The sequence below is a fragment of the Cytobacillus sp. FSL M8-0252 genome (assembly GCF_038007345.1).
Lineage (GTDB): Bacteria > Bacillota > Bacilli > Bacillales > Cytobacillaceae > Cytobacillus > Cytobacillus kochii.
Window position 1 is genome coordinate 1093928 of record NZ_JBBOWZ010000001.1, and the last position, 115343, is coordinate 1209270.

The 115343-nt window shown below is 35.6% G+C and carries 125 protein-coding genes, 2 pseudogenes and 4 riboswitches (1 of these 131 cut by a window edge); of the genes and pseudogenes, 87 read left to right on the plus strand and 40 right to left on the minus strand.

Annotated elements, in window-relative coordinates; all coding sequences use genetic code 11:
• The first annotated feature begins 34 nt into the window (after nucleotides 1–34).
• Nucleotides 35–298 carry a ferredoxin gene (locus tag MKX83_RS05715; RefSeq protein ID WP_341054551.1) on the plus strand — a complete coding sequence of 88 codons (264 nt, stop codon included), beginning with the start codon at nucleotides 35–37 and terminating at the stop codon, nucleotides 296–298.
• A gap of 786 nt (nucleotides 299–1084) precedes the next feature.
• Here the strand turns inward: MKX83_RS05715 and MKX83_RS05720 are convergent.
• Nucleotides 1085–2743 (minus strand): glutamine--tRNA ligase/YqeY domain fusion protein, encoded by a 1659-nt coding sequence (locus MKX83_RS05720; protein WP_307317141.1) that lies wholly within the window; start codon nucleotides 2741–2743, stop codon nucleotides 1085–1087.
• Between the two features lie 194 nt (nucleotides 2744–2937).
• Here MKX83_RS05720 and MKX83_RS05725 point away from each other — a divergent pair, with 194 nt between their 5' ends.
• The 3 genes from MKX83_RS05725 (at nucleotide 2938) to MKX83_RS05735 (ending at nucleotide 4766) form a co-directional block, all read left to right on the plus strand.
• Nucleotides 2938–3405 (plus strand): GNAT family N-acetyltransferase, encoded by a 468-nt coding sequence (locus MKX83_RS05725; protein ID WP_341054554.1) that lies wholly within the window; start codon nucleotides 2938–2940, stop codon nucleotides 3403–3405.
• Between the two features lies 1 nt (nucleotide 3406).
• Complete coding sequence (locus MKX83_RS05730) at nucleotides 3407–3760, plus strand: hypothetical protein (RefSeq protein ID WP_307317135.1); 354 nt, start codon at nucleotides 3407–3409, stop codon at nucleotides 3758–3760.
• Nucleotides 3761–3872: 112 nt separating this feature from the next.
• On the plus strand, nucleotides 3873–4766 hold the full coding sequence (locus tag MKX83_RS05735) for a peptidoglycan DD-metalloendopeptidase family protein (RefSeq protein WP_341054558.1): 894 nt from the start codon (nucleotides 3873–3875) through the stop codon (nucleotides 4764–4766).
• Nucleotides 4767–5217: 451 nt separating this feature from the next.
• On the opposite strand, the gene MKX83_RS05740 is transcribed toward MKX83_RS05735, so the two are convergent.
• A complete protein-coding gene (locus MKX83_RS05740; protein ID WP_307317131.1) occupies nucleotides 5218–6135 on the minus strand; it encodes a DUF1002 domain-containing protein in 918 nt (305 codons plus the stop codon).
• A gap of 330 nt (nucleotides 6136–6465) precedes the next feature.
• Here MKX83_RS05740 and MKX83_RS05745 point away from each other — a divergent pair, with 330 nt between their 5' ends.
• From MKX83_RS05745 to MKX83_RS05760, 4 genes are all read left to right on the plus strand, one after another.
• Nucleotides 6466–9213, plus strand: coding sequence for a GTP-binding protein (locus MKX83_RS05745; protein ID WP_341054562.1), 2748 nt, complete (start codon nucleotides 6466–6468; stop codon nucleotides 9211–9213).
• 431 nt (nucleotides 9214–9644) lie between these two features.
• Nucleotides 9645–11015, plus strand: a complete 1371-nt coding sequence (locus MKX83_RS05750; protein ID WP_095370313.1) for an aspartate kinase — start codon at nucleotides 9645–9647, stop codon at nucleotides 11013–11015.
• Between the two features lie 313 nt (nucleotides 11016–11328).
• Nucleotides 11329–12954: a M20/M25/M40 family metallo-hydrolase gene (locus MKX83_RS05755; protein ID WP_341054564.1), complete on the plus strand. Its 1626-nt coding sequence runs from the start codon at nucleotides 11329–11331 to the stop codon at nucleotides 12952–12954.
• 316 nt (nucleotides 12955–13270) lie between these two features.
• Nucleotides 13271–14092, plus strand: coding sequence for a TerC family protein (locus MKX83_RS05760; RefSeq protein WP_341054566.1), 822 nt, complete (start codon nucleotides 13271–13273; stop codon nucleotides 14090–14092).
• A 37-nt stretch (nucleotides 14093–14129) separates the two neighbouring features.
• Here the strand turns inward: MKX83_RS05760 and MKX83_RS05765 are convergent, their stop codons facing one another.
• Nucleotides 14130–14648 (minus strand): QueT transporter family protein, encoded by a 519-nt coding sequence (locus tag MKX83_RS05765; RefSeq protein WP_307317121.1) that lies wholly within the window; start codon nucleotides 14646–14648, stop codon nucleotides 14130–14132.
• Between the two features lie 6 nt (nucleotides 14649–14654).
• Nucleotides 14655–14699: riboswitch (PreQ1 riboswitch) on the minus strand.
• A gap of 645 nt (nucleotides 14700–15344) precedes the next feature.
• Between MKX83_RS05765 and MKX83_RS05770 the strand changes: the two genes are divergently transcribed.
• The gene (locus MKX83_RS05770; protein ID WP_095370310.1) at nucleotides 15345–15611 is read left to right on the plus strand and encodes a hypothetical protein; all 267 of its coding nucleotides are present in this window, start codon (nucleotides 15345–15347) and stop codon (nucleotides 15609–15611) included.
• A gap of 154 nt (nucleotides 15612–15765) precedes the next feature.
• Here the strand turns inward: MKX83_RS05770 and MKX83_RS05775 are convergent, their stop codons facing one another.
• Nucleotides 15766–16209 (minus strand): GNAT family N-acetyltransferase, encoded by a 444-nt coding sequence (locus MKX83_RS05775; RefSeq protein WP_341054569.1) that lies wholly within the window; start codon nucleotides 16207–16209, stop codon nucleotides 15766–15768.
• A gap of 530 nt (nucleotides 16210–16739) precedes the next feature.
• Between MKX83_RS05775 and MKX83_RS05780 the strand changes: the two genes are divergently transcribed.
• Nucleotides 16740–16865 (plus strand): FbpB family small basic protein, encoded by a 126-nt coding sequence (locus MKX83_RS05780; RefSeq protein ID WP_095370308.1) that lies wholly within the window; start codon nucleotides 16740–16742, stop codon nucleotides 16863–16865.
• Between the two features lie 469 nt (nucleotides 16866–17334).
• Here the strand turns inward: MKX83_RS05780 and MKX83_RS05785 are convergent, their stop codons facing one another.
• Complete coding sequence (locus MKX83_RS05785) at nucleotides 17335–17643, minus strand: hypothetical protein (RefSeq protein ID WP_095370307.1); 309 nt, start codon at nucleotides 17641–17643, stop codon at nucleotides 17335–17337.
• A 322-nt stretch (nucleotides 17644–17965) separates the two neighbouring features.
• Here MKX83_RS05785 and MKX83_RS05790 point away from each other — a divergent pair, with 322 nt between their 5' ends.
• From MKX83_RS05790 to MKX83_RS05815, 6 genes are all read left to right on the plus strand, one after another.
• Nucleotides 17966–18811, plus strand: a complete 846-nt coding sequence (locus MKX83_RS05790) for an alpha/beta fold hydrolase (RefSeq protein ID WP_095370306.1) — start codon at nucleotides 17966–17968, stop codon at nucleotides 18809–18811.
• A gap of 202 nt (nucleotides 18812–19013) precedes the next feature.
• Nucleotides 19014–19733 (plus strand): carboxymuconolactone decarboxylase family protein, encoded by a 720-nt coding sequence (locus tag MKX83_RS05795; RefSeq protein ID WP_307317118.1) that lies wholly within the window; start codon nucleotides 19014–19016, stop codon nucleotides 19731–19733.
• Entirely contained in the window at nucleotides 19730–20416 is a 687-nt protein-coding gene (locus MKX83_RS05800; RefSeq protein WP_307317116.1) for a CoA transferase subunit A, read from the plus strand. Before MKX83_RS05795 ends, MKX83_RS05800 begins: the two co-directional genes overlap by 4 nt.
• Before the next feature lie 7 nt (nucleotides 20417–20423).
• Nucleotides 20424–21068, plus strand: a complete 645-nt coding sequence (locus MKX83_RS05805) for a 3-oxoacid CoA-transferase subunit B (protein ID WP_095373519.1) — start codon at nucleotides 20424–20426, stop codon at nucleotides 21066–21068.
• Nucleotides 21065–22258: a thiolase family protein gene (locus MKX83_RS05810; RefSeq protein ID WP_095370303.1), complete on the plus strand. Its 1194-nt coding sequence runs from the start codon at nucleotides 21065–21067 to the stop codon at nucleotides 22256–22258. Before MKX83_RS05805 ends, MKX83_RS05810 begins: the two co-directional genes overlap by 4 nt.
• A gap of 263 nt (nucleotides 22259–22521) precedes the next feature.
• The gene (locus MKX83_RS05815) at nucleotides 22522–22740 is read left to right on the plus strand and encodes a hypothetical protein (RefSeq protein ID WP_095370302.1); all 219 of its coding nucleotides are present in this window, start codon (nucleotides 22522–22524) and stop codon (nucleotides 22738–22740) included.
• A gap of 21 nt (nucleotides 22741–22761) precedes the next feature.
• Here the strand turns inward: MKX83_RS05815 and MKX83_RS05820 are convergent, their stop codons facing one another.
• The 3 genes and pseudogenes from MKX83_RS05820 to MKX83_RS05830 form a co-directional block, all read right to left on the minus strand.
• A complete protein-coding gene (locus MKX83_RS05820) occupies nucleotides 22762–24096 on the minus strand; it encodes a hemolysin family protein (RefSeq protein WP_445293154.1) in 1335 nt (444 codons plus the stop codon).
• A gap of 139 nt (nucleotides 24097–24235) precedes the next feature.
• Nucleotides 24236–24463: a hypothetical protein gene (locus tag MKX83_RS05825; protein WP_341054572.1), complete on the minus strand. Its 228-nt coding sequence runs from the start codon at nucleotides 24461–24463 to the stop codon at nucleotides 24236–24238.
• A gap of 24 nt (nucleotides 24464–24487) precedes the next feature.
• Nucleotides 24488–24664, minus strand: a pseudogene (locus MKX83_RS05830) (MerR family DNA-binding transcriptional regulator); the annotation flags it as partial.
• Nucleotides 24665–25032: 368 nt separating this feature from the next.
• Here MKX83_RS05830 and MKX83_RS05835 point away from each other — a divergent pair.
• From MKX83_RS05835 to MKX83_RS05865, 7 genes are all read left to right on the plus strand, one after another.
• Nucleotides 25033–25467 carry a DUF5392 family protein gene (locus MKX83_RS05835; protein WP_095370299.1) on the plus strand — a complete coding sequence of 145 codons (435 nt, stop codon included), beginning with the start codon at nucleotides 25033–25035 and terminating at the stop codon, nucleotides 25465–25467.
• A 27-nt stretch (nucleotides 25468–25494) separates the two neighbouring features.
• Nucleotides 25495–26100 (plus strand): TetR/AcrR family transcriptional regulator, encoded by a 606-nt coding sequence (locus MKX83_RS05840; RefSeq protein ID WP_095370298.1) that lies wholly within the window; start codon nucleotides 25495–25497, stop codon nucleotides 26098–26100.
• A gap of 564 nt (nucleotides 26101–26664) precedes the next feature.
• On the plus strand, nucleotides 26665–27162 hold the full coding sequence (locus MKX83_RS05845; RefSeq protein WP_341054574.1) for a GNAT family N-acetyltransferase: 498 nt from the start codon (nucleotides 26665–26667) through the stop codon (nucleotides 27160–27162).
• A 9-nt stretch (nucleotides 27163–27171) separates the two neighbouring features.
• The gene (locus MKX83_RS05850; protein ID WP_095370296.1) at nucleotides 27172–27477 is read left to right on the plus strand and encodes an antibiotic biosynthesis monooxygenase family protein; all 306 of its coding nucleotides are present in this window, start codon (nucleotides 27172–27174) and stop codon (nucleotides 27475–27477) included.
• On the plus strand, nucleotides 27474–27845 hold the full coding sequence (locus tag MKX83_RS05855; RefSeq protein WP_095370295.1) for a hypothetical protein: 372 nt from the start codon (nucleotides 27474–27476) through the stop codon (nucleotides 27843–27845). The genes MKX83_RS05850 and MKX83_RS05855 overlap by 4 nt, the downstream gene beginning before the upstream one ends.
• Entirely contained in the window at nucleotides 27842–28492 is a 651-nt protein-coding gene (locus MKX83_RS05860) for a cobalamin B12-binding domain-containing protein (protein ID WP_095370294.1), read from the plus strand. Before MKX83_RS05855 ends, MKX83_RS05860 begins: the two co-directional genes overlap by 4 nt.
• The gene (locus tag MKX83_RS05865) at nucleotides 28479–29252 is read left to right on the plus strand and encodes an STAS domain-containing protein (protein ID WP_095370293.1); all 774 of its coding nucleotides are present in this window, start codon (nucleotides 28479–28481) and stop codon (nucleotides 29250–29252) included. Before MKX83_RS05860 ends, MKX83_RS05865 begins: the two co-directional genes overlap by 14 nt.
• Before the next feature lie 293 nt (nucleotides 29253–29545).
• Here the strand turns inward: MKX83_RS05865 and MKX83_RS05870 are convergent, their stop codons facing one another.
• Entirely contained in the window at nucleotides 29546–30709 is a 1164-nt protein-coding gene (locus MKX83_RS05870) for a pyridoxal phosphate-dependent aminotransferase (RefSeq protein ID WP_095370292.1), read from the minus strand.
• 240 nt (nucleotides 30710–30949) lie between these two features.
• Nucleotides 30950–31060, plus strand: a riboswitch (SAM riboswitch).
• An 88-nt stretch (nucleotides 31061–31148) separates the two neighbouring features.
• On the opposite strand from MKX83_RS05870, the gene MKX83_RS05875 reads away from it, so the two are divergent.
• Nucleotides 31149–31973, plus strand: coding sequence for a MetQ/NlpA family ABC transporter substrate-binding protein (locus MKX83_RS05875; protein WP_095370291.1), 825 nt, complete (start codon nucleotides 31149–31151; stop codon nucleotides 31971–31973).
• Nucleotides 31974–32055: 82 nt separating this feature from the next.
• Here MKX83_RS05875 and MKX83_RS05880 read toward each other — a convergent pair whose 3' ends face one another.
• Complete coding sequence (locus MKX83_RS05880; protein WP_095370290.1) at nucleotides 32056–32919, minus strand: aminoglycoside phosphotransferase family protein; 864 nt, start codon at nucleotides 32917–32919, stop codon at nucleotides 32056–32058.
• A gap of 88 nt (nucleotides 32920–33007) precedes the next feature.
• Between MKX83_RS05880 and MKX83_RS05885 the strand changes: the two genes are divergently transcribed.
• Complete coding sequence (locus tag MKX83_RS05885) at nucleotides 33008–33193, plus strand: hypothetical protein (RefSeq protein WP_095370289.1); 186 nt, start codon at nucleotides 33008–33010, stop codon at nucleotides 33191–33193.
• Between the two features lie 59 nt (nucleotides 33194–33252).
• Here the strand turns inward: MKX83_RS05885 and MKX83_RS05890 are convergent, their stop codons facing one another.
• Nucleotides 33253–34464 carry an MFS transporter gene (locus MKX83_RS05890; RefSeq protein ID WP_095370288.1) on the minus strand — a complete coding sequence of 404 codons (1212 nt, stop codon included), beginning with the start codon at nucleotides 34462–34464 and terminating at the stop codon, nucleotides 33253–33255.
• Nucleotides 34465–34480: 16 nt separating this feature from the next.
• Nucleotides 34481–34924, minus strand: coding sequence for a MarR family winged helix-turn-helix transcriptional regulator (locus MKX83_RS05895; protein ID WP_224934930.1), 444 nt, complete (start codon nucleotides 34922–34924; stop codon nucleotides 34481–34483).
• Between the two features lie 227 nt (nucleotides 34925–35151).
• A riboswitch (cobalamin riboswitch) is annotated at nucleotides 35152–35354 on the plus strand.
• A 163-nt stretch (nucleotides 35355–35517) separates the two neighbouring features.
• On the opposite strand from MKX83_RS05895, the gene MKX83_RS05900 reads away from it, so the two are divergent.
• The 5 genes from MKX83_RS05900 to MKX83_RS05920 all read left to right on the plus strand — a co-directional run bounded on the left by MKX83_RS05900 (nucleotide 35518) and on the right by MKX83_RS05920 (nucleotide 39727).
• The gene (locus MKX83_RS05900; protein WP_095370286.1) at nucleotides 35518–35793 is read left to right on the plus strand and encodes a hypothetical protein; all 276 of its coding nucleotides are present in this window, start codon (nucleotides 35518–35520) and stop codon (nucleotides 35791–35793) included.
• Nucleotides 35738–36859: a citrate synthase gene (mmgD, locus tag MKX83_RS05905; RefSeq protein ID WP_157734003.1), complete on the plus strand. Its 1122-nt coding sequence runs from the start codon at nucleotides 35738–35740 to the stop codon at nucleotides 36857–36859. Before MKX83_RS05900 ends, mmgD begins: the two co-directional genes overlap by 56 nt.
• Nucleotides 36860–36875: 16 nt before the next feature.
• Entirely contained in the window at nucleotides 36876–38315 is a 1440-nt protein-coding gene (locus tag MKX83_RS05910) for a bifunctional 2-methylcitrate dehydratase/aconitate hydratase (protein ID WP_095370284.1), read from the plus strand.
• Between the two features lie 13 nt (nucleotides 38316–38328).
• Entirely contained in the window at nucleotides 38329–39234 is a 906-nt protein-coding gene (prpB, locus tag MKX83_RS05915; protein WP_341054578.1) for a methylisocitrate lyase, read from the plus strand.
• A gap of 82 nt (nucleotides 39235–39316) precedes the next feature.
• A complete protein-coding gene (locus MKX83_RS05920) occupies nucleotides 39317–39727 on the plus strand; it encodes a MarR family transcriptional regulator (protein WP_095370282.1) in 411 nt (136 codons plus the stop codon).
• A gap of 31 nt (nucleotides 39728–39758) precedes the next feature.
• Here the strand turns inward: MKX83_RS05920 and MKX83_RS05925 are convergent, their stop codons facing one another.
• Nucleotides 39759–40262 carry a hypothetical protein gene (locus MKX83_RS05925; protein WP_233435300.1) on the minus strand — a complete coding sequence of 168 codons (504 nt, stop codon included), beginning with the start codon at nucleotides 40260–40262 and terminating at the stop codon, nucleotides 39759–39761.
• Between the two features lie 139 nt (nucleotides 40263–40401).
• Here MKX83_RS05925 and MKX83_RS05930 point away from each other — a divergent pair, with 139 nt between their 5' ends.
• The 3 genes from MKX83_RS05930 (at nucleotide 40402) to MKX83_RS05940 (ending at nucleotide 44017) form a co-directional block, all read left to right on the plus strand.
• A complete protein-coding gene (locus MKX83_RS05930) occupies nucleotides 40402–41316 on the plus strand; it encodes an NADP-dependent oxidoreductase (RefSeq protein ID WP_341050158.1) in 915 nt (304 codons plus the stop codon).
• 132 nt (nucleotides 41317–41448) lie between these two features.
• A complete protein-coding gene (locus MKX83_RS05935) occupies nucleotides 41449–42519 on the plus strand; it encodes a threonine aldolase family protein (RefSeq protein WP_340978132.1) in 1071 nt (356 codons plus the stop codon).
• Between the two features lie 397 nt (nucleotides 42520–42916).
• The gene (locus MKX83_RS05940) at nucleotides 42917–44017 is read left to right on the plus strand and encodes an NAD(P)/FAD-dependent oxidoreductase (RefSeq protein ID WP_341054580.1); all 1101 of its coding nucleotides are present in this window, start codon (nucleotides 42917–42919) and stop codon (nucleotides 44015–44017) included.
• A gap of 370 nt (nucleotides 44018–44387) precedes the next feature.
• On the opposite strand, the gene MKX83_RS05945 is transcribed toward MKX83_RS05940, so the two are convergent.
• A complete protein-coding gene (locus tag MKX83_RS05945; protein WP_341054582.1) occupies nucleotides 44388–45575 on the minus strand; it encodes a hypothetical protein in 1188 nt (395 codons plus the stop codon).
• Between the two features lie 23 nt (nucleotides 45576–45598).
• Nucleotides 45599–45790: a hypothetical protein gene (locus tag MKX83_RS05950; RefSeq protein ID WP_095370279.1), complete on the minus strand. Its 192-nt coding sequence runs from the start codon at nucleotides 45788–45790 to the stop codon at nucleotides 45599–45601.
• Nucleotides 45791–46023: 233 nt separating this feature from the next.
• Between MKX83_RS05950 and cyoE the strand changes: the two genes are divergently transcribed.
• Nucleotides 46024–46944: a heme o synthase gene (cyoE, locus tag MKX83_RS05955; protein WP_307317071.1), complete on the plus strand. Its 921-nt coding sequence runs from the start codon at nucleotides 46024–46026 to the stop codon at nucleotides 46942–46944.
• Nucleotides 46945–47709: 765 nt separating this feature from the next.
• On the opposite strand, the gene MKX83_RS05960 is transcribed toward cyoE, so the two are convergent.
• Nucleotides 47710–48315 carry a TetR/AcrR family transcriptional regulator gene (locus MKX83_RS05960; protein ID WP_233435297.1) on the minus strand — a complete coding sequence of 202 codons (606 nt, stop codon included), beginning with the start codon at nucleotides 48313–48315 and terminating at the stop codon, nucleotides 47710–47712.
• Between the two features lie 189 nt (nucleotides 48316–48504).
• On the opposite strand from MKX83_RS05960, the gene MKX83_RS05965 reads away from it, so the two are divergent.
• Nucleotides 48505–49266 carry an SDR family oxidoreductase gene (locus MKX83_RS05965; protein ID WP_095370277.1) on the plus strand — a complete coding sequence of 254 codons (762 nt, stop codon included), beginning with the start codon at nucleotides 48505–48507 and terminating at the stop codon, nucleotides 49264–49266.
• A 179-nt stretch (nucleotides 49267–49445) separates the two neighbouring features.
• On the opposite strand, the gene MKX83_RS05970 is transcribed toward MKX83_RS05965, so the two are convergent.
• Nucleotides 49446–50225 carry a PhzF family phenazine biosynthesis protein gene (locus MKX83_RS05970; protein WP_095370276.1) on the minus strand — a complete coding sequence of 260 codons (780 nt, stop codon included), beginning with the start codon at nucleotides 50223–50225 and terminating at the stop codon, nucleotides 49446–49448.
• A 350-nt stretch (nucleotides 50226–50575) separates the two neighbouring features.
• Here MKX83_RS05970 and MKX83_RS05975 point away from each other — a divergent pair, with 350 nt between their 5' ends.
• The 4 genes from MKX83_RS05975 to MKX83_RS05990 all read left to right on the plus strand — a co-directional run bounded on the left by MKX83_RS05975 (nucleotide 50576) and on the right by MKX83_RS05990 (nucleotide 52979).
• Nucleotides 50576–51208 carry a class I SAM-dependent methyltransferase gene (locus MKX83_RS05975; RefSeq protein WP_341054586.1) on the plus strand — a complete coding sequence of 211 codons (633 nt, stop codon included), beginning with the start codon at nucleotides 50576–50578 and terminating at the stop codon, nucleotides 51206–51208.
• A gap of 35 nt (nucleotides 51209–51243) precedes the next feature.
• Nucleotides 51244–52101: a putative RNA methyltransferase gene (locus tag MKX83_RS05980; protein WP_095370274.1), complete on the plus strand. Its 858-nt coding sequence runs from the start codon at nucleotides 51244–51246 to the stop codon at nucleotides 52099–52101.
• An 87-nt stretch (nucleotides 52102–52188) separates the two neighbouring features.
• Nucleotides 52189–52671 (plus strand): tetratricopeptide repeat protein, encoded by a 483-nt coding sequence (locus tag MKX83_RS05985; RefSeq protein ID WP_095370273.1) that lies wholly within the window; start codon nucleotides 52189–52191, stop codon nucleotides 52669–52671.
• A 14-nt stretch (nucleotides 52672–52685) separates the two neighbouring features.
• The gene (locus MKX83_RS05990; RefSeq protein WP_095373515.1) at nucleotides 52686–52979 is read left to right on the plus strand and encodes a MazG-like family protein; all 294 of its coding nucleotides are present in this window, start codon (nucleotides 52686–52688) and stop codon (nucleotides 52977–52979) included.
• A 37-nt stretch (nucleotides 52980–53016) separates the two neighbouring features.
• Here the strand turns inward: MKX83_RS05990 and MKX83_RS05995 are convergent, their stop codons facing one another.
• A complete protein-coding gene (locus MKX83_RS05995) occupies nucleotides 53017–54069 on the minus strand; it encodes an ATP-binding protein (protein ID WP_095370272.1) in 1053 nt (350 codons plus the stop codon).
• A 90-nt stretch (nucleotides 54070–54159) separates the two neighbouring features.
• The gene (locus MKX83_RS06000; RefSeq protein ID WP_322909975.1) at nucleotides 54160–56124 is read right to left on the minus strand and encodes a bifunctional 2',3'-cyclic-nucleotide 2'-phosphodiesterase/3'-nucleotidase; all 1965 of its coding nucleotides are present in this window, start codon (nucleotides 56122–56124) and stop codon (nucleotides 54160–54162) included.
• Nucleotides 56125–56541: 417 nt separating this feature from the next.
• Here MKX83_RS06000 and MKX83_RS06005 point away from each other — a divergent pair, with 417 nt between their 5' ends.
• The 4 genes from MKX83_RS06005 (at nucleotide 56542) to MKX83_RS06020 (ending at nucleotide 60268) form a co-directional block, all read left to right on the plus strand.
• Nucleotides 56542–57441, plus strand: a complete 900-nt coding sequence (locus MKX83_RS06005; protein ID WP_341054591.1) for an NAD(P)/FAD-dependent oxidoreductase — start codon at nucleotides 56542–56544, stop codon at nucleotides 57439–57441.
• A 208-nt stretch (nucleotides 57442–57649) separates the two neighbouring features.
• Complete coding sequence (locus tag MKX83_RS06010) at nucleotides 57650–58336, plus strand: Crp/Fnr family transcriptional regulator (RefSeq protein ID WP_095373514.1); 687 nt, start codon at nucleotides 57650–57652, stop codon at nucleotides 58334–58336.
• A 20-nt stretch (nucleotides 58337–58356) separates the two neighbouring features.
• Nucleotides 58357–59064, plus strand: coding sequence for a YjjG family noncanonical pyrimidine nucleotidase (locus MKX83_RS06015; protein WP_322909977.1), 708 nt, complete (start codon nucleotides 58357–58359; stop codon nucleotides 59062–59064).
• A complete protein-coding gene (locus tag MKX83_RS06020; protein ID WP_095370268.1) occupies nucleotides 59054–60268 on the plus strand; it encodes a Bcr/CflA family efflux MFS transporter in 1215 nt (404 codons plus the stop codon). Before MKX83_RS06015 ends, MKX83_RS06020 begins: the two co-directional genes overlap by 11 nt.
• Nucleotides 60269–60656: 388 nt before the next feature.
• Here MKX83_RS06020 and MKX83_RS06025 read toward each other — a convergent pair whose 3' ends face one another.
• Nucleotides 60657–60818, minus strand: a complete 162-nt coding sequence (locus MKX83_RS06025) for a hypothetical protein (RefSeq protein WP_157733771.1) — start codon at nucleotides 60816–60818, stop codon at nucleotides 60657–60659.
• A 268-nt stretch (nucleotides 60819–61086) separates the two neighbouring features.
• Between MKX83_RS06025 and MKX83_RS06030 the strand changes: the two genes are divergently transcribed.
• Nucleotides 61087–61683 (plus strand): isochorismatase family protein, encoded by a 597-nt coding sequence (locus tag MKX83_RS06030; RefSeq protein ID WP_095370267.1) that lies wholly within the window; start codon nucleotides 61087–61089, stop codon nucleotides 61681–61683.
• Nucleotides 61684–61752: 69 nt separating this feature from the next.
• On the opposite strand, the gene MKX83_RS06035 is transcribed toward MKX83_RS06030, so the two are convergent.
• On the minus strand, nucleotides 61753–62640 hold the full coding sequence (locus tag MKX83_RS06035) for a diacylglycerol/lipid kinase family protein (RefSeq protein WP_307318637.1): 888 nt from the start codon (nucleotides 62638–62640) through the stop codon (nucleotides 61753–61755).
• Between the two features lie 153 nt (nucleotides 62641–62793).
• Here MKX83_RS06035 and MKX83_RS06040 point away from each other — a divergent pair, with 153 nt between their 5' ends.
• Genes MKX83_RS06040 through MKX83_RS06050 form a run of 3 tightly spaced genes read left to right on the plus strand, consistent with a single transcriptional unit; the run spans nucleotide 62794 to nucleotide 65269 of the window.
• Complete coding sequence (locus MKX83_RS06040; protein ID WP_095370265.1) at nucleotides 62794–63237, plus strand: MarR family winged helix-turn-helix transcriptional regulator; 444 nt, start codon at nucleotides 62794–62796, stop codon at nucleotides 63235–63237.
• Between the two features lie 11 nt (nucleotides 63238–63248).
• On the plus strand, nucleotides 63249–64193 hold the full coding sequence (locus MKX83_RS06045; RefSeq protein ID WP_095370264.1) for a ring-cleaving dioxygenase: 945 nt from the start codon (nucleotides 63249–63251) through the stop codon (nucleotides 64191–64193).
• The gene (locus tag MKX83_RS06050) at nucleotides 64193–65269 is read left to right on the plus strand and encodes an LLM class flavin-dependent oxidoreductase (protein ID WP_341054594.1); all 1077 of its coding nucleotides are present in this window, start codon (nucleotides 64193–64195) and stop codon (nucleotides 65267–65269) included. Before MKX83_RS06045 ends, MKX83_RS06050 begins: the two co-directional genes overlap by 1 nt.
• A gap of 39 nt (nucleotides 65270–65308) precedes the next feature.
• Here MKX83_RS06050 and MKX83_RS06055 read toward each other — a convergent pair whose 3' ends face one another.
• Both MKX83_RS06055 and MKX83_RS06060 read right to left on the minus strand, forming a co-directional pair.
• Nucleotides 65309–65635, minus strand: a complete 327-nt coding sequence (locus tag MKX83_RS06055; protein WP_095370262.1) for a hydrolase — start codon at nucleotides 65633–65635, stop codon at nucleotides 65309–65311.
• Nucleotides 65636–65743: 108 nt separating this feature from the next.
• On the minus strand, nucleotides 65744–66352 hold the full coding sequence (locus tag MKX83_RS06060) for a recombinase family protein (protein ID WP_341054596.1): 609 nt from the start codon (nucleotides 66350–66352) through the stop codon (nucleotides 65744–65746).
• A gap of 106 nt (nucleotides 66353–66458) precedes the next feature.
• On the opposite strand from MKX83_RS06060, the pseudogene MKX83_RS06065 reads away from it, so the two are divergent.
• The 3 genes and pseudogenes from MKX83_RS06065 (at nucleotide 66459) to MKX83_RS06075 (ending at nucleotide 70832) form a co-directional block, all read left to right on the plus strand.
• Nucleotides 66459–67930: pseudogene (locus MKX83_RS06065) on the plus strand (SulP family inorganic anion transporter).
• A gap of 249 nt (nucleotides 67931–68179) precedes the next feature.
• Entirely contained in the window at nucleotides 68180–69019 is an 840-nt protein-coding gene (locus MKX83_RS06070; RefSeq protein WP_251162892.1) for a YitT family protein, read from the plus strand.
• A gap of 367 nt (nucleotides 69020–69386) precedes the next feature.
• Complete coding sequence (locus tag MKX83_RS06075) at nucleotides 69387–70832, plus strand: MDR family MFS transporter (protein WP_095370259.1); 1446 nt, start codon at nucleotides 69387–69389, stop codon at nucleotides 70830–70832.
• A 37-nt stretch (nucleotides 70833–70869) separates the two neighbouring features.
• Here the strand turns inward: MKX83_RS06075 and MKX83_RS06080 are convergent, their stop codons facing one another.
• Both MKX83_RS06080 and MKX83_RS06085 read right to left on the minus strand, forming a co-directional pair.
• Entirely contained in the window at nucleotides 70870–71304 is a 435-nt protein-coding gene (locus MKX83_RS06080) for an organic hydroperoxide resistance protein (RefSeq protein WP_095370258.1), read from the minus strand.
• A gap of 98 nt (nucleotides 71305–71402) precedes the next feature.
• Nucleotides 71403–71984 (minus strand): LOG family protein, encoded by a 582-nt coding sequence (locus MKX83_RS06085; protein ID WP_322909981.1) that lies wholly within the window; start codon nucleotides 71982–71984, stop codon nucleotides 71403–71405.
• A gap of 88 nt (nucleotides 71985–72072) precedes the next feature.
• Between MKX83_RS06085 and MKX83_RS06090 the strand changes: the two genes are divergently transcribed.
• From MKX83_RS06090 to coaA, 6 genes are all read left to right on the plus strand, one after another.
• On the plus strand, nucleotides 72073–72903 hold the full coding sequence (locus MKX83_RS06090; protein ID WP_341054598.1) for a class I SAM-dependent methyltransferase: 831 nt from the start codon (nucleotides 72073–72075) through the stop codon (nucleotides 72901–72903).
• Nucleotides 72904–73011: 108 nt separating this feature from the next.
• The gene (locus MKX83_RS06095; protein WP_233435294.1) at nucleotides 73012–73434 is read left to right on the plus strand and encodes a CotD family spore coat protein; all 423 of its coding nucleotides are present in this window, start codon (nucleotides 73012–73014) and stop codon (nucleotides 73432–73434) included.
• A gap of 176 nt (nucleotides 73435–73610) precedes the next feature.
• Nucleotides 73611–73979 carry a GntR family transcriptional regulator gene (locus MKX83_RS06100; RefSeq protein WP_095370255.1) on the plus strand — a complete coding sequence of 123 codons (369 nt, stop codon included), beginning with the start codon at nucleotides 73611–73613 and terminating at the stop codon, nucleotides 73977–73979.
• The gene (locus tag MKX83_RS06105; RefSeq protein ID WP_095370254.1) at nucleotides 73972–74847 is read left to right on the plus strand and encodes an ATP-binding cassette domain-containing protein; all 876 of its coding nucleotides are present in this window, start codon (nucleotides 73972–73974) and stop codon (nucleotides 74845–74847) included. Before MKX83_RS06100 ends, MKX83_RS06105 begins: the two co-directional genes overlap by 8 nt.
• A gap of 1 nt (nucleotide 74848) precedes the next feature.
• Entirely contained in the window at nucleotides 74849–75565 is a 717-nt protein-coding gene (locus MKX83_RS06110) for a hypothetical protein (RefSeq protein WP_095370253.1), read from the plus strand.
• 350 nt (nucleotides 75566–75915) lie between these two features.
• Nucleotides 75916–76866, plus strand: a complete 951-nt coding sequence (gene coaA, locus MKX83_RS06115) for a type I pantothenate kinase (protein WP_095370252.1) — start codon at nucleotides 75916–75918, stop codon at nucleotides 76864–76866.
• 64 nt (nucleotides 76867–76930) lie between these two features.
• Here the strand turns inward: coaA and MKX83_RS06120 are convergent, their stop codons facing one another.
• Complete coding sequence (locus MKX83_RS06120) at nucleotides 76931–77596, minus strand: O-methyltransferase (RefSeq protein WP_095370251.1); 666 nt, start codon at nucleotides 77594–77596, stop codon at nucleotides 76931–76933.
• A gap of 124 nt (nucleotides 77597–77720) precedes the next feature.
• Between MKX83_RS06120 and MKX83_RS06125 the strand changes: the two genes are divergently transcribed.
• From MKX83_RS06125 to MKX83_RS06155, 7 genes are all read left to right on the plus strand, one after another.
• On the plus strand, nucleotides 77721–78617 hold the full coding sequence (locus MKX83_RS06125; protein WP_095370250.1) for a LysR family transcriptional regulator: 897 nt from the start codon (nucleotides 77721–77723) through the stop codon (nucleotides 78615–78617).
• Between the two features lie 87 nt (nucleotides 78618–78704).
• Nucleotides 78705–79631: an AEC family transporter gene (locus MKX83_RS06130; RefSeq protein ID WP_340978145.1), complete on the plus strand. Its 927-nt coding sequence runs from the start codon at nucleotides 78705–78707 to the stop codon at nucleotides 79629–79631.
• A 247-nt stretch (nucleotides 79632–79878) separates the two neighbouring features.
• Nucleotides 79879–80460: a TetR/AcrR family transcriptional regulator gene (locus MKX83_RS06135; protein WP_340978146.1), complete on the plus strand. Its 582-nt coding sequence runs from the start codon at nucleotides 79879–79881 to the stop codon at nucleotides 80458–80460.
• Nucleotides 80461–80475: 15 nt separating this feature from the next.
• Nucleotides 80476–81171: a DsbA family oxidoreductase gene (locus MKX83_RS06140; protein ID WP_322909986.1), complete on the plus strand. Its 696-nt coding sequence runs from the start codon at nucleotides 80476–80478 to the stop codon at nucleotides 81169–81171.
• Nucleotides 81172–81197: 26 nt separating this feature from the next.
• The gene (locus MKX83_RS06145) at nucleotides 81198–81653 is read left to right on the plus strand and encodes a DinB family protein (RefSeq protein WP_095370246.1); all 456 of its coding nucleotides are present in this window, start codon (nucleotides 81198–81200) and stop codon (nucleotides 81651–81653) included.
• 136 nt (nucleotides 81654–81789) lie between these two features.
• Nucleotides 81790–82245: an N-acetyltransferase gene (locus tag MKX83_RS06150; protein WP_095370245.1), complete on the plus strand. Its 456-nt coding sequence runs from the start codon at nucleotides 81790–81792 to the stop codon at nucleotides 82243–82245.
• 85 nt (nucleotides 82246–82330) lie between these two features.
• A complete protein-coding gene (locus tag MKX83_RS06155; RefSeq protein WP_263624095.1) occupies nucleotides 82331–82459 on the plus strand; it encodes a hypothetical protein in 129 nt (42 codons plus the stop codon).
• A 266-nt stretch (nucleotides 82460–82725) separates the two neighbouring features.
• Here MKX83_RS06155 and erm read toward each other — a convergent pair whose 3' ends face one another.
• A complete protein-coding gene (gene erm / locus MKX83_RS06160) occupies nucleotides 82726–83583 on the minus strand; it encodes a 23S ribosomal RNA methyltransferase Erm (RefSeq protein ID WP_224935020.1) in 858 nt (285 codons plus the stop codon).
• A gap of 664 nt (nucleotides 83584–84247) precedes the next feature.
• Between erm and MKX83_RS06165 the strand changes: the two genes are divergently transcribed.
• Entirely contained in the window at nucleotides 84248–85009 is a 762-nt protein-coding gene (locus MKX83_RS06165; RefSeq protein WP_095370241.1) for a kanamycin nucleotidyltransferase C-terminal domain-containing protein, read from the plus strand.
• A 47-nt stretch (nucleotides 85010–85056) separates the two neighbouring features.
• Here the strand turns inward: MKX83_RS06165 and MKX83_RS06170 are convergent, their stop codons facing one another.
• Both MKX83_RS06170 and MKX83_RS06175 read right to left on the minus strand, forming a co-directional pair.
• The gene (locus MKX83_RS06170) at nucleotides 85057–85923 is read right to left on the minus strand and encodes a sulfite exporter TauE/SafE family protein (RefSeq protein ID WP_095370240.1); all 867 of its coding nucleotides are present in this window, start codon (nucleotides 85921–85923) and stop codon (nucleotides 85057–85059) included.
• A gap of 199 nt (nucleotides 85924–86122) precedes the next feature.
• The gene (locus MKX83_RS06175) at nucleotides 86123–87169 is read right to left on the minus strand and encodes a 2,3-butanediol dehydrogenase (RefSeq protein WP_224935024.1); all 1047 of its coding nucleotides are present in this window, start codon (nucleotides 87167–87169) and stop codon (nucleotides 86123–86125) included.
• Between the two features lie 128 nt (nucleotides 87170–87297).
• Here MKX83_RS06175 and MKX83_RS06180 point away from each other — a divergent pair, with 128 nt between their 5' ends.
• A complete protein-coding gene (locus tag MKX83_RS06180; protein WP_341054602.1) occupies nucleotides 87298–88218 on the plus strand; it encodes a LysR family transcriptional regulator in 921 nt (306 codons plus the stop codon).
• A gap of 243 nt (nucleotides 88219–88461) precedes the next feature.
• On the opposite strand, the gene sat is transcribed toward MKX83_RS06180, so the two are convergent.
• On the minus strand, nucleotides 88462–89604 hold the full coding sequence (sat, locus tag MKX83_RS06185) for a sulfate adenylyltransferase (protein ID WP_341054604.1): 1143 nt from the start codon (nucleotides 89602–89604) through the stop codon (nucleotides 88462–88464).
• A 16-nt stretch (nucleotides 89605–89620) separates the two neighbouring features.
• Nucleotides 89621–90217, minus strand: a complete 597-nt coding sequence (cysC, locus tag MKX83_RS06190; protein WP_095370236.1) for an adenylyl-sulfate kinase — start codon at nucleotides 90215–90217, stop codon at nucleotides 89621–89623.
• Between the two features lie 158 nt (nucleotides 90218–90375).
• On the opposite strand from cysC, the gene MKX83_RS06195 reads away from it, so the two are divergent.
• A complete protein-coding gene (locus MKX83_RS06195; RefSeq protein ID WP_307318596.1) occupies nucleotides 90376–91146 on the plus strand; it encodes a sulfotransferase family 2 domain-containing protein in 771 nt (256 codons plus the stop codon).
• Between the two features lie 68 nt (nucleotides 91147–91214).
• Here the strand turns inward: MKX83_RS06195 and MKX83_RS06200 are convergent, their stop codons facing one another.
• Entirely contained in the window at nucleotides 91215–91826 is a 612-nt protein-coding gene (locus tag MKX83_RS06200) for a DUF3298 and DUF4163 domain-containing protein (protein WP_341054607.1), read from the minus strand.
• Between the two features lie 109 nt (nucleotides 91827–91935).
• On the opposite strand from MKX83_RS06200, the gene MKX83_RS06205 reads away from it, so the two are divergent.
• Nucleotides 91936–93678: a helix-turn-helix domain-containing protein gene (locus MKX83_RS06205; protein ID WP_341054609.1), complete on the plus strand. Its 1743-nt coding sequence runs from the start codon at nucleotides 91936–91938 to the stop codon at nucleotides 93676–93678.
• 421 nt (nucleotides 93679–94099) lie between these two features.
• Here the strand turns inward: MKX83_RS06205 and queE are convergent, their stop codons facing one another.
• From queE to queC, 3 genes are read right to left on the minus strand one after another with little or no spacing between them, the layout of a single operon-like run.
• Nucleotides 94100–94816 (minus strand): 7-carboxy-7-deazaguanine synthase QueE, encoded by a 717-nt coding sequence (gene queE / locus MKX83_RS06210; protein WP_341054611.1) that lies wholly within the window; start codon nucleotides 94814–94816, stop codon nucleotides 94100–94102.
• Complete coding sequence (gene queD / locus MKX83_RS06215) at nucleotides 94809–95285, minus strand: 6-carboxytetrahydropterin synthase QueD (protein WP_340978149.1); 477 nt, start codon at nucleotides 95283–95285, stop codon at nucleotides 94809–94811. Before queD ends, queE begins: the two co-directional genes overlap by 8 nt.
• Nucleotides 95282–95941 carry a 7-cyano-7-deazaguanine synthase QueC gene (gene queC / locus MKX83_RS06220; protein ID WP_328199613.1) on the minus strand — a complete coding sequence of 220 codons (660 nt, stop codon included), beginning with the start codon at nucleotides 95939–95941 and terminating at the stop codon, nucleotides 95282–95284. Before queC ends, queD begins: the two co-directional genes overlap by 4 nt.
• Before the next feature lie 52 nt (nucleotides 95942–95993).
• A riboswitch (PreQ1 riboswitch) is annotated at nucleotides 95994–96038 on the minus strand.
• A gap of 246 nt (nucleotides 96039–96284) precedes the next feature.
• Here queC and MKX83_RS06225 point away from each other — a divergent pair.
• The 4 genes from MKX83_RS06225 to MKX83_RS06240 all read left to right on the plus strand — a co-directional run bounded on the left by MKX83_RS06225 (nucleotide 96285) and on the right by MKX83_RS06240 (nucleotide 99122).
• On the plus strand, nucleotides 96285–96509 hold the full coding sequence (locus tag MKX83_RS06225; protein WP_322910074.1) for an Lrp/AsnC ligand binding domain-containing protein: 225 nt from the start codon (nucleotides 96285–96287) through the stop codon (nucleotides 96507–96509).
• A 359-nt stretch (nucleotides 96510–96868) separates the two neighbouring features.
• Nucleotides 96869–98107: an MFS transporter gene (locus MKX83_RS06230; RefSeq protein ID WP_095370229.1), complete on the plus strand. Its 1239-nt coding sequence runs from the start codon at nucleotides 96869–96871 to the stop codon at nucleotides 98105–98107.
• A gap of 355 nt (nucleotides 98108–98462) precedes the next feature.
• Nucleotides 98463–98693 (plus strand): hypothetical protein, encoded by a 231-nt coding sequence (locus MKX83_RS06235; protein ID WP_341054615.1) that lies wholly within the window; start codon nucleotides 98463–98465, stop codon nucleotides 98691–98693.
• A gap of 54 nt (nucleotides 98694–98747) precedes the next feature.
• Nucleotides 98748–99122 carry a VOC family protein gene (locus tag MKX83_RS06240; protein WP_095370227.1) on the plus strand — a complete coding sequence of 125 codons (375 nt, stop codon included), beginning with the start codon at nucleotides 98748–98750 and terminating at the stop codon, nucleotides 99120–99122.
• A 47-nt stretch (nucleotides 99123–99169) separates the two neighbouring features.
• On the opposite strand, the gene MKX83_RS06245 is transcribed toward MKX83_RS06240, so the two are convergent.
• The gene (locus MKX83_RS06245) at nucleotides 99170–100378 is read right to left on the minus strand and encodes a M20 family metallopeptidase (protein WP_341054619.1); all 1209 of its coding nucleotides are present in this window, start codon (nucleotides 100376–100378) and stop codon (nucleotides 99170–99172) included.
• Nucleotides 100379–100426: 48 nt separating this feature from the next.
• Nucleotides 100427–101965, minus strand: coding sequence for an AbgT family transporter (locus MKX83_RS06250; RefSeq protein WP_341054621.1), 1539 nt, complete (start codon nucleotides 101963–101965; stop codon nucleotides 100427–100429).
• 618 nt (nucleotides 101966–102583) lie between these two features.
• On the opposite strand from MKX83_RS06250, the gene MKX83_RS06255 reads away from it, so the two are divergent.
• Both MKX83_RS06255 and MKX83_RS06260 read left to right on the plus strand, forming a co-directional pair.
• Complete coding sequence (locus MKX83_RS06255; protein WP_251162903.1) at nucleotides 102584–103207, plus strand: DedA family protein; 624 nt, start codon at nucleotides 102584–102586, stop codon at nucleotides 103205–103207.
• Nucleotides 103208–103358: 151 nt separating this feature from the next.
• A complete protein-coding gene (locus MKX83_RS06260; protein WP_341054624.1) occupies nucleotides 103359–104525 on the plus strand; it encodes a hypothetical protein in 1167 nt (388 codons plus the stop codon).
• 90 nt (nucleotides 104526–104615) lie between these two features.
• On the opposite strand, the gene MKX83_RS06265 is transcribed toward MKX83_RS06260, so the two are convergent.
• Nucleotides 104616–105098 (minus strand): GNAT family N-acetyltransferase, encoded by a 483-nt coding sequence (locus MKX83_RS06265; RefSeq protein WP_341054625.1) that lies wholly within the window; start codon nucleotides 105096–105098, stop codon nucleotides 104616–104618.
• Nucleotides 105099–105222: 124 nt separating this feature from the next.
• Between MKX83_RS06265 and MKX83_RS06270 the strand changes: the two genes are divergently transcribed.
• From MKX83_RS06270 to MKX83_RS06300, 7 genes are all read left to right on the plus strand, one after another.
• Entirely contained in the window at nucleotides 105223–105777 is a 555-nt protein-coding gene (locus MKX83_RS06270; RefSeq protein ID WP_341054626.1) for a R2-like ligand-binding oxidase, read from the plus strand.
• Between the two features lie 102 nt (nucleotides 105778–105879).
• Entirely contained in the window at nucleotides 105880–106092 is a 213-nt protein-coding gene (locus MKX83_RS06275) for a hypothetical protein (protein ID WP_341054629.1), read from the plus strand.
• Nucleotides 106093–106282: 190 nt separating this feature from the next.
• Nucleotides 106283–106633: a YunG family protein gene (locus MKX83_RS06280; RefSeq protein ID WP_341054632.1), complete on the plus strand. Its 351-nt coding sequence runs from the start codon at nucleotides 106283–106285 to the stop codon at nucleotides 106631–106633.
• 6 nt (nucleotides 106634–106639) lie between these two features.
• Nucleotides 106640–107275 (plus strand): HAD family hydrolase, encoded by a 636-nt coding sequence (locus tag MKX83_RS06285; protein WP_322910000.1) that lies wholly within the window; start codon nucleotides 106640–106642, stop codon nucleotides 107273–107275.
• A gap of 3 nt (nucleotides 107276–107278) precedes the next feature.
• A complete protein-coding gene (locus MKX83_RS06290; RefSeq protein ID WP_341054636.1) occupies nucleotides 107279–107842 on the plus strand; it encodes a DJ-1/PfpI family protein in 564 nt (187 codons plus the stop codon).
• A gap of 79 nt (nucleotides 107843–107921) precedes the next feature.
• Complete coding sequence (locus MKX83_RS06295; RefSeq protein WP_341054638.1) at nucleotides 107922–108257, plus strand: DnaJ family domain-containing protein; 336 nt, start codon at nucleotides 107922–107924, stop codon at nucleotides 108255–108257.
• A gap of 76 nt (nucleotides 108258–108333) precedes the next feature.
• Nucleotides 108334–108726 (plus strand): thiol-disulfide oxidoreductase DCC family protein, encoded by a 393-nt coding sequence (locus MKX83_RS06300; protein WP_328199601.1) that lies wholly within the window; start codon nucleotides 108334–108336, stop codon nucleotides 108724–108726.
• 123 nt (nucleotides 108727–108849) lie between these two features.
• On the opposite strand, the gene MKX83_RS06305 is transcribed toward MKX83_RS06300, so the two are convergent.
• The gene (locus MKX83_RS06305; RefSeq protein WP_095370216.1) at nucleotides 108850–109083 is read right to left on the minus strand and encodes a DUF2651 family protein; all 234 of its coding nucleotides are present in this window, start codon (nucleotides 109081–109083) and stop codon (nucleotides 108850–108852) included.
• A gap of 60 nt (nucleotides 109084–109143) precedes the next feature.
• The gene (locus MKX83_RS06310; RefSeq protein ID WP_341054642.1) at nucleotides 109144–109821 is read right to left on the minus strand and encodes a metal-dependent hydrolase; all 678 of its coding nucleotides are present in this window, start codon (nucleotides 109819–109821) and stop codon (nucleotides 109144–109146) included.
• A 251-nt stretch (nucleotides 109822–110072) separates the two neighbouring features.
• Between MKX83_RS06310 and MKX83_RS06315 the strand changes: the two genes are divergently transcribed.
• From MKX83_RS06315 to MKX83_RS06345, 7 genes are all read left to right on the plus strand, one after another.
• The gene (locus tag MKX83_RS06315; RefSeq protein WP_157733768.1) at nucleotides 110073–110237 is read left to right on the plus strand and encodes a hypothetical protein; all 165 of its coding nucleotides are present in this window, start codon (nucleotides 110073–110075) and stop codon (nucleotides 110235–110237) included.
• Nucleotides 110238–110274: 37 nt separating this feature from the next.
• Complete coding sequence (locus MKX83_RS06320) at nucleotides 110275–110934, plus strand: HAD family hydrolase (protein WP_095370214.1); 660 nt, start codon at nucleotides 110275–110277, stop codon at nucleotides 110932–110934.
• A gap of 34 nt (nucleotides 110935–110968) precedes the next feature.
• Nucleotides 110969–111487 carry a YfiT family bacillithiol transferase gene (locus MKX83_RS06325; protein WP_341054644.1) on the plus strand — a complete coding sequence of 173 codons (519 nt, stop codon included), beginning with the start codon at nucleotides 110969–110971 and terminating at the stop codon, nucleotides 111485–111487.
• Complete coding sequence (locus tag MKX83_RS06330; RefSeq protein ID WP_341054646.1) at nucleotides 111488–111940, plus strand: GNAT family N-acetyltransferase; 453 nt, start codon at nucleotides 111488–111490, stop codon at nucleotides 111938–111940.
• Nucleotides 111941–112137: 197 nt separating this feature from the next.
• Nucleotides 112138–113181: an ArsR/SmtB family transcription factor gene (locus MKX83_RS06335; protein ID WP_095373511.1), complete on the plus strand. Its 1044-nt coding sequence runs from the start codon at nucleotides 112138–112140 to the stop codon at nucleotides 113179–113181.
• Between the two features lie 25 nt (nucleotides 113182–113206).
• The gene (locus MKX83_RS06340) at nucleotides 113207–113746 is read left to right on the plus strand and encodes a GNAT family N-acetyltransferase (protein ID WP_341054648.1); all 540 of its coding nucleotides are present in this window, start codon (nucleotides 113207–113209) and stop codon (nucleotides 113744–113746) included.
• Between the two features lie 127 nt (nucleotides 113747–113873).
• On the plus strand, nucleotides 113874–115343 hold the 5' portion of the coding sequence (locus MKX83_RS06345) for a penicillin acylase family protein (protein ID WP_095370210.1). 900 nt of this gene lie beyond the right edge of the window; the window shows 1470 of its 2370 coding nt (coding positions 1–1470); it begins with the start codon at nucleotides 113874–113876; the stop codon falls past the right edge of the window.

The window sequence follows — 115343 nt, forward strand, 5'->3', positions numbered from 1 at the left end:
CTTAAGTAATTATTAAAAGAGGGAGATAATTCAAGTGGCGAGTTATATATTAATTGATAAAGAAACTTGTATTGCATGTGGGGCATGCGGAGCAACAGCACCTGAAATATATGACTATGATGATGAGGGGATTGCTTTCGTTCAACTAGATGATAATTTAGGAATGGCAGAGATTCCCGAACACTTATTAGTAGATGTTGAGAATGCCATTGAGGGGTGTCCTAATGATTCAATAAAAATAGCTAAGGAACCATTCAAAATAATGGAAGAAATGAATACCTTTATTTATCTAATTTAGAATAGCTTTGTGATCCGATTCCTTTTTTATTTTCCTAATTATCTAATGAGTTTATAGTTGAGTTTAAAAAGGGCATTGTCATTTTGAAATGCTCCCTTTTTCGTCAACTTTCGAAAGAGTGAGTGGATACTCTTTACGGTATTTGTTGTGAAATTAATTTACAAATGGCTCCATAATAAAATAAGTGTTCCACTTGTTAAAGTCTGAACCTATAGATCTATACTCTGGTATAGGAAAATCACTGGTTTGAAGGTTTAAAACGCAATATCGCTTGATTTAAGGTTAGGGAGAAATTCTTTACTTAGTACATATTTTAGAATGGTTAGGAATCAAATAGATTACATTGTTCAGCAATAATATCAGTAAAATGCAAGAGTACTATTCTTTAATCTACTGTCACCATCCATCAATAAAAAAGTATACCTTCTACACCTCTAGTTTTGATTTCATCAAATTTGAATCCATTTCTGGTTATTTTCTGTTCATTAAACCATAAACCAAGAGTATCTTTTGATTATTCATCATAGCCTAGAAATCAAACATACGATAATAAATTATTTAAGTATTTTACATACTTTCCACCTTATTCTGGTTGATACCTTTCTAAGATAAGTTCACTAAATCAACGACTCTTGATTATGCTTCCTATTAGTAAAATAAATCTCCTAACTTTTATTTTACCAAAAATAATAAACTGTGCAGTAAAAGCCACACATTCTTTTACTTACACAGTTTATAATACACACCCGAATGTTCATCAATCTCAAATCATTCGTGTAAAATATCTTACTTATTTAGCTTAAAAGAGCTTTTTAACGATACAATTCGGTTGAAGACTGGTTTTTCAGGTGTACTATATTTAGAATCGACATTGAAGTAACCGTGACGGAAAAACTGGAATTTATCTTGTGGTTGAACATCTTTCAAGTTTGGTTCAATAAATCCTTGCACCACTTCAAGTGAATTTGGATTAATATAGTCTAAGAAATCTTTGTCTTCTGATGCTTCTTCTTTCATTTGCTCGTCTAATACTAAAGGTTCATATAGACGGAATTCAGCAGGGATGGCACTTTTTGCATCAACCCAGTGTAATGTACCTTTGACTTTACGACCTGTAAAACCTGTACCACTTTTCGTTTCAACATCATAAGTGCAGTGTAATTCAACAACATTACCATCTTCATCTTTAATCACATCATTACATTTGATGAAATAAGCATGCTTTAAGCGCACTTCATTTCCAGGGAAAAGACGGAAATATTTTTTTGGAGGATTTTCCATAAAGTCCTCTTGTTCTATATATATTTCACGAGAGAATGGAATTTGTCTTGTACCCATTTCCTCGTTTTCAGGATTGTTTTCCGCTTCTAACCACTCGGATTCACCTTCAGGGTAATTGGTAATTACAACTTTTAAAGGTTTCAAGATTCCCATTGTTCGTGGGGCACTGAGTTTTAAATCTTCGCGCACATAGTGCTCAAGCATCATTTCATCCACTGCACCACTACCTTTAGAGACACCAGTTTCTTGAACAAATTCACGAATGGCACTAGCAGTATACCCTTTGCGACGCAGACCCGATATCGTTGGCATTCTTGGGTCATCCCAGCCATCAACAATTCCTTCATCTACTAATTGCTTTAGTTTTCGCTTACTCATTACTGTATTTGTAATATTTAAGCGTCCGAATTCAATCTGTTGTGGTTGGTTTTCCATTTCACATTCCGCTACAACCCAATTATAAAGAGGACGTTGATCTTCGAATTCTGTCGTGCATAATGAGTGCGTTACACCTTCGATTGCATCTTCAAGCGGATGGGCAAAAGCGTACATAGGATAAATACACCATGTATCACCCGTATTGTGATGAGTCGCATGAGAGATACGGTAAATGACAGGGTCGCGTAAATTTAAGTTTGGTGATGACATATCTATCTTTGCACGCAAAACTTTTTGACCGTTTTCATATTCCCCGTTTTTCATTTTTTCGAATAGGTCTAGGTTTTCTTCAATTGAACGGTTACGATAAGGACTTTCTTTACCAGGCTCAGTTAAAGTCCCACGGTACTCACGAATTTCATCTTGGTTTAAATCATCGACATATGCTTTGCCTTTTTTAATTAAAAGCACTGCACGGTTATACATTTCATCAAAGTAATTAGATGCATAATGTAGCTCTTCCCAATCATACCCGAGCCATTTTACATCTTCTTTAATGGCATCGACATATTCTTGGTCTTCTTTTAGTGGGTTTGTATCGTCAAAGCGCAAGTTTGTTTGCCCGTTAAAATCGTCTGCTAAACCAAAGTTAATAATGATGGATTTGGCATGTCCAATATGAAGATAGCCATTTGGTTCAGGTGGGAAACGGGTTACAACAGTGTCGCGCTTTCCATTTTCTAAATCTTCTTTAATAATTGTACGAATAAAGTTTGATTGTTCCAATCCGATATCAGCCTTTCTACCTTGTTCTTTACCTTATTTTAATCTGAATAAGCCTATAAATAAAGTGCCTGTTGATTCTATCTATTATATACAAAAAAAGCGCGCTTAAAAAGTTTTTCTCCATATAAATAAGGAGGGGATCGTCTTTTTGTCATGAATATATATAAGGGTTGGACAATGAAGGGGAGAGTTATATGGCGAAAGACTGGCGAATCATTGCTTATGAAAAGAAGTATGCCCTCTCGACAGTTAGCTTTTGGAGGGAGAGTAAAGAAGCTGCTATTGGTCAAAAGGAAATACATAGTTTGACAGAGCATATCTATTTTCTCAATCATATGTTAACAAAACAATTTCAAGTAGATTTAGCGGTGCTAAATGAAACGCCAATTGGCATGATTGCTTATAATGAAGGCGAGATTAATCAACTATATGTACATTTAGCTCATCAAGGATTGGGAATTGGTGGGGCATTATTAGAGCATGCGAAAGCTCGTTCATGCGGGCGTTTAAAATTATATACTTTCGATGTAAACAAAAAAGCACAGCAGTTTTACGAAGGCAAAGAATTTAAAAAGATAGCCTATAGTAGTGATAACGAAGAAGGGCTACCTGCTATTGAATATGAGTGGATCCGATGTTTAAGTAGAGGGAGTGAGGGGTGAAATGCGCGTCATTTTAAGTGTGAGCATGATTGTAGTTGGAAGCTTTTTGTTATCTTTAACATCTGATCAATTAGGTAGAAACGGAAATGGAATTATGCACATTATTGCTTTAGGAATGTGTTTCTTGGCTATTATTGTAGTAAGAAAAAGGAGAGTTTCTTTAAAAACGACTATTTTGAAAGATAAGAAAGTCTTACTTGGTATCGTTTTTTCCTTACTAATGTTTATCATTGGAGCAGTTTTTCTCTTTCATAATACAAGATATTGGCACTTTTGGGGCATAGGATCAATGCTTGTTTTATCTATTAGTTTGGACAGAGTGGAGAGGTTATTACAAAATATATCTGAGCAATGAAGGTACTTTATTCAGTCGCTCTACAGGGTAAAAGTCATTTTCATAAAAAAAGGGAACATTTAATAGTCGTCAGACGTATCTTAGATAACTTTACGAGAAAAGGAGACATTCGATGACCTTTGATATCCTCTTTTTATTGTTTATTCAGTTTGTTTTACCTGTTGTTTTTTCTTTTTCATTATGGAAAGGAAAGGTTCATAGTAAGCTAGACTGGCTTTTACAGGCTACGATGACAGGTTTACTCATCCTTTGGGTGTTCTTTTCCTCTCCTTGGGATTTGTTTAGTTACTACTTACGATTTCTTATTTTGGTCTTTTTCATTGCTGCTGTATTTTTATCTTGGAAGAAAGTGAACAAACTACCGTTTAAGACAGAATTCAATTTATCGCAAAAAATATCAATGGTCATTTACGGGCTTCTTATTCTTGTTTTTGGTTATTATAATGTATCGACATTTAGTGGGTTCTCAACGAATATGAAGGCAGTACAGTTAGATTTCCCGCTGCATGATGGGGTTTATTATGTTGGGCAAGGTGGCAGTCATGTCCAAATCAATTATCATCATGCTCATGAGAGTCAAGCCTATGCGGTAGATATCGTGAAATTAAATGCGCTAGGTAGTCGAGCAACTGGAATTTATCCCAATGAGTTGGATAAATACGAAATATTCGGTGATGAGCTAACAAGTCCGTGTACTGGAGAGGTTGTCCAAGCGGAGAATGATTTAGCAGATTTAGTCCCTCCCAATGCAGACCCTAAAAATGTAGCAGGTAATTCAGTTGTTATATCCTGTGAAGGTGTAGAGGTTTTGCTAGCACATATGCAAGAAGGTAGTGTACGTGTTCAATCAGGTGACAGGGTAGAAGTAGGCGAGCCAATCGGTTTAGTTGGCAATTCAGGTAATACATCAGAACCACATCTACATATTCATGCTGAAAAAGACGGAAAAGGCGTTCCGATTGAATTTGATGGCAGATTTTTAGTTAGAAATAGCATCGTTTGGTGATTGTCAATGAAGAAAGGCTATATGTCAATCGTTTGGTCCCCTTGGGTGATTAACAAAGTTATGGAGGTTTGCTGCCAGAAATTCAAGTGATAGCCAAACACATGAGTTTTGCCCAGCTAAGTAAGCTGAAAACTCTAAAGAAACCCAAGCAATCTCGGTTTGCCCAGCTAAGTAAGCTGAAAACTCCCAAGAAGGCCGAGCAATTTCGATTTGTGCTCAGCTAACTATGCTGAATACCCAAAGAAGCCCGTGCACCCTCGATTTCCCCAGCTATCTATTGTGATTACCCGCATGGTGTCTCTTCACTTATATATTGTTAGTTAGCTATCATGCATTTACTACTTTAGAAATAAAAAAGTAAGTGAGTTTCACAAAATTGGTCTTGTTTGTCCTACCGAAATCTTTCAAAAAGAGAAGAACCAACTCCGTAATTGGAGTTGGTTCAAATTTATTAGGAGAAAATTCCTTTTATAGAATCGATTAAATTCTTAAAGAAGTCAGATACAGCTTGAAGAAAACCTTTATCACCAACTGCTTCTGAAATTTTTTCCTGTACACTATTGGCCAAATCCTCTAATTGGGATTTGACATTATCAAAGTTAATATTAAGTTCTCGCATTTTTTCAAAAAGGTCATAAAGGAGCTTGCGGTCTTCTTCGCTAAGCTGTATTTCTAGCTTTTGCATTTGTTCATCAACAATTTGTTGGATATCTTCCTTTGTTGCAGGGTTTTGCTCAGCTATTTCTTTTTTGATTTCAGTGAGCAGTTCGGTTACCTTCTCTTGGTCCATACCTTCTTTTTTTGCTAAATTTGTCGCAATACTTAGTTCTTCGTTAGCTACTTCTGTTCTTTCCTCATCTAACTTCTCGCCTTCACCTTGGTCATAGGCTTTGTATATTCCAACTAAAGCTGAGTGACCACTGACTTTTACCGGAGAAGCGATATCAACTATGGCTTCTTCTATACCAGCTGTAAGTAAGGCATTGGCATACATTTCATCAGTTACTTCAGTAATGTTTTCAGGTGTCATTTGGTTGATGATTACACCCTTACCTGTATCTGTGCGCGTAATCTTCGCGGAGGAATACATATTAGAGCGGGGATCACCTTTAATATAATGAACAATATCATCAGCAGTAATAATAATTTCTTCTACTTTACTGTTTTCTTTTACACCTAATAGCTTTTTGGTTTCCTCTTTCTGGCTTGAACTTAAAGCCTCACCATAGGCAACAATTGGTAATCCGTATTTCTCATTAATACTTTCCTCAGAATCGGCTGACCCTGTTGAAGCAAAAACAGTGGTTTGTAATGAGAATAATAGGGTAATAGTTGTAATAATAGTTAAAACCCTCGATTTTTTCTTCATCGTATGACGCTCCTTTCACTAAGATTATAGACGTTTCAGGATAAAAAAGGTTTCATTTTAAAGAAATTGATGAGAGGTATGTATAGTATAAACTCGGCATACTCTAAAAAATATAATCCTATCAAAAACTAATTCCTATTCAACGTGCAAAAAAGGTAACAATGCAACGAATAATATAAATGTAAGTTAAAAATATTACATTCTTCAACATTTATGTATCAAAAATGATAGCTAAATGAAATTATTTGCAGTGATTATTTTGTTAGAATAACAGGATAGAAGCAGATAGGATAATGGTTCTATCCTAAATTGCAAAGAGAGGGAACAATCATGAGTATAGAAAATCAATTAATTAATAAACAATTCCATGACACATTTACAATTAATCATGAACATACACATCCCGTTGAAGTATTAGGGAATGCTTATATGCAAGAGAATTTAAAAGAATCGCCAGACCTGACAATGATTCGGTTTGCACAAGGTGAAGTATATTTTCATCATAAAGATTATGAAGCGGCCATCTTTAAATGGGAAAATATAGATAATGAGTTTCAACCATGGGCACGGAAAAATGTCGCAGATGCCTATTTTGAATTAGACCTATTAAGTACTGCAGAGGAAATTTATTTATCAATTGATACAGATTCAGATGTATTGAAGATAGAAGTACTCCTCAAATTATTCTCTCTATACATACAACAGGGAAAATTAGAGAAGGCAGTAGATGCTATTAAAAAAGCAGTCTTCTTAAATCCGGATTATCCAGATGTAACAAGAATCGCACGCGTCTTTTTTGAAGACCATCAAGATTGGCAAAATGCAGTGGAATTAGCTGTAAATGAAGCCATGAGAACGCAAGAAATTAGCTGGTTCCACACATTAAAGGGATATGTTATAGAAGGGAAAACGAAAAAAACGGCTCCCAAGTATTTTATTGAGGCGTTAACGATTCTTTATCAAAATGATGTTCGCCAGTTCGAAGCTGTATCTGTCGCATTTTGGCAAAGCTATAAAGGGGAAGAATACTATTTTAATTGGTTAGATGAATTTAACCAACTTATGCAAAAGTTAGATACACAAAGCGGGTATCATTGGAACGAATTATCGGTTATTTATCATGATACTTATTTCGAATTAATAAATGGCGAAAAACAAATAAAAGAGATTTCTAAAATCGTTCCACCTCATTTGCAAAACTGGTTGAGAATCTCTTCAGATACTTACCGCCTTATTGCATCGGCTTCAGTTCTTGCATGGAGTGATCTATTTACTAAGAGTTTTGATGCTGAAGTGATGAATGATGCGGAAAGAATGATAGAAGAAGCAGCGCCAGTGGAGCATACACTTGAAGAGAATTATCAATTATTCCAATCCATCATGGAGTGGGCAAGAAAACACGATGTATTAATGGGTGCAAGATTTGAATGGATGGTAAAAGAACTACTTGATTTAGAAACAAATCATGTCATCATTGCGGGGATGTCTGGGAGTGGAAAGACTGAGTTTGTCCAAGAATTACTTGGAGATTATGTGAAAGCAGAGAATACAACGGCAACTGTGATGTATAAGCATGCTGATTATAAAGAACTCACTTCCATTTCTGATACTGCTATTATCCCGCTTGACTCTATGGATGATTTAAGAACAGGAGAAAAACGATCGGACCAAGTATTGGTCGATTATAAACATTCTCTACCTTTCCTATCGCAACAAAGAATGGCGGTTATGGATACACCAGGCCTTTCTAGCAGTAACAAGTTTAGAAATGATGTATTTCAATATTTGCATTTTGCCGATAGCCTGTTATTTATCTTAAATGCAGAGTATCCGTTAACAGATAGAGAATTAGATGTTGCCGTAAAAATTAGAGAGCAATCACCTAGTCTACCGGTGCATTTTATTTTAAATCATATGGATGCAGCTAGTAGTGAGGAAGAAGCCATGCAGTGGATGGATGAAACTGCTGATAGAGTTTCTACCTATTTTCCAAGAGCAACAATCTTTGCTTACTCACCGCAATATGATCCAACAGAACAGTTGAAAGATTTTGCAGTATTTTTAGCTGGATTGAATGAAGGACGTCATTTAATGCAAGAGCGGACAGAGAAGATGCTGCATTATATTCAAAAATCGATTAAGTTTCTTCTTGATAAACGAATAGAAAAAGAAAATGCGCTAATTGATGATATGAACTGGCATGAAGAAATGTTAACAAAGTTGAATGGTGCTATTCATCAATTAGAAGATATGGAAGAAGAAAAAGTGAAAAATATCAGTCACTCTTATCGTGATATTAAAAAGACGATGGAAGATAAGCTAGCCGCAGCTATTCCAGATATTTTACGTGAGTGTAGCCAATTGATTCGAGAAGATAGTGACTTTAGTAAGCTTCATATCGAGTTGAATAATGAAATGAATGAACGAGTCCAACAGTATATATCCGAAAAGGTATTACCGGAATATAGGGAATCCATTCAAGCTTGGATTATGGAAAGTGAGCAAGAATTTTTGACAGGCCAGGCTTTCTTAGTAGAGATGGCGGATAGCTTCAATGAATTATACGGCTTTGAAAAATTACAATTAAACTGTGATTTCCGTATTCTCGAAGATTGGAAGCGCGATGCTGACCGCCTGACTCACGGTACTGTAAGGTTAGATAAAGCGAATATTATGCTACGTCATACACCAACGCAAATGCTATTGAAAAGCGCAGGGAAGATCTTTGGACTCATCCCACAAAATAAAACAATGCTTTACAATAAGTATAAACAATTTGTTGACAATGAGGACTATCGTGAAGTAGCAAGTCAAATTACAGACAACTTTATCCAGCAATTTGAACTTTTTGAGAAAGCGTTGGATCGTGATATTCAAATGTTTTTCCAATCACCATTTGCGGTATTAGAAGAAACAGTAAAAGAATCTCATATGACAATTGCAAATGATAACAAAGAACTAGAGATAATGAGAAGTAATCCAGAAGTCTACCATGATCCATTAAAATTATTTGAGTTAAAATGGAAGCAATATGAATGGATGACGGAGAAGTCTCAAACACCAAAGCAATATATTTAATCAATATAGCTGATAAAATACCCGTATGAATGAACTGAAGCACCGTAGACTATGTCTACGGTGTTTTTAGATAAGTTTCCTAAGGTCAGTAAAAGACAAAAGTGCTGAAGTAAGGAATGGAGTAATAGTTGCGATAGGAAAATATCGATTAAAGATTGTTTAGAAGTAGTGCTTAAATTATTTCAACTAGCTGTTGTTAAGAAAAAGCATATCATTGGAATTTGAAGAAAAATGAGTGGTATTTCACTGGTTTTCTTTACAAAAACAAGAATTTTTCGCATTGGTATCTACTAACAAATTGTTCATTTCATCACATTTATGTCCTTTCTAAAAATACATTTGTTCTCACTCAGTAGAAAAAGTTCTTGATTATTTCTCATTCAGTAGTAGAATGAAGATATAAAATAGAGAATAAATTGGGAGATGTCTTGATGAAAGTTGTTAAATTTGGCGGTTCATCGCTTGCAGATGCTAAGCATATAAAGCGTGTGTTTGATATTGTGCATTCTGACAATGAAAGAAGAATAATTGTGGTGTCGGCTCCGGGTAAAAGACATGAGAATGATACAAAGGTGACTGATTTACTTATTTCATGTGGTTTGCATGCAATCAATAATGAAGATCCGAGTCCTTATATTGAGCAAGTGGTCGCTCGGTATAAAGAAATTGCTGACGACCTTATACTACCGCCAACCATCATTGAGACGATTCAAAATGATTTATTAGTGAGGCTGGCTGGAGATAAAAACAACCCTGAACAATACTTAGATTGTATAAAAGCAAGTGGAGAAGATAACCATGCTAAATTGGTTGCATGCTATTTCCAAGAACAAGGCGTGAAAGCTAAGTATATGAATCCTAGAGAAGCAGGGCTAATTGTTTCAAATGAGCATGGCAATGCGCAAGTGTTACCTAAATCTTATGAAAAGCTTAGACGTCTACGTGAGTCTTGTGAACTGATTATTTTTCCAGGATTTTTTGGTTATGGCCAAAACGGAGGGATATTTACTTTTTCTCGTAGTGGTTCTGATGTCACCGGTTCGATTTTAGCCTATGCGGTAAAGGCAGATGTATATGAAAATTTCACCGATGTGGATGCAGTCTTTTCAGTAAATCCAACTTTCGTTGAACAGCCAAAAGAAATTAAAGAATTAACTTATCGAGAAATGCGCGAATTATCGTATGCAGGTTTTACTGTTTTACATGAAGAGGCGCTTATACCTGCCATTCAAGCAGGAATCCCTGTGCAAATCAAAAATACGAATAATCCAAGGGCAAGGGGCACGACGATTTTACGGACAAGAGAAAATCAAAATGGGCCAGTTGTCGGTATTGCGAGTGCTACTGGTTTTTGTAGTATTTATGTCAGTAAATATTTATTAAATCGTGAAATCGGATTTGGTCGAAAATTATATGCCATTTTAGAAGAGTTCGGGATTAGTTATGAACATACACCATCTGGTATAGACGATGTGACTGTGATTATTAAAGAGAATCAACTACAAGAAGATGAAGAAGAAGTTTTACTTAAACGTTTAGAAAGTGAATTAGTAGCCGATGAAGTACATATTCAACATAGTTTGGCGTTGATTATGGTTGTTGGCGAAGGTATGCGTCATAACATTGGCACGATGGCTCGGGCTGCGAATGCTTTAGCCAAAGCGGATGTTAATATTGAAATGATTAACCAAGGATCTTCAGAGGTAAGTATGATGTTTGCGGTTAAAGAAGTAGATGAGAAGAAAGCTGTTCAGGCATTGTATGAAGAATTTTTTGCAGAGGTCGCATTACCAATTGGATAAAGCTATGTTAGGGGTCTGTAGGGAAACCTGCATATACACTGGTAGAAAAGTGTATATGCAGGTTCTTTGTGTTATCTATACCTAAGTTACTGAATGTGAATGAATACTGCGAGTAGTTTCTGTTAAAGTTTTTAATTGTTTAACATATACCCCGTTTTCCAATTTTCTAAAAATATATTTACTTAGCTGGTACAAAGGACTAATATATTCTTTAAACAGTAGTAAAAAACACGCATCATTATACTAATTCATAAGCATATAGTATCTCAGGGCAACAACCTAGGTGATGAAAATAATAAGGGGGGCAAGTGATATGAGCACAGAAATGTTTATTCAATCTAAAAGTCAAATGTTGGCCACTTTATTAGAGCTTGTATCCATTGATAGTGTTAGCCTTTCACCAGGAGAGAAATACTTTCCTTTAAGAGTGGAACAAGTATTAAAATCTTTACCTTATTACCAAAAATATCCCGGGTATGTAGTGAATCATCCGACTTCAGATGGTCGTTCTATATTAACGGCTCTATATAAAAATAACTTAGCAGAAAAAACGGTAGTGATGATTAGTCATTTTGACGTAGTAGATATTGAAGACTATGGTGACCTGCAGCATCTCGCTTTTAATCCTGTTGAATTGACGAGAGAGCTGCATAATCGTCTTGATACCTTACCGGAAGATGCAAAAGAAGATTTAATTAGTGGAGATTGGTTGTTTGGTAGAGGTATGATGGATATGAAATGCGGATTAGTTCAACATATGTCTTTGTTAGAAAAAGCGGCGAATGAAGACTGGAACATCAATTTGTTATTAGTAGCTGTCCCAGACGAGGAAGTGAATTCAGTTGGTATGAGAGAAGTGATTCCAAGATTAGTTTCTCTTGGAGAAGAACATTGCCTCAATTATACATTATATTTAAATTCCGAGCCGATGTTTTCTCAAGTTCCCCAAGATAATAATCATTATTTTTATACAGGAACGATAGGCAAAATTATGCCGGGAGCATTGTGTTTTGGGAAAGAATCTCATGTCGGTGAGCCGTTTTCTGGGATGAATGCTTGTTGGATGTCATCTATTTTAACGAATGAAGTTGAGTGGAATGAAGAGCTTTCAGAACAGGTAAATGGTGTGATGTCTCCTCCACCGACATTGCTTTGGCAAAGAGATTTGAAAAAAGGCTATACGACACAAATTCCTCATCGTTCAGCAAGTCTTTATAATGTGTTATTAATGAAAAGAAATCCTGTTGATGTCATGCATGAAATGAAGGAAGTGGCTATAAAGGCCGCTGATAAAATGGAAGCATTTATAAGAGATAAATATCGATTAAATGGTTTGGATGAGTCACAGTTATCACATATTCACGTTTATTTGTATGAGGAAATCAGGGCTTACGCAGTCAAGAAAACAAGTGCAGAGTATATAGATATACTAGAGCAATCGATTGCCAAAGAGACCGAGGGCGATATTCGTGATCAAACGATACAAATTGTCGACCAATTGGCAATGCTGTGTCAAGAATTAGGTCCGATGATTATTTTATTTTATGCCCCACCGTATTATCCTGCTGTTAATTCTAGTGAGAATGAGTGTATTGCTGAATTATCTTCTTCTTTAATAGAGTTTGCTGACACAAAATATCAAGAGCGTATTCACCCAGTCAATTATTTCAATGGTATATCTGATTTGAGTTATGCGGGCCTACATGCTGATTTAAAGGATATGGATATTTATAACGATAATTTGCCAGGAGGAGAGAAATTGTATTCCATCCCATTTAAGGAAATGGCAAAGATAACTGCCCCTGTAATAAATGTTGGACCAATGGGAAGGGATGCACATCAAAAAACAGAGCGTCTGCAAATTCCTTTTGCTTTCGAAACTTTACCAAAACTATTAGCACATTTAATAAAAATACATGAACAGCAAAAAAATGATTGACAGCTGAGGTATGATTGCATATGATAGAGGTATCAAATGAATAGTATCTCCAAAGGGGAGTAGCTTTTACAGCAAAGTCGTCAATTCGGAGTATCATGCTCTCGGCTTTGTTGGCAACAATTCTGATCGTTGTTAGCAAGACCTTTACCAAATTCGGTGAAGGTCTTTTATGTTTTAAACCTTTACCAAATATCGGTAAAGGTTTTTTGTTTTTAAGTGAAATAAACAGGGAAGGTTAAGCAAATGCTAATACTGTTTTTCTTACTTGAAGATGATATTCGCAGGGGATGTTACATAAATTAAGGAGGAAATTCATTTGGAAGCAGCATTATTATTAGAGTATGGTTGGGTGCTTTTAGTTCTTATCGTATTAGAAGGATTATTAGCAGCGGATAACGCACTTGTTCTAGCCATTATGGTCAAACACTTACCTGAAAAGGAAAGAAAGAAAGCATTATTTTATGGTTTAGCTGGAGCGTTTGTATTTAGGTTTGCTTCATTATTCGCTATTTCATTTCTTGTTGATGTATGGCAAATTCAAGCATTAGGTGCAATTTATTTAATCTTTATCGCAGCGAATCATATATTCCGGAAGTTTCTGGTCAAAAAGCATGACGTGCCTGATCCTTCAGCCAAGCCGAAAAAGAAATCAGGTTTTTGGATGACGGTTCTTAAAGTTGAGTTAGCTGATATTGCCTTTGCAATAGACTCAATCTTGGCAGCAATTGCTTTAGCGATGGCATTACCACCAACTGGTATTGGTACAATTGGAAGTATGGATACAGGACAATACCTCGTTGTATTTGCAGGTGGTATGATTGGGCTAATTATTATGAGGTTTGCAGCTAATATCTTTGTAGACTTACTTCATAAACGTCCTGGGTTAGAAATTACTGCCTTTTTGATCGTCGGTTGGGTAGGTGTAAAGTTAGCAGTTACGACTCTTGCACACCCTGCACTGGCTGTATTACCGGAGGGGTTCTCTCATTCAACCGCTTGGAAAGCAACGTTCTACATCGTTCTTATTCTTATCGCAGTAGGCGGTTGGTTCTTATCTAAAGAAAAAATTGATGAAGATGGAGCTGGAGACGACGACCGTTTAGATCAGGCATTAAAGGAAGAAAAAGAACAATTGTAAAATTTTGATTGGAGTTATTAAAAAAGCGTTCACCTCTTTAAAAGGTTGAACGCTTTTTCATATCATTAGATAAATCTAAATTACTTTTATACAACTGCTTATATAAAAAGTAAATAATAGGCATCCCGATAATTAAAACAGCAAATTCGCCAATGGCAGTTGTGAGCCATGTGAATAAGAATGGAAGGCCAATAGCAATTTTTAATTGTAAGGCAATAATCCACATCATTACAGTAAAGACGATGGTGTTTACTAACATCCGTAACCAAATATTTTTAACAAATTTAAAAAGTACTAAGCTAATTAGTAAACAGATAATGGAATGGGCGACCCCAAATGTTAAATCAAATGGCTTCATTGGTGAAAATAATAGGTTCGTTAAGAAAACACCAAGGACAATGCCGTAAATAAATTTACGATTTAAAACAATGAGATGATTAAATATCTCAGCAAAACGAAACTGAATAGCTGAAAAAGCAATTGGCTGTAATACCATTGATATGGCAATATACATAGCAGCCAAAAGACCATTAGCTACAATCATTCTAATATTCATTTGATTACACTCCTAGTTTTTTATCGTGGGATGGTTTCGAACCACGTCAACAACAGCTTATAATATCAGGTTTAAGGAGTGTTTGTAAATGGTATTTTTTAAAAGAATTATAAAGCTGCTAGAACTTTCACTGTAAAATCCTCATCAACTTTTCTTAATTCCCTTATTAAACTGCGTGTATTGGTTGTATCTACATCAGCATGCCTTAGAGAGAAATACCTTTATAAAACAAAATACTTCCGTGTGTAGTCCGTGAATTGAGATTTCATCTATATCTTTACGTTTTTCAAGTGTTACTTCAAATAAGTTCTTTAAAAATATCCATAGTACGTTTATCCATCTTGAGTTTTTAGTCTAGTTGACTTCACTTCACTTCATCTTCTATCGGATACTTAACAACCAGCTTGGCTCTGTCATATTACTCTTTTAGTACTAAAATCTGAATGCGTTTTTCTGTATTGGATGCACTAACAAGAAGCGATGTCAACTTCAATTATGGTGATCAATATTTTAAGTATGAGTAATAACCTTATTAAAAGGATACTTTCTATACCTCAAGAACATACTATTGGTGTATAACTCCTTCCAAGTAGATCTCCTCTAAGTGGGAGGTTTACTTTTTTATAAATATTTTTCTTATAAAAGGGGAAAATATTTACGACTTAAGAGTCAATAATTTAAAAGGAGTTGAAAGTTATGGCAAAAAGGTTTTTATTCATTCTTTCAAGTATCTTATTGTCTTTCTCGTTAGCAGCATGTGGAGCGAATGATGATCAAGATCAGAATCCACCTCCAGAAACCAATAATGGTGTAGAAAATGATAATAATGGTGATGAGAACATACCTGGAGTAGATGAAGATGATACTATGTTTAAAGATGATGAAAAAGATAGTGATCCGGATCCAGAAGATGCGGTGGAAGACCCGGAAGATATGAATGATAATGATAATCGAGATGAATAAACCTAAAGCCCTTCTCAATCGAGATGGGCTCTTTAACTAAAGAAACTCTGGTTAGTAAAAGACCTTCTTTTACAATTTGGGTGTTTATATCAATAATTGGTTATAACACCAGTCTTTTCTTATCCAATTAAAATGGATAAATCTACTTCTAGAACTAAAGTTGGATGTTCTTATGCAAGAAAATGATTCTTTCTATTTCTTCAAAACCATTTTTCTTATAAAATTCTTCGGCAGGTATACCTCTATCTGTGAGAAGTGTAATGTTACTTATATTACTGTTATGAAGCTCTTTTATTAAATGATTTAACAGCGCTTTTCCAATACCCTTATTTTGACTTTGTGTTTTTACACACATTTCATTAATAAAAAACTCATCTCCGCTCCACCATACTCTTTTTATACCAAGAATAAAGCCGATAATTTCGTCGTTTTCTACTGCTAAAACGCCTAAAAATCCAGGTGTCTGATAAAAACTCAGTAAATATTTTTTAGCCTTTGTAAATGTCCATTCATCATTCCATGGCTCATCATTGAATACTTCAATAAATGTTTCCGAGCATTTAGTTAAATCATTCATTTCTAATAGTTTAAATTCCAAGGTAAATTCTCCTTATCGCTAAATGTATTATTAAACCAGCCAAACCGGTTATTTATGGATTATTCTACCACAGAAAATTTGCTTATTTGGCTTTCATAGTTAATTTTCTATGTCTGGGACCTTAGCTAAAGAGGGGAGGTTACATCAATAAATAAGAAAATGTAATATAAAAGGGTATTTATGTCAATATGTTTTTGATATACCAGATATTTGATGGGTCTAAGAAAATTCTCCTATATGAATACAGCTCAATATTGTTTGAATATGTTATAAAACAGTATTTAATAAGGTTTGTTTAATTGTTAAAATTTTGTGAAGGTTTTATGACATAATTATATAAAGATAGCATTTTGGTTCAAAAGTCTTGACATTTCTTCTGTTTCATATTAATCTGAATTTAAAGAAAACTCAAAAGGATTTTGTATGGACAATTAATTTTGTCAGAAAATCTTACAAAACTGTTTTCTTCTAAAAAGATATGTACTTTATTTTCAGAAAATAAAGTCATTTAAATAAGGAGAGAAATATTTATGAGAAAGAAAAAGTTATCATACATCGAATTAGTTCGTCGTAATAAAGAAGAGTTATTAAAAAATCCAGATCAGCTTGAAGTCATCGAAAAACGTTTAGAAAAAAGGCATGAAAAAGCGAAATAAAGCTTTTATATAGAAGGGGACCAGGATAATTATTCTGGTCTTTTTACTTGTAGTGAATGGGCGACCTTGTTTTATTGTTTAATTTAATATCTAGTTCTATCTCAACAGTATGGCTGGATGGATTTTGCCCATTTTTTACTATACCACCAAAGCCCATTAAAAATATCTAGTGGTTTATGAGGCGAATCGCAATGACTTTAGAATAATAATTAGTTACCCTGCTAATGGTTGTTTCTAAAAACAAGGAATAGAAGTGATTAAAATAAAAGCCGCTCAAGTAAAGTGAGCGGCTAAATTAACGTATTTATTTATTTTTATAATAGTCAAAGAAAGCTTGAAAAATCTCTAATCCTTGGAAAAATAAAAGTGTAGTTGCAGTTATTGAAAACATACTAATCATAATCATACGAACAATCATTATCATATCCTCCTTAAATTTGTGTTATATTATTACAAATTTAAGGAATAATTAGAGATAATTAGATTGGAAGAAAATCGGCTGCTTATGTCTACTGTTTTGCATAGAAACATAAGCGAGTTGGCAGATGCCAAGTAAGAGTAAGCTGATGAGTATCAGTGAAACATGCTCGAAAACAAGAGGATGTTTTTTGAGCTCATCTTTTAATGGAGAGGTATCACTTAAATGGGAGTCGTTAAAGACTGCATGCTGATGGTCTCCCCAAGTGCTCAAACTTGAATGATCGCTAGGATAGTGGACAACTAAAAATGCACAGAACATGATAAGTAATCCAAAAGAGTATATCTTTTTGCCAGTCATCCTTACCCCACCTTTCTTTCAAGTTACTATTCATTATACCCACTTTAGCTGATTTGTAAAATAAAAGATTAAGAGAAATCATCCATCTGATTCTTCCACTTTCAATATAATTTATTAATCAAATTCGAAAAGATGACTAAAAGTAAATAGTTAAACGTATCATTTTTTATTCTTATAATTGCTCAAAAAAACAAGTAGTATTTATAGTATAACCATCAACATCAGCAAGGGATTTTACAGGATATAACGATGGGGAAAGTTTTTGACATTTCAAATAATAAGGAGTATAACTAGTTTTATATTTTTATAAAGAGGTGTCATAATGGAATGTTATCAAAAAAATATTAATGGTCGAAGTATACAAATAGCTGATTACCCAGGTGAGAAAGGGACGATAATTGCTGTCCATGGGTTAACGGGTAATTATATGCAAATGCACTATTATGCAGAAAGTTTAAAAGATTATCGTATTGTAAGTATTGATGTCAGAGGTAGAGGGCAAAGTGCGGATGCAGATGAGGATACGAGCATATGGAAGCATGCTTTAGATGTTGAAGCATTGATTAAAGAGTTAAATATTGATCAACCAATTTTGATGGGGTATAGTATGGGCGCTTTTATCTGTTCTATTGTGGCCAGTAGACTTCAATCTGAAGTTCGAGGATTAATCTTGCTAGATGGTGCAGCGACATGTACACCACACCAAAAGAAGATTGTTGAACCCTCTCTTGCCCGATTGAGCAAAGCGTATGAAAGTGAACAAGCATACTTAGATGAGATTAAACAAATTTATCAAAACTTAGGTGTGCCTTGGGATGAGCATATGCAAAACGTTGGCTTATATGAGATTCATCAAATCGGTCAAAAGTGGAGAAATCATGCAAGTGAAGGAAAGATTAAAACCGATTTTGACAGTTTCTATACATTTGATCCTAAAGAAATATTTAAAGAAGTGAATTGCCCAGTCTTTCTTGTTCATGCAGAGGGTGGAATTGGTGCAATGGACCCGTTATTTCATGCAGAAGATTATATTGATACAATGGTATATGCTAAGCAAATAGAGAAAATAACGACGCCATGCAATCACTATACATTAGTGTTTACTTCAAGACCAGAAATTTACAATAGCATAAAAGCTTTTTTAAGAAATATTGATGCGACTAGTTGAAATTTTTCAAAAGTGGTGTAAAATAAAAACAAACAGAATGAAAGCCTATTCATTAGCCGTTAGAAAACGAACTTTTTTAATTAAGCTATTGGACATACTGGCTACTTTAAACTCTTCAGACTCTTACCCTTTTTGTAGGCGTCTCGTTTAAAGTAGCCTTTTTGCGTATAAATAAACATTTATAAAAAGGTGGGATATTAATATGAGTAGTAAGGGATTGGACTATTTTAAAAAAGTATATGATCAAGTTCCTGGATGGGTACAACAGATGCATGATTATAGTCCAAACATGCTCGATCAGTATACAAGTCTCCGTGGGGACATTATGAAACCGGGGGCTTTGTCTGTAAAAGAAAAAGATATATTACTTGTCGGTATGAATGCGGCGAGATTATATGAAAGGAGTATGGTCTACCATACGAAGGGTGCTATAGATGGTGGAGCTTCGTTACCGGAATTAGCAGAATATTTATTAGTTAGTTATTTATATAATGGACAACAAGCTCTTCTAACTGGTTTAAAGTCCATGCAATATGCTTGTGAGTTAGTCGGTGACGAGACATTAGACCGAATAAATATAGATACTGTTGAAGAAATATTGTGCCAATATATACAAATGATCGGTAGTGAGAATGCTGCGTTTATTGAGAACGTGCTACAAACGAAAAAAGATGGCGGAGATATGGAAGAGGTCATTCTCCGAGATGGTCATGTTTCTCGTAAGAACAAGCTTTTATTAATGAGCGGTATTTATATTACTGTTCTCAATGGTAAGATAGCGGGAACGTGGATGGAAAAAGCGAGACGAAGTGGGGCAGAAGAGCCCGAGTTAGCTGAAACAGGTGCCATTTGTTTATTGACAGCCGGTATTCCAGCTTGGTTCGAAGCAAGCGACTCTTTAAGAATGGGGCATGAGCAATGAAAATTTTTTCTACGGCAAAAGAAGCAATTGAAAAATTGGAAAGCAATCAAACAATCATGGTTGGCGGCTTTGGCTTGATTGGTGCACCGCTGTCATTAATTGATGAACTTACACAAAAAGACGTCTCAGGATTAACAATCATTTCTAACAATCTCGGTGAAAAGGGAAAAGGCTTAGGTATACTCGTTAATCAAAAGAAAGTAAAAAAAGGAATTGGCTCTTATTTTACGAGTAATCGAGATGTGGGAGATGCCTATCAAAGAGGTGAGTTAGAGCTAGAGCTTCTTCCACAAGGAACTTTGGCAGAATCGATTCGTGCAGGTGGTGCAGGTATTGGTGGCTATTACACGAAAACCGGTGTAGGCACTGAACTTTCCGTAGGAAAAGAAGAAAAAGAGATCAATGGTGTGAAATATATTTTTGAACCCGCATTAAAAGCAAATGTAGCATTAGTTCGTGCGTGGAAAGCTGATACATTAGGGAATCTTGTTTATTACAAAACAGCTAGAAACTTTAATCCGATGATGGCGACAGCTGCTGATTATGTGATTGCCGAAGTGGACGAAATTGTGCAACCTGGTGAACTATCTCCAGAAGAAATCATTACACCCCATCTATTTGTAAATGGGATCGTGAAAGCAACGAAGATTTTAACGAAAGATGGGGTGAAGAGTGTTGGATAAAAATGAAATGCAAAATTTAATTGCTAAACGTGCTGCTCAAGAACTAAAAAGTGGCTCAGTTGTCAATTTGGGGATTGGTATTCCGACTCTTGTTGCCAATCATATTGCAGATGGTGATATATTTTTCCATACAGAAAATGGCTTATTAGGGGTAACGGATGTTAACGAGGCTGATATTGATCCAAATATAGTGAATGCTGGTAAGTTACCTGTAGGTGAAGCAATTGGAGCTTCATATTTTAATAGTGCGGAGTCCTTTGCTATGATTCGAGGACAACATGTAGATGTGGCGATATTAGGTGTATTACAGGTAGATGCCAAAGGGTTAATTGCCAATTGGGCAGTTCCAGGAAAAAATATTATGGGTGTTGGGGGTGCAATGGATTTACTTACAGGGGCAAAGAAAATTATTGTGACCATGTCTCATACATCCAAAGATGGTACGAGCAAAATTTTAAAAGAATGTACTTATCCAATAACATCCACAAGAAGTGTCAATTTAATTATTACCGAGCTCGCTGTTTTTGAGGTGAGAAATGGAGAATTATACTGTATAGAAATAATGCCAAATAGCACTATTGAAGAAATAAGAGAAAAGACGGAAGCTCCTTTTAATGAAGATTGCCATAATAACGGGGGGCAAACGCGATGAAAGATGTAGTGATTGTAGAAGCGAAGAGGACAGCGATTGGGAAACTAGGTGGTAGTTTAGGTAATGAAACGGTCGATTTCTTAGCTAGCCATGTACTTAAAGGGTTAATGGAAAAGATGAAGGTACCTAAAAATGAAATCGATGAAATTATTATCGGACAAGCAAAACAAAGTGCAGATGCCTCTAATTTAGCCAGGCTAGCTACATTAAGAGCAGGTTTTCCTGAAAGTATACCAAGTTATACTTTACATCGCCAATGTGGCTCAGGAGTACAATCCGTTCACTCAGCTGCCCAACAAATCATGAGTGGATTCGCCGATGTTGTTATTGCAGGTGGAGCGGAATCTATGAGCACAGCACCATATTATATGCGGAATATTCGCTTCGGCCTTAAGTCAGGAAATGGGCTTTTACTTGATCCTAATACGGAAAGTCAGCCTGGTTCACAACCTGTGGAAGAATATGGGCAATTAACGATGGGGATGACCGCTGAAAACTTAGCAGAAAAGTATCGAATTTCAAGAATGGAACAAGATGAATTTGCGCTAAGAAGCCAAGAAAATGCAAGATCAGCTATTACTGCTGGCTTTTTTGAAAAGGAGATTCTTCCTTACACTGTGAATGAAAGAAAAAAATCGTCAACTTTTATGGTGGATGAGCACCCCCGTGTAACGACAATAGAAAAACTCTCACAGCTGAAGCCAGTATTCAAACAAGGAGGGACAGTCACTGCAGGTAATAGCAGTGGTAGAAATGACGGTGCAGCTGCATTACTCTTGATGTCAAGGGAGAAAGCAGATGAGTTCTCAATTCAACCGAAAGTGAAAATCATTGCTCAAGCAGCTGCTGGTGTTGACCCTAGATATATGGGGATAGGCCCTGTACCTGCCACACAAAAGGCGTTAAAACAAGTTCAATTAACAATAGAGGATATGGATATTATTGAGTTAAATGAAGCTTTTTCAGCTCAAGCTCTAGCTGTTATAAAAGAGCTTGGATTATCCATAGAAAAAGTAAACCCGAACGGAGGGGCCATTGCTATGGGGCATCCAATTGGAGCAACTGGATCAATTCTTTTAACAAAGGCTATCCATGAACTTGAAAGAACAGGAAAGAAATATGCTCTTGTTACACTTTGTATCGCCGGTGGACTCGGTATATCCACCATTATTGAAAATTTACAAATTTAACGAATGGACATCGATTGACGGTGTCCTTTTTATTTTGAAATAGTCATTTATACCTGAAAGATGAAACTTTTTTTCGCACAAACCGTATATATAGAAAGGTTCGTACCAAGAAAGTAACTTCATATTTTGAATTAATATAGGTCAGGACTTGCCTTTTGAAAAGTGAAACATTATCTCATTTGTTGTTTAAGGGTAAAGGAAATGCTGTTTTGAACATAGAATATAGTAAATAAGATCGATTTGTTAGAGGAGGGATAGGCAGAATGATTATTGGATTAGTATCAGTCATAATGATTTTTGGTATACCGATCGTTGCGATTATTACTAGCCATTTAAGTTCTCAAACCGAATTAAAGGCGAAAATAATTGAAGATCAAATAAAATTAGAAGAATTAAAACATCAAAATTATTTATTAGAAACGGATAAAATGAGAAGAGAATTAGAAGAACAGCTCAAACTCGATGATAAAAAGTTAGTATAAGTGAAAACAAAGAGCCGTTCATTAATCAATAAGCGGCTCTTTGTTTGTCATGATAGGATCATCCATTTTTTTTACCTCGAGATAATGTATTTGGTGACCATCAATTTCGGTTACAGTAAACAAGTATCCATCCAACTCTAATTGACTACCAAGTTTCGCATCAAAATTTAATGTGAGGAACCATCCTCCAATTGTATCGATCTCATCATCTGGCAAGTCAAGGTCTAACAAATGGTTAACATCTTCAATTAATACTTTAGAATCAAGAATATAATGGCCTTCCTTTATCTTACGAATTTCAGGAATTTCATCTTCGTCAAATTCATCACGAATTTCACCTACAATTTCTTCAACAATATCTTCAACGGTTACTAATCCAGACGTTCCACCATACTCATCCATTAAGATTGCGAGGTGTATACGATCTTTTTGCATTTTTATTAATAAGTCGTTAATTGGAATGGTTTCAATAACACGCAACACAGGATTAATGAAATCATGTATAGAAAGCTTCTTTGCTTGTTCAGGCTGAAGGTTTGCGGTAAGAAACTCTTTAACATTAACAAAACCGACAATATTATCTTTATTACCATCGACAACTGGATAACGAGTGTAACGTTCTTGTTTAATAATATTTCTAAGGTTTTCAAAGGAATCATCGATAGAAAAAGTAATAATTTCTGTTCGTGGTACCATGATTTCTTTCGCTACTCTTTCGTCGAATTCAAATATATTATTCATGTACTTTAATTCGTTTTTGTTGATTTCACCACTCTTATAACTTTCAGACATTAAAATTCGTAACTCTTCTTCCGAGTGTGCTGCTTCGCTCTCAGATGCAGGTTTGAAACCGAAAAGCGCTACAATTAGACGGGCTGATCCATTTAACACCCAAATAAAAGGATAGGTAATGCGATAAAACCAAATAATAGGTTTAGCAAAACCAAGGGTAATGGCTTCTGCCTTATGAATAGCGATCGTTTTTGGGGCCAATTCACCAAGGACCACATGTAAATAAGTCACAATCGCAAATGATACACCAAACGAAATCACATGTGTAAGAGAGGCATTAAGATTTAAATTATTAAATAATGGCTGTAATAACTTGAGTACTGTGGGTTCACCTAACCACCCCAATCCAAGTGCTGTTACAGTGATTCCAAGCTGACATGCGGATAGATATTCATCTAAATGGGTGACTACTTTTTTTGCTGAAACAGCTTTACTATTCCCTTCCGCTATCAATTGATCAATCTTAGACATTCGAACCTTAACTATTGCAAATTCCGTCGACACGAAAAAAGCAGTTAAAGCAATAAGTATAACAAGTAATATTAAATTTAACGTTACCGTCAAAATGTAATCGTCTTACTTTTGGTAAGACTTTCACCTCCTATTTTTTTGCTTCATGAATGTAAGTCTCAGGAAGTGACGAGAATTCATGTCTTACCATTACATTGTCCAACTTTCCTATAAGCAATGCCTTTTTATTTGTTTATTTTAAGAGTAAAAGCAATGTTTGAATAAGGGACATACTTTCGGAAGAGACATTCTTCTTAATATACTCCTGACTTGTTACATCAGTCTTGTTTAAATGGGCAAGCACTTCTGAAACATCATCCTTTAACCCATTAATCTTAATTCTTAATTCACGTACATCAATTTCTTCTGCTTCGTGAACATCTTTTTCATCCAACTTTTTCTTAATATCCACTAATGACATACCCTCTGATTTCCATTTTTCAATTAAATGTAATCTTTCTATGGCTGATCCGTCATAATAGCGATAATTTGAAGGAGAACGTTCTGCTTCAAGTAACCCAAGGTTTGTATAATGATCAATGGTTCTTTTAGTTAAATTTACTCTTTCTGCTAATTCACCGATTTTTAGTTTCTCGTTCCCAATATGATACCTCCAAACTATAACGTTATGGTTAAATTATACTCCTGTCCAGTTTAGTTGACAATAGTTTCGACTTACAAAATAAATCCACTCGTTTTTCAATTGACAGATGACACGTTGTCATTTAAAATTAAAATTAATTATGACACACTGTCATTTTTGGGAGGGGAAATATTGAATACGCCATTAAACCAAATCGTTAAGAAACTTCGTTTGCAAGGTATAAAGGTTTCTATATGTAAAAAGCCACAAGGTTTAAGGAATATGCACAGCTGATTTTGGTAACATCGGCATGTATTTACCGGCAGTATTCCCATTAGGTGAGGGGAAACTATAGATAGGGGAAAATCCTATTTGTGATTAAATAAAATAGAAAGGATGGCATTCACATGAATATGAATCCTTTTACTGATATGCCTGTATTTGTTAAGAAAGAAATTGAATTATTAAATGAACGTTTAGCGCCAGCGATGAGAGTTGCTTCTCGATTTTCGTTATTTTCATTTCCGCTTGTTGTTTTCTCAATCATGAATATCATCATTGTTCTTTTCACCATGCCCATGGATGAAAACACTTGGATTACTTTGCTCATCTACTCCATTTTAGGTGCTGTAGGTATGGCTTTATCTAAGGAATCGAAAATCCGCAGAAAAGCAATTGAGAAAACAAGCGTTGATTATATGATCCAACGTATTAATGACAGCAAAATAGCAACTGAACAAATGAAAAAAAGATATATCATAATAATTAATGAGAAGCCTGTTATGGCGCTTGCACAATTCATGGAATTTCTGCGTGAAGAACAGCGCCGTTCCTCGTTTTAGATTGATTCCTTTAGGGAGGGGAGTATAATGCCAAAAATCACTTTTTATAATTTATCAATTGAAAAACGCGAAAAGCTTATCAATGCTGTAAAGCAAGAGTTTTCTCGTGTTCCACTATCGCAAGCATCTATTAGTAATATTGTAAAATCTGCCCGTATTCCAAGGGGGAGTTTTTATCAATATTTTGAAGATAAGGAAGATGCTTTTTTTTACTTGCTAGAAGAGAGAGTAAAAAGGAATCAAAGTGAAGTTTACTTTTTATTGAATAAGCACAATGGGGATATTTTTGAAATGATGATTGCTTTTTTCGAAAAGGTGATTACTGAACAAGATGAGAATCGGAACTTTCTCAAAAATTTATTTTTAAATATGACATATGAAGTGGAACATGAATTTGGTCGAAGTTTCAATGGATATGAAACGAATCAGCAGTTTATCCAATTCGAATCAAAGGTAAATAAAGAAATATTGCATATCTCAAATCAGGAAGAGTTTAAGTATTTAATGAAAATACTTACATCTGTTTTACTAAGGAGTATTATCGAAACATTTTCTAAGGATCAATCAAAGGAAGAAGCACTAAGAAATTTTAAGTTAGAAATCACTCTCTTAAAACGGGGACTTAAGAAATAATCATGAAATGAGAAGTAGTTGGAATGAAAAATTTATTCTTTCGTTTCAACTCTTTTTTTGCTGAATTGCTATTGAATGATCGCATCTATGTGATTTTTTCACAAAATTCCAAAAATATACATAGTGGTGCTATAATAAGAATAGCAATAGTCAATTTAGCCATTATTCCCCGTAGAAGGGGGGTGTTGCTTTGTCAGTTTTTGAGGCATTGGTGTTTGCTTGTACATTTACAAGTTTAATAATGGCTGTGCTACAATTCAAAAACGATGATAAAAAATAATCCACCTCATGTATAGGTGGATGGTGTCAATTGTTCATTGGCTAATGCTATTGCGAGATCGGACGGTGTTGCCGCACCACCGATCTTTTCTAATATATGCCTTTATCTAGTCCTATTATACAATAGAATGATTTTTTGGAACAAGCTTTGAGTAAAAACTTACGTTTGTTTATTTTATGAACAATACCATTCTTGCCTTTGCCTTTTTCTTAACCTCATTTCCTGTTACAATTATAGATAAAATACGTTTAAGGAAATTTCCTTCCTTTTAGTGGGTATTGAACATGAAAATTAGATTATTCTCAAGAAAAGATAGTACACAAATCCAATCTGTTGCTAGGGAGAGTTGGAGTTACGCATATGAAGGCTTAATTCCCGAGCGAACACAGGTTGATTTTTTATTATCTGTATATACTGAAGACGCTTTAATGAGAAGTTTATCTACTTCGGTTTTATTGGTTGCTGAAGAAGAAGGAGAAGTTATTGGTTTCGTTCATTTTTCATTAATAAATATTAAGAAAGAAATAGAATTAGGTGCTTTATATATATTGCCGAGTTTTCACCGCCGAGGTATTGGTACAGCCCTACTAAAAGCGATGTTTGAATATTTTTATGATGTCAATAAAATTACGGTTTCTGTTGTGATGCGAAATGATTCTGCTTTGGATTTTTATCATTCAAAAGGATTTAAACAAGTAGGAAAAATGAATGATTCCATTTTCGGATTTAGTATTCCAACCATTGTAATGGAATGGAGAAGTAACACAAGTCCAAATGTGTAGGGGGAAGTTATGTATACCGTATTCTCAACTTTTGATGTAAATGAAAGTAAAGCAGATGAAGTGATTGAAATATATAAGAATCGTTCACGTTTAGTCGATAAAGCAGATGGGTTCGTCGACTTTATGTTGCTTCAGAATGATAAACGTAAAGGAGAATTGACAGTACAATTAATTTTTGAAACAAAGGAAGATTATTTACGCTGGGTAAGAAGTAAAGATTTTCAACGAATTCATGATCTTGAAAAGAAATATCCAGATAAAGAATTAGCAGCAGTCATTCCAAAAGTGTCGCAATATAAGGTTGTGGTAAAGTGAGTAAATATGAAATAATCGCAGAAGAAGTAACAAAAAGGATATTTCGAGAAGACCCTACATTAATTGAACGATATGGTGAACGTGGGAGAAATCAAACATTTATTGATAATATGCATCACTTAGATTATTTAAAGACGGCAATGGAATTAAATACGTCAAAGATTTTCACTGACTATGCCCTTTGGTTAAGAGGTATCTTAATTAAATATGGTATGACGACGCAAACCTTGATTGATAATTTTCTTTTTTTAGAAGAGGAATTAGAGAAATGTACGGTGGTAGAAAGTGAAATTAGTTCTGCATATATTGGTTTGTTAGGAGAGGCTGTGTCTATTTTAAGAGATGTTCAAGGAGGCGAGGCACAGTGACGAGAGGAGAAGATCTAGCAGAAATCCTTTTATCTGGAGCTGTTGCTGATGCTTGGGAATATATTGAGCGATTCGATTATTTGACTAATGTAGAAATTTATCAAGATATTATTACACCAGCTATGGTTAATATTGGTCTTAAATGGGAAAATTTTGAGATAACAGTTGCAGATGAACATTTGGCATCTGGAGTTTGCGATTTCATTCTTTCAAGATTAGCTGCAAAGCACAAGTTTAAACCTGTTAAGGATGCACCGACCGCCATGTTTCTTTGTTTATCAGGAGAGCAGCATTATTTGGGATTAAAGATGGTAGCCAGTATATTTGCAGAGAATGGATGGAGAACCAAGTTTTTAGGAGCAAATTTACCTGTACAATATGCATTGCAGGCTGCGAAGGATTGGAAACCAGATGTAATTGGCTTATCAGTTTCGATTGCTACCCATTTACCGGCACTTACGGAATATATGGAAGCTTTTTCTTATTTACCAAAGAAACCTAGGATTTTATTAGGTGGAAGATTGACAAATTTATATGATTTAGCTTCTTTTACCGCTATTAAGCCGGAAATTATTTCAAACTTATATGCTGTAGATAAATGGATCACTGCTTTTAATACGGAGGGGAGGAAAAATGCGATTAATTGATCTACATTTGCCGATACCGTATATACTAGCTAATAAGAATGGTGAAATCATTAGCTATACATCTAAAGCGGATGAAGTCTTTGATTTATCAGAAGGTATGATTAAAAGTATAGTTGATGAAGGGAGTATCTCTAAGTTTGAAAGGGTAGCTGCCATACCAGAAAAGAGTATGAGATTTGAAGCTAATTTAAAAACAAGAAGTATACCGATAGCACTATTTGATATTCATATCAGTTGGGATTTTCAAGGTAATGCGTCCATGCAATTTTTATTCAAAGATGATGATAATGAACCATTAATGGAGAAATTACAGGCCCTACAAAACAGATTAGCAAAGACAGATTTTGAGCTTTATGAGCAGAAGGAAACATTAGAAAAAACATTGCAAAGGTTGGATGAATTATCAGGTCCTTTTATCTCTTTAACAAAAGAGATCTGTTATATTCCTTTGTTTGGCGATATGACGGGCGATAAATTTACAACGATTATGGAGCAAACGCTTGCCCGTCTGTCAGATCATGATTACAGGTGGATACTGATTGATTTAACAGCGGTTGCTAAAGTATATAAAGAGGGAACGAGCGGCTTAGAGCTTTTAATCAAGAGCATTCTTCTAATGACAGGAGGAGAAGTGAGACTCATTGGTATAAATCCGAGTCTAGCAAAAGCACTTCAGCCTTATCAATTAAGAAATGTTGTTCATACGGAACAATCGTTACAAAGTTTTCTTCAATCAGTGATAAATGATCATGCTATATGAACATTTATTAAACTGAGAGCCTACTTGGATAATGTATATGTTTGTACATGTGTTTATAGGTTGGCTTTGTTAAAAGAAAAGATTGTCGGATAACGATACGTTCCGAAAAAACTAAGTAAAGACATATGTAACAATGAAGATGATACCTTGTAACGGGAATGCGAATTTAAAAGGAAGAGAATATGAAGCTTTAGTTCGTTCATAAAAGCCTCCAAGTTACACAACCTAGCCCATAGGAACATAAGTTATACATGTTTCTATGGGCTAGGTTTGTGGCTGCCATACCTCTTATATTAAAATAATTTGAGTTGGCCAATTCTTTCTACTGCCTCAATTAATCGTTCTTCATCGACAAGTAATCCCACCCGAACATAACCTTCTCCAAAGGTCCCAAAGCCTTTTCCTGCGGCAACAGCTACATCAGCTTTTTCCAGTAAGTAGTCAGCAAATTCTTCACTATTGTATCCTTCAGGCACTGGCATCCAAGCAAAAAACGATCCTGAAGGAGACTTGCCGTGCCAGCCAACCTTTTCACAAGCGTTCATGAATGCATTTCTACGTCTCTCATATCGAGCAACAAGTTCGTCTACACTTGTTTGATCCCCATTTAATGCATCGGCTGCAGCTTTTTGAATCGCAGGGAATAAGCTTACATACATATGGTCTTGAAGAAGGTTGATGGCTTCAATGATTTGTTCATTTCCAACTGCAAATCCAATTCTCCACCCAGCCATATTATATGTTTTTGATAATGTATACATTTCAATACCAACGTCTTTCGCTCCGGCTGTGGCTAAGAAACTTTCAGGTTTCTTTCCATCAAAGCCGATAGCACCATAAGCAAAATCATGCAAGATGGTAATGTTGTTTTCCTTAGCAAAAGCAACAGTTTCTTCAAAAAATGTGGAATCAGCTGTCGCGCCTGTTGGATTATTAGGATAATTCAAAAATAGTAGGCGGGCATCCTTTTTTTGTTTTTCTGTAAATTGCGAGTAATCAGGTAGAAACTGATTTGCTTCTTTTAAAGGAAAGGTTTCGTATTTTACATTTGCCAAAACCGCACCAGATTCATAATCAGGGTAACCTGGATCTGGTAAGAGCATTAAATCTCCCTCATTGAGTAGGCATAATGGAATTTCTACTAAACCTGCTTTTGCGCCAAAAAGGATAGCTACTTCTTTTTCAGGCTCAATTTCTACCCCATATTCACGCGCATAAAAGGAAGCGGCGGCCTTCTTTAATTCATTAATTCCTCTAAAAGGAGAATATTTATGTGTCATTGGGTCTTCTGCAGCTTGCTGAAGTGATTGTACAATATGTGCAGGTGTTGGCTGGTCGGGATTGCCTTGTCCTAGGTTAATAACATCTCTGCCTTCAAGTTTTGCAGCAGCAACTTTTTGAACAAGGGAAGCAAAAAATTGTTGAGGTAATTGCTTCAAACGATGCGATAATTCCATTTTAATCCACCTTCATTCATTTAATCTATATACGAACGCATTTTATAACCAAAAAGACAAATTGTCCAGTTAATTTTATATAAAAGGAAATATTCGATTTCCTTTTTTGTTTTAAAAGAATAAAGGAAAGGTAGTTGGATCACTAAACCCATTTTCTTGGGAGATTGGATGTAGCATTATTTCGAACATTGACAAAAATAAAAGAGAGTAGTAATATCATATCATAAAAATTAAATGAAAAGCTTATCCAGAGAGACTGAGGGACTAGGCCCTATGACGTCCGGCAACCCCCAATATTGGGAAGGTGCCAATTCCTGCAGAATGATATCCATTCATTCTGAAAGATAAGGCGGAATAAAACCAATGCCTCTTTCAGATGATGAATAGTGGCTTTTTTTATTGGTTAAAATTCTGGTTACAGCTATGGGGAGGAAACATAATGAGAAAGTGGCTAATTGTTTTATTCATTGCAACTGTTTGTTTACTAACAGCATGTGGCGGAGGTTCAGACACGAGTGGAGAAAAGGTGGATGAAACGAAAGAACTAAAAATTGGTGCTACTGCCGGTCCTTATAGTGATATGTTGAAAAAAGCTATTGTACCTGGTCTAGAGGAAAAAGGATATAAAGTAACTGTCGTAGAGTTTAGCGATTATATCCAACCTAACAAAGCTTTAAATGAAGATGATATACAAGCTAACCTTTTCCAACATACAATTTACTTGGAGAATTTTGAGAAAGAAAATAACATGGACTTAGCACCATTAATTATTGTACCAACAGCCCCAATGGGGATTTACTCGAATGTGTTTAATTCAATTGATGAGATTAAAGACGGTGCAACCATTGCTATTCCAAATGACCCAACGAATGCAGCACGCGCTTTAAATACGTTAAATGACGAAGGTCTAATTACGATTGATGAAAACGCCGATCCACTAACAGTATCTGAAAAAGATGTGAAGGAGAATAAAAAGAATTTAGTTTTTCAACCGATTGAAGCAGGACAATTACCAAGATCTCTTGAGGGTGTGGATCTTGCTGCAGTTCCTGGTAACTTTGCGTTGGCAGCCGATATGGACTTATTAAGTGCATTAGCACTAGAAAATATGCTTGATGATTATCGCAACGTGGTTGCAGTTAAAGCAGACTTTGAAGATAAACAATATGCGAAAGACTTAAAAGAAGTGGTCGAGTCTGCAGAATTTGAAAAAATTATCGACGAAGAGTTTCAAGGATTTGGAAAGCCAGCGTGGATGAAATAACGAAGTAATAATAAGCAAGAAACCGGACAAAATTATATGGATTTGTCCGGTTTCTAATAATAGTTGTAGAATACTGTTAAACTTATCTGTGCATAATTTGTATTTTGGTCATTCCTGTACTTATGGATTGTCGAACAACTTTTTCATCCTGGTCATTGACGTTTTTCAACCATTTGTGAAATATTGGTTGTAAGCCGTAAAAGGAAGTGACTCTTCTATACATTTCATCTTTATTGAATTTTGTTTGATAAGATGCGAGAGCTTCTTTGGTGAATTGATCTCCGAAATCCCAATATAGCCCTGCAAAGTCAAACGCCGGGTCCCCTATTTGCGTATCTGTAAAGTCTATAATTCCTGATATTTCCTTTTTGCTTGGATGATAAAGGATATTGGCACTTGTTAGATCACCATGAATCACCACTTTTGCTTCTTTAAATTTTGACACCGCTAAAAACATTTTATCAATTTCTTCTTTTTCTGCGTCTTTTAAGAACGGAAATATTTTTTTAATCAGGGCTTGATGTAATTGCGCCCAATAATTTTCACTATGTAGTTCTTCTATATTACATTTCTTTGCTTCATCTATATCCAGACGATGTAATTCTGTAAGAAATGTTCCTAACCGCTTGGCTTCATATAAAGGAGGAGTAATCAATGAATGAGATAATGCTTGTCCTTTAATGAAGTGGTAAAAAACACCAATCATTTGTCCGTCTTTATTATAAAATGGAAGATAATTTGGTATTTCAATAATGGAAGAAAGATATGAGAGCTGGTGAAGTAGCTTTATTTCCTTTTTTATTTTCACTAATACTTGTTTTGTTTTTGGTATTCGGATGACATATGTTTGATTAACAATATAAATATGATGATCCCAACCAGAATGATTGCTTTCAATCTGTATTTCCTGAAGATGCGGGAGATGGTTTTTAATTAATTCCTTCATGGAACAGTCTCCTTTTTTATTATTTTGTATAAATCGTTTTTTGAGGGGGAAAATAGGCGAGACATCTTATAAAAGGGGAGTGAAAGCAATGGAAAAAAAGTATGATAATCAAGTGGATGAGAAAATTATTGCTGCTCAAAATGAAGCTCAACAATACAATCAAATGGATACAGAATTAGAACAGTCAGAAGAAGTACAAGCAGCAATGGAGAAAAGTTATGAGTATGAAGTGACGAATCAACAACCGACATATGAACCGAATAAACCATTTTAATTAGAAAGAAGAGACTTCCATTACGTGGAGTCTCTTCTTTCATTATAGCATACCTTATTTTACATTGATGCTGTTTGATGTGTCTGTTTACTCCCATTATGTTCGGTTCGTCCATAAACTAAAAAGTAAAGAATAATTGAAGCAATCGACACTATCCCCATGTAAATGTATAACATACTGTAGCCAGTTATAGGAATCAGTAAACCTAATAAATAGGGTCCAAAACCTAAACCACCATCGAGAAAGATAAAGAAGGTGGAAGTAGCTAGCCCCATGCGATGGGATGGCGTTAATTTGACCGCAATCGCTTGTGTACAAGACTGCATATTACCAAAGCCTAAGCCAATCAAAGCCCCCGCCACTAATAACATAACACCATTTGATGAATTACTAAGTAAGAATAGACCTACTCCAAATAAAATGAACGCTGGATACATCACGTAATTTGCCCCTTTGCTGTCCATTAATTTACCAGTGAAAGGACGGGATAGTAAGACAGCGATGGCATAGACAAAGAAGAAAAAGCTAGCAGCATTTACTAAGTCCTTTTCAATTGCATAAAAGTTAATAAAAGACAAGACGCTTGAATAACAAAATGCGACTGTTAATGTGACGAGTGCAATTGGAAGTGCCTTTGGTTCAATAAAGCTAGATAATTGAAAACCAGATGATTGAAATTGAGCTTTTTGATCTTCAGTTAACTCTTTCACATTCACAGTTAACCCGATAAGTAGGCCAATAATACCAAGAATCAAACAAAAAATGAAAATCGTATGAAAAGTTGTGTATTGACTCATTAACATACCGATAAAAGGTCCTATTGCTGTCGCTAAAGTATTACTCATACTAAAATAGCCGATTCCTTCACCTTTCCTTGTTTGCGGTATAACTGAAGCGACAATTGTACCACTTGCTGTACTTGCCATCCCTAATGTTAAACCGTGGATAAAGCGGGTAATAAGTAAGAAATTGACATCAATTTCAATAAAATAAAGACTTGTTGATAAACTAAATAATAGTAAGCCAATGATTAAAGTCTTCTTCCGTCCAATACGATCAATATATTTACCGATAAACAATCTTCCTACCAATGTTCCTATAATAAATATGCCAGTAACTAAGCCAGCTTGGCTGGCGGTCGCATGATGTGCTTCAACGGCATACACCGCAATCGTAACCATTAATAAATAAAACACTAATGTTAGAAAAAAGTTTACGGAAGAAACGGTGATAAAGTCCTTGGTCCATAATTTTTCTTTTGTTGAACTCATATTCTTTTCTTCCTCCTTACAAATTGCTTTTAATACTATCAAAAATACGAATACATTCTTCTTGTTCCTCAGGTGTGATTCCCTCTAATATTTCCATTTCGAACTGATCAATCGGAATGCGGATTTTTTTGTATATGCGTTCACCTTCGTTCGTTATTTTCATTTTCTTTTCACGTTTATCCATGCTTGGGATTTTTTCTACATATCCATATTCCTCAAGCTGATTTATGGTCCTCGTAACTGTTGGCTTTTCGACACCTTGATATGCAGCAATCTCTACTAAAGTTGTTGGACCAAAATGGTAGAGATAATAAAGAATTGTCCACTGTGCCCGTTGTAATTGATGTTTCGTTAATAAGCTGTTTAGTCTATTCTCAAAAGGGCGATAAAGCATCATAAAGTGATGAAAGAACCTTTGGCTAGCAATAATAATATTCACCTCATTTAAAATAGTTATCAATGGTAACTAATATACTATAACAAAAAGCCGTCTTGTCTGTCTATGGGCGATAGATTTTTTTCTGTAAAATGGTAAATGTTATGTTAAAATTGTATTTCTTTTAAGAGATGTTTGTAGGCGACATTTAAATTGTTATAATAACAAGTGTTAGTTAAAAGTGAAAAGTAGTACAATTAAGAAAATAATTGTCAATTTTCTAAAATATTGATATATTTAAATAGAACAATTGAATATTTTCAAAAATAGGTGTAAATAGAATGCTAGCTTGTCTATTTACTTAAAAGGGAAGTACGGTTGGATTCCGTCGCTGTCCCGCAACTGTATTTGCGAGTGATATGAAAGATACCACTGTTTCCTAAAAATGGAGATGGGAAGGTTTCGTATCATGTTGACCATAAGCCAGGAGACCTGCCTGTTTAGTGTAAACATCAATTCCTACGTGGATATAGGAGGTGTTAAGTACGGGTAATGAATACATGCCAAGGTCGCATGTTTATTTTAGTATTCGTTTGAACTTAACAACTTCTTTCTAGAAGTTGTTTTTTTAATGGATTGATATGGTAAAAAGGTGAGCAAGAACGGAGGAAAAAGCTTTGTTTGGAACCGTTCCTTATTATGTGAACATAATGAAATCAACGATCATGATGAACAGCTATTCTGCTGAGAGTTATAGTTTAAGAAAAGTATTAGATCAGTATAAAGAAGACATCCGAACACTCTCTGTAGAAGAAGAGAAGATCCAAATATATTTAAGGAATGCTGAAAGGGCTTACAGCATTGTCAGGCACGATGTAATTGGATGGGAGGAAAATGATTGTGAGCATGGAGGAGAAGTATATACCAGGGTTAGAGGGAATCATAGCTTCTGAGACCAGCATCTCATTTTTAGATACTGTTCATGGAGAGATTGTCATAAAAGGTTATGACTTAATTCAACTTTCAAAAACGAAAAGCTATTTAGATATTATCCATTTACTTCTAGAAGATCAATTACCAACAGACGAGGAAAAAAATTCATTAGCTAATACGTTAAAGTCCTATTATGAAATACCAACGGCCGTAATGGAGGTTTTTACTCATTTACCAAAAGGAACACATCCAATGGATGGGCTCCGCACTGGCATCTCAAGCTTGGCTGGATATGATTCGACCTTAGATGATAGGTCGAAGCAAGCAAATAAAGAAAGAGCTTATCGTCTACTTGGCGGAGTTCCGACAATTGTAGCTAACAGTTATCGTATATTACAAGGTCTGGAGAGAATTGAACCGGATAAATCCCTATCATATAGTGCCAACTTTTTCTATATGTTAACTGGTAGAGTACCTTCCGATTTAGAAGAAAGAGTATTTGACCAATCATTACTTTTATATAGTGAACATGAAATGCCAAACTCAACATTTGCAGCAAGAGTAATTGCTTCCACGCAATCCGATCTATTTGGAGCGTTAACGGGCGCAGTTGCAAGTTTAAAAGGTAGCTTGCATGGCGGTGCAAATGAAGCGGTTATGTACATGTTGAATGAAGCGGAAAGTGTCGCTGGCGTGGAAGGTCTCTTCTATAAAAAACTATTTAAAAAAGAAAAGATTATGGGCTTTGGTCATAGAGTTTATATGAAAAAAATGGACCCAAGAGCATTAATAATGAAGGAAGCTCTACAGGAGTTATCCATACAAAATGGAGATGATTCGTTGCTTCGAAAATGTGAAGCAGGAGAAAGAATCATGGAAGTTGAGAAAGGGCTATACCCTAATTTAGATTATTATGCCGCACCGGTTTATGGCATGTTAGGAATTCCTATCCCACTTTACACACCGATTTTCTTTAGTGCAAGAACGGTTGGTTTATGTGCCCATGTCATTGAACAGCATGAAAACAACCGCTTATTTAGACCGCGGGTCATTTATTCAGGTGCACGTCATACTTTACCAAATTGAGGAGGAGTACGAGTAAATGCTGAAAACGAATGAAAAGGTTGAAACCGATGTTATTTTAACGGAAATTGCTGATTATGTATTGGATTATGAAATAACAAGTGAAGAGGCTTATCGCACGGCACATTATATCTTGCTCGATACAATTGGTTGTGGAATATTAGCGCTTGATTATCCTGAATGTACAAAACTACTTGGTCCTGTTGTGCCAGGAACGGTTGTACCTAATGGAACAAGAGTCCCTGGTACATCATTTGAATTAGACCCCATTAGAGGTGCATTTAATATTGGCTGTATGATTCGCTGGCTGGATTACAATGATACATGGTTAGCTGCTGAATGGGGGCATCCTTCTGACAACCTTGGTGGTATTTTGGCAGTTGCAGATTATTTAAGTAGGCAACGTCTTTCAGTTGGTAAAGAGCCAGTTAAAATGATTGAAGTCCTGGAAATGATGATCAAGGCTCATGAAATTCAAGGAATATTAGCGCTAGATAATAGTTTAAATCGCGTGGGTTTAGATCATGTACTGTTTGTTAAAGTGGCAACAACTGCTGTTACGGCAAAGATGCTTGGTGCAACAAAAGAAGAGGTGATTCATGCATTATCACTTGCATGGGTGGATAATTCTGCATTAAGGACATATCGTCATGCGCCAAATACGGGTTCAAGAAAATCATGGGCTGCTGGAGATGCGACAAGTAGGGGTGTTCAGTTAGCTATGATGGCTGTGAAAGGTGAAATGGGCTATAACAGTGTCTTATCTGCACCTAACTGGGGATTTGAAGACGTTCTGTTTAAAGGGCAAAAACTTACCCTACAAAGAGAGTTAAGTGCTTATGTAATGGAAAATGTGTTATTCAAAGTTTCTTATCCGGCAGAATTTCACGCGCAAACTGCAGCGGAATGTGCCGTTTCACTTCATCAAAATGGCGATGTGGGTGATTTAAACGATATCGATCGAATTACGATTACCACACATGAATCAGCGATTAGGATTATCGATAAAACAGGTCCATTACATAATCCAGCTGACCGCGATCACTGTATTCAGTACATTACAGCTATTGGTTTATTAAAAGGAAATATTCGCGCTGAGGATTATGAGGATGATGTAGCTAGCGACCCCCGAGTAGACACCTTACGAGAGAAGATGGAGGTAGTGGAAGATCTGCAATACTCGAAGGATTATTTAGATCCGAACAAGCGCTCAATCGCTAATGCAGTTCAAATCCATTATAAGGATGGAACTTCTTCTGAGAAGATTGAATGTGAATATCCATTAGGTCATCGATTCCGCCGTGACGAAGCGATTCCAAAAGTATTGCAGAAATTCGAGTATAATATTAAAACTCATTTTTCAAACAAGGCACAAAAAAGCATTGCTGGAGCTATTTCCGATCAAGAAACGTTAAAAGAGATGGCAGTAAATGAATTTATGAATTTATTCTTAATCTAGGAGGGGATGCAAGATGGCATGGATTGTTCATAAACCTGTGACTCAACAAGATTTAGCTGAGCAATTTCGTTCAAAAATGCTAGATAAGAATATATTGCAAATACCTGGGGCGCATGATGCAATGGCAGGCTTAATGGCAAAACAAGCAGGCTTTCATGCTCTGTACTTATCAGGCGCTGCATATACGGCAAGTAAAGGACTGCCAGACTTAGGTATGGTTACATCTACTGAGATGGCAGAAAGGGCGAAAGAAATTATTCGAGCAACTAATTTGCCATTACTTGTTGATATTGATACAGGGTTCGGTGGGATATTAAATGCGGCAAGAACAGCTGTAGAAATGCAAGAAGCTGGAGTGGCTGCTGTGCAGATAGAGGATCAAAAGTTACCGAAAAAATGTGGCCATTTAAATGGAAAACAGCTTGTAACATCAGAAGAAATGATACAAAAAATTAGAGTAATTAAAGAAGTTGCCCCTCATCTTATGATAATAGCAAGAACAGACGCACGAGCGGTGGAAGGACTTGATGAAGCGATTGAACGAGCGAAAGCATATGCAGAAGCTGGAGCGGACGCTATTTTCCCAGAAGCATTAAAAACGGAAGAAGAGTTTAGTCTATTTTCACAAGCGATTTCAATTCCTTTACTAGCAAATATGACTGAATTTGGTCAGACACCGTACTACTCAGCGGATGAATTTTCACAAATGGGCTTTCAAATGGTTATCTACCCTGTTACTTCATTAAGAGTGGCAGCGAAGGCATATGAAAACGTTTTTAAGATCATTAAAGAAACAGGGTCACAAAAAGATGCGCTTGCTAATATGCAAACAAGAAAAGAACTATATCAAACAATCAGCTATGATGATTTTGAAGAATTAGATGATACATTAGCAAAAACTATATTGACAGAAGAATAATTGTATAGGCGTTCGGTTATACAGCCGAGCGTCAACCTTCCTTAATTATTTTACTTCATAAAAGATTAGGAGAAATGAAAAAATGAACGCAAGGAATGAAATAATTATACAGCACCTAATTGGGGAAATGGCCAGTAATAAATACTTTATTAATGTGTTATTGCATAAACAAGAAACGCTCAATGATAACCTTATTTGGCTTATGATGAAGTTGAAAAAGCGTGGTGAAATGAAAATCACGGATATCTCTACAGATTTCTATATGTCCCCAGCAGCTGCAACGAATATGAGTGATAAATTAAAGGTACTTGGTTTTGTAACTAAAAGTAGAGCACATAATGACCGTCGAATTGTTAGTGTTCGTTTAACACAAGAGGGAGCGGCCTATATTAATGCCTTATTTAATACTTATTCGTATGAACAATTATGTTCTCTTCAACAGCAAATATCTACCATCAATACTTCTCTTGAAAAAATAGCAAAAATTATCTAATGCTTTTTTTCCCGAATAAAAGAGGATAAGGTCATTTAACAGTAGGTTCTGTTTTACTCACCTTATCCATTTTTATATATTCTTTCGGATATCGTTCATATAATACTTGAAAGCCATAATTAATTAATGCATAGGCGAAGGCAGAAATAAATAATGAAAATGATGTGAATTTATACAGTTTATAATGACCAATTTTTTGAAAGAAAGCATTGAAAGGATAGGCAAATAAAAGGTCAATAATTAGATTAAGACCGACATATCGAAAAAACTTCCCGTATGTTAAATGGAACACCCAAATATTAATTGTGAATAAGGGTCCCAATATAAAGGCAATTGAATCATAAAGCATGTATTTCTTTCCGCCCTTTACCCTCCACCATTTAAAAACAAACGAAAATAATGTTTCAATTAAAAGGATGCAAGAGCAAAATAAAGTAACAGGAAGAAACCTTTTAATTGATTTACCAGGAATAAAAAACATCGTTCCCCATAAGATGATGGCATTAAATACACGAAAGAAATTAGCTGCACTCAAGTTTACCCTCCTCTAAAAACATTATTATCATTAGAATGTGATACATCAATAAAATTATGTGTGCAAGATGTATTTTTAAGAATATATCTAGTTGGTAAAAATGAACAATATAAACAGTAATAATAAGCGGAGGCATTCTATGAAGGGAATTGGCATTCTTCAATATGGCGATATTCACCAATTACGTGAAATTGTATTAGTAACACCACCAGTTGGTGATGACGAGATATTAATTCAAATAAAAGCGAGTGGCGTGTTAGAGAGTGACTGGCAATTAAGGTCGGGGCAACGTTTGAGTGACAATCTTAACTTACCGGTCATTCTAGGAAGTTCGGGAGCCGGAATCATTAAAGCAATTGGAAAAGACGTCTCCCAGTTCAAAGCTGGTGACAAAGTTTTCTTTCTAACAACTATTTCTACATATGGGACATATGCCAACGAAACGTTAGTACCATCATCTAATGTTTGTCTCATGCCTAATAATTTAACATTCATTGAATCGGCTGCTCTATTAGAAAGTAGTATAGCGGCATGGCAAGCAACAGTTGAAGGGAGGGTGAGGGAAGGAAGCCATGTTCTAATTTTAGGTAGTCAAACGAATGTAGGTTTGATGCTCATTCAATTATTAAAGGCAATGGGCACAGTGGTAGGCATACTTTCCGAAGATGTAAAGCAGAAAGATGTCATTCATATTGATGGGGATTGTCTGGATCCTATTCATAAGCAACAACGCTTTGATCTACTAATTGATACAATTGGACAAGGCTATCCATATTTAAGTGCGTTAAGGTGGTTGAAGCCAGAAGCAGAAGTGCTAAAATTCACAAAACCGAAATTTCAAGTCGTTGATAAAGAATGTTTGTCAATAAGATATATTACTACATATTCAATTAAGAAGGGGTTAGAACAGATAAAACAATTAGTAGAAAAAGGTAATCTAACCCCAGTTTTGGCGCATGTGTATCCGTTGAATATTGAAGGTATACAAAAAGCCCACATAAAAAAACAATATGGTCACTGTCAGGGGGAAATTGTTGTCTGCCATCGAGGATAAAAGTAGTTAAGATTTTTTAGAGTTTGATAAAATAACTACAATCATTTCGTAACGCGAAGTTTTCTACCTACCAATCACCTCTAGGCATGTTATAATAATTTATGAAAATTCAGAATAAGGAGGTCGCTACCTTTGACACTATTGCAAGATATTTATCAAAAATCACTCTACACTTTAAGCGGTCATGGAGTGCGACAAGTGGAAGTGCTTAAAGAAGCCTTCCGTCATGTACCAGAAGATGTCACTAGCGATTTTTACGGGGAAGGTCAAATCATTGCAGAATTTGAAAAAAAGATGGCAACATTATTAGGAAAAGAAAAAGCAGTCTTCTTTCCGAGTGGAACAATGGCGCAACAAATTGCTCTGAGAATCTGGAGTGATAAAAAACAATCAAAAAAAATTGCCTATCATCCATTATGCCACCTAGAAATTCATGAACAAGATGGCCCTAAGATGCTACACGAGTTTGATGTAACATTCGTCAGTGAAGAAAGTAGACCTGTAGGCTATGAAGAGATTAGTCACTTAGATGAGTCGTTCGCTGCATTGTTATTAGAGTTGCCGCAGAGAGAAATAGGCGGGTCCGTACCCCCATTTTCAGAACTTCTGCAAATGGCGAATCATTGCCGCGAGAATAATATTAAACTACATTTAGATGGTGCGAGATTATTAGAAGTGCTTCCTTATTATGAAAAGAGCGCAGAAGAAGTAAGTGCATTATTTGACAGTGTATATCTTTCTTTTTATAAAGGTGTAGGTGGGATAGCTGGAGCAATTTTAGCAGGTGATGAGTCTTTTATTGAAGAAGCAAAGATTTGGAAAAAAAGGTTCGGCGGAGATCTCATTAGTCTTTACCCTTATATCATTCCAGCAGACTATTATTATGAAAAAAGAAAAGATAAAATGAAGAGATATTATGAAATATCACGATTCTTCGCTGTGCGATTTAATCAAATAAATGGTTTATATACAAAACCAAAAATACCCCAATCAAATATGTTCCATCTTTATTTTGAAAAAGACATCGAGGATATAGAACAATTGTTGAAATTGGTGTATGAGGAATGCGGTGTGGGTATCACATCTAGAGTTCAAAAGAAAGATAACGAGTATTTTGCTGAAATTAGTTTTGGTGATGCAGTTACGGTTATACCAGAAACAGTAATAGAAAAAATGTTTTTAACAATCAAACAAAATATATAATTCTTATTCATAGAATGAGAGAAAAAAATATATACAGGAAAGCAAAAAGCTGCTTATGCAGGCTATTAGGAAGAAATATTGATGACTCCCTTTTAGGAAAAATATAGAAATGCAAGAGGCGATAGATATGAGAAGAAAGACAATGCTATCAAAGTACTGAAAGGTGAGTTTTCTGAAAAGTAAGCTTATCAAGATCGAAAATAAAAAGATGAGAAGGATAAGTAGAACTTTAAAAGATATCAATGGACATTCCTCCTTCTATAAAATTTGTAATGGACCTCTGAAGTAGCCTTTATATTAGTATATGTATACATAGTGAATCCTCTCAAAAAAAGGGTGCCGTTCATAAAAAAACGGCAAATATCACAGTTTGATTAAGGAGATGTTAACAATTAAGGTGATCATTATCGGATCAGGCATAGTTGGAGCGAGTGCTGCTTATCATTTAAGTAGAAACGGCATCAATGTTACTGTAATTGATGCGAACCACGAAGGTAGGGCATCTGCTGCAGGAGCTGGAATTGTTTGTCCATGGATTACTCATCATAAACATCCAGATTGGTATACATTGGCTCGAAGGGGAGCTTTGTATTATGGAGAGCTCACTAAAGAATTAGAAAATGATGGTGAATGGGATATAGGATATAAACAGGTTGGTGCACTGGCAATAAGCAAAGAGGATGAGGTAATAAAACAATTTCAAGCGGAGGCAATGAGCAAACGAGCTGCGGCTACGCCTGAGGTAGGAGATATTAAGCGCTTATCAGGGGAGGAAGCACGAGGTTTATTCCCGCTATTGAATATAGAATATCAAGCACTTTATGTGAGTGGGGGAGCTAGAGTGGATACACATTTACTTTGTCAAGCGATGCAAAGAGCGTCTTCCTTACATGGGGCTCAATTTGTAGAAGGCAAAGCATGTCTTACTCTAAAGAATGGGCATGTAGTTGGTGCAGAGGTAAATGGAGAATTATATGCGTGTGACCAAATCATTGTAACGACTGGCGCATGGACAAATGAGTTTCTTTCACCCCTTCATTGTTCTATTGCTATTAAACCACAACGTGGGCAAATTATTCATTTCGGTGTAAAGGAACATATTACTTCAGACTGGCCAGTTGTTATACCGGATTCTAGTTACTATATGCTTGCCTTTGATGATCAAAGAATCGTTGTAGGTGCAACGAGAGAAACGGGGGCAGGATTTGATTATCGATTGACAGCTGGAGGAGTGAAAGAAGTAATTGAAGCAGGACTGGAGATGGCAGCATCATTAGAAAATAGTTCAATTTCCGAGATGCGTGTAGGTTTTAGACCAATGGGACCCGACACCCTTCCGTTATTAGGTATACTGCAAGGACATCATAATGTCACTATAGCCACAGGCTTGGGGCCTTCGGGGATAACAATGGGGCCTTACATAGGCGTAGTAGCTAGTGAAATCGCTTTGAATCATACTTTACCATTTGATCTTACTCCTTATGACCCCTTAAGATAATGAATGATGTTTTGCCTTGGTCATTGATACCAAGGCAATTATTTTTGGAAAGGATGAGGTTTGTGATTTATAAAAAAGAGATAAAGGGTCAGGTTATAGAAGTGAAAATGGAATGGCCGTAAAAGTAGAAATGTCGCTTGAAATAATCTCAATGTAATCTGCCGTTCATTGTAAGTGGAAATTGATTACGTGAAAATATAAAACAGATGTATATCTTACTCAAGAAGAAAAAAAAGGGAGAATTGTAGCTAAAAAGAAGATCCGAGCAGAAAAAAATTAGGCGTCATTCGCTAAGGAAAAACGCGCTAAAGATGATATGGGATAAGGGGAAGAAAATTCTCCAAAACTTTGTTCAATATTGATTCATAGGTTAATTACTTAATATGATATAGATGTTATTACCCACTTGCTTGATCTCTCCCAAAAAATGACCAATCCCTTCTATAAAGATGCCATCTATTGTCTGTTCCGGAGGGTGATTAATGACAAATTGTAGCTGTAACACATCGTTTAATCTATTTTCTGTTAAGGCTAATACAGGTCGTGAAAAATATATGGACTGCTGTTGAAGACGTATGGTCATACCGTTTTTATGAAGGAAGTTTTTATGCGATTGTATGGTATTCATAGGGTCAAATTGTTGAATCCTTCCTTTGCCTATCAGTGTTAGAAGGAACCCATTTGTTTTTTTAAAACTGCTAATTTCAAGCTCTTTATTCATTTCAGCTTCCTGAATAAGATCGTCTAAGGAAAATGGCAGATGCATTTTCTTTGGTGCTCTAGCTATTGGTTCAAATTCTTTTTGTAAGATTTCATAAATAGTTAGTTGATGTTCGAATAATCCTTCTTTCCATTGTGGAGAGAATTTCTCAAGTAATAAACAAAGAGCTAAACCTGAGGGATAGCAACTATGTCTTATTCTATTTGTCATAATAGAGTAGTCTGTTAATGACTTAATATAACGCTCAAGTACCAGTTCATCTGTTTGGTTGACGATATCTTTATATGCAAGGAATTCGATAAAAAACGCCGGTCCTTCAATTGTTTCAATACGGCTTTCATACTGTACCAACTCATTGTACTGCTCTTTTCTTTTTTCTCGCCAATATATGAAGGCTTGAATCGCTTCTCTTTGTCTATTGATATTAGTAATACGTAATGCGTGGTTAAGACACTCTCTTTCTTGGATTCTCCATTGAATATTTTCTCTTTCAAGAGGATAAGCAATTCCTACTAATTCATTGGGAAAACGTTTTTCTTTCTTATGATATTGATGGCAATGAAAAAGCTCATGAATAAGGGTGGCGTATACTTCCTCTTTATTAAGATTATTTATGTCGACAATGGCTGTTACTTCATTTTCGAAAATTATTGAGGTAGAGCCCGTAAATTGATTGTTCCATGGTAGTATGACTTCTTGACCATTAAAATGTGGATGATGATATAAACAAACAGACTCATGATCATAATAGGCATAAGGTGAAGCGATAAAATGTGGCCAATAGTTTGGGAGCATTGTATGAATGGTAGTCACTTCAGTTAATTGTTGGTTGATCATAATCATCTCCTTCATTAGAAGTATTAGTAAATGATAATATATAAACCTAGTGCAATAATAGATAGGATAATCAGGATAATATATATAAGTGAAAGGTTTCTACTGTTTTTCTTTGTAGAAGATCGATAATTGTCATCACTGCGACTTGTCAATAACAAAGTACCAACAATAGCAACAATGAGTAAAAAGATTATAATGCCGTATAATACAGTCATGAGGTTCTCCTTTTCTCATACTTATTCAATCATCTAGGGGTATCTAGTCAAATGTCTTTCTTATGATTATAATGGAAGAGGTTGTATTTTTATAGCTATAGATTGTCACTTCTTTTTGAAGATATTGTGAAAAGGTTTACTTAAAAAGTTATAAATACTTTTTTAGTGTTACAATATAATTGAAATTTCTTATGGAAGGGAAAGTTCCTCTTGTTATGGAGAAAGGTATTAGCATGAATAATTCAATGCAGCAACTCGAAAAGCGTCAACCAATTACAAGAATTCTAGCTGCTACCATTAAAACAGGGATTATAAAATCCAATTTGTTTCCGATGTTCGCAGGGTTAACGCTAGCCTTATATACGTATGATTATAGTATTTTAGACAAGATACCAGCAATATTATTTGCCTTATTTGGCTCTATTTTTATTATCGGCTCTGCCGGTGCCTTCAATAATATTTATGATAGAGATATTGACTCTATCATGGAGCGTACGAAGACTAGGCCAACAGTAACAGGAGATATTACTACTAAATCAGTGTTAATTCTAGCGACAGTGATGGGATTAGTAGGTATTATTTTGTTATCATTAGCAACTCCGCTAGCAGGATTGCTCGGTTTTTTAGGTTGGTTTTTTTATGTTGTACCTTATACTATGTGGACAAAAAGAAGAACCATTTATAATACGGAAGTTGGGAGTATCTCCGGAGCAATGCCTCCTTTAATTGGATGGGCTGCTATTCATCCAGATATTTTACACCCGGCAATATTAGGCTTGTTCGTCATTCAAGTTATTTGGCAAATGCCACATTTTTATGCGATTGCCATTCGTAAACATGATGACTATAAAGCGGCAAATGTTCCGATGTTACCTGTTGTAAAAGGAATACGTCGCACCTATTTACAGACAAATGTCTATCTTGTTTTGTTAATTTTAACAAGCTTTTTATTTTGGCCATTAAGCCCTGGGTTAACGCTTGTATCATTGTTACTTGGTATTGGTTGGTTAATTCTTAGTATCTATGGTTATAAGAAGATGGATCCGAAGAAATGGGCAAACGCTTTATTCGCCTATTCACTTATCCATATGACAGTCCTTTTTTCAACGGTAATTATTTATTCTTTAGTAGGGATTATTTTTAATTTGAAGTAATTAAGTATGCGATCTTAGCATCATTTGAACTCGAACAATACAGTGTTCGAGTTTTTTTTATTTGCTGTGCAAGTTGGGCAGTGGGCAGTTCGATGTTTGTTCTTTCCAGTTCGCATTTAGTGCATTTGATGATGATCAGAATAGGGGGGAGCGTGTCAAAAATTCATGTCGATGGTGAAAATTGATTGGAAAAGGTAAGAACCGCGTCAAAAACCCGTGTCGAGAGAAAAATTTGATAGGAAAAGGTAAGAACCGCGTCAAAAATCCATGTCGAGGGTAAAATTTGATAGGAAAAGGTAAGAACCGCGTCAAAAATCCGTGTCGAGAGGAAAATTTGATAGGAAAAGGTAAGAACCGCGTCAAAAATCCATGTCGAGAGGAAAATTTGATTGGCAAAGGCAAGAACCGCGTCAAAAATCCATGTCGTGAGTAAAATTTGATTGGCAAAAAGGCAAGAACCGCGTCAAAAATCCGTGTCGAGGGTAAAATTTGATTGGCAAAGGTAAGAAACGCGTCAAAAATCCGTGTCGAGAGAAAAATTTGATTGGCAAAGGCAAGAACCGCGTCAAAAATCCATGGCGGTAGAAAAAATTAATTGGATACCTGACGAGTAGGCGACTAAAAGTAGTGTCAAGTCGCCGAGTTATTTTCTTTAACCATTATTTATAGATCAGATGCTACCGGATCCTTCAGGTGAGCGAATTGAATTTTTAATAAATACAAATAGTTAATGGCGTAAAAGTAGCGCCCTGACTTCCGAATGTTTTAAGGTTTTCTTTCTTCCTTCTGTTTAATATTAACGATTGGCAGCTTAGAGGTATAATTCAGCATTTCTATCAACTGTTCCGTCATATGAGTCGGACTATATTTAAAGCCTCCTTTTACCCAGGAAATAATAAGTCCATAGAGGCCATATACATGATAGTTTGTTAATAATTCATGATTAATGGCATTTGGGATATGATCAAAGCCAATTTCATCATAGGAAAGCTGTGTTAAAACGGAAATAATCTTATCTTGAAATCCAGAGAGTGCGTGAGAATGAATCATAACTGAATAGAAACTTCCGTATTGATATACATGTTCAAAAATCTTTACACTTGATGTTGTTAAATTTTCAATATGTAATTTTCCAATGCCGATATATGGTTCGCGATAGCTCCGAATAAGGTCATCTAGTATATCGTTAGTTAATTCTTCCAATAATTCTTCTTTCGTCTGAAAATGTTTATAAAAGGTGCCGCGATTTAAATCCGCTTTTTGTACAAGGTCAGTCACTGTGATTTTTTCAAACTCTTTTTCAGCCATTAGAGTAATAAGAGCATCTTTTAGCCCTTTTTTAGATTTATGAATTCTTCGATCATTTTTCATCAACAATTCACCTTCCCTTTGTTGATTAACTTTTATTAATATACAAGTGATAGCCAATGTATTTATTATTGAACAAATGCTATCTGTTTTGCATATTGTTACTTAAATTATAGAAGATTAAACTGAAAGAGTACAAACTATTTTGATAGCGCTTTAATGAAAGTGCATAAATGAAAGGGGTAATTTTCTATGAAACTAAAAGATCAAGTAGCCATTGTAACAGGTGCAGCATCTGGTATGGGAAAAGCAATTGCTGAGTTATACGCAAAAGAAGGTGCAAAAGTGGTTGCAGCCGATTTAAATAAAGAGGGTGTAGAAGCAGTTGTGGACACCATTAAATCAAATGGTGGTCAAGCAATAGCTCTTAGTGTGAATATTGCTAAATTAGATGAAGTTGAAGGAATGATTGATGCTGCGGTAAAAGAATTCGGTACGTTAGATATTCTAGTCAATAATGCAGGTATCATGGATGCAATGGAACCTGTAGGAGATATTACAGATGAAAAATGGGATCTTATCTTTGATATCAATACAAAAGGTGTGATGCGAGCTATGCGCAAAGCTATTCCGATTTTCCTCGAAAAAGGAAAAGGCGTGATTGTAAACACAGCTTCAACAGGTGGTTTAAACGGTGCGCATGCTGGTGCAGCTTACGGTGCATCTAAGCATGCAGTTGTTGGCTTAACAAAAAACACTGGTTTCATGTATGCAAAAGAAGGAATCCGTTGTAATGCTATTGCACCGGGTGGGGTGGCAACAAATATTGCGTCAGCCTTAAAACAACCAAATGAATTCGGAATGAGTCGTACAAGTTTAGCGTCTGCAGTCATGCCACGTGTTGGTACGCCGGAAGAAATTGCGAAAGTGGCTTTATTCTTAGCTTCGGATGAATCTAGCTTCGTGAATGGTACGGTCATTACTGCTGATGCTGGTTGGACAGCAGCATTCTAATATACTATTGATATTAATGGATATAATACTTGTTTAAAGAGGATAGTTGAGTATAGAAAATATGCTCAATCTATCCTCCCTTTGTACAACAAATGGCCTCATTTACAATAACAACCAAAATCATTTATGGTTGTGCTAACGCTGTCTGTTGTTGGAGAACATAAATTTAGAAACTCTTTTTAAACCTCTATATACCCCTCTAAATAAGCTACAGCTTCTCCAGCTATTTTTACAATCTCACCTAAATCAGTACAATATAGTTTTCCTCCTCTTTCTGATAATTGTAATGCGATAAGCTTATCTTTATTCAATCTATCTTTCCAAAAAGGAACTAAAGTACAATGAGCAGATCCTGTAACGGGATCTTCGTCTACTCCAGCCTTTGGAGCAAAAAATCTTGATACAAAATCTACTTCTTTTCCTTTAGCTGTCACTATTACACCAAAACCATCTAATTTTTTTAGTTCATCCATATTTAATTCAAGAGTTAAAATATCCTGCTCTGTCTCAAATACTGCCATGTAATCTCTAGATTTATAGACCTCTTCAGGTACTTTACCTAAACCTTTAATCAAAGCTTCTGGGGGATTAGATTGTTTCCCTTTTCTTGAAGGGAAACATAAAGTATAAAGGCCGTCTTCATTAATAACCTCTAGAACTCCACTTTTAGTTGTAAACTTTGTATTTTTTAAATTCTCATCTAAATATGAGTTTATGACATAAGCTGATGCTAATGTGGCATGCCCACATAAATCTATTTCTCCTTTTGGAGTAAACCATCTTAACTCATATTCATTCTCCTTTTTTACAAAAAAGGCTGTTTCAGATAAATTATTCTCATTTGCAATTTTTTGCATGAGTTCATCCTTGATCCACTCATTTAACGGACATACCGCCGCTGGGTTTCCTCTAAAACGTTCATTAGTAAATGCATCAATTTGATAAATCGGTATTCTCAATTCCAAAATCTCCTTTACAATGAGATACTTTTAAACATTCATAGAAATTTTATTACACCATCCATTTTAATTATAAATTATTCCTCAACTAATTTGCGCGGGGGAGTTTCTAATCAAACTGCTTATGGTATTTATAATTGAATAATAAAGATTGTCTTATTGTATTCGTTCATTCACAAAACTTTTGTCGAGACAGTATTAAAGCAATTTATTACCGGTTATCCCACTATTCACGTGGCATGTGATAAACTAAAAATATTCAAAATGGAGAGAAGTGTTCGAGATGAAACAGGAAGTAATTATTAAATATGTGCAGGTGACAAAATAATAGAGGTACGGGGGAATGTTAATTGGTATTAAATCATAGAGGGTTCGATGAATGGGCGAAGGATTATAATCAATCCGTAAGATTATCTGAGGGAAAAGAGGCTTATCCTTTTGCTGGTTATCAAGATGTAATTAATCTTGTATATCATATGGCAGGACATAAACCGTCATCAACCATTTTAGATGTTGGGTTTGGCACGGGGACATTAACAAAGCGATTGTACGATGACGGTCATAACATCTATGGAATTGATTTCTCAAAAGAAATGATAGCCATTGCTAAGGAAAAAATGCCTAACGCTAATCTTTTTCAAAAAAATATGGAAGAAGGTCTTCCATTCGAATTTGAGAAGGAAAAATTTCATACCATTATCTCTACCTATGCACTTCATCATGTAACAGATAGAAAAAAAATTGAATGGATTCAACAGCTCTCCTTTTCGTTACATGAAGGAGGGTCAATTATTATTGGAGATATTGCCTTTGAAACAAGAAGTGCGCATGATCAATGTAAAAACAGAAGTTATGAGGATTGGGATCATAGTGAATTTTATACCGTCTATGAGGAAATAAAGGAAGAATTAATAGCATTAAAGTTTAAAGTAGATTATAAGCAAATCTCTCATTGTGGAGGCGTATTATTAGTTCGACGTTAACTATATAACCCACTAAATTGAGAAAGGAATGAACCATGAATAAAAAGCAGAAGAGAATTGAGCAAATAACACGTTTGCATTCACCATTAAGATGTCCTATTTGTAAGGGAGATTTGAAGGTAGAAGACAATAGCCGACTAATCTGTAGCCACCTTCATAGTTTTGATATTACAAAGCAGGGCTATATCAACGTCCTAACTCATAAAGTAAACAGTCATTATGATAAGGAGTTATTTGAAGCAAGAAAACAAATCATCACAAAAACAAAACTATACAATCCGTTACAACAATTAATCATTTCGCATATAAAGGAGCTTAGTCCAGGACAGATGATTGCTGATGCTGGTTGCGGTGAAGGCTCGCATTTACATATGATCTTAGAAAAGCTAAATGTAACTGAGCAAAAGTATGTAGGAGTCGGTTTAGATATTGCTAAAGAAGCAGTTAAAATGGCAGCGGGCAATGATGATGAGTGGATATGGCTTGTTGGGGATTTGGCGAATCTACCCTTCACCGACCATTCTGTAGATGTGCTATTAAATATTCTATCACCTTCTAATTATCAGGAGTTTAAAAGGGTGTTACGAGAGGGTGGCATCGTAATTAAGGTTGTCCCCCGTCCTAATTATTTATTTGAGTTAAGAAGTGCGTTATCGAAAAATAATCACTATGATAATCAAGAGATACTACAATTGTTTAAAGAACATTTTCATGTTATCAGTCAAAAAAGTTTGCATTACACTGTAGAACTTAGTAGTGAAGAGAAGAAACAACTTGTAAAAATGACACCCCTCACATGGAGTGGGCAAGAAAATACGAAGAGGTTATTTATTGAGGGTGATCATAATCAAATTACGGTTGACCTTGAAGTGATCGTCGGAAAAATAAAATAAAATTGAAGCTGGTGGAAATACATTATAATCCCTGGATTTATTTAAACATTCTGCCTCATAGAGTCTAAATGAAGGGAGGAGGCAAGTATGCAAGATGAGATAATGGAAGCGTTAAGATTAAGAAAGCAAGGTGAATGGTTATTATCTAATCAGCTTTTTTTGAAGATGTTGGAATCTTTTCCCGATGATGCAAACCTTTTATACCAAAGTGCTTGGAGTTACGACTTGCTCGGTGAAGAAAGAAAAGCCGTGCCCCTCTATGAAAAAGCCATTCAAAAAGGATTGAAAGAGGACCTGGAAGGGGCTTATATTGGTTTAGGCAGTACACTTAGAACGTTAGGAGAATATGAAAAATCTAAAGCAGTATTAGAGGAAGGATTCCATCAATTTCCCCATAACGGAGCACTAGTGACATTTTTAGCGATGACTTTATATAACTTAGGGGAACATGAATTAGCGATGAATCATTTGTTGAGATTATTGGCTAATACTTCAAGGGATGAATCAATTACTGCTTATCAAGAAGCGATTCATTTTTATCGCGAGCAATTGAATAAAACATGGGAGTAGGTAAGCATCGAATGATTAATATAGCAGAGTTACAAAAAGAGGTTGGACAATTTAGTAAAGAAAAAGGCTTTGATAAAAACAGCGTCGAGGCTCGTGCACTCTTTCTAATGACGGAGGTAGGTGAAGTGGCAAAGGAAGTATTATCACTTTCATGGGAAGAGGATAAGGAAGTGGTGAAAGAACGCCTAGGTTTAGAGCTATATGATGTAGTATGGAATGTGTGCGAGCTAGCGAATAAATTAGATATAGATTTAGAGAAAGCCTTTGTACAAAAGAGTGAAATTAATCGCAGCAGAACTTGGGAATAAAAAAAGTGGTTGAATGAAAATCAACCCCTTTGAATAATTAGTAATGATCTTGAATCGTGAAACGAATGGAAAAGGTTGTCCCAGAAGAGTCTGTAGTAAAATCAATATTAGCATTATTTCTTTTGGCAATGGCAAACGAGATAGCTAGCCCTAGACCAGTTCCCTTTTCTTTTGTTGTAAAAAAGGGGGTAGAAATCTTGTTCATTACTTCAGGGGCAATTCCTGTACCTTCGTCTGTTATAGATAATACGACTTGACCACGATCTAAGTATGTACTGATATGTATAGATGCTTTCGCATGCATTGCATCTAAAGAATTATTTACCATATTAATAATTAATTGACGAATCTCGTTTTGATCTAAATTTAATAGTGGTAAAGGGTGCAGCTGAAGATGGATTTTTTTATTTTCTTTAATGGCTCTCGTCTCTAGCAATGGATAGATAGATTGAATAATTTCGTTGAGATGTTCCTTCTCTTTTCGACTAGGCTTATTCTTGGCCATATCTAGAAATTCACTAATAATGGAATTGACACGATCAATTTCATTAATCATTAATAGAAAAATTTCTTGGTATTTTAGTAAATCTTCATTTTTTTCTACTAACTGAAGAAAGCCTTTCACAGTTGTTAGTGGATTACGCACTTCATGCGCTACACCAGCTGCCATTTCCCCAATCAACCGTAATTTTTCATAATAAGCTCTTCTTTCATTTTCTTTCTTCGTCTCTGTTATATCCTGCATAATCACTAGAAGACCTTTTGTATCGGGTATTGTTTTCACTTTAAAATAATTAGTATTTGCGTATGAGAGGTCAAAACTAATCCCTCTTTGCTTCTTGTATGATTGATATAACTGTTTACATACTTTCCTACATAAATCTGGTATAGCCTCACAAATATTTCTGCCTAGTATTTCGTCTTTTACGATATTAAACATATTTTCTGCTGAACGATTAACAAATAAAAGTTGCATATCCTTGTTTAAATAATAGCAGCCATCAGAAATATTTAGGAGTATCTGGTGGAGGTGAATATTATTTAATCGATTCTCTTCGGGCAAGATAGAAAAGTTCTTTGTCGTAGTCATCTGATGTAAAATCGCTCCTCTCAAATGATTGTTAGTTTAATAGAGAGGCTAAGAGAATTACTCGAAGCCTCTTTATAAAACAATACTTCTCTATTCTATTGTGATGGAGTATAGACCAAATCCATTATTACTTGGCCCAATATATTGAATGGGGCTATTTTCATTAAGTAAATCTTTAGCCTCTATGGACGATTCAAATTGAATATTTGGTGTATTTAAAACAGACGTGAATGTCCAGTTATTATCTGCCGTAGGATCGATGGTGCCTTGCTCAAGAATGTAATCAATGATTACTTGTCTGTTTTCATCTGGATACATAGTAACTGATTGTTGGTTTCTTACACCTGGGAACTGCCCACTTGCGCGATAATTATTAGTCGCTACAATGAAGTTTTGCTCAAGATTAATCGGTGAACCATTATAGCTTAAACCTTTGATTCTATTCGCATTTTCATTGATCAACTTTCCTTCAGTATCATATTTGGCAGGCTCTGTTACATCAATTTCATAAGTGACTCCGTCTATCACATCAAAGTTATATGTTGGAAATTGCTCATTTATTAAAGGTTGTGTTTGTTCCTCACCAGGTAAGATTTGATTAAACTGACCAGCAGACATTTCTAACCATTCTTTTATATCAGCGCCGGTGACTTTAATGGCTGCAACCGTGTTTGGATACAAATATAAATCAGCGACATTTTTAATCGCTATCGTTCCTTCAGGTATATAAGTATAATAATTTGCTCCATTACGTCCGCCAGCTTTAAAAGGAGCTCCAGCAGATAAAATCGGAGTACCCTCTTCTGGTGTGCCAGCTAGTTGTTTTTCTAAATACCATTTCTGTGCATTTGTAACAATTTGAATGGAGGGATCATCTTTTATTAATGCAAAGTAACTATGAATATTGGCAGTCGTATTGCCAACAGGTTGTCTTACATATTCTAAAGTTTGTGCATGAGAAAGTTGGATGGCATCGAGTATGTCTGGATCGGCAATTGTATTGGTTTCGCTTTCTGAATTATATACGCTTCGCAATTCAGACTGGACATTGTTTACTTTCCAATGTCCAAAGGAAGTGGTAAGTGATAAATCAATGACGCCTAAATGATTACCCCAGTTACCAGGCATAACAACGGGTACACCATTAATTGTCCCTTTCTCTTCATTCACTCCTGGTAAGTCTGAAAAGTCTCCTGGAAAGAGCTTATGGTTATGACCAGAAATAATAGCATCGATTCCTTTTACCTTTGTTAGCGCATATGTAGCATCTTCATCCATCTCTGTATAATTTTCCGTTCCCATTCCAGAATGAGCGAGGACAATAACTAGATCGGCACCGGCTCTTTTCATTTTAGGAATGGTTTCTTTAACAGATTGGACGATATCTTTCGTATAGACTTTCCCTTCTAAATTCGCTCTATCCCATTCAGTTATTTGTGGTGTCACAACACCAGTTACACCGATATTTAATAAGTGAGGAAATCCCCTCTCATCTCTTACTATTTTTCTAATGATTTTGTATGGCTGGAAATACTGCTTTTCCTTCCCTTTCCCTTTTTTTACGTGATAGACATTGCTGTTCACATAAGGGAAGGGGGCATCATTTAATGTTTCATTTAAAAATGATAATCCATAATTAAATTCATGATTCCCTACAGTAGCAGCATCATAATCTAGAAGCTTCATAGCTTGGAATACCGGATGTAATTCTCCAGGTTTGATCGGATTGATCTTAGCTTTATAATCCCCTAATGGATTCCCTTGAATCAGATCACCATTGTCGAAAAGAAAGCTATTGCTCTCCTCCGTCCTTGCTTCTTTAATTAATGTGGCTGTTTTTGCTAGTCCGAAATCCTCCACTTCTTTGTCTTGATAATAATCGTAGTTGGAAAGGTTGGTGTGAATATCAGTCGTCCCCAATAAGCGAATATCTACTTTGCTTTTAAAAGGATTTGGAAAATGATTCGTTTCTGCTGCCTCTGCCTGATAAATTCTTGGTAAAGAAGAAATTACGAGGATAATAGTAAGACATAAAAAAGTAATTTTCCTTATCAAAATCGACACAACTCCTCTGTATTCATTTTTTAATCTTCACTCGAAACCATATAATAAATAATCTATTTTTCAACATAATAGTAACTATTTTCTATTTTTTTTGATAGAGGAGAAAAGAAGGGTTTTTGTTATAGAATTTCCTTAGAATAACAAAGAAGAACAAGAATTTTTGTATAATGGGGGACTTTTATCGTGAGTATTTCCAAAAAAATAGTTCAAATGTTTTCTTCATTTCTTTTTCAGTGCATCATCACGATTACTTAGATTTTTTTGATGGAATTCAGTTTAGTTATTAATATTAACGATGTTCGAATGCAAAATATGATTCTAAGTAAAAGGAGAGGATATTTTAAAATGCCGTTGCATAGGATGGTAAAGTAGCTTTTACTGAATGATATATAAGGGGGTTGGACGAGCATGATGTATGATTGTATCATTATAGGCGGTGGTCCTGCGGGGTTAAGCGCAGCTTTAGTATTAGGTCGAGCAAATAGAACTGTACTGATACTTGATCATCATCGTCCGAGGAACCGATTTACCACCTATTCACATGGTTTTTTGACACGTGATGGCATAGAAGTAGAACAGTTTAGACAGACAGCTTATGAGGAAATCATGCATTACCCTTCTGTTACAATAAAAAATCATGAAGTAATCCATGCAAGGAAAAATGACCAATCTTTCGTTATAGTGACGTTAGATAAAGAAGTATTCGAAGGAAGAAAAATCATCGTTTCAACCGGAATTAGAGAAAGACTACCCCAAATTAAAGGATTAGCCTCTTTGTATGGAAAAAGTGTGCATAATTGTTTTTATTGTGATGGTTGGGAGTTGAGAGAGAAGAAAATTGCTGTTTTATACGATCATCTTGGTTCGCTACATTTGATCAAACTTATTCATCAAATAACTAAACATATAGTAGTATGTACTAATGGTTTTCCGATAGATAGTAGAACAAGGGATCAGTTACAAAGTAAACAAATCCTTATCATAGATTTTCCGATTAAGGAATTAGTTGGAGAAGCAGGAAGTCTTTCTGCTATACTCTTTACAAATGGTAGAACTGAAAGGGTTGATTCCCTTTTTGTCAGTCCAAGATGGGAACATAATGGCACCATTTTATATGGATTAGGCTGCAAGAAAGATGTAAATGGTAGAGTAGTTCGTGATACTCATAATCGGACGACTATATTTGGTGTGTATGCGACTGGTGACGCTGCATTTATATCTCCTTCTCAAGTAGCGATTGCTGTTGGCGATGGTTCGCGTACTGCTATAACAGTTTCAGGTGATTTAGCAAATGAGGATTTTAAATAAAATTTCATTTGGCTCACGTTTTTTGTAGGTTATTGTTTGTCCCCCTTTCACATCCTCCCACAATTTCTTCATAAAAAATAATCGATTCCTTACATTCTTTATTGTTATTTTTTTATTAAAGTACGAATTATTGGGACATATGTCCTTTTCAAAAAATGTTTGTTATCTTTAAATAAGAAAAGGAATGAAGAGGAGATGGGTGTTGGACATGAGTCGAGTGGACGTTCAGTTTTATATGGATAAATATAATCTGCACGAGGTGTTACCGGAAAGGCTGTATCCTCATCTGAGCTTGCATACTGTAGAAAAGGGAGAGCAGCTTTGTAGACAAGGAGAACAGGCGAAGGCATTGTACATCGTAGTAAAAGGAAAAGCAAAAGTATTTACAACATCTATGGAAGGAAAAACACTTGTACTTTCATTTCAAACACCGATTGAGTTGATCGGGGATATTGAATATATCCAAAACATTGATATTATCAATACAGTTGAAGCGGTATCTTCAGTAACAGTTATAAAAATCCCATATAAATTTCTCCGTAAACATTGCGAACAATATTCACCGTTTCTTATGTTTTTGCTAAAGGTTATTACGGATAAATTTAATGCAAAGTCAAATTTTTTAAAATTGAATGTGCTTTATCCAGTAGAAGTCAGACTAGCTAGCTATTTATTATCGCATTCATTTGATGAGGAACACTCATTAGTGACGGGTATGCATAGTACAAAAAATTTAAAAGATACTGCTAATCTCATTGGAACGAGTTATCGCCACTTAAATCGAGTGATTCAACAGTTTAGTGAACTTGGTTTAGTTGAAAGAAAAGACAAATGGATTCAGATTAAAGATTGGGAGGGCCTGCGGGAAATGGCTGGTTCGTCCCTATATGAATGAAACAACAGGAGAGGCTATATATGAAAAAGTATCAATATTTATTTTTTGATGTGGACGACACATTATTAGATTTTAGACATACGGAAAAAAGGGCATTAGAGCGTTTGTTTGAACAAGAAAATATCGTATTAACTGATGACATAAAAGGGGATTATCACCGCTTTAATAAAGGGTTATGGCATGCGCATGAACGGGGAGAGATTGGCAAAGAGGAACTTTTAAACACGAGATTTACCGAGTTCTTCCGACTTCATGGAAAGCAAGTAGACGGCTTAACAATGGAACGGAGTTACCGCAATTTCTTATCCGAAGGACATGAACAATTAGATGGAGCGCTTTCGCTTATTCAACAACTATCGACACAATATGAACTTTTTATTATGACGAATGGTGTAGCGCAAACGCAAAATCGCAGGTTACGTGATTCCGGGTTGTTTCCTTATTTTAAAAATATCTTTATCTCAGAAGAAACTGGTTTTCATAAGCCTATGAAAGCATACTTCGATTATTGTTTCCAGCGTATAGATCAGTTTAATTGTGGAAAAGCACTCATTATTGGTGATTCTTTAGTAGCTGATATAAAAGGTGGTCTTGCTGCTGGAATGGATGCTTGTTGGATGAATGTTGCAAAAGTAGCTAATGACACAGACATTACACCCACTTATGAAATCAATAAGTTAGTCGAGCTCTTACCTATATTAGAAAGGAGGGAGTTCATTGACTCATAATCCAAAGGGTAAAGAACGATTGATACTAGCATTACTTTTAGGGATGCTAGCGACATTAGGACCATTAAATATAGATATGTATTTACCAAGCTTTCCGAGTATTGCTTCGGACTTAGAGACATCGGCTTCTATGGTCCAATTGAGTTTAACGGCTTGTTTAATTGGTTTGGCTTTTGGACAATTGGTGATTGGACCGATTAGTGACGCAAAAGGAAGGAGAAAACCACTTTTAATTTCTATTCTACTTTTTGCTGGTGCCTCTTTTTTATGTGCAGTTGCCCCTAATATTACAACCCTTGTTATTGCAAGATTTTTGCAAGGAGCTACTGCCTCTGCGGGAGTTGTCTTATCGAGAGCGGTTGTTAGAGACACATTTAGTGGAAGAGAACTAACGAAATTTTTTGCGCTATTGATGGTCATTAATGCGGTTGCTCCGTTAGTCGCTCCCATTGCAGGGGGAGGCATTTTGCTTTTTCCTTCTGCGAGTTGGCATTGGATATTTATAAGCTTAGGAATCATAGGTTTAATCATTTTCTTAATTGTATTTTTAAAACTTAAGGAATCCTTACCTGTAGAGAAGCGTAGACCAAGCTCTTTGAAATCCACGTTTCGGACAATGGCAGAGTTGAGTACAGACCGTTCTTTTATTAGCTATGCTTTAATCGTTGGATTTGTTCATGGAGGAAGTTTTGCTTATGTCTCAGGTACACCGTTTGTTTATCAAGGGATTTATGGTGTTTCACCGCAAGTATTTAGTATTCTATTTGGCATAAATGGACTTGCAATTATAACCGGGAGCACCATCGTAGGTCGTTTAGGTGGAAAAGTGACAGAGAAAAAATTGTTAAAAATCGCGGTCACAGTCGCTGCATCGTCGACATTATTCTTACTTTTGATGACGATTATAAAAGGACCGCTTGCATTAATCGTCATTCCAATCTTTATTTATATGCTCTCAATGGGAATGGTTTTGACAAGTTCGTTTACATTAGCAATGGAATTCCAAGGACATCGTGCAGGCAGTGCAAGTGCCATTTTAGGAATGCTTCCTCTTGTGGTAGGAGCGACGGTTTCTCCATTAGTAGGGTTGAATGAATCAACAGCTATACCGATGGGAGCCATTTTGTTCGTTACATCCTTTATTGGTTTTACCCTCTTCTTCACTGTTGCCAATCGTGATGAAAAGACACAAATAAATGTATAGAAGCATAGGATGAATCATTCATCTGAACAAATTGGACTGCATCTCAATTGTTAGAATCTAACAAATGGAGGTGCAGTTTCTTTATGGACAAATGATAGGAAGAATATGGAGGGGAACTCTTCTTATTAGAATTTGAGCACCTATTTAAAAAGTCATGGAAAATCTGCACAGATTGAACTTGTATTGATTAATCAATAGTTACGAAAAGGTATAAAGTGGGTAGGTAATGGAGGAGTTAAGTAGGTTTAGGGCATAGGAAATTAGAAGTTTTCTTTGTCATAGAAACATCTATGGATCAAATAAATGTCTCGCTCAAGCAATAAAAGGACAAGTTTTTTAAAGACTACGGATTCTAGAAAGTTTTTTTGACATTGGGAAACCACCACATTTAATCGACAACTTGATCAGTATCGATCACTTCTTGCAAAAGAGAGATATGTTCATCGATAATATGAATTCTTGGATCTTGGGGGTTAGTAATATGTTTTTTCATATCTTGCAAAAAATGCAATTCTCTTTCCATCAATTGTCTTTCTATTGAATCAAGCATATATGAAAACTCCTTTTTAAAGAAAAATAATAGAGGTTGTCCCTTCTTTCTATTATTATATGCACGGCAGTCTATTATATACATTACATTATTGCCACCTTTATTATTATACCTATATTTTTTTCCTAGATACAGTGCAAATTTCCTGATTGATAGTGAAGAAAGAGAACTTCATTTAATTTTCAATTTTTCTTTAAGTAAAGAAGGAGTATTTCAATCAGAGCAGGAATGAGTATAGTTTAAGTAATAATAGAGAGGAAGATGTGAAGTGAATCAAGTTTTATTAATAATTGATGCACAAGAAGCATTAATTGAGGGGGAAAACGGTCAAACGCCCGTCTATCAAAAAGAGCAGCTGATTACTACAATAAATATATTAATTGAACAAGCGGAGAAAAATGATATTGACGTTATATTTGTAAGAGATCTAGATGTAGGCGGTGGGAGTGGAGATGGCTTTCAAGTACATCACTTAATTAAGGTACCTGAAAAATCTTCCAAAAAAATGTTTAATAAACTTGCGACGAATGCTTTTTACGAAACTGGTTTATTAAATTACCTAAAAGAGAGGAATATTCAACATCTAATTATTGCAGGATGTCAAACGGAATATTGTATTGATACAGCTGTCCGATATGCAACTGTTAATGGTTTTGATGTTACTTTAATTAAAGATGGACACTCGACAATTGATTCAACAGTTTTACCTGCTGAGAAAATAATTGCTCACCATAATCAAACCCTTCATGGTCACTATAATGTTGATCATTTTTCAGTCGTAAGAGGTAGTCATGAAGCTGTCTTTATCCCACCTCACAATGAATACAGGAAGGAGTGGGCAGTTGAGCAAGAGCAACTAAAATAAGAAACTTATCCTTACTGAGTTGCCAAGAGAGTCTGCCCTACTAAATATTTGTTGAGCAGACTCTCCTAGTCAAACATCGCCGACTACCATTGTCATATGTTGAGGTAAGATAGAAATTGAAGTGGGTGTTTCGGCAATTAATTCTCCATCACAATCAATTTTTTGAATTGGTTGAGCTTCTATCTTTAATGATTTTGTTCGGAAATAGACGATTTCATCATTATTTTTATCTGGATAATCGTCTTTTACTTGTGATTGGAACCAGGTCCAAAAATTTTGCATACTGGCTTGTTTAATAATTAACACATCAAGTAAGCCATCTTGGATATTTGCTTGAGGAAAGAAGGATTGCATACCGCCTAAATAAGAACCATTTCCTATTACCATCATGACAGCATCATCATCATAGGTGCAATGATCACTTTCAATTTTTAAATGGAAGACTTCGTTTTGAAAAATAAGCTTAGACGCTTGAATATAGTAAGACATTTTACCAAGTTTTTTACTATTATTATCCATTTGCTCTGATACTTTTGAAATTAAGCCAATTCCCCAGAAGTTCAAAAAGTATTGATTATTAAAAGTACCGATATCTATTTGTTTTATCTTTTTTTCTTTAATCTGTTTAGCGGCTAATATTGGTTCTTGACTTATGCCAATGGTTCTTGAAAAATCATTACATGTGCCTCCAGGTAAGATAGCAAATGCTGGTCTCTCTTGCAATGGTGCTAATGCATTGACTAGTTCAAAGATTGTTCCATCTCCGCCAGCGCCGATAATTAAATCCACTGAAGACGCAAGTTTTTCCACGTATTTAGCGCCGTCACCCTCCTGTTTTGTTTGATATATTTTCACATTTGTAAAAGTTTCTTTTAATTCTGTTTCAATTTCTTCAATTTGATTCATTAATTTCTTGTTCCCTGCATTAGGATTTAAAATAATCGCTACAGTATTCATAACTACATTCCCCCTTTCATATGTACATACTTCCCGTTTTATTTGTAAATGTAGCATGAAATAGAAAAAAATATATTATTAATTCGAGATATTTCACTTGAAGATAAATCATTTGAGTGGTAAAGTGATAAATATAACGAGGTGACTTTAAAAATGAAAAAGCATACTTTAGGGTCTTTATTATGGATGAGGATAGCTAGATTTACACATCAAAGTAACTTATTATCTAATGAGTTTTTAAAAAAATATCAATTAACTGCTTCCCAATTTGATGTTCTTACACAGGTAGCAGCTTACGAACCCATTACCCAACAAGAGCTAGCTGATAAATTAACCGTAAGCCAAGGGGGGGTATCTAGAATGCTTTCAAAACTAGAAAAAGAGGGATTGATTATAAAAGAAGTAAAATGGAAAACAAAAAAAATTTCTCTTACAGCAAAAGGGAAGACAAAACTAGCTGCTGCATATGAGGCTCAATTACATTTTCAAACCTCCTTTTTTGATGAATCACTATCACAGGATGAGCAGAAGATTCTTTATCAGTTATTATCAAAACTACAAAAAAATAGTGATCAGAAGAAAAAATCCATTATATAGGAGAGGATTAAATGACGTACATTGCAGGTCATCATCATACATCGATGATTACAAAGGATGCGAATAAAAATAATCACTTTTATAAGAATATACTTGGTTTAAGACGGGTTAAAATGACTGTAAATCAGGATGATCCCTCTATGTATCATCTGTTTTTCGGAGATGAAATCGGAAGTCCAGGCACAGAATTAACATTTTTTGAAATACCGATGGCAGGTAGAACCCATAAAGGAACAAATAGTATTACCCGCATTGGATTACTTGTTCCATCCTATGAGAGTTTACTGTTTTGGTCTGAACGTTTTAAGCAATTAAAAGTAAAACATGGAGAAATTACAGAATATACGCAACGCCCCAGTCTATCATTTGAAGATCCCGATGGCTTGCAATTAGTGCTTATTGTCTCTGAGCAAAGCCTGTCATTTTGGAGAGGTTGGTCTCAATCACTTATCCCTAAGGAGCATCAAATTATGGGCATGGGCCCAGTTGAAATGACAGTGAGAAGACCCGAGAAGTTACAGGACACGCTAGTGAATATGTTTGGCTACTCTATTTCTTATCGAGAAGAAAAATTAACGGTCTATCAATCATTAGCAGGAGAACCGTTCGGAGAAATTGTGGTGATTGAAAAAGATGGACCAGATGAGAGACCAGGAAGAGGTAGTGTTCATCATTTAGCAATCCGAGTAAAAGACGAAGAGGAACTGAAATATTGGGAAAGTAAAGTAAGAGAAAAAGGTTTTTTAACAAATGGTATTATCGATCGCTATTATTTTAAAAGCCTATACTTTAGAGAATCTAATGGTATCCTTTTTGAAATTGCGACAGATGGTCCCGGGTTCACAATTGATACCGATCTCGTGCATTTAGGAGAAACTTTAGATCTTCCGCCATTCCTCGAAGAACGCCGAGAAGAAATAGAAAAGATGCTTAAACCTATAGAGGAGAATGAATAATGGAAAAATACCGGATAAATAAAGAGAATGGTCTGGAGTTCGGCTTGTACTCATTGGGTGATCACATTCCTAGTGGTAAAACAGGCAAACGAATATCCGCGCAAAAGAGACTAAATGAAATCATTGAGGCAAGTCAATTAGCTGAAGAAGCAGGTATTGATGTATTTGGCCTAGGTGAGAGCCATCAAACTTATTTTACAACTCAAGCACATACCGTTGTACTTGGTGCGATTGCCCAGGCAACGAAAAAAATAAAATTATCAAGTTCAGCAACAGTATTAAGTGTATCTGATCCTGTTAGGGTATATGAGGATTTTGCTACAATTGACTTGCTTTCAGGTGGCCGTGCTGAAATTGTCGCGGGTCGAGGTTCTAGAGTAGGAGCTTATCAATTATTGGGTATAGACTTGGCTCATTATGAAGATATCTTTGAGGAAAAGTTGGCTTTATTAAAGCAACTGAATGAGGAAGAAAGGGTGACATGGTCGGGAAGATTCCGTGCGCCATTAGATAATGCTGAAGTGCTTCCACGACCTCTGAATGGTTCACTTCCTATTTGGAGAGGTGTTGGCGGTCCACCAGCTAGTGCCGTTAAAGCAGGTAAAATGGGCATTCCAATGGTATTAACAACATTAGGTGGTCCAGCAGATAATTTCAAAATATCGGTAGATGCTTATCGCCAGACGTTAGAGGAGAATGGATTCCAAGCCAACCAATATCCAATTGCAACAACGAGTTTGTTTTATGTTGCAGATACAACTAGAGAAGCGCTTGAAGGAATGTATCCTTATCTAAATGGTGGCTTTCAAGCGATCAGAGGTGGAGGGGGTTACCCTATTCAGCAATTCACACAAGCGCCGGATGTAAGGGATGCTTTAATGGTTGGGAGTAAGCAGCAAATTATTGAGAAAATCCTCTATCAATATGAATTATTTGGGATGCAAAGGTTTTTAGCACAAATCGATTTTGGTGGAGTACCTTTCGCTGATGTAATGAAAAATATAGAGATTATTGGGAATGACATTATTCCAGCAGTGAAGAAGTATACAAGAGAAGAAAAGTCGTCCGAAAGTTAATAGAAGCAAAGAAGCCACCCTATTGAAGGTGGCTTCTTTTTATATCTTATCAGTATCGATAATATTCATCTCTTTTATATGATTTTTTGCCTCTTGATCACCTAATTGATAGATCATCTCATAAAGACGCATCAAAATTTGATCATATTCAGGGTTAGGCGATTTTTTATGATACTCAAGAAAAGGAACTTGAGCTCTAGCAAAGGTTTTTAACTCTGCATTATAGTTCTCATCTAAAAAGCGGTTTAGCTCAGCAATTTCAGCACCTGTTGCATATACTCTAAACTGCCAATCATGACCATCCATTGTGTCAAGTATTGTACCGTTTTCAAGGTTGATATAGTAAGCTTCTCTATTACCGTCCATTTAAACCTCTCCTTTTTCTCGGATAGTCATGTTATTCCCTGTTGGACTTGTAGATAAACAAACTATTAAATAACTATTTTTATTAGTATGCCATTGAATCAGTTGTTTTTAACTTAATTGTTCTAAATATCGGTATAATGTAGATTTACTGATCCCTGTTTGTTCTTTAATTTCTAATAAAGTGTAATTTTTTGTTTGATACATTTCGATCGCTTTTTTAACATTCTCATCAGGCTTTTTTGGTCTACCACTCGATTTTCCATTTTCTTTTGCTTTTGTTAATCCCCTTCTGGTATTTTCACTGATTACGTCACTTTGAAAGGAAATAAGCTTATTTAACATTGGTAAGAAATGCTTACCCGTTTCATCACCTGTATCGATTTCTTCATGTATTGCTTGGAAATAGATTTTTCGCTCATCTAACTCATTTAATAATTCTGCGAGATGATTAGTGGAGTCAGCTAATACGTTCAGTCTAGCGACAATCACTGTATCACCTTTTTGCAAATGGTTTAATAAATCCTTTAATTTATTTCTTCTTTTTGGTGAGGTATGTGCTTCTTGAAAGTATATATCGCAATCTTTTAAGTAAGTATATTGCTCATCTATATCTAAATCATGTAGAGGTCGTAAATATCCTGCGAACATAATCATTGCTCCTTTTCTTCTTAAAATGAAATAAGAACTAATAGTTGCATACGTAATTAAAGATATCATATCACATCACCTGAAAATTTCTTGATATGACATAATTAATCCCAAAAACGTTCCTTTATGAAACTTTTTGTGTTAAAATCTTCTCATTGCCTAAAAAAAGACGTGAATGAGGTGTTTAGGATTGATCACATGGAAAGAACAGTGGTTTTCAAATATTAGAGGAGATATTTTATCAGGCATTGTAGTTGCACTCGCACTTATCCCAGAGGCAATCGCCTTTTCTATTATAGCTGGTGTTGATCCAATGGTAGGGTTATATGCATCTGTTTGTATTGCTATTATTATCTCTGTTACAGGTGGGAGACCCGGAATGATATCTGCAGCAACTGGAGCAATGGCACTCTTAATGGTTCCTTTAGTAAAAGAATACGGTTTGGATTATTTACTTGCTGCAACTATTTTAACAGGAGTCATTCAGTTTTTATTCGGTGTATTTAAAATAGCTAAGGTAATGAAATTTATCCCGAGAGCAGTCATGTGGGGTTTGTTAATGCACTTGCCATTCTCATTTTTATGGCTCAGGTGCCCCATATTTTAGGAGAGTCTTATATGACTTTCATCTTTTTAGCTATTACTCTTTTAATTATTTATATTGTACCAAGATTTATCAAGGTCATACCGGCTCCACTCATTGCGATCGTTTTCCTTTCAGCCGCCGCTATCTTTTTTCAAGCTGATATGAAAACGGTCGGGGATTTAGGAGCGATTTCACAAACATTACCAAGCTTCTTCATACCGAATGTCCCATTTAATTTAGAAACATTGATGATTATACTCCCCTTTTCTGTTGCTTTGGCAATTGTTGGGTTGCTTGAGTCATTATTAACTACTCAAATTGTTGACGATATGACTGATACTGTTGGAGATAAGAATAAAGAAGCAAGAGGGCAAGGGATTGCTAACTTTGTAACGGGTTTCTTTGGGGGAATGGCAGGTTGTGCAATGATTGGACAATCCGTTATCAATGTGAAGTCGGGTGGTCGAGGACGTCTATCAACGCTTATAGCTGGACTTGTATTAATGTTTTTAATCCTTGTGTTAGGAGGGGTCGTTGTCCAAATTCCAATGCCTGTGTTAGTAGGTATTATGGTTATGGTCTCTATAGGTACCTTTGATTGGTCTTCTTTTGCTTATTTGAGAAAGGCACCATTATCTGATTCGTTAGTGATGTTAGTTACAGTCGGGATCGTTGTGTACACACATGACTTATCTAAAGGTGTTATTGCAGGTGTCATATTAAGTGCTATATGCTTCGCAGCGAAAATATCAAAGGTAAAAATAACAAAGACAATCGACCACACAAATTGTTTAACAAATTATCAGGTTCAAGGCCAAATATTCTTTGTCTCTGTTGATGCTTTTTTAGAAAAAATAGATTTTGACGTAAAAAAAGAGACGATTGTATTGGATTTCACTCAAGCTCATATTTGGGATGATTCAGGTGTTGGTGCGTTGGATAAAGCGATCTTGAAGCTCAAAGAAAACGGAAATTCCGTTAGAGTTCGAGGTTTAAACGATGATAGTGAACAAATAGTTAAGCGATTAGCTGTCAGTCAACATGAGATACAAAAGAGTTAGGTAAACTATATCATCATTTAAGATGTGTGAAAAAGTTGCGAGATGCTCGGCACTCGCAACTTTTTAATTGTAGAAAGTAATGATAAGTTTTTTTCCTTACCTTTGAGTTAAAAGATAATTCATAATTATTTTTTAATGAATGATTTTCATTCATTATTTCTAAAATCTATTGTCGTCACTAATCACCCCATGATAAAATGCAGTGGTGCCTCAAATAGAGAGCGAATTGAATGATGGAGGATAGAAGCCATGAAAAAATATATATGGGATAGTATTGTCATTGTCTTTGGTGCGTTTCTTTTTGCATTAGCTATTAATCTGTTTGTCATCCCGAGTGAACTTAGTGAGGGCGGAGTTACTGGATTGACAATTATATTCTATTATCTTTTTGAATGGTCTCCAGGATTAGTGAGTTTCATATTAAATGCCATTTTATTGATTGCAGGTTATAAATTTTTAACGAAACAAACCGTTATATATACGATTATTGCTGTTATTTCGCTTTCTCTTTCCTTACATTTAACTGAAGGGTGGAACATTGATTCGAATGAGATATTAGTTAATGCCATTTTTGGAGGAATATTCTCTGGAGTTGGTATCGGATTAATTATTCGTGTTGGTGGTACTACAGCTGGAACAACCATTCTTGCGAAGATGACAAATAAGTTTTTAGGATGGAGTATTAGTTATAGCTTATTATTTTTTGATATTCTTGTTGTCTTAAGTTCTTATTTCATTATTGGTGCAGAGAAAGTAATGATTACACTTATTATGTTATATGTCGGTACAAAAGTGATGGAGCTTATTATTGAAGGATTAAATCCTAAAAAGGCTGTCACAATTATATCAAAAGAGTCAGACACGATTGCCCAACAAATCAATCAAAAACTCGACCGTGGAGTAACAGTAATGAACGGAAGAGGATATTATACAAAGCAAGCAAAGGAAGTACTATATATTGTCATTAGTAAACAAGAAATTATGAAATTGAAAAAAATTGTTTTAGCAACGGATCACACAGCCTTTGTTGCCATACATGATGTACGCGATGTGTTTGGTGAGGGGTTTGGAGATATGTCAAAAGGATGAGAAGTCGGCGATGAGCTGGCTTTTTCTTTTGGAAAGTTGAAAGTCTATAATATGTTGGAGTATTAGAGTGTAACCATTTAGAATATGATTCTCAAAAAAGGAGAGACTACGGCTCTCAGGAGAAGCGTAGTTACCTCAAGTGGCTTAAAAGAAGTCAAACTTGTTGAAAAAGCAGAAGAGCTTAGCGCAACCGTCTTATATAACCGTAATTTAGAACACTAAAAGGAAATTGACTTTTCTATAGAGACGAAAGTGGCATATATTTGCAAATTGAAAAGATGAGCTAACTGATAGGCAAATTCGGCGTGAATCATGTAGAATAGGAGGGATGGTGTTTTATTCGAGATATTATAGAAGGAGAAAGAAAATGACAGAGAAGATAAATGATTTACAACAAGTCGAGATCAAGCCTTTGCCGATTGCAATTGTGTTAATGATTGCTGCTTTTATTGGATTATTTAGTGAAACGGCACTTAACATGGCTTTTACGAATATTATGGTGGACTATCAGATTGAACCTCATGCGGTTCAGTGGCTGACAACAGGGTTTTTATTAGTACTTGGTGTTTTAGTACCAGTTTCGGGATTACTTATTCAATGGTTCAGTACGAGGCAATTATTCGCTGCTTCCCTTATATTCTCGATTATTGGTACATTGATTGGCGCGTTATCAATTAGTTTTCCTATGCTATTAATATGTCGTGTGATCCAAGCGATAGGGACAGCATTGCTATTACCATTAATGACGAATGTGATCCTACTTATTTTCCCTGCAAATAAGCGTGGAAGTGTGATGGGACTTATGGGCTTAGTCATTATGTGTGCACCTGCTATCGGTCCGACCATTTCAGGGTTATTAATTGATCAATGGGGATGGCATTCTATATTTTGGTTATCATTACCTATATTAATCATTACTTTAGTTGTTGGAATGGCTTTTATGCAAAATGTTTCTACCATTACGAAGCCCCGAATTGATTTTGTTTCATTGTTATTATCGACGATTGGTTTTGGTGGCGTTGTATACGGGTTTAGTAGTGCAGGAGAGGGAAATGGTTCGTGGGTTAGTCCTTTGGTACTCTTACCAATTGTAATTGGTGTAATTAGTTTATTGTTATTCTCTATCCGCCAGTTACGTAGCCCAGAGCCAATGCTCGATTTACGTGTTTTCGCTCATCCAATGTTTTCTTTAGGAACCATTATGGTTTTCTTATGTATGATGATGATTTTATCGTCTGCTATCCTATTACCACTCTACTTAAAAGGTGGATTATTACTAACTGCACTAGCAGCAGGTCTTGTATTACTACCAGGTGGTTTAATTAACGGTTTAATGTCTCCAGTTACAGGGCGACTTTTTGACCGGTTTGGTCCAAGGTATTTAATTATACCTGGTTTCGTTTTAACAACGATTATGACCTTTTTATTTACTAGAGTAACGACGGAAACGAGTTCAGCTTTGATTATTTTCCTTCATACGGTGATGTTAATCGGCGTGGCGATGATTATGATGCCAGCTCAAACGAATGGATTAAATCAGCTGTCAAGAAGGCATTATCCAGATGGATCAGCTATTATGAATACACTATCGCAAATTGCTGGTGCTATTGGTACTGCCGTTGCTATTAGTTTAATGGCAGCAGGCCAATCCAGCTATATACCTAAAGAAGGTATGGCAAATACAGCTATCGCAGCTGAAGCACTAACAACTGGTGTTCAAACAGCGTTTTATCTTGGGCTAATTGCTTCAATCATCGGACTGGTTTTATCTTTCTTTGTAAAAAGAGTATATGTTGAGGATGAAACAAAATAAAACTCGCCATTTGGCGAGTTTTTTTAACTTTGATTTACTATAATTGTTCTACTGCATGCGGTTCTAAGATGACTTCGATGTTATTGCGTACAGCTTTAGAATACGGACAAGTTTCATGCGCTTTATGAACCAGTTTTTCTAATGTCGCTTGATCGGTTCCTTTTGCTTTAATATTTAATTTCACTTGTAAGCTATAGCCTTCTTTTTCATCCTTAAAGAGACTGACATTGCCAATTACTTCCGTATCTATCGGTGTCCGATCCATTTTAGATACACCTTGCAGGGCACTTTCAAAGCAAGCAGCATATCCTGCAGCGAATAATTGTTCTGGATTTGTCGCTTCGGGCATTTCTTTCGCTCTAGGTGTTCCTGGCATTGCTATTGCGACATTAAAGTTACCATCCTCCGATACCGCTGTACCTTCTCGACCACCACTTACTGTAACTGTTGCTGTAAATAATTTCTTAGCCATTTGGATCGTCTCCTTTTTAGAAATAGATTGTACTATATATATAACCTTTTTTTGATGAGTTACACATTTTTTTTAAATCTATTCAAAAAAATGAGGGTTTAAGTTTGGCTCTTTCTAATAAATGTTTTGACCTCAGGAGGCGTATAAGTATAAAATTGCTGAATTAAATCAGCAGGACTCTCGCTAACTAGTGCCATTTTTAAAAATTTGTCCTGTAAAAATTGTTGTTCATTCATATGAGCAATCAGTGAAATTAAGAGGTCAAAATAGTGATCAATATTGAGGATACCAATAGGTTTTTGATGTAATCCTAACTGTCCCCAAGTAAATACTTCAAAAAACTCTTCTAATGTTCCGCAGCCACCTGGAAGCATAATAAATCCATCGGCAAGTTCTTCCATTTTATGTTTTCTTTCATGCATAGAATCAACGATGACTAGATCACTTAAGTTCGGATGGGCAATTTCTTTATCTTGAAGGAATTTAGGAATGACACCAATTACTTTTCCGCCGTTGGCTAATGTACTATCTGCTACTGCCCCCATTAAACCAATACTTGAACCGCCATATATGAGTGTGATGCTTCTTTTAGCTAATTGCTCTCCTAAAACCTGTGCCCCTTTCATATAAGAGGGATGTGCCCCTTGGCTTGAACCACAAAAGACTGCGAGTGCTTGCAAATTTTTCTACCCCCTTTTTATTTAATGAAGTATACTTATCTAAAGTATAGCAAATATTCTTATAAAATTTGAAGCGGCAGGTGGACCTATGAATGGTGTCGACATCATTACAGATTGTATGGCGACAAATTTTGAAATACAAAAGGTACAAACAGTACATCGGTTGAAATTGGCAGAATTTTGGGGCATTAAAGAAGGCGATCGTGTTTTAGAAATAGGTAGTGGCCAAGGTGACACCACAGCAGTACTAGCTTATTTAGTCGGTGAGGAAGGGTTTGTTCACGGTATTGATATTGCTTCTCCTACTTATGGAACCCCTATTACACTCGGTGAATCCATATCTTATATGTTAAATTCAAAAATTGGCAAACAAATTCATATCGATTTCCATATGGATTTATTATCTGACCAAATTGAGTTCTTGGAAAAATCTTTTGATCATATCGTTTTCTCACATTGTGCATGGTATATGAACTCAATTGAGGAGTTTGCCGCATTAATGAAAAAAGTGAAAAAATGGGGAAAGAACTTATGTTTCGCTGAGTGGGATACGAGAATAAGTGTGGTTGAACAGTATCCACATTTATTATCCGTTCTTATTCAAGCCCAATATGAGTCTTTCAAAAAAGAAAGTGATGCTAATATTCGTACATTGTTTACCCCATTTGATATACAAAAAGTGGTGAGAGAGGCAGGCTGGGATATAGAGAAAGAACATATTATTTTCTCACCAGAGCTGCAAGATGCAAAATGGGAAGTGACTAAATTAGTAAGGGACTTGCATACTGAGTTAGAGCAATTAGGAGAAATACCTGAAAAGCTAAGGTCGCTTATCTTGTCACAAATGTCCATGTTAGAAGATTTTCGCGTGACGAATGAAATCACGCCATTATCTGTTTATGCGTTTACAGCTAAATAGCAATTGGACCGAATGAAATTTCTGTACTTAATATAGGTGTTTGTATTAGACAACTTATCACCTTCCAACATACCTTATTAAGGAATAAAACAGAATGGAGGTCTTAGCGTGAGCTATAAACAATGGAATAACCCAAATCAGGTGGCAGGTGCGCAATCGGGTGCACAATTGCCTCATCAAGTGGCAGGTGCGCAAACAGGTGCACAATTGCCTCACCAAGTAGCAGGTGCTCAAACTGGTCCATGGGGTGGTCAACCGCAATTCTTATCCCCATCTCATTCACCAGCACAACAAGGTCCAACTCAAGTTTCTCCAACTCAGCAATATGTAAAGCCGAATTATTCAAACACAAATATCAATCATGTACACCCTAGTCATACTACAAATGTTAATAAACACTGTATTACGCACAAACATTACTTCCCACACACTGAATCCGTTGTAAATGAGTGTAAAGAACAACATATCATGTGTGGTCAGCCTTACAACCCTTGTCAAACAGGCGGTTGGGGTCCTAAAAGACCTTGGTAAATTTTTTTGAGAACTGTCATTAATGGCAGTTCTTTTTTATTTTTCTTATATTTTCTTGATAGTGATCAAAAGGTTATTACAAATAGTATTCACGTTGACTTTACAAGGTACATAAAATGATGTATAGTTGGTTACACGAGTAATCAACCTATCAACTAGGTAGGAAGGGGTTAAAAGTGAAATCAGTCTTTGATGATTCTAAGCCAATATTTCAACAATTGGCGGAAACGATAGCAGATGATATTGTTGATGGTCACTTAAAAGAGGGAGATCAAGTACCTTCGACGACAGAGCTTTCTCAGTTTTATCAAATCAATCGAGCAACAGCACAAAAAGGTTTAGGGCTTCTTGTAGATAAGGAGCTGGTATTTAAACAGCGAGGTGTTGGTATGTTTGTAGCGAAAGGAGCGAAGGCGTTGTTATTAAAAGAAAGGCAAGCAGATTTCTATAAACAATATGTGCTACCTATGTTAGATGAAGCGAAGCGCATCCATTTAAAAGAAGAAGAAATTCTTCGACTTATAAGGGGGGGGAATAATGATTAAGATTCAAGGGATCGATTTTAACTACGGATCCACACTTGCTTTAAAGAATGTAAACTTAGTAGAAGAAGAGCCCATTATTATGGGACTTTGGGGTCGGAATGGCGCAGGTAAAACGACATTAATGAAGCTGTTGGCAGGTTTGGAGAAACCCAAAAATGGCGTCATTGATATTCATGGAATCTCGCCCTACAATCATTCAGAAGGGATGAAGTATATTGCTTATATGCAGGAAAATCATCCGTTTTCTGAGTTTTGGAATGTGAAAGATGCATTAATGTTTGGAGCGTATTTCAATCCAAATTGGGATCAGCAATATGCTGAAGAGCTGGTGGAATTATTTGAATTACCTAAGAAGAAGCTGATAAGGAAATTTTCTAAAGGGATGCAAACAATGATAAAAATCGTCATTGGCTTGGCTAGTAAGGCGCCAGTAACAATTATGGATGAACCGACAAATGGGTTAGACGCATTTAGAAGAAAACAATTCTATGATGTATTGTTAGAGACATATGAAGACCATCCACGTTTGTTTATACTTTCCTCTCATCATATAGAGGAAATTGAACCACTATGTGAGAAAATAGCTGTTATTCATAACAAAACATTAGCTAGTTATACCGATACGGAAGAGTTAAAGCGAAGGGGGCTCATGTTAACTGGGCCTGTAGAAGAAGTGCAAAAGCTAGTGCAGAGTCACCACCAAATACTTCAACAGAAAAAGTTACGTAACCAAATGCAAGTAATGATTGATGATGTAATAACAGATGAATGGCACACAATCGCGAATGCAAATAAGGTTCGTCTAGAAAATGTTTCGTTGCAAGACTATCTGGTGCAAAAAACAATGACGCAGGAAGGGAGAGATTAACATGTTCTCTACATTTAATGGACCGTTTAAATTAATGTTCGAAGATTTGAAGAAACAGACAATTATTATTCTCTCTATTACTGTGAGCATACTTATTCTTTTTTCTATTAGTGGCTATTTAATTGGTGAGAATTTCACTGGTGCGATTTTTGGACCTATATATGGATTTTTTCTCATTTATCCGTTTTTACTCTATAATAAAACATATAAGTATGTTCTTTCACTAGGAGGAACAAGGCGGCAGTATCTTTTAAGTACAATAATTAATACAGTTTTATTTATCTGTATTAATACGGCTTTTCTTAATGTGATGTATCAGTTAAATTTATATTTATCAGAGAACAATGTTAATCCAGTTCAATTGCAACATGTTGGCTTATTATTTCAAAGTGATAATCCAGTTCTTTATTGGTGGGCTGATGTTGTGCTGTGTGTTTTTTTATTTGGTGTCTTATTATTAGTCAATAGTCTATGGTTTTATTTAGGTACAATTAGGCTATTAATTGGGATAACGATTTTCGGTGGCATATTGGTTGTTTGGTTTACAAATGAAGGAATGGGTAAAATAATTGACTTATTTATTAATCATTTACTTACATTCATTCACATATTAGGATTCGCTGGTTTATGCGGTATGGCTTTATCCTACTTGATTATGCGAAACGGCCCACTGGAAAGAGGTGGCCATTTAGTAGGGATAAGATTAAAGAATAATTAACAATTATATTGAAAAAGGTACTGCATGTCGCAGTGCTTTTTTTTTCGATGATATATAGTGAACACCTAACAACAATGAGAATGAGGGGTGAAACCATATAAGACATGATTAAGGTTAGATATGGTAATTGGAATGTGGAGTGAAAGAATGGGGAAAGTAATGACGATATGATTAAAATCTTATATTCGGAGTAAAGTAAGAAGCATAGTGACGTTGTAGTACGGGATAATAGATAAACGCTTGAAAAATCGATTTTTTCCATTTGGAAAAATAAAAAAGCTGAAAAAACTGTATGATATGTTAAAATAAACTCAAGAATTGAAAATGTTAAGGTTAGTGAGGACAAAAAGTTGAATAAACAATTAACAAAGGATTACTCACCCTATTTAACTTTTAATCGAAGTGAATGGTCAGCACTCAGTAGGAGATCAACCATTCCTTTAGAGGATTTGGATTTGCAGTCATTACAAGGGGTAAATGACCGATTATCATTGTCAGAAGTAACAGAAGTATATCAGCCTATTTCCCAACTTTTGAATTTGTACTATTTAAATGCAAAAAACATGCATAAAGATAGCAATCATTTCTTACAGATGGAGACAAAGAAGGTTCCTTATATTATTGGTATTGCAGGAAGTGTGGCAGTTGGTAAAAGTACAACGGCTAGAATGATTCAATATTTGATTTCTGAGTGGCCTGAACAGCCTAAGGTAGACCTAGTAACAACGGATGGATTTCTCTACCCAAATGAAATATTAGAATCAAAGGGACTTATGAAGAAGAAAGGCTTCCCAGAAAGTTATGATATCAGTAAGCTCTTCAAGTTTCTTTCTGAATTAAAATCGGGTCAATCAGTTGTGCAGGCACCTGTCTATTCACATTTAACGTATAATATTGTTCGTGATGAGATGCAAACGCTTACGGAGCCTGATATTGTCATTGTTGAAGGAATTAATGTCTTACAGCCACCTAAAAATGTGAGAGGTAAAGATAAGCCCTTTATCTCAGACTTCTTTGACTTCTCTATTTATATCGACGCTGAGGAAGCGAATGTTGAGAAATGGTACAAAGAAAGATTCCAACTACTTAGGAGTACGGCTTTTAAAAATCCGAAATCTTATTTTAATAAGTTTGCCAAAATGAGTGAAGGGGAAGCTTTAGCAATTGCTGACCGAATTTGGAAGGAAACGAATCATACAAATTTAAAGAAGAATATATTACCCACGAAGAACCGTGCTGATTTAATTATTGAAAAAGGCGAAGGCCATAGTGTGACAGAAGTAAAAGTTAGAAAGCTATAAAAGGAATCCCGACAATACCTGTACTAATAAAAAAACTGAGTGATAATCATCACTCAGTTTTTTTCTATTTAACAATGGCTAATACAAATCCGTCGTAACCTTTTTGACCAACTGTTTGTATAGCTGTAGATTCTACTTGGGGATGATTTTCAAGAAGGTCGAAGAAGGAGCGTACACCTTGTATGCGAGGGTCCGTACTATGTTCTTCAATGATTTCTCCATTTCTAACGATATTGTCGGCAATAATTACTGCTCCCTTATTAGCTAATTTTAAGGCCCAATTTAAGTATGCTGGATTATTCTCTTTATCAGCATCGATAAATATTAAATCAAATTGCACTTCTCTTTCATCAAGAATAGGTAATGTTTCTAAAGCTTTACCCTCAATGATTTCAACTTGATCTGAAAATGGAGTCTGTTCAATGTTTTTACGAGCAACATTGGCATATTTTGAATTAGCTTCTAATGTATAAATTTTAGCCCCTTTATTGAGTGCTTTTGCAAACCAAAGACTACTATAGCCTCCAAGGGTGCCAATTTCTAGAATGTTTTTAGGGGAACGTAACTTTGTGATTAAGTAAAGAAGCTTTCCTTGAGTTGGTGATACATCAATGGCAGGTAAGTCTGCTTCCTCATTTGCTCGTAGTATATCTTCGAGCTCACTATCAATTGTAATTAATTTGTCGATTAAGTAATCATCCACATCAGACCACACAATTTTATCTTCCATCATTATCTCCCCTTTTATGAAAAATGTATGTTTCTTTATTTTAAGTATATGTTATGATTTATAATAAAAAAAATATATTATTTTTATAGTTTTATAAATAATAATTATAATAAAGGGTGATTGAATGAACACACATGGATTAAGACTATTTTATCAAGTGGCAAAAATCGGCAGTTTCACTAAAGCGGCTGAGCAATTAAATATTAGCCAACCGGCTGTTTCTAGCCAAATTAAGAAATTCGAACATGAAATTGGTGTGCCTTTATTTCAACAAAATGGTAGAAAAGCCGTTCTTACTGAATTTGGTATAGCTTTGGCTGGTAAAGCAGAGCATTTGTTTTCTTTAGAAAAGCAAATTGAAGCATTTATAGATGATTACCGTAATGGTGAGGAAGGAACGATAAGGATTGCTACCACCTATTTACCTGCAAACTTATTATTACCTAAGTTAGCAGCCAGTTTTAAGCGTGAACATGAAAAGGTCAATTTGGTCATTTCTACAAGTAATACGAAAGATGCTTTTGATCAACTTCAACATTATAAAGCAGATATTGCTATATATGGTGGAATTGGTGAACGCCCGGAGAATGTTGATTGGTACGAATTATTAGAAGATGAACTATGGTTTGTTGTAGGGGCAAATCATCGATTAGCCAATCAAACGATTAAACTTGAAGAAATGGTCAAAGAGCCATTCATTATGCGAGAAGAAGGCAGTTCCATGCGTGAGCATTTGGTCTCGCTTTGTTATGCTAACCAATTAAATCCGCCGAAGGTTGCCCTGCAATTTGATGGACTAAGTGAAACAATTTCTACGGTCATATCCGGATATGGAGCAAATTTTATTTCCTCACTCGTTGTCAAAGACCATATCAAAAATGGGCAACTAGCAAGGGTTTATGTAGAGGGCGTTTCTGTACAACATAGAATTGCCATTTGTACACGTAAAAACGAGGAACAATCCATCCTTGTCAAACAATTTATTGAGAAATGCAAACAGAACATTAGGAAAAATTATTGAAAAACATAATAAATATTGAATTTACTTATGGCCTAGTGTTGCTTAAGCTAAGAATAGAAGGTTTATAATGGAAAGGTGTTTTTCTATATGACATTTTTTATTGAGATATTCTTGCAAATTATTTTCCCTATTCTTCTTTTATTGGCATTAGGTGCTTTCTTGCAAAGAAAGTTTTCTTTTCAATTGAAGCAACTATCTACGTTAGTAACCAATTGTTTTATGCCAGCAGCTATTTTTTTACATATTTATCGCTCATCTTTTGATGCGAGTTTATTAGGCCAACTGTTGAGCTATTTGTTTATTTTTACGGTGGCTTTAATGATTATCGGGCAAATCATGGCGAAGTGTTTATCTTTAAATAAGGGAGAGGCAGCCACGTTAAAAAATAGTATTTCCTTGATGAATTCAAATAATTATGGTTTGCCTGTGAGTCAACTTGTTTTTACTGTTAATCCACTAGGTGTTTCCGTACAAATTATTATAATTGTAGTGCAAAATATTTTAACCTTTACATATGGTATGTATAATCTTCTTTCAACTAGCCGATCGATAGGTTCACTTCTATTGTCGCTCGTAAAATTGCCTGTGATTCATGCCCTTCTATTAGGATATCTCTTCTTATTATTCAACATCCCTCTTCCCACTTTTATAGAGATTCCTTTAGATCAATTGGCAGCTGGTTTTATTGGTTTAGCTTTATTATTGTTAGGTGCGCAGTTATCACAAATACAATTAAAAACGTTTCATCGTGTGATTACGTGGAGCTTAATTGGACGTTTATTATTAGGGCCAGCTCTTTCATTTCTTATTATTACACTTCTTGGAATTGAAGGGATTTTAGCACAATCATTATTTATTGCCAGTGCTTTTCCTACTTCAAGAAATACAGCTACAATTGCTCTTGAATATAACGTGGAACCTCAGTTGACTGCTCAAATTGTGCTCTATTCTACATTATTAAGCAGTTTAACTGTATCTTTAGTTATCTATTTATCTTACCTTTTATATGTATAATATAATGGTCTCAATCAACAATTATTTGTTATAGCATGCCGCAATTTTTTGGAAGTATGGCGTCTTCTCCTAAAATTGTAATTATATTTTCAATGCGGGTCATTTAATATTAACCTTTTGCTATAAGGAAATTTTTTCTATACAGACCTGCATAGTAAAGGATCTGTTTATATATATGGCGTAACTTTAGTTTTGGACTAATCGGTACTTAATTGGTATACTACATTTATTAAGGAGGGAGGACATTTTGGCTCGTCCATTAAATTTTAATCCGCAATTAAAATTAAAAGCTGTCATGATCTTGTTTTGGAAAAAAGGATATCATGCAACATCTCTCTCTGATCTACAAGAAGTCACCGGTTTAAGTAAAAGTAGTATTTATCAAGCGTACGGTAATAAATATGACTTATTTATAGCCGCCTTTCGTATGTATCATGAGGAACAGCTCAAACAACTTCAGGACATCATACAAAATGGCGTTAATGGTTATGAGGCAATAGAAACCTTCTTATTAAAAATTGTTCATGCAGAGGATGGTTTACCATGTGGTTGCATGACAAGCAATGAAGCGATTGAAATGGGTCCACATGATCAAGCGTTTTGTCAGCTCATTAATGAGCAATTTCAAGAAATAGAAGAAGTATTTATTAGTGCTATTGATAGAGGAAAGAAAGATCAATCAATAACTTCGCATACAGACAGCTTGTTGTTGGCGCGGTTTCTTATGGTGATCATTCAAGGTATAAATGTAATGAGCAGTACGAAAACAAATAGTGATCGTGTAATGGATGCACTATCAGTCACTAAACAAATACTAAAAGGTTTATAGAAAGTAGGGAATAAAATGAAAGTAGAAATTTGGTCAGATATTGCTTGCCCTTTCTGTTATATTGGCAAAAGAAAGTTTGAACATGCACTTGATGGCTTCAATCAAAAAGATGAGGTAGAAGTGGTGTATAAAAGCTTTCAATTGGATCCAAATGCTCCACAAAATACTACAGAAACGATGAATCAAATGCTGGCAAAGAAATACGGCCAGTCTGTTGAGCAAGTTGAACAAATGCAAAAACAAGTAACGGTACAAGCGAATGAGGTAGGCTTAGATTATCATCTAAACGATGCTAAAATGACAAATACCTTAGATGCTCATCGCCTAATCCACCTAGCAAAAGAAAAAGGTAAGATGAGCGAAATGAAAGAGCAATTACTTAAAAGTTATTTTGTCGAAGGAAAACATGTAGGGGAAATAGAATCATTAGTTGATATCGCAGCAGCTGTAGGATTAGATAAAGAAGAGGTAACATCTGTTCTAGCTTCTGATCAATATAAAAAAGAAGTAGAGGCAGATATGCAAGAGGGTGTACAGTTAGGTGTGCAAGGTGTTCCATTCTTTGTCTTTAATCGCAAGTATGCCGTTTCAGGGGCTCAACCTTCAAATGTTTTTTCTGAAGTATTAACAAAAGTAATCGAAGAGGAAAAGCAAAGCCAACCATTGAATGTAATTAAACAAGGCGATGCTTGCACAGATGGCAGCTGTTAAATTTTATTTTAAGGAGTGTTTAACAAATGAGTGAAGCAATCAAGTATCAACTAGAATTAACAAGAAACAATCTATTAAGAGAAGTAAAAAACATCCCGCAAGATTTATTAGATGTTCAACCTGAAGGCTTCAATAACACAATCCATTGGCATATTGGACATGTTCTAACAGTGACTGAGCAATTCATAATGAATTATCCAAACAACACAGATCATCTTTCTGAGAATTATTTGCAGTTATTTGGTTACGGCACAAAGCCGAGTGATTGGACAGGAGAAGTCCCGTCTGTAAATTTTTTAATTGATCAACTACAAGATCAAATCGTTCGAATAAATAAAATCCCCAATGATGTATTCAATCAAGAATTACCTGAGGCAATATTAGGGCAAAAAACTGTAGGCCAACTAGCAATGTTGTCTGCTTACCATGAAGCAAATCATCTAGGTCAAATTCATGCAATGAAGCGCATAGTTGAAAAATAATAATACAAAGTTGCAGATAGCTTTTTAGCTATCTGTATTTTTTATTTGAATTTTCCCTTTTTTCATATTATTATATTGAATAAAAATCCGTTATGATGTATTTTTATTATATTACACATAAAAGGGGTTCACGGCAATGGAAATTTTAAATGCAGTTAGTACGGATGTGAAACAAATTCATCAATTAATCAAAGTATACGCTGATAAGGGCATTGTCCTGCCAAGGTCATATCTATCACTCTATCAACATTTACAGTGTTTATATGTAATGAAAGAAGAGGGGAAGATTGTCGGCGTTGCCGGTTTACATGTATTGGGAGAAGATCTAGCTGAAATTCGCTCCCTTGTTGTAGATGATCAATATGCGGGTAATGGAATCGGCCGTCTGCTAGTCAATAAAGTGGCAGAAGAAGCTGTGAAATTAGGGATACAAAGGCTTATCTCATTAACCTATGAGCAAGAATTCTTTGCTAAATGTGATTTTACTGTAGTGTCTCGCCATTCACTACCAGAGAAGGTTTGGGTAGATTGTATGTCATGCCCTAAAAATGATGCTTGTGACGAGATTGCCATGATTCGTTTTATCGCTTAAATTTAATGTGAATGCTGCAGTCACTAGCTACTGTAGTAGTTTTTTTGGTCTGCTAGTCGGGTTTACACATTATAGGATGTGCGGAATGCACAATTCTCTATTGAAACCCGTTACGGGTGCGGTATTAATTATGATCGCAATCTTAATTGCTGAGCTAAAGCCATCCCTCAATAAAAACCAATCTGCTAAAAAAATTGTACTAAGCGACTCATAAGAAACTCTTTAATTTAAACATTACATGAACACATTGTGAAACATCGTACTTAAGCAGGGGGCGGGTTTGTTTTAGAAGGGGAAAATATTATTAGATTGATCTAAGGAATGTCTACAAAAGTTAGACATTCCTTAGAGTACAAAATAACTAAAACGAAGAACATCAGGTTTATGGGTCTAATTATTGACATAGGTGTACAATAATTACATTTCAATTTTCAATCATTTCTTTGAATTAGAGAGATAACTCGTTTCTTCCTCAGCCAGTTACTTCTTTTTAACTTTTGGCCATAAAGGTCGTTGAACATAATTAATCATCGTATTGAACACAATCCCCCATTGCGTATTTGTTAAAGAACCAATGGGTGTTCCATTTGAAATACCTAAGCTTTTTTTTATATGTTTTAACTGTGGAAGTGTAAATATTCCTCGCAAAGCAATATCTAAAGGGGCATTAGATTGCTTTAGGGCATATTGTGCCAGTCCAAGGAAAGCTAAATAATATTTTTTCTGGACAATGGGTTCTTTCCTTCTAGTTATTAGAACCATTGCAGAATCTACTTTGGGTGGGGGAGAAAAATTATTTCTTGAGATGTCTTTGATATAGTGTATATCAAACCACATTCTCCAAGCTAACACATAAGAATCTTTGACTGACTTTGAGGTAAAGCGTTTTGCAGCCCCTTTCTCCATTACAATGACCCCTTTTTGAAATCCACTTGATGGATTATTTAAAAGCATCTTCATGATCGGAGTTGTAATGGAGTAGGGTATATTCGAGACAACGACAAAATGCTCATTGGGTAAAAAAACCTTCATAATGTCCTTATGGATAATTTGCGTGTTAATATTCTGTGCCGTTTTTTTCTTTAGAATTTCGACATACTTCAAATCATATTCTACTGCAAGGACCTTTCCTGCACTGTTCGCTAATAATGAGGTTAAAGCTCCTTTCCCAGCTCCTAATTCTAAAACTATATCACTACTATTTATATTTGCTCGTTCAATAATTTCATTAAGTAATTTCTTATTACTCATCAGATGCTGGCCAGAAAAATTGGGGAACTTCATACTTTTTAATTTTTTTTCACAGTATTTATGGGTCTTCTTACTCTTCCTCGTCATCTATCTCTTCCCTTCGAAAATTAATAAATCAAAGGGATCTGCCTGTGATTCAGAGTAGAGGGAAGAAAGCCTATCTTCATAAGATAAGGGGAAATCCTAGATAGTCGCAACCAAATAAACCTACTTTTTGCTAAAAAAGAAAGGTAATCATACGTAAAAAAAGAAAAGCATAACTCAGCCTTTCTTCACATTACATATTTTTTGTAGGAAATGAAGATTATTTAAAAAGGGCAGACTAATCCCGTTTACTCTGTATACACAAAACAGAGCCTTTGAACGTATTAAATTTATGAGTTCAAAGTTGAGATACGAAGTCTGACATATGAATGACCCATTTTTAATAATCCTCCTTATAATAATTTAATGATACATTGTTTATTATAACTCGTTCTTCAAAATAAATCAAAATATTTTGAATTTTTTACCGTGCAAAGTTTTTATGGAAGTTGTATTTTTACTTCACTATCAATATATACCTTCATAGAGCCATAGAGTAAAAAGAGCCAAACTGACAAAGTAAGTTTTCTGCAAAAATGATGACTTATTTTCAAATTTAACCGATAATAGAAGAGAAGTATACCGGTTAATATCATCCTATATTGTGAATGCCTATCCTATTATCATTTTCTAAAGGAAATCTTCAGTCAACGAAAGCAGTGATATCATGTTTTTACTTCCACAACCAACATCTCGAATTGAAAAAGACAGATTCATCGATATTGTGAAGGAACGTTTATTAAAAGTATATGATGAGAAAATCATGGCTATCGGTGTCTATGGCTCATTTGCCCTTGATGAGGATGGTCCTTATTCAGATATAAATTTTCAAGTGATTGTTTTTGATGGACAACGAATCGATGATTTTCAGTTTATTTATCCGCCGTTTAAGGTGACCATTGAGTCGCTGCAAAAACAGCAATACATAACGTCTGCGAAAGAAATAAATTCAGATTGGTCATTAAACGTTGCACGTTTCATACATACGATGCCTATCTATGATCCGATTATGTTTTTCTCAAAAATGAAAAGCATCCCCCTGCAAATATCTAGCTACGAGATAAAAGATGTAATGAAAAAGTGTATGATTGAAGAGTTGTACGTGAAGATGGCTAAAATAAGAAACTTAAGGCTCCTTCAGGATGAAACATCATTGTTGTTAAATGCAGTGGAGTTTTGTGAACAAGGTGCTAAGTTAATTGGCTTAGCTAATCGTTATTATTTTCGTTCAAAAACAAGGATGCTTGAAGAATCATTAGGAATTGCCACCAAACCTCATGGCTATGAACAATTAGTGAAACTTATTCTTCAAAGAGATTGGGACATTAGTGAAATTGTATATGAAGCTTGTGAGCATCTTTGGACTGGAATCAATCAGTGGTTCAATGAACTTGGAATTAACTATCGCTCACATTCTTTTCCATTTTAAAAGTCATCTTCCAAAACGAGAGAAGATGACTTTTTTTGTAATGGAGACTAGTTCTTATTTCTTTTATTCTTGCTGATGACAAAAATAATACCACTAATCCAAAGTAAGAAAATAACGACATAGATTAGATAAATCCATATATCAGGCGTTTGGAAGGTCAATAAGATCGTCCTGGCGTTAGTAAGGACAATAAATCCACCAACGAGTACTCCTAATAGATATGGTGGCAACACTTTAACTAACCAAGCTGCAATAGGAGCAGCAATAATGCCACCGATCATTAAAGCAATGACCCAAGTCCAATTCAGTTCCTCCCAGCCTAAAGCAATGAAAAAACCAACGCTAGCAGACAGTGCAATGGCGAATTCACTAGTATCCACTGTGCCAATTACTTTTCTAGCAGATATCCCTTTTTTGGATAGTAAAACAGGTGTGGCAATTGGTCCCCATCCACCACCACCTGTTGCATCTGCAAAGCCGGCAATAAGTCCAAGTGGAATTGCTTGCTTTCGCGATAAATGTAAAGTTTGTTTTTGTCTTTTTACTTCGTATTGGAAAAGAAACCGAAAAAAAACAAATAAACCTAAAAGAAGTAGAAATCCAGCAATATAAGGTTTAACCACATCACCAGGTAGTTGACTTAAGAAGCAAGCTCCTATAAATGCACCAATTGATCCCGGAATAATTAAACGAAAAACCGCTTGTTTGTCAACATTGCCAAACTTTATGTGTGATGCACCTGAGGCAGCAGTCGTTACAACTTCGGCTAAATGGACAGATGCTGAGGCGACAGCAGGAGCGATTCCAAAAGTAAGTAAAAGAGTTGATGAAGTTACACCATACGCCATGCCAAGGGAGCCATCTATTAACTGTGCAAAAAAACCAATAAAGGCAAAAATAATTAGTTTCCTCATAGTCCTTCCCCTTTAAAAGTAATCTAATTTAACATATGATTTTTTTGTACAAGAGTGCATGGAAAGTGTATGAGATGAGGTGTTTCTCAAATGGAATACCTCATTTATGGGGAAATGATATAGAGGATTTTGCTAAAGAGAAATGAATCTAAATTCATATAAAAGTAGCCAGCTAAAATAGCTGGCTAGGGTGGTAATGTCATGATTGTTCAGATTTTACTAAAATTTTGACCTGTGCTTTTTCTTTAACCAATGTTTCAAAACCTTCTTCAATTACCTCGTCTAAGGTAATCTTCTTCGTAACGAGTTGGCTGGCTTGGAAGTAGCCTTTTTGCATAAGTGATAATACGGCAGGGAAAACATCACGATATCCGATGATTCCTTTAACAGTCCGTTCTTTCATTACAATATCATTTGGAAGGATCTCTGCCCCTTTTTCCCAAATGCTTACGATAATTGTTTCCCCACCAATTCCAGTAGATTGAATTGCTTGTTTAAGTACAACTGGTACGCCAGTAACTTCAAAAGAGACATTCACACCACCATTAGTTAATCTAGCAATTTCCGCAACAGTGTCATCTACTTCGGCTGGGTTTATTATAGTTGCCCCTAATTCTCTTGCTTTTGCTTGTCGTTCAGGTGAAAGTTCAACAGCATAAATATCTGTTGCGCCAGCGGCTTTTAAAGCTTCTATTACAAGTAAACCGATTGGGCCGCAGCCAAATACAGCTACCTTATCTCCAGCTTTCACTTTACTAGATCGTACTGCATAGAGAGCTACTGCAGCAGGTTCGACAAGGGCTCCTTGTTCAAAAGAGAGATCATCTGGCAGTTTAAAAAGTAGCTCTTCATCAACGGCTACGTATTCACTAAAACCACCGCCACCTCCTGCTAGGCCTAAAAATCCCATTTGTTCGTCTAAGTTATAAGCACCTTGGTGTCCGTGTGTCGCAAAAATTGGTTCTACTACTACTCGGTCACCAACTTTGAGCTTACTTACACTGTCGCCAATTTCGACAATCTCTCCAGAGAATTCATGTCCTAGTGTAATCGGGGCTGTTTCATTTGTTAATGGATGTGGCTTATCAACAGGTATAAAAATAGGTCCGCCTAGATATTCATGTAAATCGCTTCCGCAAATACCGCACCATTTGACTTTTATTTTTACTTGCCCTGATTGAACGATAGGTTCGTCAATATCTTCTAGACGAATGTCTTTTTGGTTATGCCATCTTAATGCTTTCATATCATTACATCCCCTAAATATTTTGTATAATTTGTTACGATTAAAAGTATACAACTAATTTACCTTATGATAAATTTAGTTATTATTAACTAAGGTTAATCAAAACTTAACTAAAGAGGATGCTTCTTATGAATATTGAACAATTGAAATATATTGTTGTGATAGCTAGAACAGGTTCTTTAAAACAAGCAGCAGATGAATTACATTTGACTTTACCTGCATTAAGTCAATCGATTAAAAGTTTAGAAAGTGAATTAAATATTACTTTGTTTCATCGTTCACGAAGGGGATCTGTACCTACTGAGGAAGGGCATAAACTTATCGAAAAAGCAAAGTATGTCCTATTAGCATACCAAGATTTTATTGATGAAGCAGAAGCTTATACAAATACAATGAGTGGGGAAATAAGAGTTGCTACTTACCCTGGCCCCATGGGCATTTTGGTGGAAGTTATTTCAAAACTAAAAATGGATTTTCCGGATATTAAAACGGCTGTTTATGAGAATAGTACAGAAGCAATTATTAAAAAAGTTCAAGATGGTGAGGTTGATGTTGGCCTTATTACATATAACGAGAAGGAAGAACATAAATATCGTACGTTGATCTTTAATAAGTTATTGGATGGACATATGGTAGCTGCAATAAATAAGAATTCTCAACTAACAAAATACAGCCAAATTACTGAAGAAATGCTTAAAGGACAACCAATCATCTTGTATGATGATATTTATATATCTGATTTTATGAAAAGGTTTAATTTACCCGCTTTAGATATTCGTCTTATAACAAATAATATTGATACGATTAAGAATTCACTAGAGAACAATACAGCAATCAACATTGGATTTGATTATGCTTTTAAGACAGATGTCGGTTTATCAAAAAGTAGTGAGTTTGTTATTGTCGATTTCGCTCCCCCACTTAATAATACGTATGCATTTGGTTATATTTATCATAAGAATAATGGGCTTTCAAGAATTATAAGGGAGTTTATTAAGAGGATGTCCAATAAGCTAAGAACAAATCCTCCAGATAAGCGGATTGATTAATGGCAGCATAGGTAAAGATGAAGGAGGTATTTGCTCAAAGGCGATGGTACTAATTGTTTGAAATCAGCCAGGAACCCTTAGATAAATACTATATACATGATAACTATTTAGAGCTGGTTGAGATTTTAATTCCTGGCTTATAAGGACAAGGTACCAATAGCAAATGCATGTATGAAAGGGTCTACAGAATTATATTTGAGACGAAGTTATCTCCATGAGGAATGGAAAAACCCAAAACATTCTTTAATCCTTCTTTTTCATAGCATCCATAATTATTTCAATAACCTCTGGCCTACTAAATTGCTTCGGGAGAGTAGTTCCTTGTTTTAACATTTCCCTTACCCTTGTTCCTGAAAGATGAAGGTGTAAAGAAGTATCATGGGGACATGTTTTATGTGAGGCCATGCCATCACATTTAATGCAATAAAAGGTGTGTTCAAAAGGTAATATGGTTATTCCTAGTTCTTCCTTAGGGAATGTTGAAAATATCTTCTGGGCATCATATGTGCCATAATAATCACCAACACCAGCATGGTCTCTGCCAACAATAAAATGTGTACATCCATAATTTTTTCGTGCAATCGCGTGATGAAGTGCTTCTCTTGGGCCCGCGTACCTCATTGCCTGTGGATAAGATGACAATAAAACTCTTTCTTGCGGATAATAATGTGCTAGTAAAACTTGATAGCTTTTCATTCTTGTTTCTGCTGGAATATCATCTTTTTTTGTTTCGCCAACAAGGGGATGAAGCAGTAAGCCATCGACTAATTCTAATGCTAATTTTTGAATATATTCATGTGCGCGATGAACGGGGTTTCTTGTTTGAAATCCCACAACCGTCTCCCATCCTTGGGTAGCAATATATTTTCTTACTTCTGCTGGTTCTAATTGAAACCCTTGAAGAAAAGATGGTTTTTTGATTTCTTTTGTCAATGTGACGTTGCCACCCACATAAACTTCACCACGATTAAAAAGTTTGTCGACACCTGGGTGATTGCGGTCGAGTGTTTGATAAATTATACTGGCTTCTTTTTGTTTATCTGGCAGAAAAATATCGTTAATTTCAATATATCCATAAACACAACCATCATAGACTAAATTCGCTTTATCATTGATTTTTAACAACTCGGCTTCTTTTTTTGATAGAGGTAATGTAATTGGAATGCTCCAGATAAGGTGATTGGCTAGTCTCATTTCATGAAGGACAGAATAATAGTCATCTGAACATAGAAAACCTTCTAAAGGGCTATAAGCACCATTACTAATTAGTTCAAGGTCAGATAAAGAGGTACCATCGAGATTGATATGCTTAGTGATATGGCTCGTGTTTGCATTTAGGTTTTTTCTATTTATTAAATGTCCACCATGTGGAATAGAGTTTGTCATTTCTATTATTCCTCCTTTACTTAAGTCGCTCAATTAAGTAGTTTACAAGTTCATTTGCACACTCTTCAGGTGATTTTGAGTTAGTCGAAATAACAAGGTCTGGAGACTGCGGAGGTTCATATATTTGATCAATGCCAGTAAAATTTTTGATTTCTCCTAAACGGGCTTTCTTGTAAAGTCCTTTAGGATCTCGCAATTCACATTCTTCTAAAGAACATTCCACATATATTTCAATAAACTCATCTTCGGTAAAAAGAAAGCGGGCTAGCTTTCGATCTTCCTCGAACGGGGAAATTAGTGCTGCCAAAACAACAATACCTGCATCTACAAATAATTTGCCTATTTCAGCTGTGCGTCGAATATTCTCTTTTCTATCTTCACTACTAAATCCTAAGTTTTTATTGATACCGTGCCGTAAGTTATCACCATCTAATAGATAAGTACTCATATTTAATTCGTATAATTTAGTTTGTACAATATTTGCTATGGTTGATTTACCAGAACCTGATAATCCAGTTAACCAAACCATACAACTTTTATGATTGTGTAATTTTTGCCGATTTTCTTTTGAGACTTGTGATTGAGACCAAGTGATGTGTTTTCTACGATCCATTTAAAAATAACCTCCAATCTGATATTTGTCTCACTTATTATTATGCATATGTATTTCAGGTCAGCTTGTACAGGTCATTCGCCTGAAAATCACCAAATTCGTAACCGCTTATTCCCTTTCTCATATTCTATAAGTAGGAGAAAGGGGTTCGACGAACATTGACAAAAAGAATGCCTGAAATAGTAGCAAAAAATATGATGATGCCTTTTTATATCCCGCTTTTTTCTACCAACTTTCCATACGTTCTCTTATGGGTACCGAAAAACGGGTGCACAATTGTAAATAAGTGGTTTATGTACCATATTGGAGCTGCTGGGGATTTGTCTCAGTTGAATGTCGAAATGACGCATAACTATCGTGAATTTGTCCTTCGAAAACGATCAGGTTACGACGTTGAATTAAAAGAGGAACTTATAAATGGTGAAAAACCAATTGTGAAAATTGTTAGAAATCCATATAGGAGAGCGGTTAGTTCCTTTTATCATGCATTGAGTGGGGATTGGCTAATTAAACAATTAGGCAGTACTGTTCTAGAAGGTATGTCCTTTACAAGCTATCTCTTAAAATTGAAATCTTTCGGCGAAAGTATACATGAATTAGACAAACATATTGCACCTCAATATACCATTGGAGAGGAACAGACACCTATTCATTATGTGAGATTAGAGAATTTACAACACGAATTAATGGATTTAGAAAGAATTGCAGGGCTAAAAGCCTCTCCAATGAATGAGATTGCACGATCTTCACATCATTTTTCATCAAGAATGAAGCTAGAGGGTGATTATGCAAACAGAGTGATTAGTTTTGTCTATGATGAAGATTTACCTACAGTTAATAGTTTATTGAACGAAGAAACGAAGGCATTAGTAGAGGAAATCTTTGCGGTCGATCTGCATTTTTATGGATATAAGCTAGGGGAATATTGACTTTTTGGCTATCAAATGAAGAGATATCCTCAGTTGTGAGAAAAGTACATCTGAGGATTCCTTCTAATTTAAGAAAACATTTTACCTAACGGACCCTCATCATTAATCATATCTTGAAAAGAATAAAGTGAAATTGGGAAATAAATTGTCCCATAAACATATGGAAGTAAGCTATACACATCAAAGATTATGACCAATGTGAGGTCAGCGGTATAAAAGGATTGTGTATCTGTGATTCCGGGATAGGGTACGAGAAGGTCGGTGGTTAAACCTCTTTCCTGCAACTGCTGTTTGATTAGAGTGTTAAGCCTTACTTTGTAATTACTATCCTTTTTAAAGAGTTCTCCAAGTGTATATTGCTTACCAGTCAAACTGTTAAATGTTAACCCGCGTGTAAAAGTAAGGCCATGTGCACCCCCTGAGTATGAATAAACTGTAAGAGTTAAACTTAAGACACCTTTTTGGTTGTTTTTTAAGTCAAATCCACCAGTTAATTCAGTTTGTGGTTGTCCGTAACCTTGATCTTTCATTAATTGATTTAGGCTATCTGATATGGCATGATTCATTTTTTGTTGGGCAGCTGGTGGCGTGTAAGAAGATACTTGTGGTTTGAAAATATCTACTCGATCATGTTTGATATGAATCGGTTGAATACCAACTGGTAATTTAAATGTATTCATCACATACACCTCCTAGGAACTAACATATGAAGGGGAATGAATCGTTATGTTGCGATGATAAGTTTTATATATGATAATAAAATGATGACAACAATTTAGGATGATAACTGTGTATGAAAATGAAAAAATAAAACAAAGATTAAATACATTTATCAACGTATCAAGAAATATTACATCGAATACGAGTTTAACAAAATTAGTACAAGAAATTATTGAGGCCGTTATTGAATCAATAGACAAGGCCGATGCGGGCTTCTTTCTTATATGGAATGAAGAGATGGAATATTTAGAAATAGAAGGAGCTTACAACTTTAAAGAGGAGATGTATTTACAAAATAAGCTTTTAGCAGGTGAAGGTATTAGTGGCTCTGTTTTTGAAGAGGGTTGTAGCAAAATGATTCATACGGCAGAGAAGATTAAAGAGGCAATGGGAAATATGCGTAATCAAACTTTGCATTATTATTTAGAGTCAACCGTACATGCAGCCATTCCTATAAGTTGTATGTCTGTGCCATTGATTCATCAAAATAAGAAAATCGGTGTTTTAACGATAGATAATTTTAAAAACGATGGTTTTTTTAGTGATGAGGACTTAGCGTTCTTAGAAGCCATCGGTCACCAAATTGCAATTTCTATAGTAAATGCTAGAGCTTTTCAAGAAAAGGAAAAACAAACAAAAGAACTAGAAACCATTTTGTCTTTACATAATGAGTTGAATCATGTGGCTTTAAAAGGGGACGGTACATTTTCTTTAGTAAAGAAGCTAGCGGAAAAGTTCGGCGGATCGATTCTTTACTTTGATTCACTTTACCGCTTGAAAACATCTTATCCGCCTTCTGAAGATCATCATTTCTATATAAAAGAATGGTTAAAGAAAAATGCAAAGAAATTAAGTATTCCAAGATTGCTTGATATCTATAAAAAAGAAGAATGGGTAGGTCAAGCAATCGGGGTGATGTCTTCTTTCGGTACAATTGGTTTTTTGGTGGTAATTGAACAGGAGAAGGAATTAGATTTAATTGGTGAATTGGCTTTTAAGCACGCAGCATCTATTATGGCCATTGAACAAATGAAACAACAAGAACAAATGAAGCATCAACTCACGGAAAAAGAAGAATTATTAAAAGATATATTGAAAAATAACTTTACTCAAGAAGTACAAAGAGCTTTGAAGAGATATGGGATTAGTATTGAAGACAAGTGTATCTTTATTGGTATCGAACGGTTGATGAATGATGAAGTATTAGAGAGCTTTAGTTCAATAGAAAATCAGGTGAAAAGAGTATTTCAGGATCGCTTTCTAACTATTTGTTTTCCAGGTAGGGATATGGTTTATGTGATGCTCACTTCTAAAGATTCTATATTGGATAGGGAAGAAGAATTAAAAACGAGGTCAGAGAGACTTCAACGGTATTATCATCCGAATTTAATATATATAGGACGACCTGTCGATTCATTAAGACAAGCTGACATTTCATTTAAAGATGTACAAATCATGCCTGATTTTTTAGTTGAGCAAGGAAAAAATTCCAGTAAAGTCATAGGGTTTAGAGAGATAGGGTATAGAAGATACTTAAACGATGTATCAGATGATGATGCTACTGCTTTTGTGATGATATTCTTAGAAGGGATTGTACAAGCAAATAAAAATGATTGGCTAAAAACGCTTACCGCATACTTACAAACAGATAAAAACGCAGTGAAAACAGCCGAAGAGATGCATCTACACCCTAATACAGTCTATTACCGCATTCAGCAAATAGAAGAGAAGCTTAATATTAATCTTGATTCATTGGAGGATTGTATGAATGTGAAAATAGCACTTGATCTTTATCAACTAAAGCATTTGTAAAATGAAAATAAATGAAAGGCTCTAGATAGTGAAGATTTACGTTAGCAATGGCAAGAAAGGTGTAAGTCTGCTGCAGAAAAAGTGATGCTAGGATAGTAATGAAAAATAAACACGAATGTCATTCTATGTTCGGTATGCAAAAACATGCTCCCTAAGTAGAATGCATTCGTGTTTGATTTTAAGGTGAAAAAAGTATATGTCTAATTAATTGTAATTTATGAGGTCTAAAGGCCAAGAAGTCCATCCAGGAGGTCAAAGTCCTGGTAGCCCCACCAGATATATACCTAACCAGCGCCATGGTATATGTGTAATCATAGAAGCGAGGTAGATACTATTTATGATTTGTTTGGTCATTGGATTCACCTCATTATTTCATATGGGTCATCAGATGAACCAATATGAAATAGGAGAAAAACAATCGTTAAACGCCGCGCTTATTTCCCCATATATATGTGTGTAATTGGGGGAGAACTCTTATATTTTTAAACTCACTATCATGCATTGTTTTCTCTAGTAACCATTCATATTTAGCTAGTAGGTTACTTCTTAGCACATCGTTATTGGTTGTCATGCTGTCATCGTTGCCAACTTGTAAGCAGAAGGAAAGTTTTGGATAGCGTAAGTGGACTTTTTTTGCATAAGCTAAATCTTCTTCATTAAAGACCACAACTTTTAAATTGGGTTGCTTTTCTTCAAGTTGAGCAATAATCTCATCTAGCTTATTGAAATCTGTTTCCATTTGTGAGCTTGGTGGTTTCGGGGATAATGTTAAAAAATCGATATCCTTAAACCAATCTTGCCACTTGCTACCTTGTGTTTCCAAAGCCGTCTGCACTTTTTTGTCTTTAAGAAGCGTCACTAATTCACCTAGGTTTTTTAGTAATGCTGGATTGCCTCCGGAAATAGTTACAAAATCAAAGTAATCTCCACCGATGTTTTTTAACTCATGCCAAATTTCTGTTGCTGTCATTTGTTTAATCAAATGTTTACTAGAACCATCCCAAGTAAATGAAGAGTCGCACCAAGTACAAGCGTAATCACATCCAGCAGTACGAACGAACATCGTTTTCTGGCCAATAACAATGCCTTCACCTTGAATGGTTGGTCCGAATATTTCTATTACAGGTATTTTATTCATCTTCCATCCACTCCCTTCTTACTTCAGCAAAGCTTGTAGGAGTTTCATAGAGTTTGACATATTCCACTCTAAGTTGTTGCGGGCTATCTATTAGTGATTCTTTCATTTTTTCGTAAACCCATACAACGATGTTTTCTGCTGTTGTATTCATGGGTGGTAGTGTTTCATTAATATATTTGTGATCGAGGTGAATTTCAATTTCTTCTTTCCAAAGTTGCTTAATATTTGCGAAATCAACAACGATTCCACGATCATCAGTAAAGCCACTAATACCGAATATGACTTCATAAGTATGACCATGTAGATTTTTACATTTCCCTTCATAAGCATGAAGATGATGGGCTGCATCAAATGTAAAGGATTTACTCACGAGTACCCTTTTGTGATGATATTTTAATTGGTCTTTCTGAATATCCTCATCTATTTTCTGGAGTTCCTCAACTATACGAAAGCCATATAAATCCTTCATGACATTTTCACCTGCAAATACTGAGTCAAGCCTTGCATTCTAAGCTCACAAGCAGGACATTCGCCACATCCGTCTGCAATGACACCATTGTAACAAGTTAGTGTTTTATTTCTAACATAATCAAGTTTGCCAAAATCATCAGCCATCGCCCATGTTTCCGCTTTGTTTAGCCACATAAGGGGCGTATGTATGACAAAGGGCCTTTCCATAGATAAATTTAAAGTGACATTTAATGATTTAATAAATTGATCACGACAATCCGGATAACCACTAAAATCTGTTTCGCATACACCTGTAATAATATGCCTTGCCCCTATTTGGTAAGCGAGAATGCCAGCGAAGGATAGAAATACTAAGTTTCTACCTGGTACGAAGGTTGAAGGTAATGCCCCATCTTCACCATTCTTGACATCGATATTTGATCGTGTCAACGCATTAGGCGCTAATTGATTTAGCAGTGTCATATCTAAAATATGATGTTCAATTTGTAAATCAGCTGTAATTGCCTTGGCGCAGTCAATCTCAATTGCATGCCTTTGGTTATAATCAAACGTTACAGCGACTACTTCAGTAAAATGTTCCAAAGCCCAGAATAAACAAGTAGTACTGTCTTGCCCGCCACTAAATACGACAATGGCTTTTTCATTTTTTTTCATAATTAATCTCCTTTTAAACAGAAAAACAGCACCACTAAGAAAATGGCGCTGTTTTTCCTTAGTTTTTTTGAGAGGGTTTAGCTAGAACCTCTACCGCTAAGCGGAATTTGACTTAAGTTGTCGCTAGTCATTATAACATAAATAATGAGCAGTATTCGTCTTTTTTTAGGCTCTTTTCGCTTCGATTGTTGTTGTTCAGCAAAAATTCACTTAGTATTACCTTCAATTTACTAGGTAAGATATAAAAAATGAGAGAGTTAAGGAGCTTGAAGAAAAAGGGATAATAGTTGGCTATAAAGCAATCATTAATCCAGAAAAAGTAGAATAACCCATAAGGGCTTTTATACTATACGACAATACCAAATGTGAACAATTTGTAGAGTTTTGCAAAAATCATTCTAGTGTTATTGAATGTCATCAACTGGCTGGATCATATAATTATTTAATTAAAGTTTTAACTGATTCTGTCCAATCTTTGGAAAACTTTATTGATGCTTCCATGTCATTTGGACAGACCTCCACATTGATTAGACTCTCTTCACCTGTTGAGAGTAGATTAATACAGTAAGACTTTTTGATGAGAAAAAGTGCTGTATTATTGATCATCTTTTCCAATGTATTTGTTTTGATTATGGATATATTACTAAAGGCTCTCGTAAGTCATCATTGCAAGGTCATATACTCTTGTAGGGAGAATAAAAAGGGAATACAAAATTATATTAAAAATAGCAAATCTTATAAATGATATTGCCTTTTTAGCATTCCTTCTTCAGCTAACTTACTTTTTGTTCCATAAAAAACGAGGGCAACCCATAATTCCCCCAAGGCCCGTCCCATATAAAACTCTATGTTTACACTTTTTTGAAAGTCGAGAATAGATTACTATATTTATAAGATGGATAATTTGGCAAAAGAGGTGAAGTCCTGATGAAATTAAGGGAGCATAGAAGCTTTGTTCGTTTTTGGATTGCATCGACAACTTCAAGCTTTGGCACATATATTACAACTTTGGCTCTTCAGGTATTAGTGGTTAGTAATATGGGAGGCAGTGCTGTTGATGTTGGCTGGGTTTCAGCATCTAGATGGCTTCCGTATGTACTATTGGGATTAATAGCGGGGGTTTTGGTTGATCGTTTTCACCGAAAGACGGTATTGGTGGTAACAGATATAGGACGCGGCATGATTCTTACCTTCATTTGCTTTATGTCTATTACAGAAGTAATCAGTATTGGCTTACTCATGTTCCTGCTGGTGCTCTTTGGTACTTTGTCTCTTTTTAATGATTCTGCCTACCAGTCCTTTGTGCCACAATTAGTTCCTCGTCCTTTATTAACACGTGCAAATGCACGATTGGAACAAAGCTCAGCGGTTGCTGAAACGAGCGGTCCAGCCATTGGGGGCGGACTTGTCTCATTGATTGGCGCACCATTTGCCCTTCTTTTTGATGCCTTATCGTATTTGTTTTCGAGTGTATTAATAGCATCAATTAAACACCAGACCTCAAAAAAAGTGAAGACTGGATCACTTGGTCAGCAAATCAAGGAAGGTTTGCGATGGGTTTATCAACACCAATACCTTCGTCCTCTCGCTCTAAACACCCACGCCTGGTTTCTCTTTCATAGCATGACAATGACGATTCTAGTATCCATTTTTTTAATTGAACTTGGCTTCGATGCCTTACTCTTAGGGTATGTCCTTGCCGCTGCAGGTGTTGGTGCTGTCGCAGGAACCTCACTATCTTCTCGAGCCGGGGTGCGCTTTGGTATCGGGCGTGCAATGGCTTTTTCTCGAATTCTCTATGGCCCAGCAGTGATCTTGATGGCTCTAGCTCCAGCAGCTAACAACTCCGATTCGTCGTACATAGCTCTCATGTTTGTGATTATAGGCCAGCTCTTTTATGGCTTTGCTATGGGAATTGAAGGTCCTCTTGAAATGGGATATCGACAATATGTCACGCCATCACATTTCCAAGGTCGTATGAATGCCACACTACGATCCATCAACCGTAGTGCAGTCGTTATTGGCGCTCCACTAGGAGGAACCCTCGCTGACGGACTAGGTTTCAAAACAGCTTTATGGATTTCGATAGGTGGCCTCATTTTATGCGGATTATGGTTTAGTCTTTCATCGATGCGAAAAGCTCGAATAGAAGACGCTGAAATCTAAAAAACTGCCGCGATAAATCTATAAATAATGCAAATACTACCTTATAGTACCGTGTTTAAAAATTTCTATAATTTAAAGGCATGAGAATTCTATTTTTAACTTGCTTATTTCTTATGTCATTCTAATAATTTCCAGTTGATACCAAAGTATTTCTACATAAAAGCAACAATCTTTACGATTTAAAAAAGCAGAAGGGATAAAAAAGTCAATGCTATTCTTAATCTATTCTGAGGTACTTCATGAATAAAAGGGAAGGAGTTTTTTAGGAGAGAAGAGAAGTAAAGTATTCAGGGGAAGTCTACTAAAAAGATAAGAACTGGCTTTAAGATTATTTCGTGAAAGATGGTGTAAAGGAATGAGGTGGAAGCTTAGAATTCCTTTAATCTTAATGACGATGGGGCTAATGTCTAAACTCTATCAACTATTCATAGGTAATGGTTCCTTTTTCAATAGCTTACTCTATATCTTCTTAACAGGTGGAGTGATTTTTATATTGGAACGAACGGGCATTAACAATCAGAAGGTACATTTTTCATTTGGTGTGCTGATTATAATTGCCGGTATATTGGTAGATTATTTCTCATAATAAGATATGATTTTTAGTAAAACGAATTCTCGTACTAAGATGGAGGTGTTTCTAATGAGTTTAACGATTGATAGTAAGATTAATAATGTTTTTATTCATGTATCGAACTTAAAGTACTCAGCCACATGGTATGCGACTTTGATGGGGTTAACAATTAATCAGGAAAAAATTCAATCTCCTGTATTTAATCTACCTGTTACAGGTGAAACAGGATTGACCCTTGATGATCATACAAAAGACCCAAGCTTTGTTTTTAAACCGGCTTCACATGCGATGTTTAATTTGTACACCAGTGATATTGATAAGGCTTATCAATTTGTCATCTCAAATGATATAAAAATAGTAAAAGAAATGGAATGGGTAGGTGATTTGGCTTATTTCCTCATTGCTGACCCTGATGAAAATGTATTGATGCTATGCAATAAGTAAAAAATGAACCCAGTTCGCAAAAAAGAAGCGGACTGGGTTCATTTTTTTTATTTGGTTAGTGAATCTTGAGTTGTTTCTGTTGTTGCTCCTTCAAGAAACTTTAAAGCAGCTGTTCCTAGTGTTTTAGCTGCGATAAGAAGGGAGCGCTCATCAATATTAAATCGTGGGTGATGATGGGGATAGGTAATTTGCCAATTAGGATCCTGTGCCCCTGTAAAGAAGAATGCTCCTTTTACATGTTGGAGATAATAAGCGAAATCTTCTCCACCCATAAGCGGATCACATTCTACTACTTCTGTTACTTCTTCAATTTCCTTAGAGATATTCGCAATAAAAGTTGCCTCTTCTGCATGGTTAACAACAGCGGGGTAGCCCCGTTTGTATTGGTAGTCATAAGTTGCCCCAAATAGCTGGCATGTTGAACTTAAATAGTTATCAAGCTCTTTTTCTATTAAATCACGTGTATCCTCATCAAAGGTTCTTACTGTACCGATTAGTTTAGCTGTATCAGCAATGACATTAAAAGGGTTTAATGCCTCAAAATGACCAACTGAGACGACTGCTGGATGAAGAGGGTTCGCTCGGCGAGAAATAATTTGCTGTGCACTTGCGACAAATTGGGAGCCAACCATCACTGCATCTTTTGTTAAATGTGGTTCAGATCCATGACCACCTTGTCCTTGGATGAGAATATCGAATTGGTCTGCTGCAGCCATAATAGGTCCTTCTTTAACTTGTATCGTGCCAAGAGGGAAGGTTGACCAAATATGTGTGCCAAATATGGCGTCAACACCATCTAAGCAACCATCTTCAATCATAGAAATTGCACCACCAGGGGCAATTTCTTCAGCGAATTGGTGAATAAAAACAATTGTTCCTTCAATGTCTTCCTGGATTTTATTAAGTGCTTTAGCTAAAACGAGTAAAGTTGCTGTGTGTCCGTCATGGCCACAAGCATGCATCGCACCGTCGATTTTTGATTTATATGGAAGGTCATTTTCTTCTTGAATGGCTAATGCATCGAAATCAGCTCGAAGCGCAACTGTTTTACCTGGTTTTCCACCACGAAGCGTAGCCACAACACCCCTGCCACCAACACCGGTACGGACGTCATGACCGAGGTTTTCATGATAATCGGCTATATAAGCAGGTGTTTTCACTTCTTGATACGAGATTTCAGGATATTCATGTAGAAACCGGCGGATAGAAATCATTTCTTCTTCGTACTCTTTTAATAAAGCAAATAATTTTTCCATTACGTGAACGCCTCTTTTCAAAAAGATTTAAATAATTGAATAGTATAATTATAGGAAAATTGAGTCACCAGGTCCAACTGGTAATCCAAGAAGGTACCAAATGGAGAACAGAATAATCCATCCGATGGCAAAACAAATTGAGTAAGGTAATAGGGCAGAGATTAATGTTCCAATCCCAATTGATTTATCATGCTTTCTAGCGAAAGATAATAAAATAGCAAAGTAGGCGAGCATTGGCGTAATCGGGTTCGTTATGGAATCACCAATACGGTAAGCCATTTGTGTAAATGCTGGACTATAACCTAAATACATAAACATTGGTACAAAAATAGTGGCTAAAAGTGCCCATTTGGCTGATGCACTGGCAATTAAAAGATTAATAAATGCACAAATAATAATAAAACCAATTAACATTGGTAATCCTGTGAAATTCATTGCTTGTAAGAGCTCAGCGCCTTTAATAGCAAGAATAGGACCAATATTACTCCAATTAAAGAAAGCAATCATTTGCGCTGCGACAAATGCCAATACAATAAATGGAGCTAAATCAGCAATGGATTTGAACATTTTATCTGCGACATCTTTATCAGATTTGATCGTCTTTGCTCCGATGCCGAAAGCAATAGATGGTAGTAAGAATAAGAATAGCATAATCGGTACAATACCTGACATAAATGGACTATTGATAAAAGAACCTGTTTCAGCATCTCTTAACCATCCATTTTCAGGAATAACAGCGATAAGTAAAATGGCGATATAAGCAAAAACTGTGATACCAGCCCATTTTAATCCCCGTTTTTCAGCGCTTGTAATTTCTGCAATCGCTTCTACTTTACCATCGTATTTACTAAATCGTGGTTCGACAAACTTAACGGTTACCCACGTAGCTAGTCCAACGAGTAGAAAGGTTGAGGCAATCAAGAAATAATAGTTCATTGTCGGATTACCGATATAATTAGGATCGACCATTTTTGCAGCTTGTTCGGTAATACCAGCTAACAATACATCAAGTGAATTTAGTAGAATATTAGCTGAAAAACCACCACCAACTGCAGCATACGTAGCAATTAAACCTACTAGCGGGCTTCTGCCGACACTCATAAAGATAAGTGCAGCAATAGGTGGGAATACAATAAATGCTGCATCAGCGGCTACTCCACCCACAATTGCTGTAAAAAGAACGACTGGAAGGATGAGCTTCTTAGGTGCACTTAAAACTGATTTTTTCATAACAAGTTGTATAAGACCAGTGGCTTCTGCAACGCCTACGCCAAGCATAGTGACAAGTACTAGTCCTAGTGGAGCGAAGGTGGTGAAATTGCTAACCATATTGGTGAGAATCTGTTCTATCCCTGCTCGGTTGAGAAGATTAATTACTTCTATCGGTTCTCCAGAACTAGGGTCAGTAGCAGAAACACCAATCTTAGCAAGTAAAAAAGATAAAATAAGTATCATACCTGACATGATTACAAATAGTGTGATAGGATCTGGTAATTTATTTCCTGCTCTTTCAATGCTATCGAGGAATCGATCAGTTAATTTCTTTTTAGCAGGTAAAGGTGCTTGTTGTTTTGGAATTGCGCTCATATATACCCTCCTTGTTGATTAACTTTTTTGAAAATTATAAGGGTATTACGAGGAAAAAACTATGTGATGAACTCTAAAAAAAATATATTTATTTAGATTATACTACAAAATTATACACTTTCTGATGATTAAAAGAAGTAGACAAACCTACATATATCATAGGAAGTATGTAATTTCTAACACTTTATCTCACTAATGAATTTAAGTGGTGAAAAATATAAGACTATGGAAATTAAATAGTAAGTAATAAGGGTTTTCTTGTGAAAATTGTAATAAATGGTTAGAAGTTGAAACTTTCACTTGTGGGATTCGTACATCATTATGATGGGAGGGTGTTTGATTAATGAGGTTGATCAAAAGAAAAAAGAGCAAAAAGAAGAAAGAATCCATTTGGGATGTTTTATTTGAAATCGTCTTGTGGATCCCTGAGATTCTATTATGGCCATTAAGAGCTTTATTTTTTCTTGGAAGGAAAACCTACCATTTCTTTATTTCTAATTAAGGAATAAGGTTCTTACTTCCCTTTCTTTCTTTTTTATTATAATATGGTATTGGTGAAAAGAATAGGACATTGTTTACAGCATGATAAACAGTTTATAAATAAAAGGTAGGTATAGGATGGAACAATTGATATTAGATCTTGTAAATTGGTTTAAAGATTTATCATATATAGGTATTTTTCTTGCTCTTTGTATCGAATTTATTCCGGCTGAAGTTGTTTTACCATTGGCTGGTTTTTGGGTGTCTGAAGGAGACATGTTATTCTGGGGTGTAGTCATTGCCGGCTCTTTAGGTGGTGTTGTCGGCCCGCTTACATTATATGCAGTGGGTCGTTACGGTGGTAGACCTATATTAGAGAAGTACGGCAAGTATTTTTTTATGTCCCCAGAGAATTTAGAGAAAGCGGATGCGTTTTTTGCTAAACACGGGGCATTTGTTGCTTTTTCTGCTCGTTTTCTTCCAGGGGTGAGAACAGTGATTTCTGTCCCTTGTGGGATGGCAAAAATGAATCCTTGGGTTTTCTCACTATATACATTATTAGCGATGACCCCGATTACATTCTTTTATGTTTACTTAGGTGTACAATTAGGCGAAAATTGGTCAGATGTAAAACCAATACTAAACCAATATCTTGTTCCAATTGGTATAGTACTCGTTATTTTGTTTGTCATCTATTTGCTGATTAAAAGAAGGAAAAATCAAAAAGCAGAATCCCTTTCAGATTTCTTAGGAAAAAAATAAAAATGAAAAGCAATGACTTCAACTGATTGATTAGTGAGGTCATTGCTTTTTTATTTTAAAAACAAAAATTCTCGAAATTTAAAAGTCGATCAGTTATTTGCAGAATGTGACCAATCAGATTAGCAGGCACACACGGAGACAGATACAAGTAGTGAATACGCGCAGAAAACAAAAAGAGAAGGAAAAGAATTGCGCGCAAGTAACGTATACGCGCACAAATGATAAGGAAAGGGAAGGGAATTGCGCGCAAGTAGTGAATACGCGCACAAGACAAAAGAAAAAGGCAGAGAATTGCGCACAAGTAATGTATACGCGCACAAGACAAAAGAAAAAGGCAGAGAATTGCGCGCAAGTAATGTATACGCGCACAAGGCAAAAGAAAAAAGGCAGAGAATTGCGCGCAAGTAGTGAATACGCGCACAAGACAAAAGAAAAAGGCAAAGAATTGCGCGCAAGTAGTGAATACGCGCACAAGACAAAAGAAAAAGGCAGAGAATTGCGCGCAAGTAGTGAATACGCGCACAAGACAAAAGAAAAAGGCAAAGAATTGCGCGTAAGTAGTGAATACGCGCACAAGACAAAAGAAAAAGGCAAAGAATTGCGCGTAAGTAATGAATACGCGCAAAAGATAAAAGAAAAAGGCAAAGAATTGCGCGCAAGTAGTGAATACGCGCACAAGACAAAAGAAAAAGGCAGAGAATTGCGCGCAAGTAATGTATACGCGCACAAGGCAAAAGAAAAAGGCAGAGAATTGCGCGCAAGTAATGTATACGCGCACAAGGCAAAAGAAAAAGGCAGAGAATTGCGCGCAAGTAATGTATACGCGCACAAGGCAAAAGAAAAAGGCAAAGAATTGCGCGCAAGTAGTGTATACGCGCACAAGGCAAAAGAAAAAGGCAGAGAATTGCGCGCAAGTAATGTATACGCGCACAAGGCAAAAGAAAAAGGCAGAGAATTGCGCGCAAGTAGTGAATACGCGCAAAAGACAAAAGAAAAAGGCAGAGAATTGCGCGCAAGTAATGTATACGCGCACAAGGCAAAAGAAAAAGGCAAAGAATTGCGCGCAAGTAATGTATACGCGCACAAGACAAAAGAAAAAGGCAGAGAATTGCGCGCAAGTAATGTATACGCGCACAAGACAAAAGAAAAAGGCAGAGAATTGCGCGCAAGTAGTGTACACGCGCACAATTCAAAAGAAAAAGGCAGAGAACTGTGCGCAAATTATGTAAACGCGCAAAAGACAGGCAGAGAACATGCACAAGTCGTGTTTATATGCCAAGATTACAAGCAAAGTAGAGGATGCTATGGGCATAAATAAAATGTATATCGATAGCTTGAGGTTTTTAAAAGGAGCTAGATCGACAGAAGGATTCTGTGTAATTTAATTATTTTCCATAAGCTGTTGAATTCACTCATCTTTCTTTCTTCTTTCTAAAAGAATCACATCTCTCCATCCGTCTACATGCTTGGCGATTTTCTCACGGATTCCTACTTGGCGAAATCCGTGTTTTTTATGTAAAGAGAGACTTGCGTGGTTTTGTGGAAAGATACTGGCTTGCAAAGTCCAGATTCCATGCTTCTCACTTTCAATGATTAAATTTGATAATAATATTGAGCCAATCCCTGTTCCTTGATATCCATTGAGAATATAAATACTTATTTCCGCAACGCCCTTATATACCTCTCTATTCGAATAAGGGGTGAGGGCAGCCCAGCCAACCACTTGCTGTCCATCTTTAGCAACTAAACGAGCATAAGGTAAATGTTTCTCATGCCAGTTATGCCAGTTTGGTGTTTCCTGCTCGAAAGTAGCTAAGCCGCTATCTATCCCTTGTTGGTAGATCTCTTTTACTGATTCCCAATCTTCAACTACTAATGATTCGATTTTCATAGCTATTCTCTCCTCTATATCTCCTATTTTTTTAAAAAAGTCTTTTTATAAAAGGAGATAATTGTTAATAGTGTAATATCTCTTATAAGAAAAAGATATCAATCATTTCTAAGGAGGAGTATAAATGAGGAGTTATGTATCGAAAAGTAAGCGTGGTATTAATCGTGAATCTCTCCCGTTTAAATTGTACGAAAAGGCAAAGAAATTTGGTGTGTGGGACCCTCGTGACATTGACTTTAGTCAAGATAAGAAAGATTGGCATACTTTATCAAAAGAACAACAGGATTCGATACTCAGACTAGTTGCTTTGTTCTATAGCGCTGAAGAGGCTGTAACTAAAGATATTCTGCCACTGATTTATGCGATATCAAAACAAGGTCAATTTGAAGAAGAAATGTATTTAACGACCTTTCTTTTTGAGGAAGCAAAACATACAGATTTCTTTCATTTGTTTTTAAAAGAAGTAGGTATAGAAAGAGATTTGAATAATTATCATTCTGAAGCATATTTAAATGTGTTTGATGAGATCCTTCCGCAAACGATGGAAAAGCTATTGGTAGATCAGACTCCACAAACAATAGCTGATGCAGCAGTTGTATACAATATGTTTGTTGAGGGTATATTGGCGGAAACAGGGTATTGGAATTTCTATGAAAACCTACAAGACTTAAAAAAATAACCAGACTTACTTGAAGGGATATCTTATATTAAAAGAGATGAGTCGAGACATATTGGCTTCGGCACTTTTTTGCTACAACGTCTTATTACTGAAGATGACTCTATGTTTGATTATATTATGAATAAACTTCATCAGCTCATGCCAATTGCCGAGGCAATTAATCAAATGCCTGAAGAAGTTAACCCATTTGGGGTGAAATTAGCAGATAGCAGAGCTTTTATGCTGAAGCAGTTACATGCAAGAATAGAAGTTTTACGTAGAGCGAAAGGTAAAACCTTAGAAGAAATTTATAAAATGGAACTTGTTGTAGAGTAGGATATGCTGTTCTTTTAAGCCGTTCATAAAGAATGGCTTTTTATTTTGAAAAGAGTAAATTCCTTCTTTATATTGAATTTAGTGACATGTTTTCTTAAGCTTGCTTTATATAAATAGAGGTTGGATATGAATGGATATGGATTGTTGAGTAGTGTTAGAATAAAGAATGAATCAATATAGAGAGGTCATTATGGATATATCTTATTTAGGATTAGCACTGGTAGAGTCATGGGGGATTGAAACGAGCACAAAATGGAAGATGGAGAATCCTGCTTTAGGACAATGTGGTGTCACAGCCTTAGTTGTTCAAGAATATTTAGGTGGAGAAATTGTGAAAACATTGATCGGCGAGATGTGGCATTTCTACAATAAAATAGGAGATAACTATATAGATTTTACAGTTAGCCAATTCAATCCTGCCATTGATTATAAGCCTGTTATTTCTAATAGACAGGAAGCATTTGAGGATACCAATATCAATCAGTATCGTTATTTAACAAAGGAAATGAACAATCGACTTTATTACTACTTAGAGAGGTAGGAAGAAATGATGGTAGATAGCCTTATTTTTGATTTAGATGGCACGTTATGGGATTCTAGAAAAACAGTTGCTGATTCATGGAATATCGTTATTCGAGAAGATGCAGAAGTGAAGAAAGAATTAACAGTAGCAGATTTAAAAGCAACAATGGGGCTAAGAATGCATGAAATTATGGAAAGACTGTTCCCTTATTTAAGTAAGGAGAAAAGAGAATCGTTATTAGAAGATCTTAGCAAAGAGGAACTAGAACATATCCGGAACTATGGAGGGACACTATACCCAAAAGTAGAGGAAACCTTGTCAGAGTTGGCTAAGACCTATCAATTGTTCATCGTAAGTAATTGCCAAGAAGGTTATATTGAAGCGTTCTACGAAGCACATGGATTGGAAAAATATTTTCAGGACTTTGAAAACCCAGGAAGAACTGGATTATCTAAAGGGGAAAATATACAACTCATTATAAAGAGAAACAATCTACAGTCTCCCATTTATATTGGCGATACAGATGGAGATAGAGAAGCTGCAAAATATGCCGGGATACCTTTTGTGTATGCGAGTTACGGTTTTGGAGAAGTGATAGACAAAAATCATATAATTGAACAATTTCAAGACCTACTACATATGAGGCTAGAGAGGGGATAGCTTATGAAAGCATTGGTCATATTATTCTCGGCATACGCTGATTTTGAAATTAGTCATAGTTTATTTTTACTTCGAAAAGTCGCAAAAATGGAAATTGTTACTACAACGGTTGATGGATCGCCAGTCACAAGTATTGGTGGTTTAAAAACAGCAATTGATGTCTCATTAGAAAATCTGAATATAAATGATTACCATTTTATTTTAATCCCCGGTGGTGATGGAATTGATAACGAGCTACTGAATAATAAATGGTTAATTCAGCAAATTCAATCAGCATTCCATTCACGTATTCCGATTGCATCTATCTGTGCATCGGCATTAATTCTCGGAAAAGCAGGTATATTGTCTGGTGAGCAATTCACTTGTTTAGCACATACTTATGATAAGTATCAATCACTCTTTGAATCAAGCTTCTATACAGGACAACCAATTGAAGTAAGTAATCGCATAATTACGGCTAAAGGAACATCCTTTGTTGCTTTTGCAATTGCCGCGCTTAAACTAACTGGTGTGGAACTCACTGACCAAGAGTGGGAAAAATGGCGCCAGTTTTGCATGATAACATAGTATTTATTTGATATGAAGTAAATCAGAAGAAACTAGTAATCACTTATATATTGGTTTTGAAAGAAAAAACACAAGGGGTGTGTTATTTTTGGATGAACGTAATGATTTAATTGGTGATATGTTAAAAAGCAAAAAATCTATGCCACTGCCAGGACAAGGTAAACCACTTCCTAAAGGCTATCTACAGAGGGATATTTTTCAAAACTTCCAAAAAGTTGCCAAGGATGCTGGTTACTTACCTCCATGGTTAACACTTCAAAAGGAAATCGCAGTGCTTGTACATCAAGCACAAAGTAAACAAGATATTGCCACCATTAATGAAAAAATTAAAAAATACAATTCGATTTGTCCACCACAAATGCAGCGCTACCCAATTAGTCTAGAGGGGCTAGAAAAAGCAAAAACACTATGGTGAAAAAAGTCCACTCGAACAGATTCTTATTCGTTTGATAGTCAGCCTGTTATACTTGCAAGAAAAGGAGGCGATCATTTTGAGTAAAATTATATTATTCGATGGGGAATGCAATTTTTGTGATCAGAGTGTGCAGTTTATATTGAAGAGGGACCATCAGGGTGATTTTTATTTTGCCTCCTTACAAGGTGAAAACGGGCAATCTCTATTAAGAAAACATGAAATAGATCCTGCAACTGATAGTTTTATATATATAGAAGATGATCGTGCCTATGATCAATCAACTGCTGCAATTAAAGTATTGCAACAATTAAGGGGAATGTGGAAACTAATAGCTGTCTTCCGTATCATTCCAAAACCGATCAGAGATAAGATGTATCAATTTATTGCTAAGCGGAGATATAAGTGGTTTGGTAAAAAGGAAAGTTGCCGTTTACCCTCACCGGAAATTCGAAAAAGATTTCTAGATTAATCTGATTGATTGGTAATCAAAAAAATAGGCATACATTTCATTTTAATAACATATATTGTGGTTTAGTTGTTAAAAGACACGGTCAATCTACAAAAAAAAACAGAAGGTGTTCTTCTGTTTTTTTTAAGCAGTTGGTTTATTAAAATACTTTGTTGTAAAGGAAGTTAAAATTGCAAGAACTGTGTACAATACTGTCCAAATCATAAAGGTTCCATTATAGATTGTAAAGGAGAGTAAAGTAAAGATAATTGCTGTTAATAAAGGAACGAGATACATATTCCGTTTTTTCCAAGCCACAAGAATAGAAGCGGCTAATACAATAGTTGGATAGATAAGTATGGTTAATACGAGTGTCATTTTAAATCGCCTCCATTATCTCTATACCCGAAAAATAAAAAAAGAACCATTTTCGGTTCTTTAAAATTCTTTTTGGGAGATAGGAAGAAATAATTTAATACCCCTACGATTAAAAGGAAGGAGTTTGGAGTCAAGCGCAAGATGACTAATATATCCCGTCATACAAGCAATATAAGCTCCATTTATGCCCGTCGATAATTGAAAAAAATCAGCAATAAAATGAAAGAATACTACACCTAAAATAGAATGAGTGTAACTCCTGTGTGGGACAAATGATGCTATAAGAATATAGCAGCCCATGAGCATAAGCCAAACTTCTTGTAATAATATTCCGCACACAATGACTCCTATACCAGTAATGATAAGCATATGTCGCTGCTTTATATAGGAAGATAAAAGAAACATCGCAAGTCCAATCCCCATGCTTACCCATTGATCTAAGGCTGTAGCTTCATAAAAACTATAAAAAATAATTAACAATCCAATCATTTGCGCAGTTGCTTTAATAAATTTGTGAGAGAGGGTGATTTTATTTCTCAGTTTACCATCGATATCTAGATCTGGTAAAAGTGCAGATATTGTGCCAATACCAATAAGCGCTAATGTGGCCGATGGCGTTGCTTGGAGTGTATTTGCGGTCACAAAACCTGCAACAGCACCAATACTCGCATGAGCGGTACCATTCACTTTAATTCCACCTTTTTCTAAGTTGTCTTTTTCTATTCTACAATAAAACATCTGTTCTGTTTATCCTTTTTGCAGGAAAAATGTCAAATGAACAAGAATTTATGTTAAATACTTTAATTAATGGGAATCAACCTCTCTTTTTTTCATCTTTTAAAACAATTTTGCCATAAGGAAGGTTAGGTACGATCCTCTTTATGGGTAAATACATTAAAATAAGTGGAATAAAAGGTTATGGTCACAAGAATATTTAAACGAATGACTATCGTTTTTATGTTTAAGATACAAAAAAGAGGAGAGGGACAATGAACTGGACACATCCATTTGCACTGGCAGTATTAGCTTTCTGGGCGTCTTATTTTATGAATGATTCATTAAGCATCTCTTTATTAGTGGCGTTGGGTGGATTCATCATCGGTTTGATATTCTCATTATTGATCTTTAAGAAGGCAAAAAGAAAACATATATGACAAGGAACTAAGAATTTATATTCCTATGAAGAGGGTGATGACGATACAAGCGGTTTTATTTGATTTTGACGGGACATTAGCTAATACATTGCCACTGTGCATTTATTCATTGCAAGAAGTGTTTCTTAAATTTGATCAGCGAGAATTAGCTGTGAAAGAAGCAAAAGAGTGGTTAGGAAATTCTGAAAAGAAGATTATAGAAGAGCATTTAATAAGCAATCAGAAATTAGACGCAATAGAATATTATTATAATGTTTATAAGAACAACCATTCAAGGCTAGTAGATAATAATAGAGAAATTGACCATTTATTGTCTTATTTGAAAGAGGAAGGAATTAAGCTGGCGATCGTTACGGGGAAAGGGAGAAGAAGTCTGCAGATTTCTTTAGAATGTCTGCATATGACAACCATTTTTGACTGTATAGTTACGGGAGATGATGTAGTGCAAGCAGAACCTGATCCAGAAGGTATCACTCTAGCCTTATCCATGTTAGATGTACCGGCATCCGAGGTGATTTTTTTAGGGGATAGCAATTGTGATATCGAAGCAGGGTTAAAGGCGAATATTTATACAGCGGGTGTGCATTGGCTACCTGATGGTAAGACAACTGAATTTAAGGTGATACCAGATTCAGCTTTTTTAACGGTGGATGAATTTTTAGAATTTTTAAAATTAGGTGCTTTACACGAGAGTTAACAAAATAAATAGATGAATAGGAGGTAAGGAAGCAATGAGTATTCAATATCCAATAGGCGAATTTTCTGTATGTGAAGAGGAAATTAATGAGAACAAGATTAATACTTGGATAATGGAAATAGAGAAATTTCCGCGCCTACTCCGTAAAGTTGTAGAAGAGCTTACTGAAGATGAACTAATTATACCCTATAGAACAGGGGGATGGACAGTGCGGCAGCTCATTCACCATTTAGCAGATAGCCATTTAAATGCTTATTTAAGGGTAAAGTTAGCGTTAACAGAAGAAAATCCGATGATCAAGGATTATCAACAAGATCAATGGGCACGTTTAGAAGACTATCATCTACCAATTGAAGTGTCTTTAAGTATGATAGAAACTGTTCATTTGCGTTGGACTGTTGTGCTAAAAAGTTTGTCTATTCATGATTGGGAGCGCACGTTTGTTCATCCTGAATCGGGACAAATTTCCATTGGGAAAGCAATTGGAATGTATGCATGGCATGGGCGCCATCACCTTGCTCATATTACGACTAAGCATAAAGGTGAGAAATGAATGAAGGATAAAAAATGGGGAGAATTTACGATTTCTCTTAATAAATCATATTTAGATAGAGAGTTAATTTATCAGTTTTTACATAATGAAGCGTATTGGTCAATCAATATTCCTAGAGAAGTCGTGATGAAATCGATTGATGAAAGTAGGCTAGTTTTTGGGCTGTATAGAGGTAGGTTCGACGGTGATTTTGAGCAAGTAGGGTTTGCAAGAGCAGTCACAGATTTATCTACATTTGCTTATCTATGTGATGTTTTTATTTTACCTCAATACAGAGGAAAAGGCCTTTCGAAATGGTTGGTCGAAACAATCATTTGGCATCCAGATTTACATGATATTCGTAAATTTATGTTGGCAACAAAGGATGCCCATTCGTTGTACGAAAGATTTGGGTTTGAAACAGTTGAATTCCCTGATTTGATATTGCAAAGGGTAAAGAAAGTACCTTATTAATCGTTCTTTAGAAAGGTGTAATCGTTTGTGAAAAGGTTACTATTTACATGTTGAGATGCTTTTTTATACATTAACTAGTTCTTTTGGTATGGTAAATTACCATTATTATTAAAGCAATATTCTAAAAATATTGAATTATAAAGATGGAATCGATAAAATGTATAAATATAGAAATAGAAAAGGGGTGTCACATGAAAATGGAACTGATTAGACATACCATTCGTGCAAGAGAAACATATGAAGTGAAGATAGAGTCATCGTTATTATGGGAGTGTGCCCTCGGAATCGCAGCCGTGACAAATACGCGTTTAATTTCACATATGGAAAAGCCGATGGAGGAATGGGATAATATTAAAAAAAAATTATCAAACGAGCTCCTAAATGAACTAGATATCGTCCAAAAGCACAATACATGGAAGGCATTGCTACAATTATTACATCAAAAAGAATTTGATAGTTTACATATGTTTGTTGATTATATTAATCATTTATCAGATAGAACGTTACGCTTTATATGTTTACCTTATATCGGATCGGATTTCCAACAATTAAGGTGTGATGCTTCAACAACAGATGAAACAGCGATAAAAGATATGCAGGAAGTAACGGAAAATAATTCTTTCTTTCCAAAATATGTTGAATATATTAGCTCTTCAGATGCAGATTTTTTGAAAAGGCATTTGGTTACAGTAATGACAGGCTGGTATGAAGCAATTATCAAACCAGAAGAAAAGCAGCTACGAAACATTCTCGAAAAAGATAAAAAGCTAAAAGAGTCTATGTATAAAAAGATGACAGCTGAAGAATTAGTAGAATGGGCGACAGGAGGCATCATTTATCATCCCGAACCAAGTGTAAAGAATGTGATGCTCATTCCCCAATATACATACAGGCCGTGGAATATTGAAGCTGATATAGAAGAAACAAAAGTATTCTATTACTCAGTATCGGATGAGAGTATAAGAGATACGAAGCCCTATGCAGTTAATCCATCATTAGTTCTTAGATACAAGGCATTAGGCGATGAAACAAGAATGAGAATGGTGAAATTACTTTCTGAAGGCGAATGTAGTTTACAAGAAATAACGGAGCGGTTAGCACTTGGGAAAACAACAGCTCATCACCATTTAAAAATTTTAAAAACAGCAAAACTAGTCGATACTGAAACATCTAAATATAAATTAAAACAACAAGCACTCCATTGGATGAATGAGGAAATGGGCATCTATCTTTCACAATAATGTTGAAATCAGGTGAGGAACGATAATGATAAGGTTAAAGATTAACAACGAGCTAGAATTGAAGGGTTTTATGTATGAAGAGGCGGATGAACTATTTGCGCTTATTAATGAGAATCGTACATACTTACGCGAATGGCTTCCATGGGTAGATGGAACAATATCTGTTCAAGATTCAAAAGCGTTTATTGACCATACAGTTGAACAAATGGATCGAAATACTGGCTTAACCGTTGGTATTAGAGAAAACGGAAAGTTAATCGGCATCATTGGCTATAATAAGTTGAATCATGCCAATCGGATAGGTACAATCGGGTATTGGCTTTCACAGCAGGCAGAAGGTAAAGGTGTGATGACAAAAGCTGTGCAAGCGATGATTTCCTACGGATTTACTCAGCTTAATTTAAATAAAGTAGAAATTCATGCTGCAGTTAAAAATAGTAAAAGTCGTCGTATACCTGAAAAGCTTGGTTTTGTATATGAAGGAACGATTAGAGATGGCGAATGGCTCTATCATTATTATGTTGACACAGTTATTTATGGTTTGTTGAAAAGAGAATATAAGTGATGAGCTACCATTGATGCAAGAACAAATTCTATTTAGAAGAATTTGTTCTTTTCTTTATGAATAGAGTAGGAAAAAGGATTTACTTCTAGAATCTTATTAAAGATAGAAAGTGGGTGGAGGATGAGAGATGGAAATTAAAACAGAGGCAAAGAAAAATGTAAGATGGAAGCGCTTGCTACTATGGATGGGAGGGAGTCTTCTTGGGCTCATTCTACTTGTAATCATTGGCGCTTATTATTTCTTGAATCGCCCGTTACCTCAAGTTAATGGTGATATTCAACTGAAAGGGTTACAACAAGCTGTTGAGGTGGTCCGAGATGAAATGGGTGTTCCTCATATAGAAGCAACGAATGAGTATGACCTTTACTTTTCCCAAGGATATGTACAAGCGCAAGATCGTCTATTTCAAATGGACTTAAGTAGGCGGCAGGCATCTGGGAGATTAAGTGAAGTAATTGGTGAATCGACAGTAGATACAGATAAGTATTTCCGTACCTTGGGCTTAAGAAGAGCAGCAGAAGAATCAGTAGCTGAATATTCAGATGAGGGGATGCGGGTATTAAATGCATTTGCAGACGGAGTAAATGCCTATATAGAGGAATTACATACCACTGGAAAGTGGCCAATAGAATTTACGATACTTGGCTATAAACCGGAAGCATGGAAACCAATTGACTCATTAACAATTGGTAAGTATATGGCCTTTGATTTGGGCGGACATTGGAAAGATCAAGCTTTTAGACAGTATCTGTTGCAAACATTTCCTGAAGAAAAAGCGTATGATTTATTTCCGACCTATCCAGAAGAGGCACCAACTATTATTACTAAAGAACAATTAGATTTTTCAACCGCCTTTGCTCAAGCTGTTATCCCACATGAATTCAATGGGAGTAACAATTGGGTGGTAAGCGGAGATAAAACGGCAACTGGCAAAAGTCTTTTAGCAGATGATCCCCATTTAGGGTTGGCGACTCCTTCTGTATGGTATCAAATGCACTTACAGTCTGATGAAGTGAATGTAGGTGGAGTGATATTTGCCGGAGTCCCTGGAATTATTTTAGGACATAACGAAAACATCGCATGGGGTGTGACTAATACTGGTCCTGATGTGCAAGATCTTTATATTGAAAAAAGAAATCCAGAAGATCCTCACTTGTTTCTTTATAACGACAAATGGGAGAAAGCTCAAGTGATAGCTGAGCCTATAAAGGTAAAGGATAGTGAAACAATTGATTATGAAGTCATAGAGACAAGACATGGGCCTATTATTTCAGAGTTTGCCGCCGATGCTGCTACTAGTGAAACGGCACTTTCATTACAGTGGACAGCATTAGAGGCAACGACAGAACTAGAGGCGATTTTAAATATGAATCACGCTGAAAATTGGAAAGAATTCGAAGAGGCATTAGCAGCTTTTGAAGCACCAGCACAAAATTTTGTTTTTACAGATCGAGAAGGAAATATTGCTTATAAGGCGAATGGAAAAATTCCTATCAGGAAAAAAGGAAATGGCCTATTACCTGTACCGGGATGGACAGATGAGTATGCTTGGGAAGGTGCGATTCCTTATGACGAATTACCAACTATCGTCAATCCG

Excerpts from the sequence above, each read along its gene's own strand:
- MKX83_RS05930 (WP_341050158.1), top strand. The coding sequence starts at position 40,402 with ATGAAGGGAATTGGCATTCTTCAATATGGCGATATTCACCAATTACGT.
- MKX83_RS05770 (WP_095370310.1), top strand. The coding sequence starts at position 15,345 with ATGGCAAAAAGGTTTTTATTCATTCTTTCAAGTATCTTATTGTCTTTC.
- MKX83_RS06265 (WP_341054625.1), bottom strand. The coding sequence starts at position 105,098 with ATGAAAATCGAATCATTAGTAGTTGAAGATTGGGAATCAGTAAAAGAG.
- queD (WP_340978149.1), bottom strand. The coding sequence starts at position 95,285 with ATGAAGGATTTATATGGCTTTCGTATAGTTGAGGAACTCCAGAAAATA.
- MKX83_RS06105 (WP_095370254.1), top strand. The coding sequence starts at position 73,972 with ATGATTAAGATTCAAGGGATCGATTTTAACTACGGATCCACACTTGCT.
- MKX83_RS06075 (WP_095370259.1), top strand. The coding sequence starts at position 69,387 with ATGACAGAGAAGATAAATGATTTACAACAAGTCGAGATCAAGCCTTTG.
- MKX83_RS05865 (WP_095370293.1), top strand. The coding sequence starts at position 28,479 with ATGCGATTAATTGATCTACATTTGCCGATACCGTATATACTAGCTAAT.
- MKX83_RS05730 (WP_307317135.1), top strand. The coding sequence starts at position 3,407 with ATGCGCGTCATTTTAAGTGTGAGCATGATTGTAGTTGGAAGCTTTTTG.
- MKX83_RS06080 (WP_095370258.1), bottom strand. The coding sequence starts at position 71,304 with ATGGCTAAGAAATTATTTACAGCAACAGTTACAGTAAGTGGTGGTCGA.
- MKX83_RS06055 (WP_095370262.1), bottom strand. The coding sequence starts at position 65,635 with ATGGACGGTAATAGAGAAGCTTACTATATCAACCTTGAAAACGGTACA.
- MKX83_RS06140 (WP_322909986.1), top strand. The coding sequence starts at position 80,476 with ATGAAAGTAGAAATTTGGTCAGATATTGCTTGCCCTTTCTGTTATATT.
- MKX83_RS05950 (WP_095370279.1), bottom strand. The coding sequence starts at position 45,790 with ATGACTGTATTATACGGCATTATAATCTTTTTACTCATTGTTGCTATT.
- MKX83_RS06040 (WP_095370265.1), top strand. The coding sequence starts at position 62,794 with ATGAAAAAGCATACTTTAGGGTCTTTATTATGGATGAGGATAGCTAGA.
- MKX83_RS05825 (WP_341054572.1), bottom strand. The coding sequence starts at position 24,463 with ATGTCATTAGTGGATATTAAGAAAAAGTTGGATGAAAAAGATGTTCAC.
- MKX83_RS05875 (WP_095370291.1), top strand. The coding sequence starts at position 31,149 with ATGAGAAAGTGGCTAATTGTTTTATTCATTGCAACTGTTTGTTTACTA.
- MKX83_RS05805 (WP_095373519.1), top strand. The coding sequence starts at position 20,424 with ATGCAAAATTTAATTGCTAAACGTGCTGCTCAAGAACTAAAAAGTGGC.
- sat (WP_341054604.1), bottom strand. The coding sequence starts at position 89,604 with ATGACAAACTCTATTCCACATGGTGGACATTTAATAAATAGAAAAAAC.
- cysC (WP_095370236.1), bottom strand. The coding sequence starts at position 90,217 with ATGGATCGTAGAAAACACATCACTTGGTCTCAATCACAAGTCTCAAAA.
- MKX83_RS05850 (WP_095370296.1), top strand. The coding sequence starts at position 27,172 with ATGTATACCGTATTCTCAACTTTTGATGTAAATGAAAGTAAAGCAGAT.
- MKX83_RS06330 (WP_341054646.1), top strand. The coding sequence starts at position 111,488 with ATGAAGGATAAAAAATGGGGAGAATTTACGATTTCTCTTAATAAATCA.
- MKX83_RS06240 (WP_095370227.1), top strand. The coding sequence starts at position 98,748 with ATGAGTTTAACGATTGATAGTAAGATTAATAATGTTTTTATTCATGTA.
- MKX83_RS05985 (WP_095370273.1), top strand. The coding sequence starts at position 52,189 with ATGCAAGATGAGATAATGGAAGCGTTAAGATTAAGAAAGCAAGGTGAA.
- MKX83_RS05980 (WP_095370274.1), top strand. The coding sequence starts at position 51,244 with ATGAATAAAAAGCAGAAGAGAATTGAGCAAATAACACGTTTGCATTCA.
- MKX83_RS06125 (WP_095370250.1), top strand. The coding sequence starts at position 77,721 with ATGAACACACATGGATTAAGACTATTTTATCAAGTGGCAAAAATCGGC.
- MKX83_RS06060 (WP_341054596.1), bottom strand. The coding sequence starts at position 66,352 with ATGATATCTTTAATTACGTATGCAACTATTAGTTCTTATTTCATTTTA.
- MKX83_RS05840 (WP_095370298.1), top strand. The coding sequence starts at position 25,495 with ATGCCAAAAATCACTTTTTATAATTTATCAATTGAAAAACGCGAAAAG.
- MKX83_RS06285 (WP_322910000.1), top strand. The coding sequence starts at position 106,640 with ATGATGGTAGATAGCCTTATTTTTGATTTAGATGGCACGTTATGGGAT.
- MKX83_RS06120 (WP_095370251.1), bottom strand. The coding sequence starts at position 77,596 with ATGGAAGATAAAATTGTGTGGTCTGATGTGGATGATTACTTAATCGAC.
- MKX83_RS05740 (WP_307317131.1), bottom strand. The coding sequence starts at position 6,135 with ATGAAGAAAAAATCGAGGGTTTTAACTATTATTACAACTATTACCCTA.
- queE (WP_341054611.1), bottom strand. The coding sequence starts at position 94,816 with ATGAATAAAATACCTGTAATAGAAATATTCGGACCAACCATTCAAGGT.
- MKX83_RS05790 (WP_095370306.1), top strand. The coding sequence starts at position 17,966 with ATGGAATGTTATCAAAAAAATATTAATGGTCGAAGTATACAAATAGCT.
- MKX83_RS05745 (WP_341054562.1), top strand. The coding sequence starts at position 6,466 with ATGAGTATAGAAAATCAATTAATTAATAAACAATTCCATGACACATTT.
- MKX83_RS06315 (WP_157733768.1), top strand. The coding sequence starts at position 110,073 with ATGAACTGGACACATCCATTTGCACTGGCAGTATTAGCTTTCTGGGCG.
- erm (WP_224935020.1), bottom strand. The coding sequence starts at position 83,583 with ATGACGAGGAAGAGTAAGAAGACCCATAAATACTGTGAAAAAAAATTA.
- MKX83_RS05750 (WP_095370313.1), top strand. The coding sequence starts at position 9,645 with ATGAAAGTTGTTAAATTTGGCGGTTCATCGCTTGCAGATGCTAAGCAT.
- MKX83_RS06015 (WP_322909977.1), top strand. The coding sequence starts at position 58,357 with ATGAAAAAGTATCAATATTTATTTTTTGATGTGGACGACACATTATTA.
- MKX83_RS05795 (WP_307317118.1), top strand. The coding sequence starts at position 19,014 with ATGAGTAGTAAGGGATTGGACTATTTTAAAAAAGTATATGATCAAGTT.
- MKX83_RS06045 (WP_095370264.1), top strand. The coding sequence starts at position 63,249 with ATGACGTACATTGCAGGTCATCATCATACATCGATGATTACAAAGGAT.
- MKX83_RS05845 (WP_341054574.1), top strand. The coding sequence starts at position 26,665 with ATGAAAATTAGATTATTCTCAAGAAAAGATAGTACACAAATCCAATCT.
- MKX83_RS06090 (WP_341054598.1), top strand. The coding sequence starts at position 72,073 with ATGAATGGTGTCGACATCATTACAGATTGTATGGCGACAAATTTTGAA.
- MKX83_RS05810 (WP_095370303.1), top strand. The coding sequence starts at position 21,065 with ATGAAAGATGTAGTGATTGTAGAAGCGAAGAGGACAGCGATTGGGAAA.
- MKX83_RS06070 (WP_251162892.1), top strand. The coding sequence starts at position 68,180 with ATGAAAAAATATATATGGGATAGTATTGTCATTGTCTTTGGTGCGTTT.
- MKX83_RS06170 (WP_095370240.1), bottom strand. The coding sequence starts at position 85,923 with ATGAGGAAACTAATTATTTTTGCCTTTATTGGTTTTTTTGCACAGTTA.
- MKX83_RS06245 (WP_341054619.1), bottom strand. The coding sequence starts at position 100,378 with ATGGAAAAATTATTTGCTTTATTAAAAGAGTACGAAGAAGAAATGATT.
- MKX83_RS06255 (WP_251162903.1), top strand. The coding sequence starts at position 102,584 with ATGGAACAATTGATATTAGATCTTGTAAATTGGTTTAAAGATTTATCA.
- MKX83_RS06270 (WP_341054626.1), top strand. The coding sequence starts at position 105,223 with ATGAGGAGTTATGTATCGAAAAGTAAGCGTGGTATTAATCGTGAATCT.
- MKX83_RS06005 (WP_341054591.1), top strand. The coding sequence starts at position 56,542 with ATGATGTATGATTGTATCATTATAGGCGGTGGTCCTGCGGGGTTAAGC.
- MKX83_RS05890 (WP_095370288.1), bottom strand. The coding sequence starts at position 34,464 with ATGAGTTCAACAAAAGAAAAATTATGGACCAAGGACTTTATCACCGTT.
- MKX83_RS05735 (WP_341054558.1), top strand. The coding sequence starts at position 3,873 with ATGACCTTTGATATCCTCTTTTTATTGTTTATTCAGTTTGTTTTACCT.
- MKX83_RS05885 (WP_095370289.1), top strand. The coding sequence starts at position 33,008 with ATGGAAAAAAAGTATGATAATCAAGTGGATGAGAAAATTATTGCTGCT.
- MKX83_RS06250 (WP_341054621.1), bottom strand. The coding sequence starts at position 101,965 with ATGAGCGCAATTCCAAAACAACAAGCACCTTTACCTGCTAAAAAGAAA.
- MKX83_RS06325 (WP_341054644.1), top strand. The coding sequence starts at position 110,969 with ATGAGTATTCAATATCCAATAGGCGAATTTTCTGTATGTGAAGAGGAA.
- queC (WP_328199613.1), bottom strand. The coding sequence starts at position 95,941 with ATGAAAAAAAATGAAAAAGCCATTGTCGTATTTAGTGGCGGGCAAGAC.
- MKX83_RS06340 (WP_341054648.1), top strand. The coding sequence starts at position 113,207 with ATGATAAGGTTAAAGATTAACAACGAGCTAGAATTGAAGGGTTTTATG.
- MKX83_RS06290 (WP_341054636.1), top strand. The coding sequence starts at position 107,279 with ATGAAAGCATTGGTCATATTATTCTCGGCATACGCTGATTTTGAAATT.
- MKX83_RS05780 (WP_095370308.1), top strand. The coding sequence starts at position 16,740 with ATGAGAAAGAAAAAGTTATCATACATCGAATTAGTTCGTCGTAATAAA.
- prpB (WP_341054578.1), top strand. The coding sequence starts at position 38,329 with ATGGCATGGATTGTTCATAAACCTGTGACTCAACAAGATTTAGCTGAG.
- MKX83_RS06050 (WP_341054594.1), top strand. The coding sequence starts at position 64,193 with ATGGAAAAATACCGGATAAATAAAGAGAATGGTCTGGAGTTCGGCTTG.
- MKX83_RS06175 (WP_224935024.1), bottom strand. The coding sequence starts at position 87,169 with ATGAAAGCATTAAGATGGCATAACCAAAAAGACATTCGTCTAGAAGAT.
- cyoE (WP_307317071.1), top strand. The coding sequence starts at position 46,024 with ATGAATAATTCAATGCAGCAACTCGAAAAGCGTCAACCAATTACAAGA.
- MKX83_RS06310 (WP_341054642.1), bottom strand. The coding sequence starts at position 109,821 with ATGTTTTATTGTAGAATAGAAAAAGACAACTTAGAAAAAGGTGGAATT.
- MKX83_RS05835 (WP_095370299.1), top strand. The coding sequence starts at position 25,033 with ATGAATATGAATCCTTTTACTGATATGCCTGTATTTGTTAAGAAAGAA.
- MKX83_RS06230 (WP_095370229.1), top strand. The coding sequence starts at position 96,869 with ATGAAATTAAGGGAGCATAGAAGCTTTGTTCGTTTTTGGATTGCATCG.
- MKX83_RS05960 (WP_233435297.1), bottom strand. The coding sequence starts at position 48,315 with ATGAAAAATGATCGAAGAATTCATAAATCTAAAAAAGGGCTAAAAGAT.
- MKX83_RS06035 (WP_307318637.1), bottom strand. The coding sequence starts at position 62,640 with ATGAATACTGTAGCGATTATTTTAAATCCTAATGCAGGGAACAAGAAA.
- MKX83_RS06130 (WP_340978145.1), top strand. The coding sequence starts at position 78,705 with ATGACATTTTTTATTGAGATATTCTTGCAAATTATTTTCCCTATTCTT.
- MKX83_RS05880 (WP_095370290.1), bottom strand. The coding sequence starts at position 32,919 with ATGAAGGAATTAATTAAAAACCATCTCCCGCATCTTCAGGAAATACAG.
- MKX83_RS05870 (WP_095370292.1), bottom strand. The coding sequence starts at position 30,709 with ATGGAATTATCGCATCGTTTGAAGCAATTACCTCAACAATTTTTTGCT.
- MKX83_RS06280 (WP_341054632.1), top strand. The coding sequence starts at position 106,283 with ATGGATATATCTTATTTAGGATTAGCACTGGTAGAGTCATGGGGGATT.
- MKX83_RS05755 (WP_341054564.1), top strand. The coding sequence starts at position 11,329 with ATGAGCACAGAAATGTTTATTCAATCTAAAAGTCAAATGTTGGCCACT.
- MKX83_RS06155 (WP_263624095.1), top strand. The coding sequence starts at position 82,331 with ATGCACAATTCTCTATTGAAACCCGTTACGGGTGCGGTATTAATTATG.
- MKX83_RS06010 (WP_095373514.1), top strand. The coding sequence starts at position 57,650 with ATGAGTCGAGTGGACGTTCAGTTTTATATGGATAAATATAATCTGCAC.
- MKX83_RS05965 (WP_095370277.1), top strand. The coding sequence starts at position 48,505 with ATGAAACTAAAAGATCAAGTAGCCATTGTAACAGGTGCAGCATCTGGT.
- MKX83_RS05945 (WP_341054582.1), bottom strand. The coding sequence starts at position 45,575 with ATGATCAACCAACAATTAACTGAAGTGACTACCATTCATACAATGCTC.
- MKX83_RS06335 (WP_095373511.1), top strand. The coding sequence starts at position 112,138 with ATGGAACTGATTAGACATACCATTCGTGCAAGAGAAACATATGAAGTG.
- MKX83_RS06180 (WP_341054602.1), top strand. The coding sequence starts at position 87,298 with ATGAATATTGAACAATTGAAATATATTGTTGTGATAGCTAGAACAGGT.
- MKX83_RS06235 (WP_341054615.1), top strand. The coding sequence starts at position 98,463 with ATGAGGTGGAAGCTTAGAATTCCTTTAATCTTAATGACGATGGGGCTA.
- MKX83_RS05725 (WP_341054554.1), top strand. The coding sequence starts at position 2,938 with ATGGCGAAAGACTGGCGAATCATTGCTTATGAAAAGAAGTATGCCCTC.
- MKX83_RS05995 (WP_095370272.1), bottom strand. The coding sequence starts at position 54,069 with ATGACTACGACAAAGAACTTTTCTATCTTGCCCGAAGAGAATCGATTA.
- MKX83_RS06110 (WP_095370253.1), top strand. The coding sequence starts at position 74,849 with ATGTTCTCTACATTTAATGGACCGTTTAAATTAATGTTCGAAGATTTG.
- MKX83_RS05765 (WP_307317121.1), bottom strand. The coding sequence starts at position 14,648 with ATGAATATTAGAATGATTGTAGCTAATGGTCTTTTGGCTGCTATGTAT.
- MKX83_RS05920 (WP_095370282.1), top strand. The coding sequence starts at position 39,317 with ATGAACGCAAGGAATGAAATAATTATACAGCACCTAATTGGGGAAATG.
- MKX83_RS06275 (WP_341054629.1), top strand. The coding sequence starts at position 105,880 with ATGTTTGATTATATTATGAATAAACTTCATCAGCTCATGCCAATTGCC.
- MKX83_RS05800 (WP_307317116.1), top strand. The coding sequence starts at position 19,730 with ATGAAAATTTTTTCTACGGCAAAAGAAGCAATTGAAAAATTGGAAAGC.
- MKX83_RS06200 (WP_341054607.1), bottom strand. The coding sequence starts at position 91,826 with ATGAATACATTTAAATTACCAGTTGGTATTCAACCGATTCATATCAAA.
- MKX83_RS06320 (WP_095370214.1), top strand. The coding sequence starts at position 110,275 with ATGACGATACAAGCGGTTTTATTTGATTTTGACGGGACATTAGCTAAT.
- MKX83_RS06165 (WP_095370241.1), top strand. The coding sequence starts at position 84,248 with ATGTTTTTACTTCCACAACCAACATCTCGAATTGAAAAAGACAGATTC.
- MKX83_RS06145 (WP_095370246.1), top strand. The coding sequence starts at position 81,198 with ATGAGTGAAGCAATCAAGTATCAACTAGAATTAACAAGAAACAATCTA.
- MKX83_RS05815 (WP_095370302.1), top strand. The coding sequence starts at position 22,522 with ATGATTATTGGATTAGTATCAGTCATAATGATTTTTGGTATACCGATC.
- MKX83_RS06025 (WP_157733771.1), bottom strand. The coding sequence starts at position 60,818 with ATGCTTGATTCAATAGAAAGACAATTGATGGAAAGAGAATTGCATTTT.
- MKX83_RS05910 (WP_095370284.1), top strand. The coding sequence starts at position 36,876 with ATGCTGAAAACGAATGAAAAGGTTGAAACCGATGTTATTTTAACGGAA.
- MKX83_RS06150 (WP_095370245.1), top strand. The coding sequence starts at position 81,790 with ATGGAAATTTTAAATGCAGTTAGTACGGATGTGAAACAAATTCATCAA.
- MKX83_RS06305 (WP_095370216.1), bottom strand. The coding sequence starts at position 109,083 with ATGACACTCGTATTAACCATACTTATCTATCCAACTATTGTATTAGCC.
- MKX83_RS05785 (WP_095370307.1), bottom strand. The coding sequence starts at position 17,643 with ATGACTGGCAAAAAGATATACTCTTTTGGATTACTTATCATGTTCTGT.